Source organism: Sphingomonas sp., from assembly GCF_017304635.1.
Lineage (GTDB): Bacteria > Pseudomonadota > Alphaproteobacteria > Sphingomonadales > Sphingomonadaceae > Sphingomonas.
Window position 1 is genome coordinate 1,292,452 of sequence record NZ_JAFKMA010000001.1, and the last position, 115,343, is coordinate 1,407,794.

General features: G+C 68.1%; 96 protein-coding genes (2 of these 96 only partly in view). 47 read left to right on the top strand and 49 right to left on the bottom strand.

Annotated features, from left to right (window positions below; all coding sequences use genetic code 11):
- The 3 genes in view from J0I47_RS06495 to J0I47_RS06505 are tightly spaced (at most 4 nt apart) and all read right to left on the bottom strand, a layout consistent with a single transcriptional unit that may run on beyond the window.
- A protein-coding gene (locus J0I47_RS06495; protein WP_294045684.1) for an error-prone DNA polymerase crosses the window boundary here: on the bottom strand, positions 1 to 2,231 show its 5' portion. Its footprint begins 1,384 nt before the window's first position; the window shows 2,231 of its 3,615 coding nt (coding positions 1-2,231); it begins with the start codon at positions 2,229 to 2,231; its stop codon lies beyond the left edge, outside the window.
- Positions 2,228 to 3,709, bottom strand: coding sequence for a DNA polymerase Y family protein (locus J0I47_RS06500; protein ID WP_294045912.1), 1,482 nt, complete (start codon positions 3,707 to 3,709; stop codon positions 2,228 to 2,230). Before J0I47_RS06500 ends, J0I47_RS06495 begins: the two co-directional genes overlap by 4 nt.
- A 4-nt stretch (positions 3,710 to 3,713) precedes the next feature.
- Positions 3,714 to 4,475: a hypothetical protein gene (locus J0I47_RS06505; RefSeq protein WP_294045686.1), complete on the bottom strand. Its 762-nt coding sequence runs from the start codon at positions 4,473 to 4,475 to the stop codon at positions 3,714 to 3,716.
- A 155-nt stretch (positions 4,476 to 4,630) separates the two neighbouring features.
- On the opposite strand from J0I47_RS06505, the gene J0I47_RS06510 reads away from it, so the two are divergent.
- From J0I47_RS06510 to J0I47_RS06525, 4 genes are all read left to right on the top strand, one after another.
- The gene (locus tag J0I47_RS06510) at positions 4,631 to 4,924 is read left to right on the top strand and encodes a plasmid stabilization protein (protein ID WP_294045687.1); all 294 of its coding nucleotides are present in this window, start codon (positions 4,631 to 4,633) and stop codon (positions 4,922 to 4,924) included.
- Positions 4,925 to 4,965: 41 nt separating this feature from the next.
- A complete protein-coding gene (locus J0I47_RS06515; RefSeq protein ID WP_294045688.1) occupies positions 4,966 to 7,020 on the top strand; it encodes an NAD(+) synthase in 2,055 nt (684 codons plus the stop codon).
- A 19-nt stretch (positions 7,021 to 7,039) separates the two neighbouring features.
- Positions 7,040 to 7,930 (top strand): alpha/beta hydrolase, encoded by an 891-nt coding sequence (locus tag J0I47_RS06520; RefSeq protein ID WP_294045690.1) that lies wholly within the window; start codon positions 7,040 to 7,042, stop codon positions 7,928 to 7,930.
- Positions 7,931 to 8,032: 102 nt separating this feature from the next.
- Positions 8,033 to 8,320, top strand: a complete 288-nt coding sequence (locus tag J0I47_RS06525; protein WP_294045692.1) for a UvrB/UvrC motif-containing protein — start codon at positions 8,033 to 8,035, stop codon at positions 8,318 to 8,320.
- Positions 8,321 to 8,392: 72 nt separating this feature from the next.
- Here J0I47_RS06525 and J0I47_RS06530 read toward each other — a convergent pair whose 3' ends face one another.
- On the bottom strand, positions 8,393 to 9,553 hold the full coding sequence (locus J0I47_RS06530; protein ID WP_294045693.1) for an alpha-hydroxy-acid oxidizing protein: 1,161 nt from the start codon (positions 9,551 to 9,553) through the stop codon (positions 8,393 to 8,395).
- A 191-nt stretch (positions 9,554 to 9,744) separates the two neighbouring features.
- The gene (putA, locus tag J0I47_RS06535) at positions 9,745 to 13,353 is read right to left on the bottom strand and encodes a trifunctional transcriptional regulator/proline dehydrogenase/L-glutamate gamma-semialdehyde dehydrogenase (protein WP_294045696.1); all 3,609 of its coding nucleotides are present in this window, start codon (positions 13,351 to 13,353) and stop codon (positions 9,745 to 9,747) included.
- A gap of 98 nt (positions 13,354 to 13,451) precedes the next feature.
- Between putA and J0I47_RS06540 the strand changes: the two genes are divergently transcribed.
- Entirely contained in the window at positions 13,452 to 13,916 is a 465-nt protein-coding gene (locus J0I47_RS06540; RefSeq protein ID WP_294045697.1) for an Lrp/AsnC ligand binding domain-containing protein, read from the top strand.
- Positions 13,917 to 14,128: 212 nt separating this feature from the next.
- Here the strand turns inward: J0I47_RS06540 and J0I47_RS06545 are convergent, their stop codons facing one another.
- The 3 genes from J0I47_RS06545 to J0I47_RS06555 all read right to left on the bottom strand — a co-directional run bounded on the left by J0I47_RS06545 (position 14,129) and on the right by J0I47_RS06555 (position 18,292).
- A complete protein-coding gene (locus tag J0I47_RS06545; protein WP_294045699.1) occupies positions 14,129 to 15,247 on the bottom strand; it encodes a PEPxxWA-CTERM sorting domain-containing protein in 1,119 nt (372 codons plus the stop codon).
- A 456-nt stretch (positions 15,248 to 15,703) separates the two neighbouring features.
- The gene (locus J0I47_RS06550) at positions 15,704 to 17,191 is read right to left on the bottom strand and encodes an MFS transporter (RefSeq protein ID WP_294045701.1); all 1,488 of its coding nucleotides are present in this window, start codon (positions 17,189 to 17,191) and stop codon (positions 15,704 to 15,706) included.
- Positions 17,192 to 17,263: 72 nt separating this feature from the next.
- Positions 17,264 to 18,292 carry a LacI family DNA-binding transcriptional regulator gene (locus tag J0I47_RS06555; RefSeq protein ID WP_294045702.1) on the bottom strand — a complete coding sequence of 343 codons (1,029 nt, stop codon included), beginning with the start codon at positions 18,290 to 18,292 and terminating at the stop codon, positions 17,264 to 17,266.
- A gap of 149 nt (positions 18,293 to 18,441) precedes the next feature.
- Here J0I47_RS06555 and J0I47_RS06560 point away from each other — a divergent pair, with 149 nt between their 5' ends.
- From J0I47_RS06560 to J0I47_RS06595, 8 genes are all read left to right on the top strand, one after another.
- Entirely contained in the window at positions 18,442 to 21,135 is a 2,694-nt protein-coding gene (locus J0I47_RS06560; protein WP_294045704.1) for a TonB-dependent receptor, read from the top strand.
- Positions 21,136 to 21,193: 58 nt separating this feature from the next.
- Positions 21,194 to 22,726 carry a tryptophan halogenase family protein gene (locus tag J0I47_RS06565; RefSeq protein ID WP_294045706.1) on the top strand — a complete coding sequence of 511 codons (1,533 nt, stop codon included), beginning with the start codon at positions 21,194 to 21,196 and terminating at the stop codon, positions 22,724 to 22,726.
- Entirely contained in the window at positions 22,723 to 24,552 is a 1,830-nt protein-coding gene (locus J0I47_RS06570) for an alpha-amylase family glycosyl hydrolase (RefSeq protein WP_294045707.1), read from the top strand. The genes J0I47_RS06565 and J0I47_RS06570 overlap by 4 nt, the downstream gene beginning before the upstream one ends.
- A complete protein-coding gene (locus J0I47_RS06575; RefSeq protein WP_294045709.1) occupies positions 24,549 to 26,174 on the top strand; it encodes an alpha-glucosidase in 1,626 nt (541 codons plus the stop codon). Before J0I47_RS06570 ends, J0I47_RS06575 begins: the two co-directional genes overlap by 4 nt.
- Positions 26,171 to 27,082, top strand: a complete 912-nt coding sequence (locus tag J0I47_RS06580; RefSeq protein WP_294045710.1) for an alpha/beta hydrolase-fold protein — start codon at positions 26,171 to 26,173, stop codon at positions 27,080 to 27,082. Before J0I47_RS06575 ends, J0I47_RS06580 begins: the two co-directional genes overlap by 4 nt.
- Positions 27,079 to 28,557 (top strand): tryptophan halogenase family protein, encoded by a 1,479-nt coding sequence (locus tag J0I47_RS06585; RefSeq protein WP_294045712.1) that lies wholly within the window; start codon positions 27,079 to 27,081, stop codon positions 28,555 to 28,557. The genes J0I47_RS06580 and J0I47_RS06585 overlap by 4 nt, the downstream gene beginning before the upstream one ends.
- Positions 28,558 to 28,696: 139 nt before the next feature.
- Complete coding sequence (locus tag J0I47_RS06590) at positions 28,697 to 30,535, top strand: hypothetical protein (protein ID WP_294045714.1); 1,839 nt, start codon at positions 28,697 to 28,699, stop codon at positions 30,533 to 30,535.
- 2 nt (positions 30,536 to 30,537) lie between these two features.
- A complete protein-coding gene (locus tag J0I47_RS06595) occupies positions 30,538 to 31,980 on the top strand; it encodes a DUF1996 domain-containing protein (protein ID WP_294045716.1) in 1,443 nt (480 codons plus the stop codon).
- A 66-nt stretch (positions 31,981 to 32,046) separates the two neighbouring features.
- Here the strand turns inward: J0I47_RS06595 and dxs are convergent, their stop codons facing one another.
- From dxs to J0I47_RS06655, 12 genes are all read right to left on the bottom strand, one after another.
- Entirely contained in the window at positions 32,047 to 33,972 is a 1,926-nt protein-coding gene (gene dxs / locus J0I47_RS06600) for a 1-deoxy-D-xylulose-5-phosphate synthase (protein ID WP_294045717.1), read from the bottom strand.
- A gap of 100 nt (positions 33,973 to 34,072) precedes the next feature.
- Positions 34,073 to 36,070: a PAS domain-containing protein gene (locus J0I47_RS06605; RefSeq protein WP_294045719.1), complete on the bottom strand. Its 1,998-nt coding sequence runs from the start codon at positions 36,068 to 36,070 to the stop codon at positions 34,073 to 34,075.
- Between the two features lie 158 nt (positions 36,071 to 36,228).
- Positions 36,229 to 36,918, bottom strand: coding sequence for a hypothetical protein (locus J0I47_RS06610; protein ID WP_294045720.1), 690 nt, complete (start codon positions 36,916 to 36,918; stop codon positions 36,229 to 36,231).
- Positions 36,919 to 37,292: 374 nt separating this feature from the next.
- A complete protein-coding gene (gene rpsI / locus J0I47_RS06615; protein ID WP_294045722.1) occupies positions 37,293 to 37,871 on the bottom strand; it encodes a 30S ribosomal protein S9 in 579 nt (192 codons plus the stop codon).
- A complete protein-coding gene (gene rplM / locus J0I47_RS06620; RefSeq protein ID WP_294045724.1) occupies positions 37,871 to 38,350 on the bottom strand; it encodes a 50S ribosomal protein L13 in 480 nt (159 codons plus the stop codon). Before rplM ends, rpsI begins: the two co-directional genes overlap by 1 nt.
- A 123-nt stretch (positions 38,351 to 38,473) precedes the next feature.
- Positions 38,474 to 39,517 carry a COX15/CtaA family protein gene (locus J0I47_RS06625; protein WP_294045725.1) on the bottom strand — a complete coding sequence of 348 codons (1,044 nt, stop codon included), beginning with the start codon at positions 39,515 to 39,517 and terminating at the stop codon, positions 38,474 to 38,476.
- A gap of 162 nt (positions 39,518 to 39,679) precedes the next feature.
- Positions 39,680 to 40,090: a DUF3035 domain-containing protein gene (locus tag J0I47_RS06630; protein ID WP_294045727.1), complete on the bottom strand. Its 411-nt coding sequence runs from the start codon at positions 40,088 to 40,090 to the stop codon at positions 39,680 to 39,682.
- Complete coding sequence (gene lspA / locus J0I47_RS06635; protein ID WP_294045913.1) at positions 40,083 to 40,598, bottom strand: signal peptidase II; 516 nt, start codon at positions 40,596 to 40,598, stop codon at positions 40,083 to 40,085. Before lspA ends, J0I47_RS06630 begins: the two co-directional genes overlap by 8 nt.
- Entirely contained in the window at positions 40,598 to 43,456 is a 2,859-nt protein-coding gene (ileS, locus tag J0I47_RS06640) for an isoleucine--tRNA ligase (RefSeq protein WP_294045728.1), read from the bottom strand. The genes lspA and ileS overlap by 1 nt, the downstream gene beginning before the upstream one ends.
- 282 nt (positions 43,457 to 43,738) lie before the next feature.
- Positions 43,739 to 44,665 (bottom strand): bifunctional riboflavin kinase/FAD synthetase, encoded by a 927-nt coding sequence (locus tag J0I47_RS06645; protein WP_294045729.1) that lies wholly within the window; start codon positions 44,663 to 44,665, stop codon positions 43,739 to 43,741.
- A 32-nt stretch (positions 44,666 to 44,697) separates the two neighbouring features.
- The gene (locus J0I47_RS06650; protein ID WP_294045730.1) at positions 44,698 to 45,165 is read right to left on the bottom strand and encodes a dihydrofolate reductase; all 468 of its coding nucleotides are present in this window, start codon (positions 45,163 to 45,165) and stop codon (positions 44,698 to 44,700) included.
- Positions 45,162 to 45,956 carry a thymidylate synthase gene (locus tag J0I47_RS06655; RefSeq protein ID WP_294045731.1) on the bottom strand — a complete coding sequence of 265 codons (795 nt, stop codon included), beginning with the start codon at positions 45,954 to 45,956 and terminating at the stop codon, positions 45,162 to 45,164. The genes J0I47_RS06650 and J0I47_RS06655 overlap by 4 nt, the downstream gene beginning before the upstream one ends.
- A 95-nt stretch (positions 45,957 to 46,051) precedes the next feature.
- On the opposite strand from J0I47_RS06655, the gene J0I47_RS06660 reads away from it, so the two are divergent.
- The gene (locus tag J0I47_RS06660; protein ID WP_294045732.1) at positions 46,052 to 46,438 is read left to right on the top strand and encodes a JAB domain-containing protein; all 387 of its coding nucleotides are present in this window, start codon (positions 46,052 to 46,054) and stop codon (positions 46,436 to 46,438) included.
- On the opposite strand, the gene J0I47_RS06665 is transcribed toward J0I47_RS06660, so the two are convergent.
- The 4 genes from J0I47_RS06665 to J0I47_RS06680 all read right to left on the bottom strand — a co-directional run bounded on the left by J0I47_RS06665 (position 46,392) and on the right by J0I47_RS06680 (position 52,362).
- A complete protein-coding gene (locus tag J0I47_RS06665; protein WP_294045734.1) occupies positions 46,392 to 47,162 on the bottom strand; it encodes a methyltransferase domain-containing protein in 771 nt (256 codons plus the stop codon). The two genes, J0I47_RS06660 and J0I47_RS06665, sit on opposite strands and share 47 nt — an antisense overlap.
- A complete protein-coding gene (prfB, locus tag J0I47_RS06670; protein WP_294045736.1) occupies positions 47,159 to 48,286 on the bottom strand; it encodes a peptide chain release factor 2 in 1,128 nt (375 codons plus the stop codon). Before prfB ends, J0I47_RS06665 begins: the two co-directional genes overlap by 4 nt.
- 118 nt (positions 48,287 to 48,404) lie before the next feature.
- Positions 48,405 to 50,915, bottom strand: coding sequence for a transglycosylase domain-containing protein (locus tag J0I47_RS06675; protein WP_294045737.1), 2,511 nt, complete (start codon positions 50,913 to 50,915; stop codon positions 48,405 to 48,407).
- 241 nt (positions 50,916 to 51,156) lie between these two features.
- Entirely contained in the window at positions 51,157 to 52,362 is a 1,206-nt protein-coding gene (locus tag J0I47_RS06680) for an N-acetylmuramoyl-L-alanine amidase (protein WP_294045738.1), read from the bottom strand.
- 579 nt (positions 52,363 to 52,941) lie between these two features.
- Between J0I47_RS06680 and J0I47_RS06685 the strand changes: the two genes are divergently transcribed.
- The 5 genes from J0I47_RS06685 to J0I47_RS06705 all read left to right on the top strand — a co-directional run bounded on the left by J0I47_RS06685 (position 52,942) and on the right by J0I47_RS06705 (position 59,760).
- Entirely contained in the window at positions 52,942 to 55,668 is a 2,727-nt protein-coding gene (locus J0I47_RS06685; RefSeq protein ID WP_294045915.1) for a ribonuclease E/G, read from the top strand.
- Positions 55,669 to 55,856: 188 nt separating this feature from the next.
- Positions 55,857 to 57,203 (top strand): M48 family metalloprotease, encoded by a 1,347-nt coding sequence (locus J0I47_RS06690; protein WP_294045739.1) that lies wholly within the window; start codon positions 55,857 to 55,859, stop codon positions 57,201 to 57,203.
- The gene (locus J0I47_RS06695) at positions 57,200 to 57,919 is read left to right on the top strand and encodes a DsbA family protein (protein ID WP_294045740.1); all 720 of its coding nucleotides are present in this window, start codon (positions 57,200 to 57,202) and stop codon (positions 57,917 to 57,919) included. Before J0I47_RS06690 ends, J0I47_RS06695 begins: the two co-directional genes overlap by 4 nt.
- 135 nt (positions 57,920 to 58,054) lie before the next feature.
- Positions 58,055 to 59,002, top strand: a complete 948-nt coding sequence (locus J0I47_RS06700) for an ABC transporter ATP-binding protein (protein ID WP_294045741.1) — start codon at positions 58,055 to 58,057, stop codon at positions 59,000 to 59,002.
- Positions 58,999 to 59,760 carry an ABC transporter permease gene (locus J0I47_RS06705; RefSeq protein WP_294045742.1) on the top strand — a complete coding sequence of 254 codons (762 nt, stop codon included), beginning with the start codon at positions 58,999 to 59,001 and terminating at the stop codon, positions 59,758 to 59,760. Before J0I47_RS06700 ends, J0I47_RS06705 begins: the two co-directional genes overlap by 4 nt.
- A gap of 96 nt (positions 59,761 to 59,856) precedes the next feature.
- On the opposite strand, the gene J0I47_RS06710 is transcribed toward J0I47_RS06705, so the two are convergent.
- The 6 genes from J0I47_RS06710 to J0I47_RS06735 form a co-directional block, all read right to left on the bottom strand.
- On the bottom strand, positions 59,857 to 61,299 hold the full coding sequence (locus J0I47_RS06710) for a CocE/NonD family hydrolase (protein ID WP_294045743.1): 1,443 nt from the start codon (positions 61,297 to 61,299) through the stop codon (positions 59,857 to 59,859).
- Complete coding sequence (locus tag J0I47_RS06715; RefSeq protein ID WP_294045744.1) at positions 61,296 to 61,778, bottom strand: CocE/NonD family hydrolase; 483 nt, start codon at positions 61,776 to 61,778, stop codon at positions 61,296 to 61,298. The genes J0I47_RS06710 and J0I47_RS06715 overlap by 4 nt, the downstream gene beginning before the upstream one ends.
- Positions 61,779 to 62,042: 264 nt before the next feature.
- Positions 62,043 to 63,023, bottom strand: coding sequence for a class II fructose-bisphosphatase (gene glpX / locus J0I47_RS06720; protein WP_294045745.1), 981 nt, complete (start codon positions 63,021 to 63,023; stop codon positions 62,043 to 62,045).
- 185 nt (positions 63,024 to 63,208) lie between these two features.
- On the bottom strand, positions 63,209 to 64,009 hold the full coding sequence (locus J0I47_RS06725; protein ID WP_294045746.1) for a glutaminyl-peptide cyclotransferase: 801 nt from the start codon (positions 64,007 to 64,009) through the stop codon (positions 63,209 to 63,211).
- 118 nt (positions 64,010 to 64,127) lie between these two features.
- Positions 64,128 to 64,952, bottom strand: coding sequence for a 2,3,4,5-tetrahydropyridine-2,6-dicarboxylate N-succinyltransferase (gene dapD / locus J0I47_RS06730; protein WP_294045747.1), 825 nt, complete (start codon positions 64,950 to 64,952; stop codon positions 64,128 to 64,130).
- The gene (locus J0I47_RS06735; RefSeq protein WP_294045748.1) at positions 64,949 to 65,614 is read right to left on the bottom strand and encodes a pyrimidine 5'-nucleotidase; all 666 of its coding nucleotides are present in this window, start codon (positions 65,612 to 65,614) and stop codon (positions 64,949 to 64,951) included. Before J0I47_RS06735 ends, dapD begins: the two co-directional genes overlap by 4 nt.
- Before the next feature lie 367 nt (positions 65,615 to 65,981).
- Here J0I47_RS06735 and J0I47_RS06740 point away from each other — a divergent pair, with 367 nt between their 5' ends.
- The 3 genes from J0I47_RS06740 to J0I47_RS06750 all read left to right on the top strand — a co-directional run bounded on the left by J0I47_RS06740 (position 65,982) and on the right by J0I47_RS06750 (position 70,132).
- Positions 65,982 to 68,354 carry a S8 family peptidase gene (locus J0I47_RS06740; protein ID WP_294045749.1) on the top strand — a complete coding sequence of 791 codons (2,373 nt, stop codon included), beginning with the start codon at positions 65,982 to 65,984 and terminating at the stop codon, positions 68,352 to 68,354.
- Between the two features lie 180 nt (positions 68,355 to 68,534).
- Entirely contained in the window at positions 68,535 to 69,545 is a 1,011-nt protein-coding gene (locus J0I47_RS06745; RefSeq protein WP_294045750.1) for an LLM class flavin-dependent oxidoreductase, read from the top strand.
- 92 nt (positions 69,546 to 69,637) lie between these two features.
- Positions 69,638 to 70,132 (top strand): glycine zipper 2TM domain-containing protein, encoded by a 495-nt coding sequence (locus J0I47_RS06750; RefSeq protein WP_294045751.1) that lies wholly within the window; start codon positions 69,638 to 69,640, stop codon positions 70,130 to 70,132.
- Positions 70,133 to 70,187: 55 nt separating this feature from the next.
- Here J0I47_RS06750 and J0I47_RS06755 read toward each other — a convergent pair whose 3' ends face one another.
- The gene (locus J0I47_RS06755; protein WP_294045752.1) at positions 70,188 to 70,409 is read right to left on the bottom strand and encodes a hypothetical protein; all 222 of its coding nucleotides are present in this window, start codon (positions 70,407 to 70,409) and stop codon (positions 70,188 to 70,190) included.
- A gap of 110 nt (positions 70,410 to 70,519) precedes the next feature.
- On the opposite strand from J0I47_RS06755, the gene J0I47_RS06760 reads away from it, so the two are divergent.
- The 6 genes from J0I47_RS06760 to J0I47_RS06785 all read left to right on the top strand — a co-directional run bounded on the left by J0I47_RS06760 (position 70,520) and on the right by J0I47_RS06785 (position 74,857).
- Complete coding sequence (locus tag J0I47_RS06760) at positions 70,520 to 71,293, top strand: hypothetical protein (protein WP_294045753.1); 774 nt, start codon at positions 70,520 to 70,522, stop codon at positions 71,291 to 71,293.
- Between the two features lie 141 nt (positions 71,294 to 71,434).
- Entirely contained in the window at positions 71,435 to 71,806 is a 372-nt protein-coding gene (gene crcB, locus J0I47_RS06765) for a fluoride efflux transporter CrcB (protein WP_294045754.1), read from the top strand.
- Positions 71,803 to 72,966, top strand: coding sequence for an RluA family pseudouridine synthase (locus J0I47_RS06770; RefSeq protein WP_294045755.1), 1,164 nt, complete (start codon positions 71,803 to 71,805; stop codon positions 72,964 to 72,966). Before crcB ends, J0I47_RS06770 begins: the two co-directional genes overlap by 4 nt.
- 115 nt (positions 72,967 to 73,081) lie before the next feature.
- Positions 73,082 to 73,681: an FMN-binding negative transcriptional regulator gene (locus J0I47_RS06775; protein ID WP_294045756.1), complete on the top strand. Its 600-nt coding sequence runs from the start codon at positions 73,082 to 73,084 to the stop codon at positions 73,679 to 73,681.
- A gap of 247 nt (positions 73,682 to 73,928) precedes the next feature.
- Entirely contained in the window at positions 73,929 to 74,180 is a 252-nt protein-coding gene (locus J0I47_RS06780; RefSeq protein ID WP_294045757.1) for a hypothetical protein, read from the top strand.
- On the top strand, positions 74,177 to 74,857 hold the full coding sequence (locus J0I47_RS06785) for an ATP12 family protein (RefSeq protein WP_294045758.1): 681 nt from the start codon (positions 74,177 to 74,179) through the stop codon (positions 74,855 to 74,857). Before J0I47_RS06780 ends, J0I47_RS06785 begins: the two co-directional genes overlap by 4 nt.
- 7 nt (positions 74,858 to 74,864) lie before the next feature.
- On the opposite strand, the gene gmk is transcribed toward J0I47_RS06785, so the two are convergent.
- The 4 genes from gmk to J0I47_RS06805 all read right to left on the bottom strand — a co-directional run bounded on the left by gmk (position 74,865) and on the right by J0I47_RS06805 (position 77,857).
- Positions 74,865 to 75,521 (bottom strand): guanylate kinase, encoded by a 657-nt coding sequence (gene gmk, locus J0I47_RS06790; protein WP_294045759.1) that lies wholly within the window; start codon positions 75,519 to 75,521, stop codon positions 74,865 to 74,867.
- 31 nt (positions 75,522 to 75,552) lie between these two features.
- Positions 75,553 to 75,753 (bottom strand): hypothetical protein, encoded by a 201-nt coding sequence (locus J0I47_RS06795; protein ID WP_294045760.1) that lies wholly within the window; start codon positions 75,751 to 75,753, stop codon positions 75,553 to 75,555.
- A gap of 102 nt (positions 75,754 to 75,855) precedes the next feature.
- On the bottom strand, positions 75,856 to 77,250 hold the full coding sequence (gene fumC / locus J0I47_RS06800; RefSeq protein WP_294045761.1) for a class II fumarate hydratase: 1,395 nt from the start codon (positions 77,248 to 77,250) through the stop codon (positions 75,856 to 75,858).
- 130 nt (positions 77,251 to 77,380) lie between these two features.
- Entirely contained in the window at positions 77,381 to 77,857 is a 477-nt protein-coding gene (locus J0I47_RS06805; protein ID WP_294045762.1) for a ClpXP protease specificity-enhancing factor SspB, read from the bottom strand.
- 69 nt (positions 77,858 to 77,926) lie between these two features.
- Between J0I47_RS06805 and hisB the strand changes: the two genes are divergently transcribed.
- From hisB to J0I47_RS06845, 8 genes are all read left to right on the top strand, one after another.
- Positions 77,927 to 78,514, top strand: a complete 588-nt coding sequence (gene hisB / locus J0I47_RS06810) for an imidazoleglycerol-phosphate dehydratase HisB (RefSeq protein ID WP_294045764.1) — start codon at positions 77,927 to 77,929, stop codon at positions 78,512 to 78,514.
- 106 nt (positions 78,515 to 78,620) lie between these two features.
- Complete coding sequence (gene hisH, locus J0I47_RS06815; RefSeq protein WP_294045766.1) at positions 78,621 to 79,238, top strand: imidazole glycerol phosphate synthase subunit HisH; 618 nt, start codon at positions 78,621 to 78,623, stop codon at positions 79,236 to 79,238.
- A 127-nt stretch (positions 79,239 to 79,365) separates the two neighbouring features.
- The gene (gene hisA / locus J0I47_RS06820; protein WP_294045767.1) at positions 79,366 to 80,115 is read left to right on the top strand and encodes a 1-(5-phosphoribosyl)-5-[(5-phosphoribosylamino)methylideneamino]imidazole-4-carboxamide isomerase; all 750 of its coding nucleotides are present in this window, start codon (positions 79,366 to 79,368) and stop codon (positions 80,113 to 80,115) included.
- 148 nt (positions 80,116 to 80,263) lie between these two features.
- Positions 80,264 to 81,031: an imidazole glycerol phosphate synthase subunit HisF gene (gene hisF / locus J0I47_RS06825; RefSeq protein WP_294045769.1), complete on the top strand. Its 768-nt coding sequence runs from the start codon at positions 80,264 to 80,266 to the stop codon at positions 81,029 to 81,031.
- A 104-nt stretch (positions 81,032 to 81,135) separates the two neighbouring features.
- On the top strand, positions 81,136 to 81,336 hold the full coding sequence (locus J0I47_RS06830; RefSeq protein ID WP_294045771.1) for a hypothetical protein: 201 nt from the start codon (positions 81,136 to 81,138) through the stop codon (positions 81,334 to 81,336).
- A 34-nt stretch (positions 81,337 to 81,370) separates the two neighbouring features.
- Complete coding sequence (locus J0I47_RS06835; RefSeq protein WP_294045772.1) at positions 81,371 to 81,688, top strand: phosphoribosyl-ATP diphosphatase; 318 nt, start codon at positions 81,371 to 81,373, stop codon at positions 81,686 to 81,688.
- Between the two features lie 4 nt (positions 81,689 to 81,692).
- On the top strand, positions 81,693 to 82,070 hold the full coding sequence (locus J0I47_RS06840) for a histidine triad nucleotide-binding protein (RefSeq protein ID WP_294045773.1): 378 nt from the start codon (positions 81,693 to 81,695) through the stop codon (positions 82,068 to 82,070).
- A 176-nt stretch (positions 82,071 to 82,246) separates the two neighbouring features.
- Positions 82,247 to 83,854 (top strand): amino acid permease, encoded by a 1,608-nt coding sequence (locus J0I47_RS06845; RefSeq protein WP_294045775.1) that lies wholly within the window; start codon positions 82,247 to 82,249, stop codon positions 83,852 to 83,854.
- Between the two features lie 168 nt (positions 83,855 to 84,022).
- On the opposite strand, the gene J0I47_RS06850 is transcribed toward J0I47_RS06845, so the two are convergent.
- Complete coding sequence (locus J0I47_RS06850; protein ID WP_294045776.1) at positions 84,023 to 85,021, bottom strand: adenosine kinase; 999 nt, start codon at positions 85,019 to 85,021, stop codon at positions 84,023 to 84,025.
- A gap of 58 nt (positions 85,022 to 85,079) precedes the next feature.
- On the opposite strand from J0I47_RS06850, the gene J0I47_RS06855 reads away from it, so the two are divergent.
- Both J0I47_RS06855 and J0I47_RS06860 read left to right on the top strand, forming a co-directional pair.
- Positions 85,080 to 85,760, top strand: a complete 681-nt coding sequence (locus J0I47_RS06855; RefSeq protein ID WP_294045778.1) for an EI24 domain-containing protein — start codon at positions 85,080 to 85,082, stop codon at positions 85,758 to 85,760.
- Complete coding sequence (locus J0I47_RS06860) at positions 85,757 to 86,125, top strand: hypothetical protein (RefSeq protein WP_294045780.1); 369 nt, start codon at positions 85,757 to 85,759, stop codon at positions 86,123 to 86,125. The genes J0I47_RS06855 and J0I47_RS06860 overlap by 4 nt, the downstream gene beginning before the upstream one ends.
- Here the strand turns inward: J0I47_RS06860 and queG are convergent.
- Positions 86,099 to 87,160 (bottom strand): tRNA epoxyqueuosine(34) reductase QueG, encoded by a 1,062-nt coding sequence (gene queG, locus J0I47_RS06865; RefSeq protein WP_294045781.1) that lies wholly within the window; start codon positions 87,158 to 87,160, stop codon positions 86,099 to 86,101. The genes J0I47_RS06860 and queG overlap by 27 nt on opposite strands.
- Positions 87,161 to 87,201: 41 nt before the next feature.
- Between queG and J0I47_RS06870 the strand changes: the two genes are divergently transcribed.
- The 4 genes from J0I47_RS06870 (at position 87,202) to msrB (ending at position 91,312) form a co-directional block, all read left to right on the top strand.
- Positions 87,202 to 88,143, top strand: a complete 942-nt coding sequence (locus J0I47_RS06870) for an ATP-binding cassette domain-containing protein (RefSeq protein ID WP_294045783.1) — start codon at positions 87,202 to 87,204, stop codon at positions 88,141 to 88,143.
- Positions 88,143 to 89,372 (top strand): ABC transporter permease, encoded by a 1,230-nt coding sequence (locus J0I47_RS06875; RefSeq protein ID WP_294045785.1) that lies wholly within the window; start codon positions 88,143 to 88,145, stop codon positions 89,370 to 89,372. Before J0I47_RS06870 ends, J0I47_RS06875 begins: the two co-directional genes overlap by 1 nt.
- A gap of 108 nt (positions 89,373 to 89,480) precedes the next feature.
- A complete protein-coding gene (locus J0I47_RS06880; protein WP_294045917.1) occupies positions 89,481 to 90,701 on the top strand; it encodes a cytochrome P450 in 1,221 nt (406 codons plus the stop codon).
- A gap of 119 nt (positions 90,702 to 90,820) precedes the next feature.
- Positions 90,821 to 91,312 carry a peptide-methionine (R)-S-oxide reductase MsrB gene (gene msrB / locus J0I47_RS06885; protein ID WP_294045786.1) on the top strand — a complete coding sequence of 164 codons (492 nt, stop codon included), beginning with the start codon at positions 90,821 to 90,823 and terminating at the stop codon, positions 91,310 to 91,312.
- Between the two features lie 96 nt (positions 91,313 to 91,408).
- On the opposite strand, the gene J0I47_RS06890 is transcribed toward msrB, so the two are convergent.
- The 3 genes from J0I47_RS06890 to J0I47_RS06900 all read right to left on the bottom strand — a co-directional run bounded on the left by J0I47_RS06890 (position 91,409) and on the right by J0I47_RS06900 (position 94,452).
- The gene (locus J0I47_RS06890) at positions 91,409 to 91,981 is read right to left on the bottom strand and encodes a CHAP domain-containing protein (RefSeq protein ID WP_294045787.1); all 573 of its coding nucleotides are present in this window, start codon (positions 91,979 to 91,981) and stop codon (positions 91,409 to 91,411) included.
- Positions 91,982 to 92,167: 186 nt separating this feature from the next.
- Positions 92,168 to 93,625 (bottom strand): MFS transporter, encoded by a 1,458-nt coding sequence (locus J0I47_RS06895; protein WP_294045788.1) that lies wholly within the window; start codon positions 93,623 to 93,625, stop codon positions 92,168 to 92,170.
- Positions 93,622 to 94,452 carry an SDR family NAD(P)-dependent oxidoreductase gene (locus J0I47_RS06900; protein ID WP_294045789.1) on the bottom strand — a complete coding sequence of 277 codons (831 nt, stop codon included), beginning with the start codon at positions 94,450 to 94,452 and terminating at the stop codon, positions 93,622 to 93,624. The genes J0I47_RS06895 and J0I47_RS06900 overlap by 4 nt, the downstream gene beginning before the upstream one ends.
- Positions 94,453 to 94,581: 129 nt before the next feature.
- Here J0I47_RS06900 and J0I47_RS06905 point away from each other — a divergent pair, with 129 nt between their 5' ends.
- Positions 94,582 to 95,772 carry an acyl-CoA dehydrogenase family protein gene (locus J0I47_RS06905; RefSeq protein ID WP_294045791.1) on the top strand — a complete coding sequence of 397 codons (1,191 nt, stop codon included), beginning with the start codon at positions 94,582 to 94,584 and terminating at the stop codon, positions 95,770 to 95,772.
- Positions 95,773 to 95,873: 101 nt separating this feature from the next.
- The gene (locus tag J0I47_RS06910; RefSeq protein ID WP_294045792.1) at positions 95,874 to 96,662 is read left to right on the top strand and encodes an SDR family oxidoreductase; all 789 of its coding nucleotides are present in this window, start codon (positions 95,874 to 95,876) and stop codon (positions 96,660 to 96,662) included.
- Positions 96,663 to 96,825: 163 nt separating this feature from the next.
- Here the strand turns inward: J0I47_RS06910 and J0I47_RS06915 are convergent, their stop codons facing one another.
- Both J0I47_RS06915 and J0I47_RS06920 read right to left on the bottom strand, forming a co-directional pair.
- Positions 96,826 to 97,443 carry a TIGR02281 family clan AA aspartic protease gene (locus J0I47_RS06915; protein WP_294045794.1) on the bottom strand — a complete coding sequence of 206 codons (618 nt, stop codon included), beginning with the start codon at positions 97,441 to 97,443 and terminating at the stop codon, positions 96,826 to 96,828.
- 119 nt (positions 97,444 to 97,562) lie between these two features.
- Entirely contained in the window at positions 97,563 to 99,833 is a 2,271-nt protein-coding gene (locus tag J0I47_RS06920) for an NADP-dependent malic enzyme (RefSeq protein ID WP_294045795.1), read from the bottom strand.
- A gap of 194 nt (positions 99,834 to 100,027) precedes the next feature.
- Between J0I47_RS06920 and mutS the strand changes: the two genes are divergently transcribed.
- The 3 genes from mutS (at position 100,028) to J0I47_RS06935 (ending at position 105,957) form a co-directional block, all read left to right on the top strand.
- Entirely contained in the window at positions 100,028 to 102,601 is a 2,574-nt protein-coding gene (gene mutS / locus J0I47_RS06925) for a DNA mismatch repair protein MutS (protein ID WP_294045918.1), read from the top strand.
- Positions 102,602 to 102,789: 188 nt separating this feature from the next.
- The gene (locus J0I47_RS06930) at positions 102,790 to 105,543 is read left to right on the top strand and encodes a [protein-PII] uridylyltransferase (protein ID WP_294045796.1); all 2,754 of its coding nucleotides are present in this window, start codon (positions 102,790 to 102,792) and stop codon (positions 105,541 to 105,543) included.
- Between the two features lie 30 nt (positions 105,544 to 105,573).
- Positions 105,574 to 105,957: a VOC family protein gene (locus tag J0I47_RS06935; protein ID WP_294045797.1), complete on the top strand. Its 384-nt coding sequence runs from the start codon at positions 105,574 to 105,576 to the stop codon at positions 105,955 to 105,957.
- Here the strand turns inward: J0I47_RS06935 and J0I47_RS06940 are convergent, their stop codons facing one another.
- The 7 genes from J0I47_RS06940 to paoA all read right to left on the bottom strand — a co-directional run.
- On the bottom strand, positions 105,958 to 106,941 hold the full coding sequence (locus J0I47_RS06940) for a DUF2891 domain-containing protein (protein ID WP_294045798.1): 984 nt from the start codon (positions 106,939 to 106,941) through the stop codon (positions 105,958 to 105,960). It lies immediately after the preceding gene.
- Entirely contained in the window at positions 106,941 to 107,885 is a 945-nt protein-coding gene (locus tag J0I47_RS06945) for a DUF979 domain-containing protein (RefSeq protein WP_294045800.1), read from the bottom strand. The genes J0I47_RS06940 and J0I47_RS06945 overlap by 1 nt, the downstream gene beginning before the upstream one ends.
- On the bottom strand, positions 107,882 to 108,538 hold the full coding sequence (locus J0I47_RS06950; protein ID WP_294045801.1) for a DUF969 domain-containing protein: 657 nt from the start codon (positions 108,536 to 108,538) through the stop codon (positions 107,882 to 107,884). The genes J0I47_RS06945 and J0I47_RS06950 overlap by 4 nt, the downstream gene beginning before the upstream one ends.
- Positions 108,538 to 112,080 carry a hydantoinase B/oxoprolinase family protein gene (locus J0I47_RS06955; RefSeq protein ID WP_294045802.1) on the bottom strand — a complete coding sequence of 1,181 codons (3,543 nt, stop codon included), beginning with the start codon at positions 112,078 to 112,080 and terminating at the stop codon, positions 108,538 to 108,540. Before J0I47_RS06955 ends, J0I47_RS06950 begins: the two co-directional genes overlap by 1 nt.
- Before the next feature lie 79 nt (positions 112,081 to 112,159).
- A complete protein-coding gene (gene paoC, locus J0I47_RS06960; protein WP_294045803.1) occupies positions 112,160 to 114,367 on the bottom strand; it encodes an aldehyde oxidoreductase molybdenum-binding subunit PaoC in 2,208 nt (735 codons plus the stop codon).
- Positions 114,364 to 115,323, bottom strand: coding sequence for a xanthine dehydrogenase family protein subunit M (locus J0I47_RS06965; RefSeq protein ID WP_294045805.1), 960 nt, complete (start codon positions 115,321 to 115,323; stop codon positions 114,364 to 114,366). The genes paoC and J0I47_RS06965 overlap by 4 nt, the downstream gene beginning before the upstream one ends.
- Positions 115,320 to 115,343, bottom strand: the end of a protein-coding gene (gene paoA, locus J0I47_RS06970; protein ID WP_294045806.1) for an aldehyde dehydrogenase iron-sulfur subunit PaoA. 609 nt of this gene lie beyond the right edge of the window; the window shows 24 of its 633 coding nt (coding positions 610-633); its start codon lies off the right edge, out of view — the gene reads right to left on this strand; the stop codon is at positions 115,320 to 115,322. The genes J0I47_RS06965 and paoA overlap by 4 nt, the downstream gene beginning before the upstream one ends.

Below are 115,343 nucleotides of genomic sequence, written 5' to 3' on the forward strand. Positions count from 1 at the left end.
CTCGGTCCGAACCGCGGATTGGGGGCCGGATATTCGGGTTTTTCCTTGCCCGCTCGTCGTCTCAGATACGGATGGACCATGTTTCCCTGGATCGGTCCGGGCCGAACGATCGCGACCTGCACGACGATGTCGTAGAATTTACGAGGTCTGAGCCGGGGCAGCATGTTCATCTGCGCTCTGCTCTCGATCTGGAACAGGCCCAGGCTGTCGCCCTGGCAGAGCATGTCGTAAACGGTCGAAAGTTCGGCCGGCACATCATCGAGCGTCAGCCTGACGCCATCGGCCCGCTCGATGAGATCGAACGCCTTCTTGATGCAGGTCAGCATGCCCAGCGCCAGCACGTCGACCTTCATCAGTTGCAATGAGTCGATATCGTCCTTGTCCCACTCGATGAACGTACGATCCGCCATCGCCGCATTGTGGATCGGCACGGTTTCGATCAACGGCAGCTGCGTCAGCACGAATCCGCCGACATGCTGCGAGAGATGGCGCGGGAATTCGAGCAACTGGTCGACCAGCGCTTTCAGCCGTGCAACGTCGGGATTGTCGAGCGCGAAGCCGGCTTGCACGAAGCGGCTTTCCTCGACGCTGTTCGAATAACTCCCCCAGATCGTGCTCGACAGGCGCGAGGTGACGTCCTCGCTCATGCCCAGCGCCTTGCCGACTTCGCGCAACGTACTGCGCGAGCGGTAGTGGATGACCGTGGCCGCGATCGCCGCGCGATGGCGACCGTAGCGGCGATACACGTATTGCATCACTTCCTCGCGTCGCTCGTGCTCGAAATCGACGTCGATATCGGGTGGCTCGTCGCGCTCGGCGGAAACGAAGCGGGAGAAGAGCAGGTCGAACTTCATCGGATCGACCGAGGTCACGCCGAGGATGAAGCATACCGCCGAATTCGCCGCCGAACCGCGTCCTTGGCAAAGGATCGGCGGATTCTGGCTGCGCGCGAACCGCACGAGGTCGTGGACGGTCAGGAAATAATAAGCGTAGCCGCGCGCGCGGATCAGCGTGAATTCCTCGTACAGCAAGGCGTAGAGCTTTTCCGGCACGCGATAATCGTACCGCTCCAACGCGGTCTGCCAGACCAGATGTTCGAGCCAGTCCTGCGCCTCCCATCCGTCGGGCACAGGCTCATGCGGATATTCGTAGCTCAGCTGGTCGAGCGTGAAGTCGATGCGGTCGAGCAGGCGCTGGCTCTCCGCGATTGCCTCCGGATAATGGCGGAACAGTCGGTCCATCTCATTCGGGTGTTTGAGGTGCCGCTCGGCATTCGCCTCGAGCAACCGCCCGGCCGATTTCACGTCGACGCCCTTGCGGATGCAGGTGACGATATCGTGGAGCTGGCGCTGGTCCGGCGATGCGAACAGGGCGTCGTTGGTCGCCAATAAAGGGATCTGGGCCAGCGTCGCGATCCTGGCCAGGCGATGCAGATGGCGCTTGTCCTTGCCACGATGCGGCACGGTCGCGCCGAGCCACAGGCGGTCGCCAACGAGACGTTTGAGGCGCTTGAGTATCGGCTCGAGCCCTGCCTGGTATCCATGCGAATTGCCCAGTTCCACGACCCGGGCCGTCGTTCGTTGCCCGAGCGCCGGTGCGCCGCCATCCCTGCGCGCAGGAAATCGGACGATATTATCGCCCATGACTTCCTCCTCATCGCCGAGTTGCAGGAAACCGCGGTCCTGTTCTTCCGCGATCCGTCGCTTTTCGGCGAGTTGCTCGACCTCGTCGGGATCGAAGGTCGAGTGGCCGAGGACGATCAGCAGGAGGTCCTGATGATGCGCGGTCAGATCGCCGAGATCGAGCAGGCACCCGCCTTTCTGGGCGCGCCGGTTGCCCATGGTCAGCAGCCGCGTCAGCCGGCCCCAGCCGTAGCGTGTCGCTGGGTAAGCGACGACGTCCGGCGTGCCGTCGCGGAACACGAGACGCGCGCCGACGACCAGGCGGAAATCGAGGCTCGGCTCGGGCAGATCGGGCGGATCGGGAAACGGCTCCCACGGCGCGTCGGCTTCGTGTTTGACTCGCGCCTTGGCCCATTCGGCGCTGAACCGGGCGCGCGCGTCGCGCAACGCGACATGAGCACGCACGACGCCGGCGACCGTATTGCGATCGGCGATACCGATGCCGGTCATGCCGAGCTCGATCGCGCGGGCGACCATGTCGCTGGGATGCGACGCGCCGCGCAGGAAGGAATAGTTGGTCGCGGCGACCAGCTCGGCGAACGCCGTCACGCGAATACACCGTGGACATACCAGGCGGGTGCCGGCTGGCCGTCCTCGAACAGGCCGTGGCGGAAGATCCAGAGGCGGCGGCCGCGACGGTCCTCGACCCGATAATAGTCGCGCGTCGGCGCCTCGCGCCTGGTCCACCACGGCGCGGCGATCCGCTCCGGTCCTTCGGCGCGCGCGACCTCGTGCAGCGTGCGACGCCAGCGGAACTGGGCGGGCGGCCCATCGGGCACGCCGGCGACGACGTTGTCGATCGGTTGCGGCGGATCGAACAGGTGGATCGGGCGGAGCGGCGGCTCGTCGGTATCGAGCGTCGGCCAGGCGGATGGCGCCGCCGGCTCCATCGCCGGCAGCATGAACTCGGCCTGTTCGGGCAAGTGGCGATCGCGCGCCACGAACCGCCGCACCCGGTTGCGCCCCAGCCGCGTCGACAGGCGATCGATCAGGAGCGCCAGTTGGTCCTCCGCGACCGCGCCGCCCTCCAGTTTCAGCTGCGCCGCGTCGAGCCGTTCGGCGACCGGCACGTCGAGCCGGATCAGGTCGAACCCGAACCCCGGATCGATCGGATCGGCCAGCGCGTCGATCCGTTCGCGGAACAGCCGCAACACCGCCGCCACGTCGCGGCTCGGCCGGCCGGTTTCGACCGCGAGACGCTGCACCAACCCGTCGGTGCGAAAGAAACGCGCCTCGAACCGACGTCCGCCTTCATGGCCCTGCTCCAGCCGCGCCACCGCTTCCGCCATCAGCTCAGCCAGCACGTCCAGCGCATAATCGGTGCGTGCGACCGGCTCGACGAAGCGGCGTTCGGCATGGAGCGGCGGCGTGACGATGCGCGGGGTCAGCGGGCTGTCCGCCTCGCCGACGATGCGGCGAACGCGCGTCGCCGCCTCCCCGCCGAACCGCGCGGCGATCGCCGACAGCGGGCGCACGACGACGTCGCCCACCGTCTTCAAGCCGGCGCGCTTCAACGCCAGCGTCGCCTCGTCGTCGAGCCCCAGCGCCGCCACCGGCAGCCGCCGCACGGCCTCGTCCTCGGTCGCGCCGCTCACCCGCCAGCGCGCCAGCGCGCGCGCCGCGTCGGGGTTGCCGGCAAAGGCATACGCCACGACCACGCCCAGCCGATCGAACCGCGCGATCGCATCGTCGGCCAACGCCGTCTCGCCACCGAACAAGTGAACGCACCCGGTCACGTCGAGCAGCAACCCATCGGGCGCGTCGAGCATCACCCATGGCGTGTAGCGGATGCAGCCGTCGGCCAGCCGCTCGAGCCATTGCTGGTCGTCATACGGGGCATGGTCGAACGCGGCGAGTTCCGGCACCCGCGCCCGCGCATCGGCGAGCGTCGTGCCCGGTTCGAGCCCGAGCCGCGCCGCCGCCGGATCGACGGCATGCAGGCGTTGCGCGCCCTTCACCTTCTCGATCAGCGCATAGGGGGCCGCCTCATCCGCCCCGGCGAACAGATGCGCGCGCGTGTGGCGCAGCCGCTCAGCCGGCAGCCACGGGAAGTACAACGCCAGGTAGCGGCGCGGCTTCAGGCTCCTGGAAGGCTCGTCGTTCACGGTTCCACTCCACGCGCCAGACGCCGCCGGCGGGACCGGCGCGACGGCGCAACAATTCGATCTCGAACGCCGGATGTCCCGGCGCCCCCTCCCCGCCATCAGCGACCGGCCGCGACGACGAGGGCGCCACGCGCCAGCGCGTATCGGCGACGCTGGGGCTCTCCCGCGCGGCGATCCGCAGCAGCAGCACGGTCACCCCCGACGCTTCCGCCGCCAGCATCAGCCGCCGCGTCGCGGTGAGGTCGAGCGCGCGGGGATCGTCCCATGCCTCGACCACCAGCGCGCCGATGCCGGCACAGCGCGCCGCATCGTTCGCCGCGCGGAGCAGCGCATCGTCGTCGGCGACGAGCGCCAGCACCATCGCACCCACCGCCACGCCGACCGCGTGCAAGCCCCCGGCATGGAGCTTGCCGCCGCGCCGCTCCGCCGCATCGGTGCGCAGCCACAAGAGCGGTCGCGCCTCCCCTGCCAGCATCGCCAGCATCGCCCCGAACCCGGCCGCCGCTCCGGCATCCTCGCTCGCCGCCGCGACGATTTCGTGCAGCCGCCCGCGGCTCAGGCCGCCGCCGAGCCAGCGATCGACCGCCGCATGCCCGGTCGCGAAGCGCACGCCATCACGCGGCGGCGCGCGTTCCAGACGCGCCAGCCGCCGACGCAAACGAGCAAGCGAGGCAACCGACTCGGGCATAGATTGTTCATGATATGTTCTTATGCGCCGCTGGCAAGTGTTGGATTCGACGGAAAGATTGATTCAGGTTGGTCGCTTTCCCGTCGCGACCTTGGATCGCGTCTCCGCTTCCACGCGTTGCGCTTTGCGCGATATCGACGGGAGGAGATGGCCCAATGCCCCGCGGCGACAAGAGTGCCTATACCGACAAGCAGAAGCGCCAGGCCGAGCATATCGAGGAAGGGTATGAAAATCGCGGCACGCCCAAGGACGAGGCCGAGCGCCGGGCCTGGGCGACGGTCAACAAGGACTCGGGCGGCGGCAAGAAATCGGGCTCAGGCCGCGGCAAGCATGTCGAGCACAGCGCTTCCGAACGCGGCGGCCGCGCGCACAAGAAGGGCTCGCCCGAGGCGCGATCGGCGGCGGCGCGCAAGGGCTGGGACACCAGGCGACGCAACGGCAACGCCTGAGACGATAGCGTAACGGTCACAACGTCGCTAAATCGCCACGCATGGCGAAGACGCATCGTTTCTACTCGCACCATTCACACGAGTTCCTGCGAGTCGCGGCGTGCACGCCGGTCGCGAGCGTCGGCGATGTCGCCGCCAACGTCGCCGCGACGATCGCGCTGGCGAAGCGCGGGCACGACGAACGCTGCGACCTGCTCGTCTTCCCAGAGCTCAACCTGACCAGCTACGCCATCGACGATCTCCATCACCAGGACGTGATCCAGCGCGCCAGCGAGGCCGCGATCGCCGAGGTCGCGGCGGCCACAGCCAAGCTGCGCCCCGTCCTGCTGGTCGGGGCGGGCGTCGTCCGCAACGGCCGACTCTACAATTGCGCGATCGCGATCCATCGCGGGCGCATCCTGGGCATCGTGCCCAAGACGTTCCTGCCCAACTATCGCGAATATTACGAGAAACGCTGGTTCGCGAGCGGTGCGGAAATCGACGCGCCGACCACGACCCTCCTCGCCGGGCAGGAGGTGCCGTTCGGCATCGACCTGATCTTCGCCGCCGACGACTTGTCGCATTTCATCTTCCATGCGGAAATCTGCGAGGATTACTGGGCCCCCACCCCACCCTCGACCGAAGGCGCGCTGGCCGGAGCGCTGGTGTGCTGCAACCTGTCCGCGTCGAACGTCGTCATCGGCAAGTCGCGCCAGCGGCAGTTGCTCTGCGCGTCGCAGTCGGAGCGCGCGGTCTGCGCCTACGTCTTCTCCGCCGCCGGGCCGGGGGAAAGCAGCACCGACCTCGCCTGGGACGGCCAGGGCCTGATCCACGAGCTCGGCGAACTGATCGCGGAAAGCGCGCGGTTCGAGGGCGATCCCGAACTGCTGGTCGCCGACGTCGATTGCGGGCGCATCCGGCAGGAGCGCATCCGCAACGGCACGTTCAACGATGCCGCCCGCCTGCTCGCGCATCCCGAGCGCCGCTTTCGCCGGGTGGCGTTCGCGGCCAAGCCCGACTTCGCCGATGCCGGCCTGCGCCGCGACATCCGCCGCTTTCCGTTCGTCCCCAATACGCCGGAAAAGCTCGACGTCGACTGTTACGAGGCGTTCAACATCCAGGTCTCGGCGCTGGCCCAGCGGATCGTCGCGGCGCGGGCCGAGCGGCTGGTGATCGGCATATCTGGCGGGCTCGACTCCACCCACGCGCTGATCGTCGCGGCCAAGGCGATGGACCGGCTCGGTCGCTCGCGCGAGGCGATCCTGGGCTACACCATGCCCGGTTTCGCGACGAGCGACGGGACCAAGGCCAATGCCTGGGCGCTGATGCGCGCGCTGGGCGTCGCCGGCGACGAGATCGACATCCGCCCCGCCGCCAAGCAGATGCTCGCCGACATGCGGCATCCGTTCGCCGCTGGCGAGCCGGTCCACGACGTGACGTTCGAAAACGTGCAGGCGGGCCTGCGCACCGATTACCTGTTCCGGCTGGCCAATCAGCATAACGGCCTCGTCATCGGCACCGGCGACCTGTCGGAGCTGGCGCTGGGCTGGTGCACCTATGGCGTCGGCGACCAGATGAGCCATTACGCGGTCAATGCCGGGGTGCCCAAGACGCTGATCCAGTTCCTGATCCGCTGGTGCATCCGGACCGACCAGTACGATGCCGAAACCGACCGCGTGCTGGACGCGATCCTGGCGACGGAAATCTCGCCCGAGCTGGTCCCGGCCGACGCCGATGGCGCGATCCAGTCGACCGAGGAGCGGATCGGGCCATACGCGCTCAACGACTTCTTCGCGCATTACGTGATCCGGCATGGGCTGGCGCCGTCGAAGATCGCGTTCCTGGCGCTGAAGGCGTGGGAGGATGCCGGGCGGGGCCGCTGGCCACGCGACTTCCCGGCCAAGGCGCGGGCCGAATACGACATGCCGACGATCCGTTACTGGCTGGAGCAGTTCCTGTTCCGGTTCTTCGCGATCAGCCAGTTCAAGCGGTCGGCGATCCCCAATGGGCCGAAGATGTCGGCGGGCGGCGCGTTGTCCCCGCGCGGCGACTGGCGGGCGCCGTCGGACGGGACCGCCGGGCCATTCCTCGACGAACTCGCCGCCAACGTACCGTAGGGCCGCCAAGGAGAACGACGTGAAGGCGAAGGCCAACGGTATCGAACTGGAATATGAGATCGACGGCGCCGACGATGCGCCGCCGGTGCTGCTCATCATGGGGCTCGGCGCGCAGCTGACGCTGTGGCCGATGCCGATGGTCGAGCAACTGGTCGCGCGCGGCTATCGCGTGATCCGCTACGACAATCGCGACATCGGTTTATCGACCAAGTTCGATGCCGCGGGCATTCCGCTGATGCCCGGTGTGATCGCCGCGATGATGATGGGGGTGAAGCCCGACGTACCCTATCTGCTCGCCGACATGGCGGCGGACGCGATCGGGCTGCTCGACGCGCTCGGCATCGCCCGGGCGCACATCATCGGCGCGTCGATGGGCGGCATGATCGCGCAGATGGTCGCCGCCGCCTATCCGGAGCGCGTGCTGTCGCTGACGTCGATCATGTCGACCACCGGCAACCCCGCTTTGCCGCCGGCGACGACCGAGGCGATGACGGTGCTGACCACGCGCCCCGACTGCATCGACGAGGACGCGATCGTCGCGCACGGCGTCAGGATCGAGAAAGTGATCGGCAGTCCTGGCTACCCGGCCGACCCGGAGAAGCTGTCCGCCCAGGTCCGGGCCGGTTTCCGGCGCAGCTACCACCCGCCCGGTTTCGCGCGGCAGATGGTGGCGATCGTCGCGAGCGGCGACCGGCGCGATGCCCTGCGCACGATCACCGCGCCGACGATGGTCATCCACGGCGTCGACGACCCGTTGGTTCCGCTGGCGGGCGGCCGCGACACCGCAGCGACGATCCCGGGCGCGCAGATCGTCGAGATACTCGGCATGGGCCACAACCTGCCCGAAGCGCTGATCCCGCAGGTGCTCGACGCGTTCGAACGAGTGGCGAAGGACGGAGCAGCAGGCTGACCCGGCCAAGAAGTTAAGAGTCGCACCCTGTCACGCTACAGCGGCGGCAGGAAAAAGGCGCTCGCTCTGACCCCGCGCTCGGCCCTCGCGCGTTGTCGGCGGATGAGCAGCAGCACCGATATCGATGCACTCCGCCAGCGCATGGAAACCGCCGCCGAGGCACTCAATTTCGAGGAGGCGCGGCGGTTGCGGGATCAGCTCAACCTGATCCGCGGCGGGGCGAGCGTGGCGGAGGCGGCGGCGAGCGACACCAGCGGCCTGACGCGGCAACGGCCCGGCGCGATGGGCCTCGGCACCAGCCAGCAGCGCATGACCCCGCCGCCGGGATGGAAAGCGCCGCCCAAGCCGGATTTGATGACACGACGGAGCGGCAGGAAGGGAAAGACTTAGGCCGATCGCTACACGCCCTACAACCGTTCCTTCTTCGTACCAGAAGGTGCGCGGCGCCAAGTCGGCCCTGCCCTAAACCCGAACCGCTCCCGCTGCGCGCACGTCGACCAGCGTCGGCATCCCGTTCACCGCCATCATCAGGTCCGCCTCCGCCAGGATGCATTTCAGCACGTGCGCCGCGCCCTTCGCGCCGTCGAGCGCCAGGCCATAGGCGAACGGCCGCCCAATCCCGACCGCAGCCGCTCCCAGCGCCAGCGCCTTCACAACGTCGCTGCCCGATCGCACGCCACTGTCGAACCAGACCGGTACGTCGCCCGCGCCGGCGACCACGTCCGGCAGCATGTCGATCGCCGCGATGCCGCCGTTCGCCTGACGCCCGCCATGGTTGGAGCAGTAGATCGCATCCGCCCCCAGATCGACCGCGCGCCGTGCATCGTCGGGATGGCAGATCCCCTTGAGCACGATCGGCATTTTCGTGACCGACCGGAACCAGGCGATGTCGTCCCACACGATCGGCCGCGCGAATTGCGATGCCCACAGCACGATCGCCTCCGCCGGGGCGCTGGCCGGCTCCTTGCCCAGCATCTTGTGAAACACCGGATCGGTGAAATAGTTGGTCAGCACATGGCCGCGCAGTTGCGGGAAATTGCCCGCATTCAGGTCGCGCGGCCGCCAACCCGTCACCCACGTGTCGAGCGTCACGACCAGCGCGCGATAGCCCGCCGCCTCCGCCCGCCGGATCAGGCTTTCCGCCAGATCCCGATCGCGCGGCGTATAGAGCTGGAAAAAACCCGGCACGTCGCCGAGATGCCCGGCCACGTCCTCAAGCGTGTCGTTGCCCAACGTCGAGACGGTCATCGGCACGCCGGTCATCGCCGATGCCTGCGCCGCCGCGATGTCGCCATGCTGGTCGGTGGTGCAGATGCCGGTGACGCCGATCGGGCTGAGAAAGATCGGGCTGTGATAGGTGTGGCCGAAGATGGTGGTCGACAGGTCGCGCCTGGTCGTGCCGACCATCATCCGCGGCACCATGCCCCAGTGACGGAACGCCGCCGCGTTCTGGTCCTGAGTCCACTCGTCGCCGCAGCCGCCCTGCACGTAGTTGAGCACGTGCGGCGGCATGGCGGCGGTCGCGCGTTGGACGAGCGTCGCGTAATCGACCGGCAGGCTGGGCAGCACGCCGCGCAGGCCCGCGCCGTAGATCTCGTTCTGGTAATCGCCGAAATGCGGCATTTCTGGCCCTCTCGTGCCCGGTTGTCGGGAGAGTTATGGGCGATTTTGCGGGGTTAGTCGCGGGCAAGTGATCTGCTCAATCACGCTTCGTTGTTCCTGCGAAAGCAGAACCCCAGAGCCACTAACGCGGCGCCGGCAACCCCGGACTCCTGCTTTCGCAGAAATCCGGGAGGATGAACGAGGCACCTTTTCTACCCGATCATCATCAAACTCGCATTGCCGCCCGCCGCCGTCGTGTTGATCGAGGTCGACACTTCCTCGAGCAGCCAGTCGCATTGATACGCCAGCGGCTGGTCAGGCGCGGCGGCGTGGACAGAGACGATCGGGCCGGGCAGCGCCGCGACCTCGGCGGCGACTTCGGTGACGTGGGTGGCATCGCCCTCAACCAGCGCCGCCGCATAGGGCTCGCGCGTGTCGGCGGCGAACACCGCCGCGACGGTGCGCGGCAGGCCGGTCGGCAACCCCATGCCCGCGACCGTGCCGCGATTGCCCGTCGCCAGCACCGCCGCCATCTGTTCGACCAGCCCCTCGCGCGTCGCCGGGCGCAACAGGATGCGGCCGCGCGGATGCAGCGCGTAGAGGTTGCGCTCGCCGACCGGCCCCGGCAGCGCGAGATCGACGCCGAGCGCCGATGCGTCGCCATAACGCCGCGCGACCGCCGCCCCGGCGCGGTCGCCGCCCGCATCAAGCCAATCGGCGAAGTCGTGGAGCGGCGAATCGAGATGCTCGGCGCGCGCCGCGAACACCGGCGCCTGGGCGACCAGCCGGCCGAGATAGAGCGGCCCGCCCGCCTTCGGCCCGGTTCCCGACAGGCCGCGCCCGCCGAACGGCTGCACGCCGACGATCGCGCCGATGACGTTACGATTGACGTAAAGGTTGCCGGCTTTCACTCGCGACGTGACGTGCGCGATCGTCTCGTCGAGCCGCGTGTGCAACCCGAACGTCAGGCCATAGCCGGTCGCGTTGATCGCATCGATCAGCGCGCCGAGCCGCTCGCGCCGATAGCGCACGACGTGGAGGACCGGGCCGAACACCTCGCGCTTCAATTCGGCTATGTCGGCGATCTCGATGATCGTCGGCGCGACGAAGGTGCCGTTGACCGCTTCGGCCGGCAGCGCCTGCTGCTCGATCCGCGCGCCGGCCTTGCGTATCGCGGCGACGTGCCGCTCGATATTTTCCTTCGCCTCGGCAGTGATGACCGGGCCGATATCGACCTTCAGCGCGTCGGTGCGGCCGATCCGCAACTCCTTCAGCGCGCCCTTCAGCATCGCCAGCGTACGGTCGGCGACGTCCTCCTGCAGGCACAGCACGCGCAACGCCGAGCAGCGCTGACCGGCGCTGTCGAACGCGGAGACCAGCACGTCGGCGACTACCTGTTCGGCGAGCGCGGAGCTGTCGACGATCATCGCGTTCTGGCCGCCGGTCTCGGCGATCAGCGGGATCGGGCGGCCGGCGGGCGACAGCCGCGTCGCGAGCTGGCGCTGGATCAGCCGCGCGACCTCGGTCGAGCCGGTGAACATGACGCCGGCGGTCGCGGGCGCCGCGACCAAAGCCGCGCCGATCGCGCCGTCGCCGGGGACGAGTTGCAGCGCGTCGGCCGGGACGCCGGCGGCGTGGAGCAGGCGCACCGCCTCGGCGGCGATCAGCGGGGTTTCCTCGGCCGGCTTGGCGAGCACCGGATTGCCGGCAACCAGCGCCGCGGCAACCTGGCCGGTGAAGATCGCGAGCGGGAAGTTCCACGGGCTGATGCAGACGACGGGACCGAGCGGTTGCTGGTTCGCACCGAACGTGCCGCGCGCCTGCGCCGCGTAATAGCGCAGGAAGTCGATCGCCTCGCGCACTTCGGCGATCGCGTTGGGCAGCGACTTGCCCGCTTCGCGCATCACCAGTCCGAGCAGGATCGGCATCCGCGCCTGCATCGCATCGGCCGCGCGGTCGAGCATCGCGGCGCGCTCGACGACGGGGACGCCGGCCCAGCTCGCGGTGGCGGCGGTCGCGACGGCAGCGCTCGCTTGATCGGGCGAGACCTCGACGACCGTACCGACCACGTCGCGATGATCGGCGGGGTTGAGCACCGGGCGCTCGGTCCCCGCCCCGTCGCTCGCCGCCGCGCGCCAGTCGATCGCCGCACTCTCGCGCAACGCCGCGCTCAGCGCCGCCAGCGCGGTCTCGTCGCTCAGGTCGATCCCGGCAGAGTTGCGGCGGTCGGGGTAGAGGTCGGCGGGCAGCGCGATCAAATCGTGGCGCGCCCCGGGATGCGGCATCGCGCGGACCAGCTCGACCGGATCGGCGATCATCTCGTCGATCGACACCGTCGGATCGGCGATACGGTTGACGAACGAGCTGTTCGCGCCGTTCTCCAGCAAGCGCCGCACGAGGTATGCGAGCAACGTCTCGTGCGTGCCGACCGGCGCGTAGATGCGGCACGGCCGGTCGAGCTTGTCCTTGCCGACAACCTGTTCGTACAGCGGCTCGCCCATGCCGTGCAGGCACTGGAACTCGTACTGGCCGACCGCGAAATCGGGCCCGGCGAGCTGGTAGATCGTCGCCAGCGTCTGCGCGTTATGTGTCGCGAATTGCGGGAACACCGCGTCGGGCGCCGCCAGCAGCTTGCGCGCGCAGGCGATGTACGCGACGTCGGTATGAACCTTGCGCGTGTAGACTGGGAAGTCGGCGAGGCCGTCGACCTGCGCGCGCTTGATCTCGGCATCCCAATAGGCGCCCTTGACCAACCGCACCATGATCCGCCGGCCGCTCCGCCGTGCGAGCTCGATGATCCAGTCGATCACGAACGGGCACCGCTTGCCATAGCCCTGCACCACGAAGCCGAGCCCGTTCCAGTCGGCCAGCTCGGTATCGAGCGCCAGGCTTTCGAGCAGATCGAGCGACAGTTCGAGCCGGTCGGCCTCCTCCGCGTCGATGTTGAAGCCAATGTCATAGCCCTTCGCGAGCAGCGCCAGCTTGCGCACGCGGGGCAGCAATTCGCCCATCACGCGGTCGGCCTGGGCCCGGACATAACGCGGGTGGAGCGCCGACAACTTGATCGAGATGCCCGGCCCTTCGTACACGCCGCGTCCGCCAGACGCCTTGCCGATCGCATGGATCGCGGTCTCGTAATCGGCGTAATAGCGGTCGGCGTCGGCCATCGTCGTCGCCGCCTCGCCCAGCATGTCGTAGCTGTAGCGGAAGCCCTTCGCCTCCAGCGCCCGAGCACGCTTCAGCGCTTCGGCGATCGTCTCGCCGGTCACGAACTGCTCGCCCATCATCCGCATCGCGAAATCGACGCCGCGGCGGATCACCGGCTCGCCCGCCCGCGCGACCAGCCGCGCCAACGCCGCGCCCAGCCCGCGATCATCGACGCTGCCGACCAGCTTGCCGGTCACCACCAGGCCCCAGGTCGCCGCATTGACGAACAGCGACTTGCCCCCGCCGAGATGCGAGCCCCAGTCGCCGTCGGCGATCTTGTCGCGGATCAGCGCGTCGCGGGTCGCATCGTCGGGGATGCGCAGCAACGCCTCCGCCAGGCACATCAGCGCGACGCCTTCCTCGCTCGACAGCGCATATTCCTGGACGAGGCCCTCGACCCCGCTGCCCTTGTGATTGGCGCGAAGCGTGGTGACGAGCTGGCGCGCGATGTCGCGGACGGCGGCTCTGGTCGCATCGTCCAGTGTGGCGGCGTCGAGCAACGGCGCGAGCGCTTCGGCTTCATCGCGGCGATAGGCGGCGGTGATCGCTTGGCGCAGCGGCGATGGCTGGCGGATCGGCGGGGCGAAGGCGGCGAACGGGGGCTGGTCGGTCATGCCGCGAATATAGTGCGGACGCGGTTGACGATCCGACCTTTATTTTAGCTGTCGGTGGACGATATGACGCGGACAGGCGAATTGTCAGGACATCTATTGTGGAAAATGCACAATCCGAAGTCGCATTGGATTCATTCGACCGCAAGATCCTCGCTGAACTCGCGATCGATGGCCGGATCAGCGTGACCGACCTCGCACGCAAGGTCGGGCTGTCGAAGACGCCGTGTCACGTCCGGCTGCGGCGACTGATCGACGCCGGGGTCATCACCGGCTTTCGCGCGACGATCGATCCGGCGAAACTCGGGCTCGATCACGTCGCCTTCGCCGAGGTCAAGCTGACCGACACGCGCGAACAGGCGCTGGCCGAGTTCAACGCGGCGGTGCGGCGTATTCCCGAGGTCGAGGAATGCCACATGATCGCGAGCAGCTTCGATTATCTGCTCAAGGTGCGCACGCCCGACATTCGCCGCTATCGCACCGTGCTCGGCGAGCGCATCTCTAGCCTACCGCACGTCGCCAGCACCTCGACCTTCGTCGCGATGGAGACGGTCAAGGACGGCTGACGTCTTCGGTCTCCATCCGCCACCCCGACCTCGTGCCGGGGTCCACCGATGGGCTTTCCATAGCGCTGGAGGATCGAATGGTTCGCGCGCGGCCTGCCCTCACGCCACCGGCGTAACGGCGTGACGGTGCGCGCCGTCCCTGCCCCCTACCCCACGAAAAAGGGCGCGGCATCCATGGATGCCGCGCCCCTCTTCATCGATCGATCAGGCGATCAGGCGAACACGACCTTCGCCGCGCGGCGGCGCAGGCTGTAGCCGACGAAGCCGAAGCCCAGGATCAGCATCGCCCAGGTCGCCGATTCCGGCACCGGGGTGGTCACCGCGACCTTGCCGGCCAGATACCCGTTGATGAAGTCCTGGTTGTACGCCGTCAGCGTGTTGCCCATGATCTCGCCGACCGACGAGTTGGTGCACTTGCTGAGGTCGGTCGTCTTGGTCGTCGACCGGCTGCTGTTGTACGGATCGGTCGAGTTGCCGCCGCAATAGCCCTGGAAGATGCCGCCGGTGATGCCGAACGACGTCACCGAGACGATCTGGCCGTTGATGAACTCGGGGCCGCCCGAATCGCCCGGCGACGAGCTCGCTTCGTCATTGCCGAAGCCGGTGTTCGACATGCCCAGGTTGCGCCCGAACACGTCGTGCGCCGCAGTGCCGTCGTCGAAGTCGGCGAGCACGACGCCGTGCGTCACGTCGCTGAACAGGTCGTCGCCGTACAGCTCGTACTGGTTGGTGCCGGTGCGCTTCTGGTAGTCGCTCAGGCTCGAATTGGTGCCGCTCGGGCCGCCGATCGTGCCGGTGCCGACTTCGGTGTACTGCTGCAGCGGGTCGCCGGTGTAGATGCTGTACGTGTCGTGGCCGGTCGCCGCCGTGCCCAGCGTGAACAGCGCCACGTCATGGCCCGACCCGATGTCGCCGGTGTGATCGGCGGTGTCGTAGCCCGAATTATAGGCATAGCCGGTCGCCGAATAGACTTCGGTCGCCGAGCCCAGCGACGGCAGGTAGAAGCGGATACGAGCGACCGGATCCGACGTTCCCGAGCTGGTGAACGGATAGACGCAGTGCGCCGCGGTCAGCACGGTCGTCGCGTTGAGCAGCGACCCGGTGCAGATGTAGCCCGAGTTCGGGCTCTGCGCGAGCGTGCTCACGGTCTGGATGAACACGGTGCCGACGCCGTTATATTGCGACGTCTGGTGCAGGTTGATCTGCGCGTTCGACGTGTACGTCATGTACTTCTGCGCGAGATCGCCGATCGCATAGTCGGCCGCCGACGCGCTCTGCGCGCTCAAGGCAACGCCGATCGCCAGCAGACTGCCGGTCAAAATCTTTTTCATTTTACACATCCCCTTTGTCACGAAACCGAGGCTATTCATGACGTTATTACCCCGGCCCACTGACTTTGCTGCCATCGCCGCGACGAACGCGCAAGCGGATATTAACTATTTGTTAAGGATTTTTTTGGGACAGATTCGGGACACGTTCGCGGGGCTGGACCGGTGTGACCGACACGATGCTATAACATACCGGAAACGCGGCGATTCCGCGGGGTTTGAAAGGGTGACGCATGCTCTATCTCGTTCTCGCTGCAGCGGCCGCCGCCGGGCCGCAGACGCATCCGACGCCGGCTGTCAGGCCGAGCGCCGTCCCATGCCGGGACAAAGACGGCCGATTCTCCCTCCACTGTTTTCCGCGCGGGACGGTGGTGAAGATGGCGGAACCGGCGGCCAAGCCGACACCGACCAAGCGCCGGGTGCGATCGAAGAAGTAACCGACCGACCAAGCGCCGCTGGTCAGCGCGTCTCCACCCGCAGCATCGCGATCGCCGCCAGCGCCATGACGCCGGCCGCGAAGGCCATCGTCCAGATCGGCTCGGTCGGGAACCATGCCTTCATGATCGAGCCCATCACGGTCGCGACCAGCAGTTGCGGTACCACGACAAAGACGTTGAACAATCCCATGTAAACGCCCAGCTTCTTCTGCGGCAGGCTCGATGCCAGGATGGCGTAGGGCATGGCCAGGATCGAGGCCCAGGCGATGCCGATGCCGACCTCGCTCGCCAGCAGCCAGTTCGGATCGCGGATCGCGAAAAAGCTGGCATAGCCGACCGCCCCGCACAGCAGCCCGACGACGTGCGTTCGCACCTGCCCGATCCGCCGCGACAACCACGGCAGCAGCGTCAGCGCCGCGACGGCGGCGACGCCGTTATAGGTCCCGAACATCACGTCGACCCAGTTGGCGCCCTCCTGGTATCGCGCACTCGCCGGGTCGGTCGCGCCTAACGCATATTGCGCGACCACCGGGGTCGTATTGATCCACATGATGAACAGCGCCGACCAGCTGAAGAACTGGACCAGCGCCAGCCGTTTCATCAGCGTCGGCATGCCAGAGAAATCGCCGACGATGTGCCCCAGGATCGACGGCGCCGCGCCGCGCTTGGCGCCCGCGATCGCCACGATACTGGCGATACCGTACGCGATCAGCAGCGCGCCGAGCAGATAGACTTCCTTCTTGAGGCCGAACGCGACGACGGCGGCGATCACCACCGCGCCGCCGGCGATCCACGCGGCGCTCGACCCGTAATCGCGCGCGGCGAGCAGGCGGATCGCGTCATGCGCTTCGGCTTCCGCCTCGCCATCGAATGCGGCCATCTCCGCCGGGCTGTATTCGCGCGTCGTCAGCACGGTCCATGCGACCGAGGCGAACAGGGCGATCCCGCCGAACCAGAAGGCGTAGCGGACCGTATCGGGAATCGCGCCCGGCGCCGCGGTGTTGGCGACACCCAGATGCTCGAGCACCTTCGGGAAGATCGACCCGACCACCGCGCCTGCGCCGATGAACGCGGTCTGCACCGCGTAGCCCGTCGCGTGCTGGTCCTTGCGCAGCATATCGCCGACGAACGCGCGGAACGGCTCCATCGAGATGTTGAGCGAGGCGTCGAGCACCCAAAGCATCGCGGCGGCGAACAACAAGGCGGGCGCGAGCGGCATCACCAGCAGCGCCAGCGTCGCCAGGATCGCCCCGGTCAGGAAATACGGCCGCCGCCGCCCCAGCCGCCCGAGCCACGTGCGGTCGGACATGTGCCCGATGATCGGCTGGACCAGCAGCCCGGTCAGCGGTGCCGCCACCCACAGCGCCGGCAAGTCGTCGAGGCTCGACCCCAATGTCTGGAAGACACGGCTCATGTTCGCGTTCTGCAACGCGAAACCGATCTGGATTCCGAAGAATCCGAACGAGATGTTCCACAGTCCGGCAAAGGACTGGCGCGGCCGTTCGTTCATCGCTCCCCTCGATCGTTCTCGTCTCGCGCGCGAGGGTGAGCGCGCCGCCGCCATGCGGTCAACCGGTCCGATTCAGGGACTTGCGGTCGATCCGCGCACGATCAGCCGCGGCGGCAGGATCACCGCCGCGGTCGGCTCGCCGCGGATGCGCGCGAGCAGGGTATCGACCAGCAACTCTCCGGCGCGGCGATAGTCCTGCGCGATCGTGGTCAGCGGCGGATGCGTCAGGCCGGCGGCGGGCAGATCGTCGAACCCGACCACCGCGACGTCGTGCGGCACGCGCTGCCCCGCCCCCTCCAGCGCGCGCATCGCCCCCATCGCGATCATGTCGCTGGCCGCGAACACCGCGTCGAACGCGACTCCGCGCGCGAGCAATGCGTTGGCCGCGTCATAACCCGCCGCCTCGGTGGTGATGGCATCGACCTGGAGCGCCGGATCGACCGCGACCCCCGCCTCGCCCAGCGCCTCGACCAGCCCCTGATAGCGATCCTCGAATTCTGGATAATGGCTCGACGCCTCGCCCAGGAAAGCGATCCGCCGCCGCCCGCCGCCGAGCAGGTGCCGCCCCGCCTCGTACCCCCCCCGGACGTTGTCGCAGCCGATCGTCGCGCCCGCCGGCCCCTGCCGCACCGATCCCCAGCGCACGAAATGGGTCCCCTGCGCCTTCAACTGGTCGAGCCGCGAGCGGTAATCCTCATAATCGCCATAGCCGAGCAGGATGATCCCGTCGGCCTTGCGGCTATCCTCGTAATCGACGTGCCAGTCGTTGGAGAGTTGCTGGAACGAGGTCAGCAGGTCGTAGCCGCGCAGCGCACAGGTCCGCGTAATCGTCCCCAGCATCGCCAGGAAGAACGGATTGATGAGCGAATCGTCCGGCGTCGGATCCTCGAAGAACAGCAGCGCCAGCGTGTTCGACTGGCCGCGCCGCAGCGCCGACGCGTTCTTGTCGACCGTGTAGTTGAGTTGCCGCGCGATCGCCTCGATCCGCAACCGCGTCGCTTCGCTGACCGTGCGATCGCCGCGCAGCGCTCGGCTGACGGTCGGCTGCGACACGCCGGCCAGCGCGGCGATGTCGAAACTGGTCGGCTTTTCCAACGACATGCCGCCCTCCCCAACGAATGTTGCAATCCGGCAACAGCATAAGTCTGAATACGTATGCCGTGTGCTTCCCTTTGCCCGCCGTCAATTCCAATCACGATCGAGAATTGCCCGATCCGCGTCAGATGCGATCGGCCGCAGGGGAGGTTTTGATGACTGCTTTCATTCGTCCGGCGTCGCGCACCCGTATCGCGCTGGCCATCGGCGTCAGCGCCGGGGCGCTGCTGCTCGGCGGCGGCACCGCCTTCGCGCAGACCGCCGCGACCTCGACGCCCGATGCGACGGCGCAGGACACGGCCGACGCGCCGGCGACCGGCGACATCGTCGTCACCGGCTTCCGTGCCGCTTTGGGCAAGGCGACGGCCAAGAAGAAGAACGCCGAGACGGTGATCGAATCGGTCTCGGCCGAAGACATCGGCAAGCTGCCCGACAACGGCATCGGCGAATCGATCGCGCGACTGCCCGGCATCTCGTCGCAGCGGAATGCGGGTCGCGCCAACATCATCTCGATCCGCGGTTTTGGTCCGGACTTCTCGACCACCACGCTGAACGGTCGCCAGCAGACCACCACCAACGACAGCCGCGCGGTCGAGTTCGACCAGTATCCGTCGGAAATCCTGTCGGGCGTCGACGTGTACAAGACGGCGGAGGCGGATCACACCGCCGGCGGCCTGGTCGGCAGCATCGACCTGCGCACCGTCCGCCCGCTCGAAGTCAGCCACCGCGTCCTCGCGATCGGCGCGCGCGGCACTTATGTCGACCAGAAGATCGACCCGAATTCGAGCGACAAGGGCTATCGCGCCTACGCGACCTTCGTCGACAAGTTCATGGACGACCGGCTGGGCGTCGCGATCTCGGCGGCGTACACCGACGAGCCGTACCAGACCCGCGACTTCAACGCCTGGGGCTATGGCGGCTATCCGGGCGGCGGCACCGGCATGAACGGCATCAAGACCTGGTCGGAAACCGACAAGCTGAAGCGGTTCGGCACCAACGCAACCGTCCAGGCGCAGATGAGCGACAACTTCCTGGTCACGATCGACGGTTTCTATTCGCACTTCGTCGATCGCGTCGACCAGCGCGGTTTCGAAATGCCGTTCAACTGCGGCGGCGGCTGCGGTCACGACGCGATCTCGAACGTGAAGACCAACAGCAACGGCCTGGTCACCGCCGCGACCATCGCCGGGACGCCGCTGATCGAGAATTACGCCAACGACCGCACCGCCGACCAATATTCGATTGGCTGGAACATGGCGTGGGACAACCACGACGGCTGGAAGGCGACGGGCGACCTCAGCTGGTCGCGCACGGTCCGCAAGGACAGCTCGATCCAGACGACCGCCGGCCTCGGCCGCGCGCTCGCCAACCCGACCGCGATCGTGTCGTACGTCGTGACCCCGACGGGTCCGCAGTTCACCAGCAACTATAACGGCGCGAGCTCCGCGCTGGTGCTGACCGACGTTGAGGGCTGGAGCGGATCGCCGGTCCAGGCCGGCTATTCGAACCTGCGCAACACCAAGGACGACCTGGTCGAAGCGAAGCTGGAGGTCGAGCGCGAGATCGGCGGCTTCGTGAAGTCGATCAAGGTCGGGGCGGACTTCACCACCCGGACCAAGACGCTGAACGCCAACGAAGGCTTCCTCAGCCCGCCGAACGGCGCCACTACCGCGGCGATCCCGTCGAACCTGCTGCTGACGCCGGTGTCGCTCGACCGCGGGCTCGGCAACATCATCGCCTACGACCCGCGGACGCTCGTCGCCAACGGCGTGCTCGTCTACATCCCGAACAGCTACGGCACGACCAAGGGCTACGGCATCGACGAAGACGTGCTGACGCCCTATGCGATGGCGACGCTGAACGGCCAGCTGGGCGGTGCCACGCTGACCGGCAATATCGGCGTGCAGGGCGTACACACCAGCGTCCTGTCGAGCGGCCAGACCTATCTGCCGGTCAAGGACGATTACTGGATGGTCCTGCCCAGCATGAACCTGGCGCTGCGCACCAACAGCGACTTCGTGATCCGCTTCGCCGCGTCGAAGGAATATATGCGGCCGCGCATGGACCAGTTGAACAACGTCGTCAGCTTCGGTGTCGACACGACGCGCAGCCCGGCGATCTACAGCGGCGGCGGCGGCAATCCGTTGCTGCGGCCGTACCAGGCATGGGCGTTCGACCTGAACTTCGAGAAGTATTTCGGCTCGAAGGGCTATCTCGCGCTGCAGACGTTCTACAAGGACATCACCACCTATATCGATCCGAGCGCATTCGACCTGAACTTCGACTATTCGGGCTTCCCGAAGCCGGGCGGTCAGGTGCCGTCATCGCCGATCGGTCAGTTCAGCGGCCCGGTGAACACGCATGGCGGCCACCTGTACGGCGCCGAAATCGCCGGGACGCTGCCGTTCGACGTGTTCTCGAGCGCGCTGGCGGGCTTCGGCCTGACCGGCGGTGGCGGCTACACCATCACCAAGGTGTACGACTTCAAGGGTCAGGTGACGACGATCCCGGGCTATTCGAAGTGGGTCGGCAGCATCACCGCCTTCTATGAAGGGCACGGCTTCAGCGTCCGCGGCAGCATGCGCTATCGCTCGTCGTTCCTCGGCGACTTCGCGCTCTACAGCGGCGGGCTCGATCGCCAGAAGGTGCTGGCGGAGACGATCTACGATGCGCAGATCGGCTACGATTTCCCGAAGACGTCGGCGCTCGGCGGGCTGTCGCTCTATATCCAGGGCCAGAACCTGACCAACACGCGCTCGGCGACGCTCGGCTCGACCGATCCGCTGTCGTTCCTGAAGTATCAGAGCTACGGGCGCCGCTTCGTCGGCGGGTTCACCTTCAAGTTCTGATCCGTATCTGGCCCCGCCGGGTTGCGCCGGCGGGGCCGATCGTTTCTGAAGGTCGCGCATGAGCCATTCCGCGCCCCTCGACCCCGCCCCGTTCCGGATCGTCATCGCCGGTGGCGGGACGGCGGGATGGACGGCCGCGGCGACGTGCGCGCGGTTCCTCGGCAACCGCGCGACGATCTCCCTGGTCGAATCGGACGCGATCGGCACGATCGGCGTCGGCGAGGCGACCATCCCGCAGATCCACAATCTGCTGATCGGGCTGGGGCTCGACCAGGCCGAGTTCCTGCGCCGCACCAACGCCAGCTTCAAGCTGGGGATCGAGTTCGTCGACTGGCGGCGGGTGGGACATTCGTACGTCCATAGCTTCGGCACGGTCGGGCGCGGGGTCGGGCTGATCCCGTTCCGCCAACTCTGGCTGCGCGGACGTGCGCTGGGCGTCGCGGGCGATTACGGCGACTATAGCGCCAACGTCGCCGCCGCCCGGCGCGGCAAGTTCGTGATCGGCGACGGGCGCGACCGCAACCTGCCCGACCTCGCCTACGCCTATCATTTCGACGCGACGTTGTTCGCCGCGATGTTGCGCGACTATGCCGAGGCGAACGGGGTGTGCCGGGTCGAGGGGACGATCGCCAGTGTCGAACGCAACGGCGCGAGCGGCGACATCCGCGCGCTGACGCTAGACGGCGGGCGCGCGGTCGTAGGCGATCTGTTCCTCGACTGTACGGGTTTTCGCAGCCTCCTGCTCGGCCAGGCGCTCGACGTGCCGTTCGTCGACTGGCGGCGCTACCTGCCCTGCGACACCGCGCTCGCCGTGCCGTGCGCGAACAGCGGCCCCTTGCGGCCCTATACCCAGTCGATCGCGCGGCCCGCGGGGTGGCAATGGCGTATTCCGCTCCAGCATCGCACCGGCAACGGCCACGTCTTCGCGTCCGAGTTCATGTCGGTCGATGAAGCGAGCGTGCTGCTGCTCGCCAATCTGGAGGGCGAGCCCCTCGCCGATCCGCGGCCGATCCGCTTCACCACCGGGCATCGGCGGGAGTTCTGGGCGGCCAATTGCGTCGGGCTCGGGCTGGCGGCGGGGTTCATGGAGCCGCTGGAATCGACCAGCATCCACCTCGTCCAGTCGGCACTGGGGCGATTGCTCAACGTCCTGCCGCGCGACCTCACCGACCTCGCCACCGCGCGCGACACGTTCAACCGGCTGTCGACGATCGAGTGGCAGCGGGTGCGCGATTTCCTGGTACTGCATTACGTCGCCAACGATCGCGTCGGCGAGCCGTTCTGGGACCATTGCCGTCACATCGATCTGCCCGCGACGTTGGCGGAGAAGATCGCGTTGTTCGAAGAATCGGGCGCGTTCGTGCGCGAGGAGGACGAACTGTTCCTCGACGACAGCTGGGGACAGGTGATGCTGGGCCAGGGCATCGAACCGCGGAGCTGGTCCCCACTCGCCGACAATGTCGCGGGCGCCGAGATCGGGCCGTTCCTCGATACCCTTGCCCGGGCAGCTCGCGTCCGCGCCGACGCCATGCCCGACCACCGTTCCTTCATCGCCGCGATGACCGGCGCAAAAGCCGAGTCAGCCGCATGATCCGTACCGCCTCTCTCACTTTCCTGCTCGCCGCGACCGCGTTGCCGGCTTTCCCCGCCCCGGCCCAGATCGCGCCGGCCGCCGCGTCCTATCGCGACCGCTTGCCGCAGGATGAGGTGATCTATTTCCTGCTGCCCGACCGGTTCGAGAATGGCGATCCCGCGAACGATCGCGGCGGCCTGAGCGGCGACCGGCTGCGCACCGGCTACGATCCGACCGCCAAGGGCTTCTATCACGGCGGCGACCTGAAGGGGCTCGTCAAGCGGCTCGATTATATCCAGGCGCTCGGCGCGACCGCGATCTGGGTCGGGCCGATTTTCAAGAACAAGCCCGTCCAGGGCCCGCCCGGCAACGAAAGCGCGGGCTATCACGGCTATTGGATCATCGACTTCACGACGGTCGATCCGCACCTGGGCACCGACGCGGACTTCAAGGCGCTGGTCGATGCGGCGCACGCGCGCGGGATGAAGGTCTATATGGACATCATCGTCAACCACACCGCCGACGTCATCAAGTATCGCGAATGCGTGCCCGATCAGCATTGCGCCTACCACAGCCGCGCCGATTATCCGTATCAGCGCCGGGGCGGAGTGAACGGCGCGCCGATCAACCCTGGTTTCGCCGGCGACGGCGTCCAGACGCGTGAGAACTTCGCCAAGCTGACCGACCCGAATTATGCCTACACGCCCTACATTCCGAAGGGCGAGGAGCATGCGAAGACGCCGGCCTGGCTGAACGACGTCACGCTCTATCACAATCGCGGCGATTCCGATTTCTATGGCGAGGATTCGCAGCTCGGCGACTTTTCCGGCCTCGACGATTTGATGACCGAGAATCCGAAGGTCGTCAGCGGCATGATCGATATCTTCGGCGGCTGGATCGACCGGTTCGGCGTCGACGGATTCCGCATCGACACGGCACAGCACGTGAACCCCGAATTCTGGCAGGCGTTCGTCCCCGCGATGCGCGCCCGCGCCGCGGCGAAGGGCATCCCCAATTTCCACATCTTCGGCGAAGTCGCGACCGATCAGCTCGACCCGGCCCGCCTCGCCGAGCATACCCGCGTCGACGGCTTGCCCGCCGTGCTCGACTTCGCGTTCGCTCGCGCGGTGGTGGATACGGTCGGAGCCGGCGCCGGCACCAGCGAGCTGTTCCGCCTGTTCTTCGCCGACCCGATCTACGAAGGCGGGGCGGCCGGCGCCATGCAGTTGCCGACGTTCCTCGGCAATCACGATGCCGGACGGTTCGCGATGTTCGTTCGGCAGGGCATGCCCAAGGCGAGCGACGACGAGGTCCTGAAGCGCGTCGAGCTCGGCTATGCCATGCTGCTGACGCTGCGCGGCGTGCCGACCATCTATTATGGCGACGAGCAGGGTTTCGTCGGCACTGGTGGTGACCAGCTGGCGCGCGAGGACATGTTCGGGAGCAAGGTCGCGGTCTATAACACCGACCGCCTGCTCGGCACGACCAAGACGACCGCGACGCCCAGCTTCGGGATGGACCATCCGCTGTTCAAGGAGATTGCCGCTTTGGCGCGCGTGCGGACCAGCCACCCCGCGCTCACCCGCGGCCGCCAGGTCGTGCGCACGTTCGGCGAGAAGCCGGGCCTGTTCGCCATCTCCCGCTTCGACCCGACCAGCGGACGCGAGATCCTGCTCGCGTTCAACACCTCGACCAGCCCGATCACGCAAAACGTGCTGGTCGAGACGCGGTCGGCCGCTTTCACCACGCTCGCCGGCCAGTGCGCCGCCACCGCGAGCGCACCGGGCAGCGTCAGCGTCACCCTGCCCGCCTTGGGCTATGCCGTCTGCGAGGCCCGGCCGTGAACGAGCTTGCCAGCATCGCCAGGGCGGACGCGACCACGCGCGAGTGGTGGCGCGGGGCAGCGATCTACCAGATCTATCCGCGCAGCTTCGCCGATTCGAACGGCGACGGGATCGGCGACCTGGCCGGGATCACCGCACATCTCGATCATGTCGCGTCGCTGGGGGTGGACGGCGTCTGGCTGTCGCCGTTCTTCACCTCGCCGATGGCCGATTTCGGGTATGACGTGGCGGATTATTGCGACGTCGACCCGATCTTCGGGACGCTCGCCGATTTCGACGCATTGATCGCCCGCGCGCATGCGCTGGGGCTGCGCGTCATCATCGACCAGGTCTATTCGCACACGTCCGACGCGCATGCCTGGTTTACGGAGAGCCGCGCCGACCGCACCAACGCTCGCGCCGACTGGTATGTCTGGGCCGACGCCAAGCCCGACGGCAGCCCGCCGACGAACTGGCAATCGGTATTCGGCGGTCCCGCCTGGACGTGGGACGCGCGGCGCGGCCAATATTACATGCACAACTTCCTGAGCGCGCAGCCGCAGCTGAACGGCCACAATCCGGCCGTGCAGGATGCGTTGCTCGCGACGGCGAGGTTCTGGCTCGACCGCGGCGTCGACGGCTTCCGGATCGACGCGATCAACTTCGCGATGCACGATCCCGAGATGCGCGACAATCCACCCGCGCCGCCCAGCAACGGCGTGCGCACGCGGCCGTTCGATTTCCAGCTCCACGTCCACAACCAGAGCCATCCCGACATTCCGGGTTTCCTCGAACGCGTGCGCGACCTGACCGACCGCTACGGCGCGCGGTTCACGGTTGCGGAGGTCGGCGGGCCGGCGCCGGAGGCGGAGATGCACGCCTTCACCGCCGATCAGCGCCGGCTCAATTCGGCCTATGGCTTCAACTTCCTCTATGCCGACACGCTGACGCCCGCGCTGGTGCGCGACGCGGTCGAGCAATGGCCGGACACGCCGGGCACGGGCTGGCCGAGCTGGGCGTTCGAGAATCACGACGCGCCGCGCGCGCTGTCGCGCTGGGTCGGGCCGGAGCATCGGGAAGCCTTTGGGCGATTGAAGGTGCTGTTGCTGACGTGCCTTCGCGGCAACATCTTCCTCTACCAGGGTGAAGAGCTCGGCCTGACTCAGGTCGACATCCCGTTCGACCGGCTGCGCGATCCCGAAGCGATCGCCAACTGGCCGCTGACGCTGTCGCGCGACGGCGCGCGTACGCCGATGCCGTGGACGGCTGACGCGCCGCAACTGGGCTTCTCCACGACCGAGCCGTGGTTGCCGGTCGGCGCCGATCACGCCGCGCTGGCGGTCGATCGGCAGGAGGCGACGGCGGACTCGCTGCTCGCGCTGACGCGGCACCTGCTCCACTGGCGGCGCGCGAGCGACGCGCTGCTGACCGGCACGATGCGGATCGTCGAGGCCGCCGGGCCCCTCCTGGTGTTCGAGCGCGAGGTGCCAGGACAACGCCTGCTCTGCGTATTCAACATCGGCGACGGCGAGATTGCGTGGCGGCCCGACCAGCCCGAGCGCTGGCGCGTGATCGAGCAGGTCAACGATGTGACCGACTGGTGCTTCGGCGCGTTCGCCGCTCTTGTCGCGGAGCGGGCATGATCCGCGCGCTCGCGATGCTGGTGCTCGCGCTGGTCGCGACACCCGCGCTGGCCGAGACCGCGCCCGACACCGGCCGCTTCGTCGAGATTCCGGCAGCGACCTCGACCCAGCCGGAGATCGCCGCACCCCACATCGTGGTCTGGCTCCCGCCCGGCTATGACGCGTCACGCCGCCGCTACGCCGTGGTCTACATGCACGACGGCCAGAACGTGTTCTTCCCCGAGCGATCGGCGTTCCACAAGGTGTGGGGCGCGGACAAGGCAGCGCTGCGCCTGATCGCCGCCAAGCGCGTCGCGCCGTTCATCATCGTCGCGATCGATAACCCGCTCGGCGCGCGCTACCGCCAGTATTTCCCGCAAGGCATTTACGACATCGCCCCCGCCGACGTGCGCGCGGTGTTCGACAAGAGTGCCGGCGGCCCGATCACCGGCGACGCGTACCTCCGTTTCCTGGTCCGCGACCTGAAGCCGATGATCGACCGCACCTACCGCACGCTACCCGACGCCGCGCACACCGCGATGGTCGGGTCGAGCATGGGCGGGCTCATCACCTGCTACGCGTTCGTGCGCTATCCCACGGTGTTCGGTCGCGCCGGCTGCGTCTCGACGCACTGGCTACTGACGATGCCGACCGAGCTGCCGCCGCACGCCGACGTGCTGGGGCTGTGGAAGCGCTTCTTCGCCGCGCACCTGGGCAAGCCCGCCGGGCGCAAGCTGTGGATGGACCACGGGACCAAGACGCTCGACGCCAATTACGCGCCGTGGCAGGCGGCGATCGACGCGGAACTGGTCCGGCTTGGCTGGCGCGAGGGCCGCGATTTCGCGAGCCGTACGTATCAGGGCGCCGCACACGAGGAGAATGCCTGGGCGGCACGGATGGACGACATCTTCGCCTGGCTGCTCGGGTGACGCCGCCCGGCCGCATCGTCATCCTGGGCGGCGGCACGGCGGGGTGGATCGCCGCCAATCTGTTCGCGCACCATATGGGCGGCGCGACACGCGTCACGGTGATCGAAAGCCCGGAGATCGGCATCGTCGGCGTCGGCGAGGGATCCACCCCGCAGTTGAAGGCGCTGTTCGACACGCTTGGCATCGCTGAACCCGAATGGATGCCGGCGTGCGACGCGACCTACAAGAACGGCATCGCGTTCCACGGCTGGTCGGAGGCACCAGGGTTCGCGCACTATTTCCACCCCTTCCCCGGCCCGCTCGACCTGCACACCGCGCCGACGTTCGTCGCGAACGCGCGCGCGCGGCGGCATCGTCGCGATGTGTGGGCGCATCCCGATCGCTTCTTCCTGCCGGCGCTGCTCGCGGCGGAGCGGCTGGCGCCGATCGCGCCGGAGAGCTTCCCGCTCGGGCCGAGCTACGGCTACCATTTCGATGCACACAAGGTCGGCGCGTTCCTGCGCGACCATGCCGTCGCACGCGGGGTCGAGCACCTTCAGCGGCGCATCGTCGACGTCGCGGTGACGGATGACCACGTCACGCATCTCGTCGCCGAGGACGGCGAGGCCATCGCTGGCGACCTGTTCGTCGATTCGAGCGGATTCGGCTCGATGATCCTGCAAGGCGCTCTCGGCGAACCGTTCCGCTCGTTCGCCGGCAATCTGTTCAACGACCGCGCGGTGGTGATGCCGACCCCGGCCGACCCGACCTTCACCGCCAGCGCCACGAAAGCGACGGCACTCCGCCACGGCTGGGCATGGGACATCCCGCTGACCAGCCGCACCGGCAACGGCTACGTCTATGCCTCGCGCTACACCTCGCCCGAGGAAGCGGAGGCCGAATTGCGCGCCCATCTCGGGCTCGGCGAGGACGGGGTGGCGCGGCATCTGGCGATGAAGGTTGGCCGGGTCGAGCGCAGCTGGGTCGGCAATTGCCTCGCGATCGGGCTGGCGCAGGGCTTCATTGAGCCGCTCGAGGCGACCGCGCTGCACATCGTCCAGGCGACGGTCGAGGGGTTCGTGCAGGCGTGGCAACAGGGCGGCTTCGGCCCGGCCGAACGCGATGCGTTCAACGCCGCGGTCGCGGCGCGCTACGACGGCATCCGCGACTATATCGTCTGCCACTATCGGATGAACCGGCGCACCGACACCGCCTACTGGCGCGACAATGCCGCCAACGACGACCTGTCGGATTCGCTGAAGGCGATCATCACCTGCTGGTTCACCGGCGGCGACCTGGAGCGCGAGATCGCCGACCAGGGGATCGGCGGCTATTACCCGGCGAGTTCGTGGCACTGCCTGCTCGCCGGCTACGGCCAGTTCCCTGCCCCCGCCGGCCCGCTGCAGGGCCAGGCGGAAATGACGGCGATCGACGATTTCCTCCGCCGCGCCGCGCTCAACTTCCGCGACCATCGCACGGTGCTCGACGCGCGCTGATGCCGTGATCCTTATCGCCAAACAGAAGCGATTGTTGGAGAATTGTAGGATTACATTTGTCAGCAGCGTGATGCGGCAAAACGACCTTTCATTCCGAAAGACTGCGAGCGCGACCACCTTTTCAAGGAGTCGCTGACAAATGGGTATCAATGCTTCGTTGCGTGCTGCCGTCAAAGCAGCAGGCGGCACACCGACCGACCTATCATTGGTCCACAATCTTCGTATCCTCGTTTCCCTCTACGGCAGCGTGCCGACGCAATGGAGCGTCATCGGGCTGCTGAGAGAAGCGGTATCGGCCTCCGGCGAGACGCCGACGGACTATGATTCCGTACCATTATTACGGCAACTGATCGCCGCGCGCGGCGGAAACAGCACGGCGTACGATGTCGAGACGCTTTACGGCCAATTGGCGGAACTGGGCCAAACGGCGCTCGGTGCGTTATCGCTTTCGAATAACCGCCTATTGGAAAACAGCGTCGAAGGGACTGTCATCGGCAGCATCCTCGGCAAGAAGCCCGGATCGACGCTTTCGCTCATGGACGATGTCGGGCGGCAATTCGCCTTGGCCGGCAGTGGCGACGAGTGGACGCTCACCGCCGGCACCAATCCGACGGATTACGAAACCGCTTCGGTCCATCATCCCGTTATCCGCGAAACGCTTGGCGGCGTGGATCATCCGTTCCGGGATTCGACACTCACCGTCGAGATCACGAACGTATTCGAGCGGCCGGCCCTTCCACAACTGGCCCTGTCGAGCGCGACGTTCATCATCGGCCAGCCAGCGTCCGGAACGATTACGGGTGCCACCGACGACAGTATCATCAGCGTCGGCGGCGTGCCCGATGGTCTCGTCATCGACGCCGTCGCACGAACATGGACTTGGGACGGTACGGGCCCTGTGGCATCGTCGACGATCACGCTCACGGAAACGCTTGAGGACAGCCCGAACAGTCCGCGCGTCAGTGCGATATCGGCAACCGTCATCGACAATTACCAGGCAACCCCGCCCGTGCTGACCCGCACGTCCGTCGCGGGAGCAAACCCGATGTCGTGGTCGGGCTATTATGCGAACGTGATCGTCGGGAGCGACAAGATTCGTTGCCGGTGGCGCGTGAACGATGCTGCGTGGACCTACGAAACCGATCATCTCGTCAGCAGCGACGATTTCTTCGACAGCGAAGACGGCATGGCGTCTTTTGCCTGGCCGCTTTTCGATGCGACCGATTTTGCGGCTGGATCGATGGTCGAGGTCCAGGAAGGCGTTCTGCGCGGAGCAACGACTGCTTGGTCGGCCGTCCTGTCCGATACGATGGCCGGCCGGGTCGCGGCGGTGAAGCTCGCTTCCGAATTCCTCGATTTCGGCTATGCCAGCGGTACGGTCGCCATGCCATCGGCCATCGCGTGCCGTTCGAATGACAAGGTACTCGTATTGTTGGACTTCGCGTCCAACGGCGCCCCGACATTGGCCGGAGTGGACGCCGCGGGCGTCACCTTCGCGCCGGTCGGTGGAGGTACCGGCCACAACAACCATTACTGCTACGCCTATTTCGCCGACGTCGGCAGCGTAGCGTCCCTGGACAACCTTCGCGTGACCACGACCGGCTCGACCCTGGGATGTGTCGTGCACGTCATCGCGGTTCGCAATGCGGCGGCCGGACCACCGGACGCAACGAACATCTATTTCGATACGCGAGCGGTCACAAATGCCGATACGCACGATGTCGATGCCGACATTCCCGTGCCCGATGGCGGCATCGCCATCCTGTGGGTGAGCATCGACGACGATCCAGGCTACCGCAACATGGCGGCGAGCGGGGCCGTCGAACTCGACAGCAAGGGCGACGGCGATGCGCGCCAAATCGGCGGCGTCGTCTACGCAAAAACGGTTTCGAGCGCCAATGTCACGATCCCCGGCTCGCCCCATGATGGCTATGGTTACGGTGATCTGCGCGTCGTCAATCTGATCTGGAGCCTGTGAAAATGAAGACCAAGTTCATCGCGCTTGCCGCCTTGTTCGGCACCTCGCCTGCGATCGCGCAATCGTGGGGGCCGCTGGGCCAGCAAACACCGCTTTGGGTCCAAGTCCCGACGGTCGGCTATCCCGGTAATGACGTGACATCCGAGACGTTCACCGCGACGCAGGGCGGCGATCCGCCCGCGGTTGCCTACGAACCCGCCGATATCGACGAAGCGGGACGATACACTCGCAACCAGTGGATCGTGGGCGACGGCATTTCGCGCATCGACTCCGGTCAAGCGAAGTTCCGCACCAATTGCGCCTTCGCCAAATTCGGCCAGTTCGATCCGATCGTCGGACACGGCCAACCGGTGTTCGGCCACCACCATACCTTCTTCGGGAACATGGGGGTCACGGCAAATTCGGATTATGCGAGCCTGCGCAATTCGCCAAAATCGAGTTGTGCCGGCGGGCCGCTCAACGCCACCGCCTATTGGGAACCGACCCTGTTCTACGAAATCGCGGCCGGCGTGGTGGTGCCGGTCAAACCCAATATCGTGACGTTCTACTACAATCTCGAAGCCTATGTCGGTGCCGACAAGCGCGTCCGGCCGCTGAACGACTTTGCGTTCATCGGCGGCGTCAACCCGCAGGATCCGACCAACAGCGCGCGGCAGAGCGAGATTTCGACGGGTTTCGACAAAGCGCGGAACCGGCCGGGCCGGTATGACGGCTGGTATGGCTGGCAGTGTTACGCGAAGTCCGGGCCAAAAGTCGGCACGACGGTGATGCCGACCGGGCCGGGTGTGTTTCCGGCGCTGTCGGCGTCCTTCACGCGCAATCTCGTGAACCCCGACGGCAGCGATCCGTGGCATGGCCAGTGCGAAGGGTCGGATTATACGCTGATCGCCAATATCGTCGCCCCGCCATGCTGGGACGGCAAGAACCTGCGGTCCCCCGATGGCCGCCAGCACATGCGCTATCCGCTCTATCGCGACGGCTATGGCGGTGAGGACGATCGGGTGTGCCCCGACCATTGGTATTGGGTGATGCATTTCGAGGTGAAGACCGAATTTCCGGCCTACACCTTCGCCATGCGCCGCAAGATGTACCTGTCGTCGGACCGCATGGATCCGAACCCCGCCACGTGGCAAACACCCGGATCGACGATGCATTTCGACTGGATGGGCGGCTGGGACCGGCACGTCATGAACAGGTGGCTGATGATGTGCACCGGCACGCGGATCAACGGCCAGGCCGCCGCCGATCATCCGGACGGCTATACCTGCGGCGACAGTACGATTTCACAGACCGAGCGTCTGTTGGTCGGCAATCGTTCGCCCGATCCCACGCTGTCGAACGACCCCGTCGTCACCATGTCCGATTACGGTGCGCCGGGCACGCCGAGCAGCACACGCTTTGGGCTGGTGACGCCGGGAACCGCCGTCAACGCGACGACGCATTAGGATCGTCACCCCGATTGATCCACATGACAAATCGATGCCGGCAGCTCGTCGCTGTCGGCGCGCCGACTATGCGACGCCGGTATCCGCCATTCGCGCGTCGTTGTGGCGCAGCGCCTTCAGAACCGTCTCGACGATCGCGTCGGCGTCGAGGCCGGCTTGGGCATATTGCAATTCCGGCTTGTCCTGGTCCTGGAACAGGTCGGGCAAGCGCATGGTGCGGAGCTTGAGGCCGGCGTCGATCAGGCCGGCGTCGCTGGCATAGGTCAGGACGTGCGCACCGAGGCCACCGACCGCGGCCTCCTCGATCGTCACCGCGACTTCGTGCGTCGTCAGCAGGCGGCGGATCAGGTCCTCGTCGAGCGGCTTGGCGAAGCGGAGGTCGGCGACCGTTGTCGACAACCCCTTGGCATCGAGCGCATCGGCCGCCTTCAGCGCCTCCGCCAGCCGCGTGCCCAGCGACAGGATCGCGACCTTCTTGCCTTCGCGGACGATGCGACCCTTGCCGATCGCCATCCGTTCGGGCGTCGCCGGCAGCGCGACGCCGGTGCCATTGCCGCGCGGATAGCGTACCGCGATCGGCCCACTGTCGTGGAGCACGGCGGTGTGCGTCATGTGGACCAGCTCAGCCTCGTCCGCCGCCGCCATCACGACGAAGTTCGGCAAGGTCGCCAGATAGGTTACGTCGAAGCTGCCGGCATGAGTCGCGCCGTCCGCCCCCACCAGCCCGGCGCGATCGATCGCGAACCGCACCGGTAAATTCTGAATCGCGACATCGTGCACCACCTGGTCGTAGGCGCGCTGGAGGAAGGTCGAATAGATCGCGCAGAACGGCCGCATCCCCTGCGCCGCCAAGCCCGCCGCGAAGGTCACCGCGTGTTGTTCCGCGATGCCGACGTCGAAGGTGCGGTCGGGAAACGCCCTGGCGAAACGATCGAGCCCGGTGCCCGACGGCATCGCCGCGGTGATCGCGACGATCGTCGGATCGCTCTGCGCATCCTTGACGAGCTGGTCGGCGAAGACGTTCTGATAGGCGGGCGGCCCCGGCGGCGCCTTGGCCTGCGCGCCGGTGATGACGTCGAACTTCTGGACGCCGTGATACTTGTCCGCCGCGGCTTCGGCGGGGCCGTAGCCCTTGCCCTTCTTGGTCACGACATGGACCAGGATCGGGCCCTGCTCGCTGTCGCGGACATTCTCCAGCACCGGGATCAGGTGGTCGAGATTGTGCCCGTCGATCGGCCCGACATAATAGAAGCCGAGCTCCTCGAACAACGTGCCGCCGGTCACCATGCCGCGGGTGAATTCCTCGGCCTTTTCGGCGGCGTTGTGGACTCGCCGCGACAGCTTGCGCGTGATCTTCTTGGCGAGGTTGCGGAAGCCCAGATACTCGCTCGACGATACCATCCGCGCGAGATAGGCGGAAAGCCCGCCGACCGGCGGCGCGATCGACATGTCGTTGTCGTTGAGGATGACGACCAGCCGGTTGCCCGCGGCCTCGGCATTGTTCATCGCCTCGTACGCCATGCCGGCCGACATCGCGCCGTCGCCGATCACCGCGATCGCCTTGCCCGGCCGTCCCGCCAGCTTGTTGGCGATCGCGAAGCCGAGCGCGGCGGAGATCGAGGTCGACGAATGCGCCGCGCCGAACGGGTCGTATTCGCTCTCGCTCCGCTTGGTGAACCCTGACAGCCCGCCGCCCTGGCGCAGCGTGCGGATGCGGTCGCGCCGCCCGGTCAGGATCTTGTGCGGATAGCATTGGTGCCCGACGTCCCAGATCAGCCGGTCGTCGGGCGTATCGAACACGTAATGGATCGCGACGGTCAGCTCGACCACCCCGAGCCCCGAGCCGAGATGACCGCCGGTGCTGCCAACCGCGCTGATCGTCTCCGCGCGCAGTTCGTCAGCGAGCTGACGCAATTGACCGGGATCGAGCCGGCGCAGGTCGGTGGGCGTGTGGACGGTGTCGAGCAGCGGCGTCGCAGGAAGATCGGCCATCGGACCGCTGTACGCTAACCATATCGCGGTGTCGAATGATTGAACGATGCAGAAAGCATGCAGGCTCCGGCACTTGGCGCGGGCCGGGAGGCGGTGTCGACTACTCCCCCAGCAGCCGCGCGACGCGGCTGGTCAGGTCGTCGACCGCGAACGGCTTGGTCAGCAATTCCATGCCGCGCTCGATATGGCCGTGGTTGAGCACGGCATTCTCGGCATAGCCGGTGATGAACATGACCTTCAGGCCCGGGCGCAGCTTGCGCGCGGCCTCCGCCACCTGCCGCCCGTTGAGCCCACCGGGCAGGCCGACATCGGTGATGAGCAGATCCACTCGCGCCGGCGATTCGAGCACGCGCAGGCCCGCCGCGCCGTCCGCCGCCTCGATCGTCGCATAGCCGCGATCGACCAGCGCGTCGTTGACCAGCATCCGCACGGTCGGCTCGTCGTCGATCACCAGCACGACCTGCCCGTCGCTCGCCGCGATCACCTCGATCGGGGCGGCGGCGTCCTCCGCCTCGTCGTCGCCGATATGGCGCGGCAGGTACACGCAGACCATCGTGCCGTGCCCGACTTCCGAATAGATGCGGACATGGCCGTGGCTCTGGCGCGCGAAGCCATAGACCATCGACAGGCCGAGCCCGGTCCCCTCGCCGATCGGCTTCGTCGTGAAGAACGGATCGAACACGCGGTCGAGCATGTCCTTCTCGATCCCGACGCCGGTGTCGCTGACGCACACCGTGGCGTACTGGCCGGGCTCCATGCCGCGTTCACGGGCGGCGCGTTCGTCGAGCCATTTGTTGGCGGTCTCGATCGTGATCCTGCCGCCATTGGGCATCGCATCGCGCGCATTGATGCACAGGTTGAGCAGCGCATTTTCGAGCTGGTTGGCATCGACCAGGGTCGACCACAGACCGGCGGCGGCGATCGTCTCGATCTCGATCCCCGGCCCGACCGTCCGCCGCACCAGTTCGGCCAGATCGCCGAGCAGGCGGTTGACGACCATCGCCTTGGGCGACAGCGTCTGCCGGCGCGAGAAAGCGAGCAGCCGATGGGTCAGCGCCGCCGCGCGCCGCGTCGCCCCCTGCCCGGCCGACAGATAGCGTTCGACGTCGCCGATCCGCCCCTGCGCGATCCGCGTGCGGATCATCTCGAACGCGCCCGAAATCCCGGCGAGCAAATTGTTGAAATCATGCGCGAGGCCGCCGGTCAACTGGCCGACCGCTTCCATCTTCTGCGCCTGGCGCAGCGCATCTTCGGTCTCGCGGTGCCGCTCCTGCTCGCGCAGGCGATCGGTCACGTCATAGACGAACTGATAGGCCCCGATCTGCCGCCCCTCGCCATCGAGCAGCGGGCTGAACCGCATTTCGTAGGAGCGCTGGTCGCGGGTCGGATCGCCGAACGGGCCGACCTCGACGAACGGCTCGCCGCCCAGCGCGCGGGCCCAGATCGCCTGGACCGCCTCGCGATGCTCGGGCTGCTCGGCCAGCACGTCGAGCATCGATTCGCCGACGGCCGGACGAACGCCATAGATGCGCTCGAACTCGTCGGCCGACGCCTTGTTGATCGCCAGCCAGCGGAACTGCGTGTCGGCGACCTGGACGAACGCGTCGGTCCCCTCGACGATGTCGGCGAGCAGCTTGCGTTCGGCGAGCGCGGCGGCGACGCGCGCCTCCAGATGCTCGTTGAGCTGGCGCAGCGCCGTCTCCGCCTGGCGGCGCGCGGTGGCGTCCTTGAACAGTACCGCGACCTGTTTCGCCTCGGGCGGTTCGAGCCGGAAGGCGGAGAGTTCGAGGTGACGGCCGGTCGCGACCAGTTCCTGCTCGAACCGGATCGGCTGGCCGGTGCGCAACACCTCGCCATAGCGCGCGACCCAGGCATCGGCCTCGTCGGGCACCATCTCACGCAGCTTCTGGCCGACGACGTTGGGGATACCGGCGTTCAGTTCGTAGGCCGCATTCGCCTCGACATGCACATAGTCGCTGAGCGGCCCGTGCGGCCCATCGAAGAATTCGATGATGCAGAACCCCTCATCCATCGAATCGAACAGCGCCCGGTAACGGTCGCGCGACAGCGGAGCGGTGGCGGGGGAGTCGTCGCCCATTCGTTTCGCCTAGAGAGGAAGCTGATGAGGATCAACTTGCGTCAGGCCGGGCGGTTCCGCGCGGGCGGGCGTCATGGCTTCCGGCGGTACGGAGCGCGGACACTCCAACCGACGCTGCACGCTCGCGCGACGCCGGCCGGCGGATCAACGGTCGAGGATCATTGCGAGGCGGTCTGCGTGCACGAGAAATCGGACGGATAGGCCGCCGCTCCCAGATCGCGCACGACGCCGCCGGCGAACGCCGAGAAGCGGCGATGCTCCGGCGTAGGATTCGGGCCGACCTGCGACAGCCGATTAAGCATGGCGACCAGCGGCCCCGAACACCCACCGGCCGCGATCGTCAGCGCCAGCGTCTGCGAGGCCAGCGGCGTGCCGCGTGGCGCAACCGGGCCGCCGCGATACTGGAAGTTGCGCATGCGGACGGCATCGGCGGTTCGCTTGAGCGGGTCGATCCTCTCGCCGACACCGGCGACGCCGAGCGCCAGCAACTGACTGCCCAAGTCGGACTTGGCCGGACGCGTGCGGCTCGCACTTTCGTCGAACCAGGTGATGAGCAGTGACGCCAGCCCGACTCGCTCAAGCGGCGATCGTACCGAATCGAGAACGGCGGCGGACAGCGCCACACCGTTGGCGGTCCGCGCCAGCGGGACGGCGTCGCTATCGGCGATCGCGATGCTGGGGCACGGCCGCTTGGACAGCGCGCAGATCCGGTCGACCTGCGCGATCAGATCGTTCGATACCTGACGAAATCCCGCGGAGGTACCGCCGCTATCGCCTACGCCGTCGGACGCTTTGCGATGACCATCTGCGGCGACGCCGGTGCAGGACACGCCCACCGCGAGGGCCACGAGCAACGATCGATATCCACGCATCATCGCCTCACCATCCGTCGAATAGCCAGGATGACACGTTAAGCAATCGGCCGTCCGATACTCAACCGAACGTTGGCGAATCAGGTAGCAATTCTATCGTCGAAGCGCGGCAGACAATGATGCCCCGTCGATTATTCTTTTCGGCGTAATGGTTTAGCCGACGTAGTGGTGGCCGAAGTTTTCGGCAGCTTCTTGTCGTCGGGCGAGCGCCACAAAAAGGGCGGCCCCGGGGGGACCGCCCTTTTGATTCGGTGGCGCTGTCACGGAGTAAATCCGTGACCTCGGACGAGGCTTCGCCTCGCCGGCCGGCGCGTCGAGTCTTGGAATAGCTCGCGCTATTCCAAGCTCTTTTATCGCTTGCTGAACTGGAAGCTGCGACGCGCCTTGGCGCGGCCGTACTTCTTGCGTTCGACGGTGCGGCTGTCGCGGGTCAGGAACCCGGCGCGCTTGACCGGCGTGCGCAGCGCCGGCTCGTACTTGGTCAGCGCCTGACTGATGCCATGCTTGACCGCGCCGGCCTGGCCCGACAGGCCGCCGCCCTTGACGGTGCAGACGACGTCGTACTGGCCCTCGCGCTCGGTGATGCCGAAAACCTGGTTGATGACAAGGCGCAGCGTCGGACGCGCGAAATAGATTTCCTGGTCGCGGCCGTTGATCGTGATCTTGCCGGTGCCGGGCTTCAGCCAGACGCGGGCGACCGCATCCTTGCGGCGACCGGTGGCGTAGGCGCGGCCCTGCGCGTCGATCTCCTGCGCGCGGAGCGGCGCGGTCTCGGTCGGCTCGTCGAGATTGCCGGCCAGGTAATCGTCGGCGCGCGCATCCGAAGCGGCCTGCGCGGTCTCACCCTGCTGCTGCAGCACGGCGCCCAGGTCGGCCAGCGACTGGCGGCCGTCCGAAGTGCCGGCGTCGGTATTGTTCGTGTCGGCCATTATGCGCCCACCTTGTTCTTGCGGCTCATCGCCGCGATATCGAGGACTTCCGGGTTCTGCGCTTCGTGCGGATGCTCGGCGCCGGCGAAGATGCGCAGGTTGCGCATCTGCTGGCGGCCCAGCGGACCGCGCGGGATCATGCGCTCGACGGCCTTTTCCAGCACGCGCTCGGGGAAGCGACCCTCGAGCACCTTGCCCGCGGTGATCCCCTTGATGCCGCCGGCATAACCGGTGTGCTTGTAATAGACCTTGTCGGCCAGCTTCTTGCCGGTGAACTTGATCTTGTCGGCGTTGATGACGATGACGTTGTCACCGCAATCGACGTGCGGGGTGAAGCTGGTCTTGTGCTTGCCGCGCAGTACGTTGGCGATCACCACTGCGGCACGGCCGACGACCAGGTCGGTCGCGTCGACGATATGCCACTTCTTTTCCACCTCGTGCGGCTTGGCCGGCTTGGTGGTCTTCATCAGCGCCTTCATGGGCTGTTTGACCTTCTCTGTCAGAAAAACAAACGCGCGGCCGGTTACCCAGCCGCGTTCGTGGCGGCGCAATGCTGGTTTCGGCGCGGAAAGTCAAGCAAACGGCGCGTTTGCTGACGGGTATTATGATACCGGACGGGTTACGGCGCGCCGGCCGGCGGCTTGGACGCCCCACGTCGTCGCCACCACCAGCAGCGCGCCGACCAACTGGTGCAGCGCGGCGAAGGCGATGTCGACTTCGCTCATCACCGTCGCGATGCCGAGCAGGATCTGGACGCCGACCGCGGCATGGATCGCGATCGAGGCGCGGCGGTCGCTGGTCCGCACACGGCGCGCCAGCACCATCAGCGCGGCGAACGCGACCCACGCCCACCAGCGGTGGATGAAGTGAACGATCGCGGGATCACCGGTCAGCATCGCGCCGATCCCCTCCCCCTGCTGGCTGACCCCGGGGAACAGCGCGCCGTTCATCAGCGGCCAGTCCTTGGCGACCAGCCCGGCGCGCAGGCCCGCCATCAGCGCGCCGTAGAACAATTGCACCAGTAGCGCCGCCGCCGTCACCGCGCCGACGGTCGTGATCCGCGCCGGCCGCGCCGCCGGATCGCGCGCCAGATCGCGCAGGTCGAGCGCGGTCCAGATCGCCCCCGCCAGCGTGAACAGCGCCGTCAGCAGATGCGTCGCCAGCCATCCCGGCGCGACCTCGGTCCGATGCGTCAGCCCGGAGCGCACCATCAGCCAGCCGAACGTCCCTTGCAGGCAGATCAACGCGAACAGCGCGAACAGCCGCCAGAAATATCCCTGCGGAATGCGCCGCCGCACTGCGAACCACACGAACGGGATCAGGAACACCATCCCGATGAACCGCCCCAGGAAGCGGTGGAAATACTCCCAGAAGAAAATGCCCTTGAACTCGGCCAGGGTCATGCCGGCGTGGATCGCCTGATATTGCGGGATGCGGCGGTAATTGGCGAACTCGGCCTGCCACTGCGCGTCGTTCAGCGGCGGGACGACGCCGGTCAGCGGCTTCCACTCGGTGATCGACAGCCCCGATTCGGTCAGCCGCGTGATCCCCCCGACCACCACGATCGCGACGATCAGCGCGGCGACGAGGTAGAGCCAGTTGGCGATGGCGCGGGGGCGGACGGTCGGCATGTAAGGCGAAGACATCGCCGGCCCTTATCCGCTCAACCCACTATCGTCATCCCCGCGAAAGCGGGGACCCATCTCCGGCGCCATCCACCAAAGCACCGGGCGCTCGTGGCGCGACGTCGGGAGATGGATCCCGCTTTCGCGGGGATGACGGTTAGAGGTCGGAGCAGGGCGCCTGGATCACTTCGCGACGGCGCGGGCGAACTGGCCGTCGCCTTGCGGCGCGGCGACGATGTCGCGGGTGGTGCCGCCCTTGTCGACGATCTTGGTGTCGGGATCGCCCGCATCTGACCGCACGCCGGGGCTCGCCGAATCGCCGCCGGCCTGATCGAGCGTCGAGCGTTCCGCGCCACTACGCGGGGCCGAGCCGCCGAACAGCGCGTCGAGCGCCTGCGCCGACGGATTGTTGTCCTGCGGCCGGGCGACGCCGGGCTGCGGCGGCTGCAACGAGAAGTCGGGCGGCACCACCAGCGGCTGCGCGCGCGCGACCGAATATTCGTCGGGGCGCGCACGGTCGTAACCGCGATGGCCGCAGCCGGCGAGCAACAGGGCAACGCCGGCAACGGCGACGATCGGCACAACCTTACGCATCGGAAATCTCCACATCAGCTCGCGTGTCTCGCGGTTTCTCGCGCGTTAGCAGAGCGCGCGCGAGCAGGACGAGCACACCTATCGTAATCGCCGCATCGGCAAGATTGAAGTTCAAAAACGGCTCCCACGTGCCGAAGTGCAGATTGGCATAATCCTGCACGTAGCCGAGCCGCACGCGGTCGAGGATGTTGCCGAGCGCGCCGCCCGCGATCATCCCCAGCGCGACCTGGTCGGCGCGGGCGGTCTCGCGCCACATCCACACCACCACCGCGACCGCGATCGCCCCGGTCAGCGCGATCAGCACCCACGCCTTGTCCGGCCCCATTTGCAGGAAACCGAGCGAGACGCCGTGATTGTGGACGTTGCGCAGCAGGAAGAACGACGTGACCTCGCGCTCCATGCCCTCCTCGGTCAGCCCCCACGGCCCGACCACCAGCCGCTTGACCAGCTGGTCGAGCACGAAAAAGACCGCCGCGCTGGCGAGGCCGATGACGGGAACCCGCGCCATCACGCCACCACCGCCGCGCAGCGATCGCACAGCGCACCGTCCTCGGTCACCTCGGGCAAGTGCCGCCAGCAGCGGCCGCATTTGTGGAACGCCGTGCGCGTGACGCCGAGTTCACCCTTGCTCACCTTGGCGACGATGAACGTCTCGGCCAGCGCGGCGGCGTCGGCGGGCAGATCGGGGACGGTCACTTCCGCCTCCAGACTCGACTTCACGACCTTCTCCCGGCGCAGCGGCTCGATCGCCTCGGTCACGGTGCCGCGCAGGCGCCGGATGTCCTCCCAGTTGGTCGCGTTCGGCATGTCGCCCGGCAACGCAGGCAGTTCGGGCCATTCGAGCAGATGCACCGACCCTTGCGCATCGGGATAGCGCGTCTGCCACACTTCCTCCGCCGTGAAGCACAGGATCGGCGCGGCGTAGCGGACCAGCGCGTGAAACAACGTGTCGAGCACCGTCCGGTACGCGCGCCGCTTCGGGTCGCCGGGCGCATCACAATACAGGCAGTCCTTACGGATATCGAAGAAGAATGCCGACAGATCGTCCTGCGCGAAATCGGTCAGCGCGCGGATGTAGCGGTTGAACTCGAACGCCTGCACCGCCGCCTTCAGCTCGCCGTCGAGCTGCCCGAGCAGATGCAGGACATAGCGTTCGAGCGCCGGCATCTCGGCCACCGCGACGCGCTCACGCTCGTCGAACCCGTCGAGCGCGCCGAGCAGGTAGCGGAACGTGTTGCGCAGCTTGCGATACGCGTCGCTCGCCGTGCCCAGCACTTCCTTGCCGATCCGCACGTCGTCGAAATAATCGGTCGAGGCGACCCACATGCGCAGGATGTCGGCTCCGCTCTCGCCGATCACCTTCAGCGGATCGACCACGTTGCCGAGCGATTTCGACATCTTGCGCCCGTTGCCGTCGAGCGCAAAACCGTGGGTCAGGACGGCGTCATACGGCGCGCGCCCGCGCGTCCCGCAGCTTTCGAGCAAGGACGACTGGAACCAGCCGCGATGCTGGTCCGACCCTTCGAGATAGAGGTCGGCGCGCACGCCCTCGCCATACCGCGCCTCGACGGTGAACACGTGAGTCGAGCCCGAATCGAACCACACGTCGAGGATGTCGTTCTGCGGCTCGTAATCGGCGAGGGCGTAATCGGGGCCGAGCAATGCCTGATGATCCGCGGTGAACCACGCATCCGCCCCGCCCGCGGCGAACGCTGCGACGATGCGCTCGTTCACGGCTGGGTCGTTGAGATACTGGCCCGTCGCCTTGTTGACGTACAGCGCGATCGGCACGCCCCAGGCGCGCTGGCGCGAGATCACCCAGTCGGGACGCCCGTCGACCATCGACCGGATGCGGTTCTGCGACCGCTCCGGCACCCATCGCGTCCGCTCGATCGCATCGAGCGCGAGTTCACGGAGCGTCGGGCCGTTGCCCTGGCCGTGGCCGAGCGGCGACGGATTGAGGCCGGCGGGATCGATCGACGGCAATTCCACCGCGACCGCCGCCTCCACTGGCGTCTGCGTCTGATCCATCGGGATGAACCATTGCGGCGTCGCGCGCTGGATCACCTTCGCCTTGGAGCGCCACGAATGCGGGTAGCTGTGCGCGAAATCGTCCGAGGCCGCGAGCAACGCCCCCGCCGCGCGCAAGTCGCTGCAGATCGGCCCGTCGGACGCGACGAACTTCTTGTTGATGACGCTCCCCTGCCCGCCGAGCCACGGCCAGTCGGGCCGATAGAACCCCGCGCCGTCGACCGCGAACACCGGGTCGATCCCGTGCGCCTTGCACAACAGGAAGTCGTCCTCGCCATGATCGGGCGCCATGTGGACGAGGCCCGTGCCCTGATCGGTCGTGACGAAATCGCCGGGCAGGAACGGACGCGGCTTGGCGAAGAACCCGCCGAGGTGGTGCATCTGGTGGCGGGCGACGGCGCCGGCAAGTTGGGAGCCTTTGTAAGTCTCGCCTTCATAGCAAGCGAGGCCCGTTCGCCGCGAAAACGCTTCAACCAAATCAGCCGCCACTAGAAAAAGTGACTTGTAATCCGGCATATCGACCCGGACGTATTCGATGTCCGGACCGTAGGCCAAAGCCTGATTGACCGGGATCGTCCACGGCGTCGTTGTCCAAATGACTGCGCGCGTTCCAACCAGCTCCGGCGCGTTGGGCGCCTCCATGATCTCGAACGCGACGTCGATCTGCGTCGACACGACGTCCTCATATTCGACCTCGGCCTCGGCCAGCGCGGTCTTCTCGACCGGGCTCCACATCACCGGCTTGGCGCCGCGATAGAGCTGGCCGCTTTCGGCGAACTTGAGCAATTCGCCGACGATCGCCGCCTCGGCATCGAACTTCATCGTCAAATACGGGTCGTCCCAGTCGCCCATCACGCCGAGCCGCTTGAACTGCTCGCGCTGCACGGCGACCCACTTCTCGGCATAGGCGCGGCATTCGGCGCGGAACTGCTGGACCGGTACGTCGTCCTTGTTCAGCTTCTTCGCGCGATAGGCTTCCTCGACCTTCCACTCGATCGGCAGGCCGTGGCAGTCCCAGCCGGGCACGTAGGGCGCATCCTTGCCGAGCAGCGACTGGCTGCGGACGACGATGTCCTTCAGCACCTTGTTCATCGCATGGCCCATATGGATGTCGCCATTGGCGTAGGGGGGGCCGTCGTGGAGGATGAAGCGCTCGCGCCCGGCACGCTGCGACCGCAGCTTGCCGTACAGGTCCATCGCCTCCCACCGCGCCAGGATCGCCGGTTCCTTCGCGGCGAGCCCGGCCTTCATCGGGAAATCGGTCGTCGGCAGGAAGACGGTGTCGCGCCAATCCTGCTTAGGGGTGTCGGCGGGCGGCGTAGTGGCGTCGGTCATAGGTGCGGCGGCGTGTAGCGTGGGAAATTTCCCACGTCATCTCCTCCTTCGTCATGCCGGACTTGATCCGGCATCCCGCTTCTTTCGTTGCGACCAAGCGGGATCCCGGCTCAAGGCCGGGGTGACGGTCAGTCTTCGCGGGCGTTTTCCTACATGTCGATACCTTGCTAGACGGCCGACGCTCTTTCACATCGTCGTCTCTCGCCGGTCGCGACGTCAACCACGAGAAACCGCTACCCCCGTCAAGTTTGTCAATTTTGGACGCCAATGTTGGACAAGAGTCTAGGCCGCCAACCGCCGCCGCACCTCCTCGACATCCCGCGCCATCTGCGCCTTGAGCGACTCCAGCCCGTCGAACTTCGCCTCCGGCCGGATGAAATCGATCAGCTCGACCGCGATTTCCCGGCCGTACAGGTCGCCTGAGAAATCGAGGAAATAGGGCTCGAGCAATTCCTTCGGCGGATCGAAGGTCGGCCGCACGCCCAGATTGGCGGCACCGTCGAGCACCGTCCTGTCCTCCAGCCGTCCGCGCACCGCGTAGATCCCGAATTTCGGTCGCAGGTAATTCGCAAGATCGAGGTTGGCGGTCGGAAAGCCCAGCGTCCGCCCGACCTTGTCGCCATGCTGGACTACACCTGCGATCGTGTAGGGCCGCGTCAGCAGCCGCGCCGCTTCGCGCGGGTCGCCGTCGCGGAGTGCCGCGCGGATGCGGGTCGACGACACCGTGGCGCCATCCAGCATCACCGGCGCGATCGTATCGACCGAAAATCCCTGAGTTTTGCCGAGCGTACGCAGTTGCGCGGTGTCGCCGCTACGCCCTTTGCCGAACGTGAAGTCCTCGCCGGTCACGACGCCCGCCGCCCCCAGCGCGCCGACCAGCCGCTCGGTCACGAACGTCTCCGCCGACAGCGCGGCGAGCTCGGCATCGAACCGGAAGACGTAGGTCGCATCCACCCCGGCGGCGGCGAACAGCGCAGCCCGCTGCTCGATCGTGGTCAGCCGGAACCGGGGGCTGTCGGGCCGGAAATAGCGCATCGGATGCGGGTCGAACGTCGCCACGATCGCTGGTCGTCCAGCCGCCCGCGCCCGCTCCACCGCGCGACCGACGACCGCCTGATGCCCCAGATGAAACCCGTCGAAATTGCCGAGCGCGACATAGCCGCCGCGCAGATGCTCGGGCAGGGATCGGTCGCTCGGGATGCATTCCATCGTCGCGCCTGTAGGGGGGCGGTCGCGCCGACTCAATCGCGTTCGAGGCCGACGAAGCTGTAGGCCGGGCGGTCACCTTCGGCTGGATGGTCCTCGCGCGCCACCTCGCGCCAGCCGGCGAAGGGCGGTACACTGACGTCGCCCTTGGCTTCGACATGGACTTCGGTCAGCTCGATCCGGTCGGCGAGCGGTTCGAACAGCGCGAACACCTCCGCCCCGCCGATCACCATCGCGTCCTCGCCCGCCAGTGCCAGCGCCGCGTCCGGCGTCGCCGCCGTCTCCGCGCCCTCCGCCCGCCACGTCATGTCACGCGTCAGCACGATGTGCCGTCGCCCGGGGAGCGGTGCCGGAAAGCTCTCGAACGTCTTGCGGCCCATGACCATCGGCTTGCCCACGGTCAGCGCCTTGAACCGCTTGAGGTCGGCCGGCAGGTGCCACGGCAACCCCCCGTCGCGCCCGATCACGCCGTTGTCGGCGCGGGCCAGGATCAGCGTTATCACACCGCCACCGGCGCCTTGATATGCGCCTGCGCCTCGTACCCGACGAGACGGAAATCCTCATACTCGTACTGATCGATCGACGGCGGCTTGCGCAGGATTTCGAGCCTGGGCAGCGAGCCCGGCTCGCGCCCCAGTTGCTCGCGCGCCTGCTCCAGATGGTTCGCATACAGGTGGCAATCCCCCCCGGTCCACACGAACTCGCCGACTTCCAGCCCCGCCTGCTGCGCCAGCATGTGGGTCAGCAGCGCGTAGCTCGCGATGTTGAACGGCACGCCCAGGAAGATGTCGGCCGAGCGCTGGTAGAGTTGCAGCGACAGCTTGCCGTTCGCGACATAGCATTGGAACAGGCAATGGCACGGCGCCAGCGCCATCGCGTGGAGCTCGCCGGGGTTCCACGCGCTCACCACCATGCGGCGGCTGGCCGGGTTGACCTTCAGCGTTTCGATCAATTCGGCGATCTGGTCGACATGCCCGCCCTCCGCCGTCGCCCAGTCGCGCCATTGCTTGCCGTAGACCGGGCCGAGATCACCATTCTCGTCGGCCCATTCGTCCCATATGCTGACCTTGCGATCGCGCAGCCACCGCACGTTGGTGTCACCACGCAGGAACCACAGCAATTCGACGATGATCGAGCGCAGGTGCAGCTTCTTGGTCGTCAGCACGGGGAAACCGGCGGCGAGGTCGAACCGCATCTGGTGACCGAAGACGCTGCGCGTGCCGGTGCCGGTCCTGTCCATCTGTTCGGCGCCGTGGTCGAGCGCGCGCTGCATCAGGTCGAGATATTGCCGCATGTGCCGGGCTTAGCGCGGCGTGCCGAGCACGCCAAGCTCGCCAAAACGGAGGCATTGCCGCTGGGCGATCGCACACGCCGCCAGCACAGCGGCACATGCCGCCCGCCGCCTCTTCATCCCGCGATCTGCAATGGGCGCTCGACCTGTTCGCCCCCCTCGCCCGGCGGTCGTCGGAGGCGGCGGCGTTCGTCTATCTTGATCCGAAATGGAGGATGGTCGGCATGCGCCACAGCGCGTCGCGGGACGCCGATTCGATCACCGTCGCGATCCGCACCGTCATGCGCGACGCGTTATCCTACGATGCCCATTTCCTGGTGATGGCGCACAATCACCCGAGCGGCGACGCGACGCCGAGCCGCGACGACATCCTGTTCACCCGCCGCCTCGCCCGCGTGCTCGACGCGATCGGCGTGACCTTAGTCGATCACCTGATCGTCAGCGCGAATGCGACGTCGTCGTTCCGGCAGGCGGGGCTGTTGTAGCCGCCTGTGCCAGGCGGCACGCGCGGATCGTCGCCGGTTCGGGACGTGGACCGACCGTGCGAAACCGCGCCATATAGCCGCCGGCCGAGGGCATCTCGTCGAACCCGACCAATGTATAGCCGACCGCCGCGAACTCGCACCGCAGCAGTTCTGGCGGCGTCCCATGGTTCTGCGTCGGACGATTGGCGTCGACCACGATGACTTCGCCATCGGGCTTGAGCGACGGGCGCATCCGCCAGAGGAATTCGTAGGGCTGCGCGATCTCATGGTACATGTGCACCATCAGCACGCGGTCGAACGACTGATTGTCGGGCAGCATCGGATCGGCCGGAAGACCGAGCTTGACGCTGACATTCTCCAGCTGGTCGCGCTGCACGCGCTCGGCCAGCGCGTCGCGCACCTCCGGCACGATATCCTCGGCCAGCACCCGCCCGTCCTTGCCGACCCGCGCCGCCAGACGGACCGTGTAATAGCCCTCGCCCGCGCCGATGTCCGCCACGGTCATGCCCTTGGCGATATGCGCCTTGCCCATGACTTCGCTGGCTTCGTTGAGGCGGTCGCGCGCTTCCTCGGTCGACCAGCGCGGCGAGACGATCGTCGCCACCGGCCGATCGGGCGCCGGGAACGGCCCCGCCGCTTCGTGCCGCGGCGTCACGGTCGCGGGCCCGCCGTCGCACGCGGCGAGCAGCAGGGCTCCTGCGATCGCGGCGCGGGAGCGGATCAATCGACGTCCTCCACCTCGACCGCTTCACCGGTCACGCGTTGCGAGAGCGCGGCGGCCATGAACGATTCGAGATCGCCGTCGAGTACGTCCGACGGGCTGGTCGACGTGACGCCGGTGCGCAGGTCCTTTACCAGCTGGTACGGCTGCAACACGTAGCTGCGGATCTGGTGGCCCCAGCCGATATCGGTCTTGGTCGCATTCTCCGCATTCGCCGCTGCCTCGCGCTCGGCGAGTTCGCGTTCGTAGAGGCGCGCGCGGAGTTGGTTGTACGCCTCCGCCTTGTTCTTGTGCTGGCTGCGCTGGTTCTGGCACTGCACCACGATGCCGGTCGGAATGTGCGTGATACGCACCGCCGAATCGGTCGTGTTGATGTGCTGCCCGCCCGCCCCGCTCGCGCGATAGGTGTCGATGCGCAGGTCGCTTTCGTTGTAATCGACCTCGATATTCTCATCGACCACCGGATAGACCCAGACGCTGGCGAAGCTGGTATGGCGCCGCGCCGCGCTGTCATAGGGGCTGATGCGGACCAGGCGGTGCACGCCGCTCTCGGTCTTGGCATAGCCATAGGCGTTCTCGCCCTTCAGCAGCAGAGTCGCCGACTTGATCCCTGCCTGTTCACCTGAATGCTGATCGACCAGTTCGACCTTCAGCCCGTGGCGCTCGCCCCAGCGCTGGTACATGCGGCTGAGCATGCCGGCCCAGTCCTGACTCTCGGTGCCGCCCGCCCCCGCGTTGATCTCGACGTAGGTGTCGTTGGCGTCTGCCTCGCCGGCCAGCAGCGCCTTGATCTTGTCCTGCTCGGCGCGCTTGGCGAGGTCAGCCAGCGCCTCGACCGCCTGGCCTTCCATTTCTGCATCGCCCTCGGCCTCGGCCATCTCGACCAGCTCGACGTTATCGCTGAGCTCGCTTTCGATCGCGCGGGTTGCGGTGATCGCCTCGTCCAGCCGGCGACGCTCGCGCATCACGTCCTGCGCGGCCTTCGGGTCGCTCCACAGCGCCTGGTCCTCGACGCGCGCGTTGAGCTCGTCCAGCCGGCGCAAGGCGCGGTCCCAGTCGAGGAAACGGCGCAACAGCGCCAGCGCGTCCTTGATCGTATCGACATGCGATTGCGCTTCGGCGCGCATCGTGAAAACTCCAAAAAACAGTGTCGTCGTCCCGGCGGAGGCCGGGACCGCTATGTAAGGAAGACCCGCCCATGCCGCCAGCGGCCCCGGCCTCCGTCGGGGCGACGGCCGAGATCACCTAGTAGATACCGCCCTGCCGTTGCAAGAAATCGCGGTCGCCGTCCTGATTGTCGTTCTCGGCCTTGGGCGCCTGGGTCGGCACCGGCACCGGCGGCAAGTCGCGGCGGATCGGGCCGCGGCGCGCCTCGCTCTCCGGCTTGAACGCTTCCCAGATCACCGCGGCCTTGGGATCGTCGGTCGGCCACGCGCCGAATACCGGGCGCCCGGACGCGCGGTCGATGCGGATCATGCGGATGCCCGCCGGCGCGCGGAACGGCAGCTTGGGCAGGCCGTCATACGCCTTGACCGCCCATTCCTTGAAGATCGGCGCGGCGAGCGTCCCGCCCTGCGCATAGCCGCCCAGGTTCACCGGGCTGTCATAGCCGATATAGACGCCGCCGATCATCTGCGGCGTGCCGCCGATGAACCACACGTCCTTCGGCCCTGAATTGGTGCCGGTCTTGCCGAACATCGGCCGGTCGAGATCGCGCAGCACGGTCGCGGTGCCGCGCTGGATCACGCCCTCGGCGATATGCACCATCTGGTACGCGCTCATCGGCTCGACGATCTGCTTGAGCCGGACGACCGGGCGCGGCATCGGCTTGCCGTTCCAGTCGGCCGCGTTGCAGCGGTCGCAGGCGCGCCAATTCTCCGGCCAGATCACCTTGCCGTGGCGATCCTGCACGTAATCGACCATCGTCGGCGTACGGCCGCGACCGTTATTCTCCAGGATCGAATAGGCGTTGACCATGCGCTGCACGGTGGTCTCGCCGGCGCCCAGCGCGAACGAGAGGTAGGGCGGATATTTGCCGACGCCGATCTCATCCATCAGCTTGACGACCTTGTTCATGCCGGTCTGCGCGGCGGCGCGCACCGTCATCAGGTTTCGCGACTGTTCGATGCCCCAGCGCATCGTGTGCGGCCCCGACCCGCCGCCGCCGCCGAAGTTGCGGAAGCATTTGTTGCCCAGCCGGGCGCCCTGGAACACGCAGAACGGCCCGTCGACGATGATCGACGCCGGGGTCAGCCCGTTCTCGAGCGCGGCGGCATAGACGATCGGCTTGATGGTCGATCCCGGCTGGCGCATCGCCTGGGTAGCGCGGTTGAACGACTGGACGCGATTGTCGAAGCCGCCCTGCATCGCCAGGATGCGGCTGGTCGCCGGTTCCTCGACGACGAAACCGCCCGAAATCTTGGGGACCGAGCGCAAGGCGTACGCGCCGCCTTCGGGTGCGACCGCGATGATGTCGCCGACCTCGATTGCGTCGGCCGCCGATCCGCCCTTGCCGCGCACCGGCATCGTCGCGCCGCTGCGCGGCATGCGGCCCGTGCTGCCGTCGGAGAAGCCGAGCGTGAAATCGCCGCCGTCGGCCGCCGTCACCAGCGCCGCGCGCCAGTCGTCATAGTCGAGCGATACATTGCTGGCGAGCAGCGCGCCCAGCCAATTGTCGCCGACCTCGACATGCTTGAGCGGCCCGCTCCACCCGCGCCCATGGTCGTAGCGGAGCAGCCCGTCGCGCAACGCCTTCTGCGCCAGCGCCTGTTGCGTCGGGTCGAACGAGGTGCGGATCCACAAGCCCCCGCCATAGACGCTATACGGATTGCGCCCGCCGTCGCCGTCCTCGCCGAACTTCTGGATCAGCTGGCGGCGGACTTCCTCCATGAAGTAGCCGGGCACCGCCTCGAACGACGCGGTATGCTTGTTGACCGTACCGAGCGGCGACGCCGCGGCGGCGTCATGCTCGGCCTGGGTGATGTAGCCGTTCGCCAGCATCTCCTTCAGCACGTAGTTGCGCCGCGCCAGCGCCTTGTCGGTCTGGCGGTCGGGATCGTAGCCCGACGGTGATTTGGGCAGGATCGCGAGATAGGCGAATTGCGGCAGCGTGAGCTGGCTGACGTCTTTGTCGAAATAGGCGTGTGCCGCCGCCTCGACGCCATAGGCGTTGCGGCCGAGGAAGATGGTATTGAGGTAGATTTCCAGAATCTGCTGCTTTGTCAGCACGTTCTCCATGCGATAGGCGAGGATCGCTTCCTTCAGCTTGCGCATGTAGCTGTGCTCGTTGCCGACGAGCAGGACCTTGGCGACCTGTTGCGTGATGGTCGAGGCGCCGCGTGCGCGCTTGCCGCTGAACATGTTGTCCCACACGGCCGACACCACGCCGAGATAATCGACGCCGTGGTGCGAGAAGAACGTCTTGTCCTCGGCCGACAGATAAGCGCCGATCAGCAGCTTCGGATAATCGTCGAAATTGAGTTCGACGCGGCGTTCGCGGGCGTAGGAATAGACCGGCATGCCGTTCACGTCGCGGACCATCGAGGGCAGCGGCGGCTCGTATTGCTTGAGCGCGTCGACCGACGGGAGCCCCGGCAGGACGAAGATCGCCAGCACCAGATAGACAAGCGCGATCAGCGCGGCGACGACCGCCAGCGCCTTGACCCACCAGCGCCGCCACAGCCGCCGGATCGGGCCCGGCCCCTCGCCGGGCTCGCGCTTGATGGTGAACCGTGTTTCCGTGCCTGCCGCCGCCATGGGGTGCAGGCATTAGCAAATCTGCGAGCGGGCGCTAGCGGTGTTCGACGGGGCGAAGTTGGCGAAGGTGCCGCGCAGCAGGCCCGGGGTCGCGACGGCTCGCCGCGTAAGGCCAGCGCATCCGACCATCGATCCGGAACGTGGTGCATTGCCGACCAACAGGCGAAAAAATCAGCGAAACCGCGCCTCGAAAAGGCAAAGTTGGATTGCGGAGGCCCGGAAGTGGACGCCCCCCCCCCGGTCAGTCCCTCGACGCCACCCGCTTGGCGAAGTTGATCGTCACCGCGCGTTCGATGCTCTCGGCGATGCGGCGGCGGCCGTCGGGGGAATCGAGGAAGTCGGCGTCCTTCGGGTTCGAGATATAGCCGGTCTCGAACAGGATCGACGGCATGTCGGGCGCCTTCAGCACCATCAGCGACGCCATCTTGTGGAAGTTCGGGCGCAGCGGCATCAGCGGCGCCGCCTCGCGCCCCAGCAACCGCGCGAAATCGGCGCTGGTGTTCATCGTCTCGCGCTGCGTCAGGTCGATCAGGATCGACGACACGTCGGGATTCTCGCTACCGAGATCGACCCCGGCGATGATGTTCGCCTTGTTCTCGCGCGCCGCCAGCCGCGCCGATTCCTTGTCGGAGGCGACTTCGGACAAGGTATAGATCGACGCCCCCGACGCGTCCCCCGCCCCCACGCTGTCGCAATGGATCGAGATGAACAGGTCGGCGTGGAGCTTGCGCGCGATGCCGTAGCGTTCCTGCAACACCAGGAAGCGGTCGTCGTCGCGCGTCAGCGCGACGCGCACCCGGCCCGAGGCGAGCAGTTGATCGCGGATCGTCTTCGCGATCTTCAGCGTGACGTCCTTTTCCTTCAGGCCGCTGGTCGGCGAGATCGCGCCGGGGTCAAACCCGCCATGGCCCGCGTCGATCACCACCAGCGGGCGTCCGGCATCGCCATAGATACGCGGCAGCGACAGCCGCCGGCTCGGCAGCGGCACGTCCTGCGCCACGGCATAGCGGCGCGACGGCGGGCTGGTGTCGGTCAGATTGAACGGCGGCAGGAAGCGGATCCGCCCCTCCCCCGCGGCACGCGCGAAGGCGGCATCGGGCACGGTCCGCAGTTGCAGCGTCAGCGTGCGGCCGTCCGCGCCGAACGTGCCGCCGGCGATCACCGCCGGGCGCGACAGGTCGAACACGATCCGCGCACCGCCGCTCCGCGCGCCCTCGCGGACGCCGGTGACGAGGCCGCCCGTCGCGACGTCGCCCCCTGGCGCCATGCCGTCGACATCGAGCGCGATACGGTGCGGCGAGCCGAGCAGGAAGCCGGACGCCGCGGCGACGCGACTGTCGAAGGTCAGGACGATCGCATCGTGGCGCACCTGGACGCGCTCGATCGTGCCCGCCCAGGCGGGCGCGCCGCCGAACCACATCGCCAGCATTGCCAGGAAAAACGACACCGCCGCGTCATGGCGCGGGCGCCCCCGGCCGGTCCAGCGAAAAACCATCTTCGAAATGCCCCGACTGCCGATCGCGTCATCCCGGCATCGAGTCCGAGGATCGCGGTTAACTCCTGGGCTCCGCTATGCCGTGGCGCGGTCTTCGGTACGGTGAACTGATAGGGTTAACGCGCCGTTCGGCATATTATTGCCGGCAAGCATCGGCGAATTTCTGCCAGTTGAAGCATGGCATGCGAGGTGCTACCTCCGCCGGCAACCGGGGCTGTGCGAGTATTGGTCGGCTTCGGTATTCACGGCCCGTCGTGATCGTTTCGCGATGCGGCGTATCCAGGTTGACGCGCGCAATGATGCATTTTCCCTGTTCCACGCTCCGCCCGGCCATCGCCGGCGGTCGCGTCGGCATGGGTGTCCCGGGCCACGCGCCCGGGCGTGCTCCGCGCGCGAAAGACGCACACCCACCCATCCGCGAAGCCAGGCACCGGACTGACAATCCAGCGGCCGGCCGCGCGCGACTTATCGGCGCGCCCCTTCCTTCGTTCAGGGATCGGCGCGCCCGGAGACTATTACATGACCATGCGTATGTTGATCGACGCACGCCACCGGGAGGAAACCCGGGTGGCGGTCGTCAAGGGAAACCGCATCGAGGAGTTTGATTTCGAGAGTGCCGAGCGCAAGCAGCTCAAGGGGAATATCTACCTAGCCAAGGTCACGCGGGTCGAACCGTCGCTGCAAGCGGCGTTCATCGATTACGGCGGCAACCGCCACGGCTTCCTCGCTTTCTCGGAAATCCATCCCGATTACTATCAGATCCCCAAGGAGGATCGCGAGGCGCTGCTCCGCGAAGAGGCCGAGCATGCCGCGCAGGAAGCCGCGTTGCGCGCCGAACTCGACGCCGAGGACGACGAGCATGAGGAAGAGCTCGACGCCGATCACGACCACGATCACGGCGACGACGACCATGCCGACGACGTTCAGGAGCCGAGCGAGGACGATATCGAGCGGCTCGACGACGACGGCGCGCCCGACGAGGAGGTCGCCGCCGGCCGCGAGAGCCGGGGTCGCCGCCGCCGCGGCAATGCCGGGTCGGACGACCAGGTCGAGGCGTTGCGCCAGCGCCGCATGAACCTGCGCCGCCGCTACAAGATCGAGGATGTCATCAAGCGCCGCCAGGTGCTGCTGGTCCAGGTCGTCAAGGAAGAGCGCGGCAACAAGGGCGCGGCGCTGACCACGTATCTGTCGCTCGCCGGGCGCTATTGCGTGCTGATGCCCAACACGTCGCACGGCGGCGGGATCAGCCGGAAGATTTCGAACGCCGGCGACCGCAAGCGGCTGAAGTCGATCATGGCGGACCTGAAGCTGCCGCCGTCGATGGGCTGTATCGTCCGCACCGCCGGCCTCCAGCGCACCAAGGTCGAGATCAAGCGCGACTTCGACTATCTGGCCCGGCTGTGGGACGGCATCCGCGAGACGACGCTGGCGTCGTCGGCGCCGGCCCTCGTCTATGGCGACAGCGACCTCATCAAGCGCGCGATCCGCGATATCTACAACAAGGATATCGACGAGGTCGTGGTCGAGGGCGACGAGGGCTATCGCCACGCCAAGGAATTCATGAAGCTGCTGATGCCGAGCCATGCCCGGCGGGTGAAGCATTATTCCGACGCGGTGCCGCTGTTCCAGCGCGCGCATGTCGAGGAACAGCTGGCAGCGATGTACCATCCGGTCGTCCAGCTGAAATCGGGCGGCTATCTGGTCATCAATCCGACCGAAGCGCTGGTGTCGATCGACATCAACTCGGGTCGCTCGACCCGCGAGCGCTCGATCGAGCAGACCGCGACCGCGACCAACCTGGAAGCCGCGGCCGAGATCGCACGCCAGTTGCGGCTGCGCGACATGGCGGGCCTGGTCGTCATCGACTTCATCGACATGGACAACGGCTCGAACGTCCGCAAGGTCGAGAAGGCCATGAAAGAGGCGCTGAAGAACGACCGCGCCCGCATCCAGGTCGGCCGCATCTCGTCGTTCGGCCTAATGGAGATGAGCCGCCAGCGGCTGCGCACCGGCGTGCTCGAGGCGTCGACTCGCGCCTGCCCGCATTGCGAGGGCACCGGGCTGGTGCGGACGGCATCGTCGGCCGGCCTGTCGGCGCTGCGGCTGATCGAGGACGAGGCGGCGCGCGGGCGCGGCTCGATCCTGACGCTGCGCGCGAGCCAGGAAGCGACGATCTACGTCCTCAACAAGAAGCGCGCCGACATCGCCGAGATCGAGGATCGCTACGGCGTCCAGGTCGTGGTGCTGCCCGACGGCGAGACCGAGGGCGCGCGCATGTCGGTCGAGGCGAGCGGTCCGCCCCCCGCCTACCAGCCGAAGTTCGCGGCGGTGGTCGAGGAAGAAGAGGACGACATCGTCGAGGAGGATTTCGACGAGGAAGCCGAGGCTGAGGACGACGAGCGCGAAGCGCGTGGCGGCGAAGGTCGCGAGCGCTCGGGCGACGATGGCAAAGGCCGCGGCAAGCGCCGCCGCCGCCGTCGCGGCCGGCGCGGTCGCGGGCGTCCCGAGGGCGAGGAAGGCGGCGAGACCGCCGAACGCTCGGGCGACGACGAAGCCGAAGGCGAAAGCGAGGGCGAATTCGTCGGCGAGCAGCCGGTCGAGGCGTCGGACGATGGCGGCGAACCGCGTCGCCGTCGCCGTCGCGGCCGGCGCGGTCGTCGCGGCGAGGCTGGCGGCGAGACCGCCGGTGGCGACGCTGCGGCCGACACCGCCGGCGACGCGACGCCCGAAGCGGCCGATGCCGGCGACGCCGGCGCGGTGCTCGCGACGCACGCCAATCCCGACGTCCCCGTCGCGGTTGAGCCCGATGCCGCCGAGGCGGAGGCGCCCAAGCGCACCCGCCGCCGTCCCCGCGCTCGCGTCGCCGACGAGGCGGTCGCCGAGGCACCCGTCGCTGCGCCGGAACCGGCCGCGGAAGCTGCCGCCGCGGTGACTGCCGAAGCGCCGGCCAAGCCCAAGCGTACGCGCAAGAAGGTGGCCCCTGCGACCGAGGTTGCGGCGCCCGAGCCGGCCGTGACGGAAGAAGCACCCGCCGTCGCCGAGGCAGCGCCGGCTGAGGCACCGGCCAAGCCCAGGCGGTCGCGCAAGAAGGCGGAGGCGGCCCCCGCCCCGGCCAACGACGCGGCGCTGACGCCGGCGGTCGATGCCGACGGCGCCGCCCCGGCCGACGATGCCGCCGCCGGCACCGCCGAACCGGCCGAGGCAGCGGACGCCGCCGAGCCGCGCCGCGGCTGGTGGCAGCGCACCTTCGGCGCCTGAGCCGAAGGTCCGTCATTGCGCGCGCGGCGAAGCGATCCAGCGGTGCGATCGGTCACCCTGGCCGACACCCTGGATTGCTTCGTCGCCCCGCTCCTCGTCATGACGGCGCGCCCCGCTTCATGGCGGGTTCACGCACCGGCGCGCAGGGAGCGGCACGAGGGCGACGCGGGGGATTCGGGGGTGAAGCCGTGAAGCGGTATTTCGCGATCTTCGCCGCGTTGATCCTGGCCTGGGCGCAACCCGCGCTCGCGCAGTCGATCCTGCGCGATGCCGAGACCGAGGCGCTATTCCGCGACATGTCGCGGCCCATGATCCTCGCCGCCGGCCTGTCCCCGCGCAACGTCCAGGTCGTGCTCATCAACGACGATTCGATCAACGCCTTCGTCGTCGGCGGGCAGACCGTCTATGTCCATTCCGGCCTGATCCAGGCTGCCGACACCGCCAACCAGGTACAGGGCGTGATCGCGCACGAGCTCGGCCATATCGCCGACGGTCACGTCGTGCTCGCCGATGCCGGCTATCGCCCGGCGATGGGCATCTCGCTGCTGAGCCTGGTGCTCGGCATCGCGGCGATGGCGGCGGGTGCGGGCGATGCCGGCGCCGGGATCCTGGCGGCGGGCCAGCAGGCGGCGATGGGCAAGGCGCTGGCCTTCACCCGCGTGCAGGAAGCGACCGCCGATGCGACCGGCGCCAAGTTCCTGCGCGAGGCCGGGATCAGCGGCAAGGGCATGATCGAATTCTTCAAGAAGCTGGCGAACGAGGAATATCGCTACGGCTTGCAGAACATCGATCCGTACGCCCAGACCCACCCGCTGTCGAACGAGCGCGTCAACACGCTGAACGCCGACCTGCGCGCCTCCCCCGCCTGGAACAAGCCGCTCGACCCCGAGCTGGAGGAGCGGTTCAAGCGGGTGAAGGCGAAGCTGGAGGGCTATGTCGCGCCCTATGCGCGCACGCTCGTCGACTATCCGGAAAGCGACCAGTCGATCTACGGTCATTATGCCCGCGCCTATGCGTGGCACAAGGCGGGCTATCCCGACAAGGCCGACGCGGAGACGCGCGCGCTGATCCGCGCTCGCCCCGACGATCCCTATTTCCTGGAAATCCGTGGCCAGATCCTGCTCGAGGCCGGCCATCCGGCCGAGGCGATCGCGCCGCTGAAGGAAGCGAGCGAACTCACCCGCTACGACCCGCTGATCGTGACGACCTATGGCCACGCCCTGATCGCGACCGAGGACAAGGCCAACTATGCCGAGGCCGAGCGCGTGCTGAAGATCGCGGTCAACAAGGACGACGACAATCCGTTCGCCTGGTATCAGCTCGGCACCGTGTACGAACTGCGCGGCAACAATGCCGGCGCGATGCTGGCGACGGCCGAGCGCGCCAGCCTGACCGGCGACACCCGCACCGCCGTGTCGAGCGCGCGCGCGGCGATGGCGCAGCTGCCGGCCAATTCGCCCGACTGGGTGCGCGCGCAGGATATCGTGATGACCGGGCAGAACGAGCTCGACGACAAGAAGCACGACCGCAAATGAACCGCTGGCTGTCGTCCACTGCCGCGCTTCCCGTCGTGGCGATCGTCGCCGCGTTGCTCGGCGCCGCCGTCACCTGGGTCGCGGCGCGTGGCGACGGGTCGCAGGTGCGCGACTATCTGCTCGAACATCCCGAAGTGCTGCCCGAGGCGATGCAGAAGCTGCGCGACCGCGAGACCGGCAAGCTGATCGCCGCCAACCGCGCCGACATCGTCACCCCGGTCGGCGGCGCGTGGGCGGGCAACCCCAACGGCGACGTCACCGTCGTCGAATATCTCGACTATAATTGCGGATACTGCCGCGCCAGCCTGCCGATCGTCGACAAATTGATCGCCGCCGATCCCAAGGTGAAGGTGATCTATCGCGAACTGCCCGTGCTGAGCCCGGAAAGCGACACCGCCGCCCGCTACGCGATCGTCGCCGGGCGGATGGGCAAGTATCAGGCGCTGCACAACGCGCTCTACGCCGGCGGGCCGCTGAGCGAGGCGAGCATGGACGCGGCGCTGGTCAAGGCCGGACTCGACCCGGCGGCGGTCAAGGCGGCGGCCAAGAGCGACGACGTGACGCGCGCGATCCACACCAACCTCGCGATGATGCGCACGCTCGGCATGACCGGCACGCCGAGCTGGGTGATCGGCGACCGCGTTGTCTCCAGCATGATGCCGCTGGAGGACATGCAGGCCGCGATCGCGACGGCGCGCGCGGGGAACGCCAGCTGATCCTCGCGCTCCTGCGAAAGCAGGAGCCTACGTTTCTATCCGTAACGCCTTCGGCTCTGGGTTCCTGCTTTCGCAGGAGCACTGGGGTTGTTACGCACCGGTTCCACCCCCATCTCCCCACCAACAGGGGAAAGCATGACCGAACCGATCCTCAGCGTCCGTGGCGTGTCGAAGACCTATGCCTCGGGCGTCCACGCGCTCCACGCCGTCGACCTCGATATCCGGAAGGGCGAGATCTTCGCGCTGCTCGGCCCCAACGGCGCGGGCAAGACGACGCTGATCTCGATCATCTGCGGCATCGTCACGCCCTCGACGGGTACGATCACCGTCGGCGGCTGCGACGCGATCCGCAATCCCAAGGGCGCGCGGCGGCAGATCGGGCTGGTGCCGCAGGAACTGGCGACCGACATGTTCGAAACGGTCGAGGCGACGTGCCGCTTCAGCCGCGGCCTGTTCGGCCATCCGCAGAAATCGGGGCATATCGACGAGATTCTTCGCGACCTGTCGCTTTACGACAAGCGCAAGGCGAAGATCATGGAACTGTCGGGCGGGATGAAGCGCCGCGTGCTGATCGCCAAGGCGCTGGCGCACGAGCCCGATATCCTGTTCCTCGACGAGCCGACCGCCGGGGTCGACGTGGCGCTGCGCCGCGACATGTGGAAGCTGGTCCACAAGCTGCGCGAGCGCGGCACGACGATCATCCTGACCACGCATTACATCGAGGAGGCCGAGGAGATGGCCGACCGCGTCGGCGTGATCTCGGGCGGCAAGCTGCTGGTGGTCGACGAGAAGGCCGCGCTGATGAAGAAGCTGGGCAAGCGCGAGCTCGACCTGGCGCTCAACGAACCGATGACCGCGATCCCCGCCGGGCTGGAAGAATGGCACCTGGCGCTGGAGAATGACGGCAAGACGCTGCGCTACGTGTTCGACGCGCAGGCCGAGCGGACCGGCATCCCGTCGCTGCTGCGCAAGCTCGGCGAGATGGAGATCGGGTTCAAGGACCTGGAGACGTCGAAGTCGAGCCTGGAGGATATCTTCGTGGATCTGGTGCGGGACGGTGGCCGGCAGGAGCAACCGGCATGAACGTCCACGGCGTCCTGGCGATCTATCGCTTCGAGATGGCGCGCGCTTTGCGGACCCTGTGGCAGAGCCTCGTCACCCCGGTCATCACGACCAGCCTGTATTTCGTCGTGTTCGGCGGCGCGATCGGCAGCCGGATCAACCAGGTCGGCGGGGTCGGCTATGGCAGCTTCATCGTGCCGGGGCTCATCATGCTGTCGCTGCTGACGCAGTCGATCGGCAATGCCTCGGTCGGGATCTACTTTCCGAAATTCACCGGCACGATCTTCGAACTGCTGTCGGCACCGATCAGCGCGATGGAGATGGTGCTGGGCTATGTCGGCGCCGCCGCCGCCAAGTCGGTGATCCTCGGCCTCATCATCCTCGGCACCGCGGCGTGTTTCGTGCCCGTGCCGATCGCGCATCCGGTGGCGATGGTCGCGTTTCTGCTGCTGACCAGCATCGCGTTCAGCCTGTTCGGCTTCATCATCGGCGTCTGGGCGAAGGGGTTCGAGCAATTGAACTTCGTCCCGGCCCTGCTCATCACGCCGCTCACCTTCCTCGGCGGCGCATTCTATTCGATCGACATGCTGCCTCAGCCGTGGCGGACGGTCAGCCTGTTCAACCCGGTCGTGTACCTGGTCAGCGGGTTCCGCTGGAGCTTCTTCGGCAAGGGCGACGTCGATATCGGGATCAGCCTGGCGGCGACGGCCGCCTTCCTGCTGCTGTGCCTCGGCGTGATCGCGTGGATTTTCCGGACGGGGTATCGGCTTAAAAACTAGCGGTGCGGCGAAGCCGCGCCGTCGGTCGATGCTGCGCTCGCCGGCCGTACTCGCCGCCGGGCCGCGAAATAGCGAACGCTATTTCGCTGCGGCGAGCTACATCACCGGCAACGTCACCCGCGACCCCGCGCACACGCGCTGCGTCGCCTTCACATACGCGCTCGCCGGCGCGCGGGCGATGTTGGGGACGAAGCTCTGCGGGTTGCGGTCGATCATCGGGAACCAGCTCGACTGAACCTGCACCATGATGCGGTGGCCGGCCTTGAACACATGGTCGTGGTCGCGCAACGGCACGTCCCAGGCGACCACCTTGCCCGGCACCAGCGCCTGCGGGACGGTGTCGCTGGCGAGGAAGCGCCCACGGCGGACCTCCATCGCGACCGGCAGCTGATAGCCGTTGAGCGTCCGCGCGTAATCGCCGACCTTGCCCGCCGCCGGCACCGTCCTGGTGTCGTAGTCGTACGGCAGCACGTCGATCAGCTTGACCACGAAGTCGCTGTCGGTCCCGCTGGTCGAGGCGAGCAGCGTCGCCGCCAGACTGCCGGTCACGGTCAGATCATGGTCGAGCGGCGCCGATACGTAGCTCAGCACGTCGGGGCGATGATCGACAAAGCGCTGGTCGTCCGACTCCCATGTCCGCCAGTCAGGCGACTGGTACGTGCCGGTCATCGGGCGCTGGCGGAACGGCACCGGGTTGGCGGGATCGCTGACGTAATCGCGGCACCCCTCGCCCTTGGCCGGCGCGGTGAAGGACAGCGAGCCGTCGGCGTGGAGGTAGAGCGCGGTCGCCTTCGCGCCGGCCGGCGGCCACGCCTTGTACGTCTTCCACGTCCACGATCCCGACTGGAACATCTTCGCCCGGAAATCGGGCCGCTCGCCCTGCTGGTGCAGCCAGTAGCGGAAGAACGGCGCCTGGATCTGGTCCTGGAACTCGATCCCGCTCTCGACCGGCAACGGGATCGGGCCGAGCCGGTCGCCCTTTCCCTGCCAGCCGCCATGGTTCCACGGCCCCGCGACGATCTGCGCGAGGTGATCGGGGTCGTTCTTTGCCTGGCGGAAATAGATCTGCCACGACCCCCACGGATCCTCCTGGTCCCAGAATCCGGCGACGTTGAGCGTCGGCACCGTCGTCCGGCCCAGCGCCATCTGCCAGTTCTGGTCGGTATAGAAGGCGTCGTGGTTGGGATGGTCGAGCAGCGCCGAGTACATCGGCACCCGCCCCTTGAAGTAATCGCGGTCGATCGCCGCCGCGTTGCCCTCCTTCAGGAAGAAATCGTAGGTATCGGGGACGGGATAGACGAAATCCTTGTTCTGGGTCTTGTCGAGCTGGAGCGAGGACACCCAGTCGGTCGCATAGCTCAGCCGCAGCGCACCGTTGCGATGGAGATCGTCCGACTGCCAGTAATCGATCCATGCCGCCTGCGGGCTGACCGCCTTCAGCGCCGGATGCGGGTTCGCCAGCGCGACGGCGGCGGCGAAGCCCGGATAGGACACGCCCCACATGCCGACGCGGCCGTTATTGTTGGGCACATGCTTCACCAGCCAGTCGACCGTGTCGTAGGCGTCGGTCGCTTCGTCATGCCGACGCGGCCGTTATTGTTGGGCACATGCTTCACCAGCCAGTCGACCGTGTCGTAGGCGTCGGTCGCTTCGTTCGGCTCGGTCTTCACCCCGGTCGAGAGGGTGAAATTGCCGTCCGACTTGAACCGCCCGCGCATCGACTGGAAGACGAAGATGTAGCCGTCCTTCATCAGGCTGCCGAACCGCCCGGCGCTGGGCGGCGCCCCGGCGGGCACGCCATAGGGGGTGCGCTGGAGCAGGATCGGCAGCGCGTCGCTACGATCGCGCGGGCGCAGGATCACGGTCTGCAACTTCGCCCCGTCGCGCATCGGGATCATGATCTCTTCGTAAGTGAAGGGCGATTGCTCTGCGGCGTTGACGGTCGTCTGCGCGCGAGCGACGAAGGAGAGCGGGACCAGCGCCGCGACCGTCGCCAACAGGACCATGGATTTACGCATCGTCATCCCCTCTACCGTCACCCCGGCCTCGTGCTGGGGGCCACCGCGCCGCGATTCTCGCAGGCCGAGGGTGTGCGGCACGGTGGATGCGGGGACAAGCCCGGCAGGACGATTTGGGGACCGGCCGGCGCCAAACTTGACAAACTTGACGGGGTAGCGGCGCGCGACGTCGCGCCACCCGGTCGTTGGTTCCGGCGATGAGAAACAGCGTGTCGGCGACCAGCCTGACACGCGTTTTCCTACATTGGAAGCGGGCGGCGCGCGTCAGTCCGCGAGATGACCCACGCGATGCTCGCCCTTGACCCAGCGGACGGTGCCCGAGCTCGCGCGCATCACCACCGAGTTGGTCGTCAGCTTGTCGCCGCGCCGCTTCACCCCGTCGAGCAGCGAGCCGCTGGTCACCCCGGTCGCCGCGAAGATGCAGTCGCCCTTGGCCAGTTCCGCCAGGTCGTATTGCTTGTCGAGGTCCTCGATCCCCCATTTGCGCGCGCGTGCGCGCTCGTCGTCGTTGCGGAACAGCAGCCGCCCCTTGAACTGCCCACCGACGCAGCGCAGCGCCGCGCACGCCAGCACGCCCTCCGGCGCGCCGCCCGACCCCATGTAGATGTCGATCGTCGTGTCGGGATTGGTCGTCGCGATCACCCCGGCCACGTCGCCGTCGCCGATCAGCACCACGCCGCAGCCGAGCCCGCGCAGTTCGGCGATCAGCGCTTCGTGGCGCGGACGGTCGAGCACGCAGGCGATGACCTCGTGCGGTTCGACCCCCTTGGCGGCGGCGACCGCCTTCACGTTCTCGGTCGGCGACTTGTCGAGGTCGATCACGTTCGCCGGGTAGCCCGGGCCGACCGCGATCTTGTCCATATAGACGTCGGGCGCGTTGAGCAGGTTGCCCTCTTCGGAGATCGCCAGCACCGCGAGCGCGTTCGGCCCCGCCTTCGCGGTGATCGTCGTGCCCTCCAGCGGATCGAGCGCGATGTCGATCTTGGGCCCCTTGCCCGGCGCCGCGCCGACCTTTTCGCCGATATAGAGCATCGGCGCCTCGTCGCGCTCGCCCTCGCCGATCACGACGGTGCCGTCCATGTAGAGCTCGTTGAGCGCCGCGCGCATCGCCTCGACCGCGGCGGCGTCGGCCGCCTTCTCGTCGCCGCGCCCGATCAGGTGCGACGCCCCGATCGCCGCCGCTTCGGTCACGCGGACCATTTCGAGCACGAGCACGCGGTCGAGTACCTGGCTGGCGGTGGTCATCGTGTCGGCAATCCTCTGCTAATCGATCTGGTTGGCCGCGCGGATAGGCGGCGGACGTTACGAAGTCGAGACCGTGCCTCGACTCCCCCGTCACCCCGGCCTTGTGCCGGGGTCCACTTCTCCACGATGGAAGAGAGTAGTTGTCGCACGGTGGATGCCGGGACGAACCCGGCATGACGTGTTGCTTATTGGCGGGCTGCCTCCTTCGGCGGCTTGATCTGGAACAGATATGGCCAGTCCTTGCCGGTAACGAACAGCCGGCGGTGCTTCGCGTCCCAGGCGATGCCGTTGGCGACGTCGTTGATGTCGGTCGCGCCCGACTGGCGGTGCAGTTCGCTCACGTCGATCCAGCCGACGACGCGGCCGGAGGTCGGGTCGATCCGCGCGATGCGATCGGTCAGCCAGACGTTGGCGAGGATCTCGCCGTCGACATATTCGATCTCGTTGAGGTTGGGCAGCGGCCGTCCGTCATGCGTCACGGTCAGGCGGCGGCGCACCTTGAAGGTGGCAGGATCGATGAAGCGCAGCACGGGGGTGCCATCGGACAGGATGACGTCGCGCCCGTCATTGGTCAGCGCCCAGCCCTCCCCGGTGTAGCGAAAGCTGCCGAGCTGCTTCAATTTGTCCTTCGACCAGCGGAAGCCGATGCCGTTCTTCCACGTGAGGCTCAGGATTTGGTCACCCCACGGCGCGATGCCCTCGCCATAGAGCGGCGGATCGACCGCGACGCTCATCAGTACCTTGCCGGTCTTCAGGTCGACCTTGCGGATGCCCGAGCGGCCGATCGTCCCAGTCGATTCCCACAGCGCGCCGTCCTGGTAGAACAGCCCCTCGGTATAGGCATGCGGGTCGTGCGGGAAGGTCGCGACGACCTCGGCCGGGCGGACGGGTACGCTGGACGGGTCGAGCGCCGGGATTTCCTGCGCGACGGCGGGGCCGGCGAGGAGAAGCGCGAACAATGCGATACGACCCGACCTGAACCTCATCCTGCCTATCCTTTTCTTCGTCATCCCCGCGCAGGCGGGGATCCATCTCCCGCGCTTGCCACACGCTGAACCGACCGGAGATAGCCCCCCGCCTGCGCGAGGGTGACGGTAAAAACCGTCAGTCCCGCAGCAATTCGTTGATGCTGGTCTTCGCCCGCGTCTGCGCGTCGGCGCGCTTGATGATGACCGCGCAGTACAGCGCCGGCTTCCCGTCGCCGCCGCCGATCGAGCCCGGCACGACGACGGCATAGGGCGGCACTTCGCCCAGCACGATCTCGCCGGTCGCGCGATCGACGATCTTGGTCGACTTGCCGAGATAGACGCCCATCGACAGCACCGCGCCCTCGCCGACGCGGACGCCCTCGGCCACTTCCGACCGCGCGCCGATGAAGCAATTGTCGCCGATGATGACCGGATCGGCCTGCAACGGCTCGAGCACGCCGCCGATCCCGGCGCCCCCGGAGATGTGGACGTTGCGCCCGATCTGCGCGCAGCTGCCGACCGTCGCCCAGGTGTCGACCATCGTGCCTTCGCCGACATAGGCGCCGATATTGACGAAGCTGGGCATCAGCACGGCGTTGCGACCGATGAACGCGCCGCTGCGCACGACGGCGCCGGGGACGACGCGGAAGCCTGCGTCGCGAAAACGGTTCTCGCCCCAGCCGGCGAATTTCGACGGCACCTTGTCGAACGCCGGTGCCCCCGCCGCCCCGCCATCGACCACCGCGTTGTCGTTGAGCCGGAACGACAGCAGCACCGCTTTCTTCAGCCATTGGTTGACGCGCCAGCCGCCCGCGCCGTCGGGCTCCGCCACCCGCGCCTCGCCCGCATCGAGCAGCGCCAGCGCCTGGTTCACCGCGTCGCGCACCGCGCCGGTGGTGCCGGGCGAGACGCTCGCGCGGTCCTCCCACGCGGCGTCGATCGTCGCAGCCAGGTCGGTCATGCTTCCTCCATCATCTCGTTCAACCAGTGGGTGACGTCGCGCGTCGTGAAGTCGACGTGCGACCGTTCGGCGTCGGCCGCCTGTTCGCTGCCGTTATCGACCCACAATGTGGTCATGCCGATCGCCTTGGCCGGCGCCAGGTTGCGCGCCATGTCGTCGGCGAACAGCGACACCGCCGGGTCGAGGCCGTAGGCGTCGCACAGGCTGCGATAGGCTTCGGGCTGCGGCTTGGGGCGATAGTCGAGCGCGTGGACGTCGTGGATCGCCTCGAACGCCTCGCCCAGCCCGAGCCGCGCGAGGATCTTCGTCGCATAGGCGGCGTCGGCGTTGGTGAAGACCAGCTTGCGCCCCGGCAATCGCGCGATCGCGGCGGCGAGCGGGGCGTTCGCCTCCAGCACGTCCATCTCGATATCGTGGACGTCCGCCAGGTAATGGTGCGGATCGACGCCATGTTCGGCCATTAGCCCGGCGAGCGTCGTGCCATGATCGTGGAAATAGCGCTTCTGCACCTGATACGCCGCGTCGCGCGTCACTCCCAGCGTCGTCGCGACATAGGCGGTGATGCGGCGATCGACCTGCTCGAACAGCCGTGCCTCGTGCGGGTACAGCGTGTTGTCGAGGTCGAAGATCCAGTTCCGGATCGAGGCCAGCCGCGCGTCCATGCGGCGTGCCCTAGGGGCCAGACCCCGGACTGGCAATGGTCGGAACGGACCCGATTCCGACGCCCCGCGAGGCACGGGAATCGGTGGCCCCGACGGCGTGTGTGGCCGTCGCGCAACGCCCCCGCGCCGATGCTTTACCAGCACCGTTTACCAGTTAACCACTTCTGCGCGTAAACGACTGTGGTTAAAGCATGTTTTCCGTTTCGGCGCGGGAAATCGACGCGAATCTGCGCCGTTGCGCGGTGCCGCCGCGGCCATCTAATCACTGCACAGCCGCCGGGCGATGCCGGAGTCGGGAAATCGGTAACCACGATCCGACCCGAGGGCGACGACGGCGTTAACGAATTCAGGGGTGTGGCGTATGGGGATGCGCGTTCGTTTGTTGCAGTCGGCGGCACTGACCGCCTGCCTCGCCACCGCCGCGTGCGGCAGCAGCGGCGGCGGCGGCGTCAGTTCGACCCCGACCCCGATCGCTGCGCCCGCGCCGACCCCCACCCCGACTCCGGTCGCGACGCCGACCCCGACGCCGACCGTCGCCGCCGTGCCGAGCAGCAACGACACCAGCGAATATCGCTCGACCGTCGGTGCGGTGTCGATGAACGCGCTGACCGCCTATGACCATGGCGCGACCGGCGCCGGGATCAAGGTCGGCGTGGTCGATACCGGGCTCGACATGGCGAGCGACCAGTTCACCGGCCGCGTCGACCCCGCCTCGCGCAACGTCGCCGGCGGCGCCAGCTATGACGATCAGGACGGCCACGGCACCGCCGTCGCCTTCACCATCGCCGGCGTGCGCAACGGATCGGGCACGCAGGGCGTCGCGTTCGGCGCGACGATCATCGCGGCGCGCGCCGACACGCCGGGCAGCTGTGCCGCGGGGGGTGCCTCGGCCAGCGGCGACAGCTGCACCTTCGACGACGCCAACATCGCCGCCGGGGTCGACCTGGCGGTCAGCAACGGCGCGCGGATCGTCAACATCTCGCTCGGCGGCGACGCGCCGTCCTCGGCCCTGCTCGCCGCGCTCAACCGGGCGACGGCGCGCGGCGTCATCATCGTCGTCTCGGCCGGCAACAACGGCAAGGACGCAGTCAAGGGCGCCTCGCCCGACGCGTTCGGCGCCGGCCTCGCCGACAGCCCCTATGCCCGCAACCTCGTGCTGATCGCCGGATCGGTCAGCGCCAACCCGACGCGACTGCCGAGCGGCGACACGATTTCCGACTTCAGCAACCGCGCCGGCACCGGCCCGGCGGCGGACCATTATATTGCCGCGGTCGGCGAGAATGTTCGCGCCCCGTGCAACGATACTGCCGTATGCCTCTGGTCCGGAACGTCTTTCTCCGCACCGCAGATCGCGGGCGCGGCGGCGCTGCTGGCGCAGGCATTCCCCAACCTGACCGGTGCGCAGATCGTCCAGATCCTGCTGACCACGACGCGCGACGCCGGCGCGCCCGGCACAGACAGCGTCTATGGCCGCGGCGTGCTCGATCTGACCCGCGCGTTCCAGCCGGCGGGCGGCATCACGACGACGACCGGCGCGTCGGTCAGCATGGCCGCCAACGGCACGCTGTCGGCGGCGATGGGTGATGCCAAGGTCGGCACGCTCGGCGCGATCATCCTCGACGGCTATGACCGCGCCTTCGCGATGGACCTGGCGCGCACGCTCGCGCGCACCACGCCGCAGCACGATTTGACCGCCGCGCTGACCGGGCGTCAGCAGAACGTCGCGTTCGACCGCGGCGGCACCAGCGTCGCGATGACGATCGCCCCGATCCGCAACGCCGGCCAGAGCGCCGCCGCGCTGACCGCGTTCGGCCTGAGCCGCGCCGATGCCGAGCAGTCGCGCGCCATCGCCGGCAGCGTGATCCAGCGGCTGGGCGACAAGTCGTCCTTCGCGATCGGGTTCGCCGAAAGCGGCCAGGGCCTGACCGCGCGCCTGTCGGGCCAGTCGGCCCCCGCCTTCCTGGTCGCGCGCGAGCCCGGCGCCGGCCTCGGCTTCGACAGCCGTGCGCGCGGTTCGGTCGCGGTGCGCCGCCAGCTCGGCGGCTGGGGCGTGACCGGCGCGGTCGAAAGCGGCGACGTGCTGGTGCGTGGCGACCGCGAGGTGCAGGCGGCGCTGGCCTATCGCTACGACCGCTCGGGTTATCAGCGCGCGGCGGTGACGATCGACCGCCGCTTCGGCGCGCTCGGCCTGTGGCTGGGCGGTAGCCGGCTGGCGGAGCGCGACACGATGCTGGGCGCGCGGCTGGGTGCCGGGCTCGGCAGCCCGCGCGCGACGAGCTGGTTCGTCGATGCGACCGCGCGGCTCGACGCCGGCAGCGGCTGGTCGATCGGCGGGTCGCTCCGCCGCGGCTGGACGATCGCCGACGTCCGTTCCGGCCTGACCGGGGCCGGTTCGCTGCGCAGCGCCGCCTTCTCGGCCGACGTCGCCAAGTCGGGTGTGTTCACGAAGGGCGACGGCCTGTCGCTCCGCATCGCCCAGCCGCTGCGCGTCACCGGCGGCGGGCTGTCGCTGCTGCTGCCGACCGGTTGGAGCTACACCGATGGCCGGGTCAGCGATTACACCGCGCAGTTCCTCAACCTGACCCCCACCGGCCACGAGCTCGACGTCGAGGCGGCCTATGGCATCGCGGTCGGCCGCGGCGCGCTCCAGACCAACCTGTTCTACCGCCGCGACCCCGGCAATTTCGCCAGCATCCCGGCGGATTACGGCATGGCGCTGCGCTACGGATTCAGCTTCTGAACCACTTCTGTTGACGAAATGACCGTCACCCCGGCCTTGTGCCGGAGTCCACTGCGCGGCTTCCGCAACGCCAGAGGATCGAGCGGTGCGCACGCGGCTCGGTGGACCCCGGCACGAGGCCGGGGTGACGGTTGAGCCGGAACAGGTTGCGCCGCGACGCCGCCTCCCCATCTTCCCGCCATGACCACGCTGTCCCTGCTCGATCTCGTCCCCGTCGTCGAAGGCGGCACCGTCGGCCAGGCGCTCGCCAACGCCGCCGACCTGGCCCGGCATGCCGAGGCGAGCGGCTATCATCGCTACTGGACGGCGGAGCATCACGGCATGGCCGGCATCGCCAGCGCGGCGACCGCCGTCGTGCTCGCGCATGTCGGCGCCGCGACCAGCACGATCCGGATCGGCGCGGGCGGGATCATGCTGCCCAACCATGCGCCGCTGGTGATCGCCGAGCAGTTCGGGACGCTCGACGCGCTGTTCCCCGGCCGCGTCGATCTCGGGCTCGGCCGCGCGCCGGGCAGCGACCAGCGAGTCGCGATGGCGATCCGCCGCAACCTGGACAGCGACGCCAACGCCTTCCCGCGCGACGTGATCGAGCTGCAAAGCTATTTCGCGGGGGCCGATGATTTTGGGGGCCAACCCGCCATCCGCGCGACGCCGGGCGCTGGCGCCAAGCCGGAGATGTGGATCCTGGGGTCGAGCCTGTTCGGCGCGCAGCTCGCGGCGATGCTCGGCCTGCCCTACGCCTTCGCCTCGCACTTCGCGCCCGATGCGCTCGACCAGGCGCTGGCCTTCTATCGCCGCGACTTCCGCCCCTCGGCGCAACTCGACCGGCCCTATGCGATGGCCGGGTTCAACGTGTTCGCGGCCGATAGCGACGACGAGGCGGAATGGCTCGCCAGTTCGCAGCAGCAAGCGTTCGTGGCGCTGCGCACCGGCAATCCGCGCCAGTTGCCGCCGCCGGTCGCGGGCTATCGCGACAGCCTGCCGCCGCAGCACGCCGCGATCCTCGACCATGTCCTGCAATGCTCCGCGATCGGCGATCGCGCGACGGTGGCGCGCGGGCTCGCCGCGTTCGTCGAACGCACCGGCGTCGACGAGATCATGGTGACCAGCTCGATCTACGACCATGCCGCCCGCAAGCGCAGCATCGCGATCGCGGCGGAGGCGATGCGGGAGACGGCGGTCGCCGCCTGACGCTCGCCTGAACGCGGGGTAGTTTGCGGTTCACGCAACCAGCCGCGCGCGGCTTCGTTTTGTTTGCATCAGCAATGAGATGGAGAAGAATTATGCGACGGCTCCTGATGGCCGCTCTGGCCGCTGGCGTGACGATCGCGCCGATCGCGGCAACCGCGCAGGACTATCCGCGCGATCACCGCGACGATCGTGACGGAGGGCGTGACTGGCGTAGCGACCGCGACGGCCGGCGCGACTGGCGCGACGATCGCAATCGCGGCGATTGGCAGCGCTGGCGGAACTACGACTATAACCGGTTCGAGCCGGGCCAGCGTTACTATTATGCCGACCGCTATTATCGCGACGGTCGCTATTACCAGCCGCGCCGGCTGTATCGCACCGACCGCATCTATCGCGGGCAGAACGGGCAATATTATTGCCGCCGCTCGGACGGCACCACCGGCCTGATCGTCGGTGGCGCGATCGGCGGCCTGATCGGCAATTCGCTGAGCTATGGCCGGTCGAACACGCTCGGCACGCTGCTCGGCGTCGCCGGCGGCGCGGCGCTCGGCTCGGCGATCGATCGCGGGCAGGTCGTCTGCCGCTGAGGCCGACCACCTCCACACGACGGAAAGGGTCCGGTTCGCCGGGCCCTTTTTCGTGTCAGATGATGCCGCCGCCCAGCGACAGTCGCCCCGCCGCGATCAGCAGCAGGACGATGTTGAAGATCATCCCCGCCTTGTGCCGCGACAGCGCGCCGATCAGCACGCCGACCGCGCCGATCACCAGCGCGAGCCAGTTGATCCAGCCGAGGAACGGCGGCAATCCGACCAGCACGACGACGGTCAGCAGCAGGCCGATGGCGATCGAGACGATATTGAACATGCCGCGCATGTGGGAACGCGCCGCCCGCGCGCAAGTCCCCGGCCCGGCGTAGCCCGATCTTAACCCCTGCCCCGCTACGCCCACCGGCGAACCATCGGAGTTTCGCCAGCGTGGCCTTTCGCCAGACTATCCTCCTCGCGCTCGTGCCGCTCGCGCTGACGGCGTGCGGCGGCAAGCAGCAGGCCGCCGCCGGCAACCTCGATTCGCTCGACGCCGAGCTGGCCGGGAACACCGGCGCCAACGGCAGCGACGTGGCGATGCGCAGCGCCCTGCAGGACCAGATCATGGTCGATCCCGCGCTCGCCGGCCAGGCCAATGCCGACGCGATCCGCCCGCCGCAGCAGCCCTATTCGGGCGCGACCCCGCCCGATTCGGTCGCGGGCACGCGCAACGACGGCACCGTCACCGGCGGGTCCTCCTCCTCGGGCGGCGGCAAGCCGGCACCGGCGGCATCGGGCGCCTGCCCGCAATGCAAGGTGCGCGACGATTCGGTGACGCTCGGCGCGCTCGTCCAGCGCCAGCGCGACCGCCGCACCGCCGATTGCGCCGGCCGGCTGCAATATTCGACCGGCTGGGTCCAGCGCCTGCCGCGCGACCTGCCGCTCTATCCCGACGCGCGGGTCGACGAGGCCGCCGGCGCGACCGCGGGCGGCTGCGCCTTGCGCGTCGTCAGCTTCTCGACCGCCGCGCCGGTGCAGTCGGTGGTCGACTGGTATTACGGTCGCGTAACCGCCGCCGGCTACTCCGCCGAACATCAGGCCGACGGCGCGCAGCACGTGCTCGGCGGCACCCGCGACAAGGACGGCGGCGCCTACGTCATCTACCTGCGCAAGCGGACCGACGGCCGTACCGACGTCGATATCGTCGCCAATAACGGGGTGTAACGCCCCCTCCCGGTTTCCCGCCTTCAGCGCCCAGGCGCGGCCGCCTGCCCGATCACGGACAGCAGCAGGTCGCCTCGCCTGGGCGTTGGACACCGCCGATAGCGGGTTACGGCCCCGCCCCTTACCCGCTACAGCATCGCGATGTATTTCCTTCTCGTCATGGCCGGCGGCGCGGTGGGCAGCGCGGCGCGCTACGGCACCGGCGTGCTGGCGGGACGCTGGCTCGGCACCGTCTATCCATGGGGCACGCTGGCGGTGAACCTGATCGGCGGGTTCGGCATGGGCCTGCTCGCCGGCAGTCTCGCGCGCATGGGCAGCAGCGAGTCGACCCGCGTGCTGGTCGGGGTCGGGCTGCTCGGCGGGTTCACCACCTTCTCGGCCTTCTCGCTCGATGCCGTGACGATGATCGAGCGCGGGCAATGGGGCGTGGCGGTCGGCTACGCGCTGGTTTCGGTGATCGGGTCGGTGCTGGCGCTGTTCGGCGGGCTCTATCTGGTGCGGGGATTGGCATGAGCGACGTGCGCAGCTTCACCGTCGCGCCCGACGACGACGGCATCCGGCTCGACCGCTGGTTCAAGCGACACCTGCCCGACACCAGCTTCACGATCGTCGCCAAATGGGCGCGAACCGGGCAGTTGCGCGTCGATGGCGCGCGCGCGACCCCGGGTGACCGGCTGGTCGCGGGGCAGACGCTGCGCGTGCCCCCGCCCGAGCCGGTCCAGGCGACCGCCCGGCCCAAACGCGAACGCCCGCCGCTCAGCGACGACGAGATCGCCTTCGCGCGCGAACTAGTGATCCATCAGGACGCACAGGCGCTGGTGCTCAACAAGCCGCCCGGCCTCGCGACGCAGGGCGGGACCAAGACGACCGCCCATGTCGACGGCCTGCTCGACGCGCTGACGTTCGGGGCAGAAGGGCGGCCGAAGCTGGTCCATCGGCTCGACAAGGATACGTCGGGCGCGCTGTTGGTGGCGCGCACGAGCCGCGCCGCTGCCTTCTTCGCCAAGAGCTTTTCGGGGCGGAGCGCGAAGAAGACCTATTGGGCGATCGTCGTCGGCGTGCCGTCGATCGAGGACGGCATGATCGAGCTGCCGCTGGCGAAGCAGCCCGGCACCGGCGGCGAGAAGATGCATGTCGACGAGGCCGAGGGCCTGCCGTCGCGCAGCCGCTATCGCGTGATCGAGCGCGCCGGCAACCGCGCCGCCTGGGTCGAGCTGACCCCCTTTACCGGGCGCACGCACCAGCTGCGCGTGCACATGGCGGCGATCGGCCACCCGATCGTCGGCGATGGCAAATATGGCGGGCCGGCCGCGTTCCTGACCGGCGGGATCAGCCGCAAGATGCACCTCCATTCGCGGCGGATCGCGGTCGATCATCCCGATGGCGGGCATCTCGACGTGACCGCCGAACTGCCGACGCATTTCGCCGAGAGCCTGGCGAGCCTGGGGTTCGAGCCGATGCTCGGCGACCGCATGCCGCTCGACGCTCCCCCGCCCCCGACCAAGGCGGACCAGAAGGCGAAGGCCAGGGCGCATGCCAAGACCGTGCGCAAGGAGCGCAAGGGCGAGCGACGGAACCGGGGCGGTGCGGAGACGCCGCGGCGGGGTGCGAGCGGCACGCGCAAGCCTGCGGCCAGGAAGTCCGAACCGAAACCGTCGCCCAAGAAGCGGTGATGCCCGTCTCACTCTCCACTGTGCTCCTGCGAAAGCAGGAGCCTAGGACCAAGGACGGCATCGCTTGCGGCCCTGGGCTCCTGCCTGCGCAGGAGCACATGCTAGAAATGGCCTGATGCACCCCAACGCCACCTTCCGCTGGCAGGATCGCGAGGCGATGCGGGCGCTGGTCCGCGAGCTCGGGTTCGGCACCGTGTTCGCCGCGACGCCGGACGGTCCGCGTGTCGCGCACGTGCCCGTGGTGTGGCTGGACGACGACACGCTCGGGCTGCATCTTGCGCGCGGCAACGGGATCGTGCGGCATCTCGACGGCACGCCCGCCGTGTTCAGCGCGCTGGGACCGGACGGCTATATCAGCCCCGACTGGTACGGGCTCGGCCAGGATCAGGTGCCGACCTGGAACTATGTCGCCGTCGAGCTGGAGGGCATCATGCGGCGGATGGCGCAGGACGAGCTGGTTGCGCAGGTCGACCAACTCTCCGCCGAACAGGAAGCGCGGCTCGCACCGAAACTGGCCTGGACGCGCGACAAGATGGATGCCGGACTGTTCGCGAAGATGACGCAGGCGATCGTCGGCTTCCGGCTGGAGGTCACCGCCTGGCGCGGCACGCTCAAGCTCGGCCAGAACAAGCCGGAGGCCGCCCGCCTGTCCGCCGCCGATGGAGCGGAGGCGGCCGGCCGGCGCGGCATCGCGCATTGGATGCGGCGCGCTTAGGGACGGTCGGCGTTCGACGGCGCAACCCAAAAGGGCCGTCACCCCGGCCTTGTGCCGGGGTCCACCGGGAGGCTTTCTCCAGCGCCAGAGGCTCGAACGATACGCAAGCGTCCAAGTGGACCCCGGCACAAGGCCGGGGTGACGAAGCGTGGACGGATAGGTCGTCTCTGACTGGCTACATGTTGATCTGCCCGGATCTCCCCCCACCGGGCTGGCAATTCACCAACCGATCGCCGAAAGAGCGGACATGACCGATCCCACCCCCACGCAATCGCGCAACCGCTATTTCGCGATGGTCTTCTTCCGCCTGCTCGGCGCGGCGGGGGCGGTGTTTGGGATCATCCTGATCGGGCGCTACGATTACTGGCCGACCAAGATCCTGGGCACCGCGATCGTGCTGTCGGCGATATACATGGCCTATACCGTGCCGGCCGCGCTCGCGCATCGCTGGGCGACGCCGGGCAATCTGCGCACGCATCGCCGGCAGCCGAAGAAGTGAAACGCTTCTGGCAGGACGTGACGGTCGATGCGACCCGCGGCGTGCGGCTCGACGGCAAGCCGGTGCGCACGCCCGGTCGCCTGCCGCTGGTGCTGCCGACCGACGCGCTGGCCGAGGCGGTCGCCGACGAGTGGCGCGGCGTCGCGGACACGATCGATCCGCGCGCGATGCCGCTGACCGGCCTCGCCAACGCCGCGATCGAACGCGTCGCCGTCGACCCCGCTTTGTTCGCCGCCAACCTCGCCGCCTATGCCGAGAGCGACCTGCTCTGTTACCGCGCCGATTCGCCGCCCGATCTGGTCGCGCGGCAGAATGCGCAGTGGAACCCGCCGCTCGATTGGGCCGAGCGGCGCTACGACGTGCAGTTCGAGCTCGCGAGCGGGGTGATCCACCGGCCGCAGGCCGATGCGACGATCGAGCGGCTGGCGGTCGCGGTGGCGACGCGCGACGCGTTCACCCTCGCCGGACTGTCGCCAGTGGTGACGATCACCGGCTCGCTGGTGCTGGCGCTGGCGCTGGTCGAAGGTGTGATGGAAGCGGATGCCGTCTGGGCCGCCGCCAATCTCGACGAATTGTGGCAGGCCGAGCAATGGGGCGAGGACGATCTCGCCGCCGACGCCCGCGCCGCCAAACGCGCCGAGTTCGATGCGGCGGTGCGGTTCCTGGGGCTACTCTAACGTTCCGTTACATCTCCGGCAGGCGGCGGATGAAGCCGATCATGCCGCGCTGGCGCGAGCGCTTGAGCCGCTCGGCGGTCAGGATCGTCTGGACGCACTCGTAGCAATCGTCGAGGTCGTCGTTGACCAGGACATAGTCGTAGCCATCCCAGTGGCTGACTTCCGACAGGGCGCGATCCATCCGGCGGTCGATCACGTCCTGCGTGTCGGTCGCGCGCTTCTCCAGCCGCGCGCGCAGCGTCTTGAGCCCGGGCGGCAGGATGAACACGCGCACGACGTCGCCGCCGGCCAGCTGAAACAGCTGCTGCGCGCCCTGCCAGTCAATGTCGAACAGGATGTCGCGCCCATGCTCCAGATCCTTGAACACCGTCTCGCGCGGCGTGCCATAGCGCTGATCGAACACCCGCGCCCATTCGAGGAACTGGTCGTCCTCGACCATCTGGCGGAAGGTCTGGGTATCGACGAAGTGATAGTCGCGCCCGTCGACCTCGCCCTCGCGGATCGGCCGCGTGGTGTAGGACACCGACATCTTCAGCCGGTTGCGCTCTTCCTTGAGCAAGCGGTTCGCGATGGTCGATTTGCCGGCGCCCGACGGCGACGACAGCACGAACATCAGCCCGCGACGCTTGAAACTCTTGGGTTGCGACGATCGATGGTCGGCCATGCGCGCCTTTGGCGTGGCCGGTCACCCCCCGTCAAGCCGTGGGCGCCACGCTCCGCCCGCCGGTCAGCCGGTTATAGACGTAATAGCTGGTGCCGACGATGACCGCGGCGGGGATGATCGTCTTCGCGGCCTTCCACGTCAGCACCCCGACGATCGCGCCGAGCGTCCCGCCCTCACCGTCCGATTCGTCGATATGCTTGCCGATGGCGGCGGCGATGAGGTCTCCGATCATGCTGACATTCCCTTTGTCGGTTCGCGCGAGACAGCGCGGGGGACGGGGAAAGGTTCCCCTCGGCGGTCGTCATCCCCGCGAAAGCGGGGATGACGTTCCTCGTCAGCGACCGATCATCGCTTCCGGCCGGACGACACGATCGAACGTCGCTTCGTCGACCAGGCCGAGCGCCAGACCCGCTTCCTTCAGCGTCAGGCCGTGCTTGTGCGCATGCTTGGCGATCTTCGCAGCATTGTCGTAGCCGATCTCGGGCGCGAGCGCGGTCACCAGCATCAGCGAGCGGTCGACCAGCTCGGCGATTCGCCGCCGGTCCGGCTCGAGCCCCTCGACGCAACGCTCGGCAAACGATTCCATCGCGACGCTCAGCAGGTCGATCGAGCGCAGCACGTTCGCGCCGATCAGCGGCTTGAACACGTTGAGCTCGAGATGCCCCTGCATCCCGCCGACCGTCACCGCCTGGTGGTTGCCGATCACCTGGCCCGCGACCATCGTCAGCATCTCGCACTGCGTCGGATTGACCTTGCCCGGCATGATCGAGCTGCCCGGTTCGTTGGCGGGGAGCGCCAGCTCGCCGATCCCCGAGCGCGGACCCGAACCGAGCAGGCGGATGTCGTTGGCGATCTTGGTCAGCGCGACCGCTAGGCTGTTGAGCCGGCCCGAGAAGTCCACCAGCGTGTCGTTGGACGCCAGCGCCTCGAACTTGTTGGGCGCGGTTTCGAACGCGAAGCCGGTCAGCGTGCTGATCTCGGCGGCGAAGTCCTCGGCGAACCCGGCCGGCGCGTTCAGGCCGGTGCCCACCGCGGTGCCGCCCTGCGCCAGCTTCGACAGCGCGTGGATCACGAACGGCTCGGTCCGCGTGCGCGCCAGCTTCAACTGCGCGTAGTAGCCGGAGAATTCCTGCCCCAGCGTTAGCGGCGTCGCATCCTGCAAATGCGTGCGGCCGATCTTGACGATGTCGTCCCACGCCTTCGCCTTGGCGAGCAACGCGTCCGCCAGCCGGTCGAGCGCCGGCAGCAACCGCCGCGTCGCCGCCAGCGCGGTCGCGACATGCAGCGCGGTTGGGAAACTGTCGTTGGACGACTGGCTCATGTTGACGTCGTCGTTCGGGTGGACCGGCGTCTTGCCGCCGCGCGTGCCGGTCAGCATCTCGTTGGCGCGGCCGGCGATGACCTCGTTGACGTTCATGTTCGACTGCGTGCCGGAGCCGGTCTGCCAGATCACGAGCGGGAATTGATCGTCGAGCTTGCCCGCCACCACCTCGGCGGCGGCGGCTTCGATCGTGTCGGCCTTGTCGGCGGCCAGGCCATGGCGGCGGTTCACCCGCGCCGCCGCCTGCTTCACCAGTGCCAGCGCATGGACGATCGCGATCGGCATCCGCTCGGTCGGCCCGAACGGGAAATTCTCGATCGATCGCTGGGTCTGCGCGCCCCAATAAGCGGCGGCGGGCACCGCGATCGCGCCGATCGAATCGGTTTCGGTGCGGGTTTGCTGAGTCATGCCGGTTAGATGGGGGCGGCCGTCACGGGAGTAAATCCCGTGACGTCGAACGCGGCTCCGCCGCGTCGGCCGGCCGTTCGCGTTACTGACGCAACCGCCGCCTAGCTGACGCTACGCGGCTCGCTCCGGCCTACTTCTTCCGCTTAAAGTCCACACTGACGACGTTCGACCCGTCATCGACTCGCTCGACCGCGTCGTTCTCCGCCTCGTCATGCGGCTCTGGCCCCTCGGGCTCTTCCTGCGCCTGGAAGCGCAGTTCGAAATTCACCGCGGGATCGTGGAACCCGGTGATCGCCGAATAGGGGATGTCGAGCTTCGACGGCACCTGGTTGAAGCTCAGCCCGACCGAGAACCGCTCGTCGTCGACGGTCAGGTCCCAGAACCGGTTCTGGAGCACGATCGTCATCTCGTCGGGAAACCGCTCGATCAGCCGCTGCGGGATGTCGACGCCGGGCGCCTGGGTCTTGAAGGTGATGTAGAAATGATGCTCGCCGGGCAGACCGCCGCCGGTCGCCACCGACCCCAGCACGCGCCCGACGACGGCGCGCAGCGCCTCCTGGACGATCTCGTCATACGGAATCAGGCTGTCGGGCAGCTGGTCGCTCATCGCGCTTGGGTAGCCGATGCGCCGGGCGGGTCAAGTTGCATGGTGAGCAACACACACTAAAGGGGCGCGATGCGCACCGCGACGATCAGCCGCTCGACCAGCGAGACCTCGGTCGAAGTCACCGTCAACCTGGACGGGACCGGCGCCTATGCCGTCACCACCGGCATCGGCTTCTTCGACCATATGCTCGAGCAGCTGTCGCGGCATTCGCTGATCGATCTCGACATTAAGACGGTCGGCGACCTGCACATCGACCAGCACCACACGGTCGAGGATACCGGGCTCGCGATCGGCGAGGCGATCGCGAAGGCGCTGGGCGAGAAGCGCGGCATCCGCCGCTATGCCGACGCGCTGTCGCCGATGGACGAGACGCTGACGCGAGTCGCGCTCGACATTTCGGGGCGGCCGTATCTGGTGTGGAAGACCGAGTTCAGCCAGAAACGCCTCGGCGAGATGGACACCGAGATGTTCGAGCATTTCTTCCACTCGTTCGCGCAGACCGCCGGCATCACGCTGCACATCGAGACGCTGTACGGCAGCAACAATCATCACATCGCCGAGGCTGCGTTCAAGGGGCTGGCGCGGGCGTTGCGCGAGGCGGTCGAGATCGACCCGCGCAAGGCGGGAGTGATCCCGAGCACGAAGGGGACGTTGTGAGTCTCTCCCCTCCCGCTTGCGGGAGGGGCCGGGGGTGGGCCTATATATGGCTCCACCCCCTGTGGCCCTGCCCACCCCTAACCCCTCCCGCAAGCGGGAGGGGAATTTGACCCTCGCCCTCATCGATTACGGCGCCGGCAACCTCCATTCGGTCGCGAATGCGCTGAAGGCGGCGGGCGGGCGGGACATCGCCGTCACCGCCGACCCGGTCGTCGTCGCGAAGGCCGACCGCATCGTCCTGCCCGGCGTCGGCGCGTTCGGGGCGTGCGCCGCCGCCTTGCGCGCGGTCGACGGCATGGTCGATGCGATCGAGCAACGCGTGCGGCGCGAGGGCGCACCGTTCCTCGGCATCTGCGTCGGGATGCAGTTGATGGCGGACGCTGGCGAGGAGCTGGGCGAGCATCCCGGCCTCGGCTGGATTCCCGGCCGGGTCCGCCTGCTGACGCCGGACGACCCGAGCGCCAAGGTGCCGCACATGGGCTGGAACGACGTCCGCCCGACCGTGCCGCATCCGCTGATCGTGGCCGGCGAGGCGTACTTCCTCCATTCCTACGCGTTTGAATCGAATGGCTCGGGTGCCGACGTCGTCGCCACCACCGACCATGCCGGCCCGGTCGTCGCCGCGATCGCGCGCGACAATCTGGCCGGCGTCCAGTTCCACCCCGAAAAGAGCCAGGGCTACGGCCTCGCGCTGCTCGAAAGGTTCCTGACATGGCGACCCTGACAATCCTCCCCGGCACGGGGAGGTGGCGCGGAGCGCCGGAGGGGGTTCGCCTCTTCGGACATCGCCCGGAGCCAGCCCCCTCCACCGGCCTGCGGCCGGTCCCCCTCCCCGTGCCGGGGAGAATTTGATGACCCTGATCGTCTTCCCCGCGATCGACCTGAAGGGCGGGAACGTCGTTCGGCTGGCCGAGGGCGATATGGATCGCGCGACGGTCTATGGCGACGATCCGGTCGCGCAGGCGATGGCGTTCGCCGACGCCGGCGCGCAGCACCTCCACATGGTCGATCTCGACGGCGCGTTCGCCGGGCAGTCGGTCAATGGCGAGGTCGTGCGCGCCGTCGTCACGGCCTTTCCCGGCCACGTCCAGCTGGGCGGCGGTATCCGCGACCGCGCCGCGATCGAGGGCTGGTTCGACGCCGGCGTCGCGCGGCTGGTGATCGGCACCGCCGCGCTCGAGAACCCGGACCTGGTGCGCGACGCGGCGCGCGACTTTCCCGGCGGCATCGTCGTCGCGGTCGATGCGAAGGACGGCATGGTCGCGACGCGCGGCTGGGCCGAAATGTCCGACGTCGCGGTCACCGACATGGCGCGGCGGTTCGAGGATGCCGGAGTCGCGGCGTTGCTGTTTACCGATGTCGGGCGCGACGGGTTGCTGAAAGGGTGCAACGTCCAGGCGACGGTCGACCTCGCGCGCAGCGTCGATATCCCGGTGATCGCGAGCGGTGGGGTCAGCGGGATCGGCGATATCCACGTCCTGGCGCTGCATGCGCGCGCCAATGAATCCAAAGGGGGCGTGGAAGGCGTCATCACCGGTCGCGCGCTGTACGACGGCCGCCTCGACCTCGCGACCGCGCTCGCCGTGGCGGCGGGGGCGTGAGCATCCCCTCTCCCCGTGGGAGAGGGAGGGGCCCGCTCGGCGCAGCCGAGCGGGAGGGTGAGGGTGACGGCGGCCTTCTTTATCCGAACAGACCCTCACCCTTCCGTCGCTTCGCTCCTCCCTCCCTCTCCCGTCGGGAGAGGGACATATGACCGTCCGCGCGCGAGTCATTCCCTGCCTCGACGTGGCGAACGGCCGCGTGGTGAAGGGCGTCAACTTCGTGAACTTGCGCGATGCCGGCGATCCGGTCGAACAGGCGCAGGCCTATGACGCCGCCGGCGCGGACGAGCTCTGTTTCCTCGACATCACCGCCAGCCACGAGGCGCGCGGCACGATCCTCGACGTGGTGCGACGGACGGCGGAAGTGTGCTTCATGCCGCTGACGGTTGGCGGCGGGGTGCGCTCGGTCGCGGATGCGCGGGCGCTGCTGCTGGCCGGCGCCGACAAGGTCGCGGTCAATTCGGCGGCGGTGGCGCGTCCGGAGCTCGTCGGCGAACTGGCCGAGCGGTTCGGCAGCCAGTGCGTCGTCGCCTCGGTCGATGCGCGGCGGGTCGAGAGCGGCTGGGAAGTGTTCACGCATGGCGGGCGCAAGCCGACGGGCATCGACGCAGTCGCGCATGCCGTCCGGCTCGCCGAACTCGGGGCGGGCGAACTGCTCGTCACTAGCATGGACCGCGACGGCACGCGCGGCGGCTACGACCTCGACCTCATCCGGACGATCGCCGACCAGGTGAGCGTGCCGGTGGTGGCGTCGGGCGGGGTCGGCGGGCTCGACGATCTGGTCGCCGGCATCCGCGACGGCCATGCCAGCGCCGTGCTCGCCGCAAGCATCTTCCACTTCGGCGAGGCGAGCATCGCCGACGCGCATCGTGCGCTGACGGCGGCGGGGATACCGGTTCGCACGCCCCTTCAGTAATCGTCGCCCCGGACTTGATCCGGGTCCCTTTGCTTGCGGCCCGGCAAATGCCGGATCACGGCCAGCATGACGAAGTTTTAAGTGCCGGCTGATAGACGTCGGGCATGCGGCTCGCCCTGCCCTTCCTGCTGCTCACCGCGCCTGCCTTCGCGCAGGCGCCACCGCACAGCGGCGTGATCCACACGCGCAGCATGCCCGAACTGTCCGATATCGCGCTGTTCGCGATGGCCGTCGCGGGCGTGTGGCTGGCGCGCCGCGCCCTGCGCAAGCGGTTCGATCGCACCGTCGACACGCCGAAGGATTGACGCGAGCGGCGCCGGCGGGCAGCGCTGCCCGACCATGGCCGACGATCCGCTCACCGCGCTCGATGCGCTGATCCGCTCCCGCCGCGGCGCCGATGCCGCGAGTTCCTACACCGCCAGCCTGTTCGCCAAGGGCCGCGCCAAGATCGCGCAGAAGGTCGGCGAGGAAGCGACCGAGACGGTCATCGCCGCGATGGGCGACGACAGGCGCGCGCTGACCGGCGAGGCGGCCGACCTGGTCTATCACCTGCTCGTCCTGCTCGCCGATGCCGGACTCGGGCTCGACGACGTCCGCGCCGAACTGGCGCGGCGGACCGGGCAATCGGGCCTCGCCGAAAAAGCCGGCCGGAGCTGACCCGATGCCGATCGACGCCACTCGTCCGTACGACGACCAGAACATCTTCGCGAAGATCCTGCGCGGCGAGATCCCGTCGCGGCGGGTGTACGAGGACGAGTGGGCGATCGCGTTCCACGACATCGCGCCGTGCGCGCCGACGCACATCCTGGTGATCCCGACCGGGGCGTACGTGTCGTGGGACGATTTCAGCGCGCGCGGGTCGGCCGAGGAGATCGCCGGCTTCGTCCGCGCGATCGGCACGGTGGCTCGCGACCTCGGCCTCGTCGCGCCCGGCTATCGCCTGCTCGCCAATATCGGCCCGGACAGCGGGCAGGAAGTGCCGCACCTCCACGTCCACCTGTTCGGCGGCAAGCCGCTGGGGCCGATGCTCGCGCGCTAGTCTGTCGCGGTGTCGGCCCGCTCCCCCACCCGACCGCCCATAAAGTACGATGTCTGGGCGGTCGGGTGGGGGAGCGGGCCGGCACCGCGCACTTAAACGCAATAGGGATTGCGCGCCCTCGTTTTGCGTTTAGGCTCCGCCGCCAACATCAGAACAAAAGCTTGGGGTGGAGTTTCATGATTTTCGACCGCGTTAAACCGCTCGACGCGATCCTCGCGACGGCGGAGAAAAAGGGTCTTCACCGATCGCTCGGCGCGTTCCAGCTGACCATGCTGGGGATCGGCGCGGTGATCGGCACCGGTATCTTCGTGCTGACCTCCGAAGCCGCGCAGAAGGCCGGGCCGGGCATGCTGCTCAGCTTCGTCGTCGCCGGCTTCGTCTGCGGCGTCGCGGCGCTGTGCTATTCCGAACTGGCGTCGATGGTGCCGGTATCGGGCTCCGCCTACACCTACACCTATGCGGTCAACGGCGAGTTGCTCGCCTGGATGGTCGGCTGGGCGCTGATCCTGGAATATGCAGTCGGCGCCAGCGCGGTCGCGGTCGGCTGGTCGAACTTCGTCGTCGGGCGATTGACCGCCGCCGGAATCCACATCCCGCATGCGCTCAGCAACGCCGACGCGCTGATGGCGCACATGTACGTCGCGTTCGGCACGCCGATGAGCGCGGACCTGCAAAAGGCGATGGACGTCGGCGGGTGGATCAACGTGCCCGCGATCATCATCGCCGGCTTCGTCACCTGGCTGCTGGTGATCGGCACGACCGAGAGCGCGCGCGTCAACGCGATCCTGGTCGCGGTGAAGATCGCCGCGCTGACCGCGTTCATCGCGCTGACGCTGCCGGCGCTGAACGCCACCCACTTCGGGTCGCCGACCGAGCCGTTCATGCCGACCGGGACGACCGGCGTGCTGGGCGCCGCCGCCTCGATCTTCTTCGCCTATGTCGGGTTCGACGCGGTGTCGACCGCGGCGGAGGAAACCAAGAATCCGCAGCGCAACGTGCCGATCGGGCTGATCGGATCGCTCGGCATCTGCACCATCTTCTACCTGCTGGTCGCGACCGGCGCGATCGGCGCGATCGGCGCGCAGCCGGTGATGGACGCCGCCGGCCACGTGCTGTCGCCGGGATCGCCCGAGCTGGCGGGCCGCTGCGCCTCGATCGTCGCGTCGGGCGCGACCGAACCGCTGGTCTGCTCGAAGGAAGCGTTGGTCCATGTGCTACAGGTCGTGAACCATCCGCTGGTCGGCTGGCTGGTCGGGCTGGCGGCGGTGATCGCGCTGCCGTCGGTCGTGCTGATGATGATGTTCGGCCAGACTCGCGTGTTCTTCACGATGGCGCGCGACGGCCTGTTGCCGGAGAAGCTGGCGTCGGTGCACCCGAAGTACCGCACGCCGCATGTCGTCACGATCGTGACGGGCATCGCGGCGGCGTTCGCCGCGGCCGTGCTGCCGGTCGGCAAGCTGGCCGACTATTCGAACTCGGGCACGCTGTTCGCGTTCTTCATGGTCGCGGTGTCGGTGATGGTGCTGCGCGTGCGCGACCCCAACCGGACGCGCCCGTTCAAGACGCCGGCGGTGTGGGTCATCGCGCCGCTGTCGATGATCGGCTGCATCGGGCTGTACGTCTCGCTGCCGCTGACCGCGATCCTGGTCCTGCCGGGCTGGGGCGCGATCGGGCTGCTGATCTACTTCTTCTACAGCCGCAGCCGCAGCCATGTCGGCCGCGGGATCGTCGATGTGGTGGACGATCCGTCGATGCAGCCGGAGATTGCCAAGCCGCTGAAGTAAGCGGGGACGGCGAGACATAAGAAAAGGCCGGGGAGCGATCCCCGGCTTTTTTGCTTTCTAGCCCCTCCCCTTCAGGGGAGGGGTAGGGGGTGGGGGATGCCTCGCAGAGCGTATCGCCCGGAACTGCCCCACCCCAACCCCTCCCCTTCAGGGGGGGGCTACTGAACGTCACCCCAGCTTTGCTGCGACCAGCGCCTTGATGTCCGCCACCGGACGCGGGCCGATGTGGCTGATGCACTCGGCCGCGCAGATCGCGCCCATCCGCAGGCTCGTCGCAAGGTCGCGGCCCTGCGCCTGGCCGGCCAGAAAGCCCGCCGCGAACAGGTCGCCCGCGCCCGTCGTGTCGACCACCGCATCGACCGGCTCGGCCGGCACGCGCGCATGCTCGTCGCCCTTGTGCGCCTCCGCCCCCGCCGCGCCGTGCGTGCAGACGAGCGTCGGCACCCGCGCCGCCAGCGCCGTCACCGCGTGGCCGATATCGTCGCTCTGCATCATCGAGCGGACCTCGACGTCATTGGCGAACAGAATGTCGATCTGCCCGGCGTCGAGCAGTTCGAGGAAAGCGTCGCGATGCCCTTCGACCACGAACGCGTCGGACAGGGTCAGCGCGACCTTGCGGCCGGCGTCGCGCGCGATGCCGATCGCGCGCTTCATCGCGTCGCGCGACTGGTCGGCGTTCCACAGATAGCCTTCGAGATAGAGGATACCGCCCGCCGCGATCGTCGCTTCGTCGACCGCATCCTCGGGCAGAAACTGCGCCGCGCCCAGGAACGTGTTCATCGTCCGCTGGCCATCGGGCGTGATGAGGATTAGGCAGCGACCGGTCGGTTCACCGCCGGTCGCGGGCGTCGTCGGGAAGTGGACGCCGAGCGCCTTCACGTCGTGCGCGAACACCGCGCCGAGCTGGTCGTCGGCGACCTGGCCGATGAAGCCGCACGGCTGGCCGAGCGCCGCCAGCCCCGCGATCGTGTTCGCAGCCGAACCGCCCGACACTTCGCGCCCCGGCCCCATCTTGGCATAGAGCGCGTCGGCCGCGGACGCGTCGAAGATCAGCTGCATGCCGCCCTTGGTCATGCCCTCGGCGGCGATGAAGTCGTCGGTCGATTGGGAGAGGATGTCGACGATCGCATTGCCGATCGCGACGACGTCGTAGGTGGGGCTGGTCAAGTCTTTGTCTCCGAATAGGTTGGCCGCGCCGTAATCGTGCCGCTACAGCGACGCAACGATGATCCGCGCCTTCTTCCTGTCGCTGGGCGATCTCGCCGATCCCGCGATCCTCAAGGTGTTCGCGCAGTCGCTGGCGCTGACCCTCGTCCTGTTCCTGGGGCTGGGCGCGGGCGGCTGGTTCGCGACGCGCTGGCTGGTGCTCGACCTGCTGAACTGGGGCGAGACCGCCGCGAACCTGGCGGCGATCAGCGGCTTCGTCGCGATGATCCTGTTCGGCTGGGTGCTGTTCCGCGCGATCGCTGTGGCGGTCGTCTGGCTGTTCGGCGACGCGATCGTGATCGCGGTCGAGCGGCGGCATTATCCAGCGGCGCTGGCGAGCGCGCGGCCGGTCGGGATGGCGCGCGGGCTGGCGATCGGCGTGCGGTCGGCGGCGCGTGCATTGCTGGTCAATATCGTGCTCGCGCCGCTCTATGTCGTGCTGCTGGTGACCGGGATCGGCACGCCGCTGTTGTTCTTCGCCGCCAATGGCTGGCTGCTCGGCGCCGATCTGGGCGAGATGGTCGCGGCGCGGCATCTCGATGGTCCCGATCTGCGCACGTGGCGTCGCGCGACGCGCTGGACGCGGTGGGATCTGGGCACGATGATCGCGGCATTGTTGAGCGTGCCGTTCGTCAATCTGGTCGCGCCGGTGCTCGGCGCGGCGATGGCGACGCATATGTTTCACGGGAGGCGGACATGAGGGCGGTGATGACGCTGGCGACGGCGGCGATGCTGGCGGGGTGCGGCGGCGAGACGGCGCGGCCGGTGAGCGCCGAATCGATGGCGGTGACGCGCGCGCCGGTCCCGAGCGGCGGAGTCGACCGGATGATGGGGCTCGACGCCGCGCAACTGACGCGCACGTTCGGCGTCCCCGCCGCCGACCTGCGCGAAGGGACTGCGCGCAAGCTGCAATTCCAGGGGCCGATCTGCGTGCTCGACGCGTATCTCTACCCCAAGGACGGGCGCGAGGCGGTGACGCATATCGACGCGCGCCAGCGCGACGGCAGCCCGATCGACCGCGCGAGCTGCGTCGCCGCGCTATCGCACCACGGCGCCGCCAAGTAGCCGGTCGAGCGCCCAGTCGGCGGCATCGCGCACCACCTCCGAGGCATCGCCAGTCAGTCGTTGCAGCGCCGGGATCAGGCCCATGTCGCCGCTGTTGCCCGCGGCATAAGCAGCGTTGCGCACCATGCGGTCGCGCCCGATCCGCTTGATCGGCGAGCCGGCGAACACCTGGCGGAACCCGGCATCGTCGAGCGCGAGCAGTTCGGCCAGCCGTGGCGCGACAAGCTCCGCACGCGGCAGGAACGCGCGGTTGGCGGCGGCGGCGCGGGCGAACTTGTTCCACGGGCACACCGCCAGGCAATCGTCGCAGCCGTAGAGGCGATTGCCGAGTGCCGCGCGGAACTCCAGCGGCACCGGCCCCTTATGCTCGATCGTCAGGTACGAGATGCAGCGGCGCGCATCGAGGCGATAGGGTGCGGGGAATGCATCGGTCGGGCACGCGCGCTGGCAGGCATCGCACGACCCGCAGCGGTCGCGGCCCGCTTGGTCCGGCGCCAGGTCGAGCGTCGTGTAGATCGCCCCCAGGAACAGCCAGCTGCCATGGTCGCGGCTGACCAGGTTGGTATGCTTGCCCTGCCACCCCAGCCCCGCCGCCTCGGCCAGCGGCTTCTCCATCACCGGCGCGGTGTCGACGAACACCTTGAGGTCCGACCCCGGCGCCTCGGCCACCAGCCAGCGCGCCAACGCCTTCAGCGCGCGCTTGACGACGTCGTGATAGTCGCCGCCCTGCGCATAGACGGAGATGCGCCCGCGCATCCCCTGCCCCGCCAGCGCCAGCGGGTCGCGGCCGGGCGCATAGCTCATGCCGAGCGCGATCACGCTCTTCACCTCGGGCCACAATCCGGCGGGCGCGGCGCGGTGGTGCGCGCGCTCCTCCATCCAGATCATCTCGCCATGCGCGTCATCGTCCAGCCATTGCCGCAGGCGTTCGCCGGTCAGCGGCGCGGCATCGGCGCGCGCGATGCCGACCGCCGCGAAACCGAGCCTTGACGCCTCGGCCTGCAACCGTGCTTCGAATGGCCTTTCGTGATCCACCCCGCCCCGCTACCACGGCTGCTCGGTTCGAGGGAGGTCACGTGTCGCAATCTCTGGCGGTCACCGCCGATGGGCTGGTCAAGCTGTTCGGTGGGCGGCGCGTGGTGGACGGGATCGACCTCGCCGTGCCCGGCGGCACGATCTACGGCGTGCTCGGCCCCAACGGCGCGGGCAAGACGACGACGCTGCGCATGCTGCTCGGCATCATAGAGTCGGACGAGGGCCGGCGCACCCTGCTCGGCCAGGCGCATCCGCGCGACGCGAGCGACCGCGTCGGCTACCTGCCCGAGGAGCGCGGGCTCTATCCGGCGATGAAGGCGCGCGAGGCGATCGCGTTCATGGGCGCGCTCCGCGGCCTGCCCTGGGGCACGGGGCGCAAGCGCGCGGTCGACCTGCTCGAGACCGCCGGGCTCGGCCACGCGGTCGACACCAAGATCCGCAAATTGTCGAAGGGGATGGCGCAGCTCGTCCAGTTGCTCGGCTCGGTGGTGCACCAGCCCGATCTGCTGGTACTCGACGAGCCGTTTTCGGGGCTCGATCCGGTCAACCAGGAGAATCTCGAACGGCTGATCCGTGCCGAACAGGCGCGCGGGGCGACCGTTCTGTTCTCGACGCACGTGATGGCGCATGCCGAACGGCTGTGCGACCGGCTGGCGATCATCGCCGGGGGCAAGCGGCGGTTCGAGGGCACCGTCGCCGACGCGCGCGGGCAATTGCCGATGCAGGCGCATTACACGCCGGAGCGCGACGATCCCGCGATCGCCGCCTTGCTCCCCGCCGACGCGCGCCACACCGGCCGTGAATGGATCTTCCCGGTCCCCGACGACGGGATCGAGGCCATGCTGCGCCGGATCACGCAATCGGGCTATGGCGTGACCGGCCTGTCGATCGAGCGGCCGGGCCTGCACGACGCCTTCGTCAAGATCGTCGGCGAAAAGGCCCTCGCCGAACACGAAGCGCGCCAGCTGGCGGAGACTGCGTGATGGCCGCCGGCAACTTCCGCCGTCACACGCGCCAGGCGCTGACGGTCGCCCGCCGCGACTTCATCGCGACGGTGTTCACCCCGACCTTCCTCATCTTCCTGCTGTCGCCGCTGCTAACGATCGCGTTCGGTGCGGCAGGCGGCCTCGGCGCATCGACCATGGCGCAGACCGCGATCGCGCGGAGCCGGCTGGTCGTCATCACCGCGCCCGAGCATCGCGCCGCGATCATGGCGATCGACGCGCAGTTCCGCCCGATCTTCGATCACGGCGACGCGCCGCCGCCGATCGAGTTCCGGACGCCCTCCGCCGACCCGGCCGCCGACGCCCACGCGCTGATCCGCAGCCGCTCGGGCGATATCGACGCCGTGCTGTACGGTCCGCTCGACCGGCCGCACATCCTCTACGGCAACCGCGCCGAGAGCGAGGCGAATTACCTCGCGGCACTCGCCGACCAGATGCTGCGTGCGGCCAGGCTCGGCTCCGACGCGCCGCTCAGCGCACCGGTCAAGGAACGCGTCCGGCAGACCCAAGTGACCGAAACCGGGCATAACCAGGCAGCGTTGTTCGCGGTCGTCGCGATCTTCATGCTGACTCTGTTCCTCGCCGGCCTGACGATCGGAACGATGGCGGAGGAGCGCAACAACAAGGTGATCGAAGTGCTCGCCGCCGCCGTCCCGCTCGAATCGGTGTTCGTCGGCAAGCTGCTCGGGATGTTCGGCGTGGCATTGGTGTTCGTCGGCTTCTGGGCGACCGTCGTGTCGCAAGTGACCAGCATCCTGCCCGCCAACCTCGCCGCCGGCCTGGCGACCGTCGCGCCGGCGGTCGGCAAGCCGACGTTCGCGCTGCTGTTCCTGATCTATTTCGTCATGTCCTATCTGCTGATCGGCGCGGCCTATCTGATCCTCGGCGCGCAAGCCTCGACCCAGCGCGAGTTGCAGATGATGTCGCTGCCGATGACGATCCTGCAGATGGCGATGGTCGGCATGGCGACCGCCGCCGCCGCCAACCCCGACGGCACGCTGGCATGGGTCGCCGAGATCTTCCCGTTCAGCTCCCCGATGGCGATGGCCGCGCGCGCCGCGAACGAGCCGACACTGTGGCCGCACGCGCTGGCGATCATGTGGCAATTGCTCTGGGTGTCGGTCGTCATCACGCTGGGCGCGCGCTGGTTCCGGCGGGGCGTGCTCAAATCGGGTGCTGGCCCCCGGCGCCGCAAGCGCACGGCGTAGCGCGGCTCTATTGACATAGCTGTCAATAACGGTTTCCCTTCCCCGAAAGGAGAGGTGGGCATGGCGACTCAGCAAGCGACGATCGAGGACATCGCGAACGGTCCGGTGATGCGCTACGACGGCCCGGTCGATCCACTCGACGTCAGCCGCGCCGAACTCTATCGCGACGATACGTGGCAGGCGCCGTTCAAGCAGCTCCGCGAAACCGCGCCTGTCCACAAGGTCGAGCATTCGGACTACGGCCCCTATTGGTCGGTCTCGACCTACAAGCCGATCCTCGAGGCGGAGTCGCTGCCCGACATCTTCTCGTCGGAAGCGGGCGGCATCACCCTCGCCGACTTCCTGCCCGACAGCGACGTACGCATGCCGATGTTCATCGCGATGGATCGGCCCAAGCATACCGGCCAGCGCCGCACCGTCGCCCCCGCCTTCACCCCCAGCGAGATGGTGCGGATGAAGGAGAATATCGTCCGCCGTACCGCCGAGATCCTCGACAGCTTGGAATATGGCAAGACGTTCGACTGGGTCGATATGGTGTCGATCGAGCTGACCACGCAGATGCTGGCGATCCTGTTCGATTTCCCGTGGGAGGACCGGCGCAAACTGACCTTCTGGTCCGACTGGGCCGGCGACATCGAGCTGGTCAAGACGCCCGAACTGCGCGCGCAACGGTTGCAGCACATGTACGAGTGCGGCGCCTATTTCCAGCAATTGTGGAACGCAAAGGTCGGCAAGGAACCGACCCCCGACCTCATCAGCATGATGATCCATTCGGACGCGATGTCGGAAATGGACCAGTTCGAATTCATCGGGAACCTGATCCTGCTGATCGTCGGCGGCAACGACACGACGCGCAATTCGATGTCGGCGGCGGCCTATGGCCTCGACCTGTTCCCCGACGAGCGCGCCAAGCTGGAGGCGGATCCGGGCCTGATCCAGAACGCTACGCAAGAGATCATCCGCTGGCAGACGCCGCTCGCGCACATGCGCCGGACCGCGACGCAGGACACCGAGCTCGGCGGCCAGTCGATTAAGGCGGGCGACAAGCTGGCGCTGTGGTATCTCTCGGCCAATCGCGACGAGACCGTGTTCGGCGACGATGCCGACAGGATCGTGGTCGATCGCGCCAACGCCCGGCGGCACCTGGCGTTCGGGCACGGCATCCACCGCTGCGTCGGCGCGCGGCTCGCCGAGTTGCAGATCAGCGTGCTGTTGGAGGAAATGGCGAAGCGGCGGATGCGCGTGAATGTCGTCGGCGAGCCCGAGCGCGTCGCCGCCTGCTTCGTCCACGGCTATCGCAAGCTGCCGGTCGAGATCAGCACATACTGATCGTCGCCCCGGCGCAGGCCGGGGCCGCCGCGTGATACGGCCAACGACCCCGGCCTCCGCCGGGGCGACGTAGAAAAATGCATCCGTCGTTCGTATCTAGGTGACGACGGAGACGGATCATGACCAATCGACGCGAATTCCTGACGCTGACCGGTGCGAGTGCCGCCAGCATCATATTGTTCGGCTGCAACGCAGCCCCGGCTTATCCGCCGGAAAAGTTCGAAGTGACGATGAGCGATGCCGCCTGGCGTCAGAAGCTCGGCCCGGCGGCGTACGAGGTGCTGCGGCACGAGGATACCGAGCGGCCCTTTTCCAGCCCGCTCAACAACGAGCATCGCTCGGGCATCTTTTCGTGCAAGGGCTGCGCGCTGCCGCTCTATTCGTCGAAGACCAAGTTCGACAGCGGCACCGGCTGGCCGAGTTTCTGGCAACCGCTGCCCAATGCCGTGCGCATGCGCACTGACAGCTCACTGGGGATGTCGCGCACCGAGGTGCATTGCCGCCGCTGCGGCGGGCATCTGGGGCACGTGTTCGACGATGGACCGAAGCCGACCGGCAAGCGCTATTGCATGAACGGGGTCGCGATGACCTTCACGCCGGGCAAATCCTAAGCGCACGTCATTGCGAGCGTAGCGAAGCAATCCAGCGCCGCGCATGGGGCGCTGGATTGCTTCGCTACGCTCGCAATGACGATGGGGCTATGGGGCTTAGTTGGCGACGCCGATCGCGTGCGCGACGTGGCCGGCGTCGAGGCTGGCGATCTGCACCGTCGCGCGGGACGTGTCGTCCTCGTCGGTGTCGGGAGTCGCGTGGCGGAACGCGTCGTGCGACTTGCCGCCCGCATAGATGAAGCCGTTGGTCGGGTAGGCGGTGGTGCCTAGGCCCTGGCCGTACGTCACCTTGACCATGCTCCAGTCGCCCGCCGCCGACACGTCGATCGCGTGCGCCGCCATCTCGATGCCGCCACGACGCGACCAGTTGGCATGGTTCAGCACGACCTCGCGGTCGCTGACGACGGCGGTGACGGTCGCGACATGACCGAGGCGCATGTGGCCGGTCGAGCGGAACGACAGCACCGCGCCGACTTCCGGGGTCTGGCCGCGATCATACTTGCCGGCCGCCTGGCTCCACCACGTGTTGGCGTTGCCGAAGATCTGGATGCCCGAAATCTCGCGGGCATAGGGCGCGCACTGCCAGAACCGGGCCTGGGCCGGAACCACCGTCGAAAAGGCACACGCCACCACCAGCGCAAATCGCGCTGCAACAACACCGAATTTCATGGACCCCCCGAAGGTCGTCTTGAACTAGTGATGGTGGGTTAGGCGACGAAATTCGCAGTGAAAACCCTATCGCTGGGACGAATGGAACCTTTCACGACGAACGGTGTTTCGTCGCCGGTGAACGCCCCGATGGGTTCGATTCGCTGACCTATTTCGCGGGCGCAGCACGATTGCTGCATCAGCGAATCAGGGGGCGGCGATGTGCGGCGCGCCTTCTCGTTCCGCTGCGGCCAGCCCGGCCAACCGCGCCTCATGCTCGGCCCGACCGAAAGGAAACCGCGTGAACAGGAACGCCGCGATCATCGCCAGCGTGCCGTAGATGAGGACGAAATACAGGACGAGGTGATCGACCTTGGCCGGCGATGCGGTGGTCGGGTCGATCTTGTCCTGCAACCCGGCGAGTGCCAGGATGCCGCCGGCGACCGCGATCCCCAGCCCCGACGTGCATTTCTGCACGAAGAACGACCCGGCGAAGAACACGCCTTCGTTGCGGCGCCCGGTACGCGACTGCGACTCCTCGACGACGTCGGCCATCATCGACGCGCCAAGGATGAACGACGACACGTTGAAAGCGGTCGTGATCGCGAACAGCGGATAAAGCAGCGCCACGCGTGCCCAGCCGGGCGGCGGCAGGACGCCCACAAGCAGCAGCACGTACGTGAAGACGTAAAAGCTGGCGCCCAGGATGACGAAGACACAGGCCGCGCGCGGCTTGCTGGTGGTCCGCCCGATCCGCGGCGCGATCACGAACGCCGCCGCCGCGCCCACGAACAGCGTGAGCGGCAGAAGCTGCAACGCGCCGGGCCCCAGCTGCCATGCATAGGCATAGAAATAGTTGGCGAGGGCGTAGCCGATGCCCTGATTGGTATAAGCACAGACCCCGGCAAGGATCAGGATCAGGAACGCCCGATTGTGAATCGTCTGCCAGAGCTCGCGCAGCACCGCGCCGAACGATTGCCGCTCCGTCTCGACCTTGGGCAAGCGCTGGATCTCGCCATGGGTGCCCAGCGCCGACACCAGGATCGCCACCACCATCAGGATCGCCGACCACACCGCCAGGGCGTGATAGCCGTCCAGATTGAACAGCCCGATCGGATATTTCGCGGACGGCAACAGCAGCACGCCGTACGCCAGCAGCACGATGCTCAGGCCCCCGGCCCAGCCGAACAGATAGCGATAGGCGGTGACGCGGGTGCGCTCGTCATAATCGGTGGTGAGTTCGGGAGTCAGCGCCTGGCTCGGCACTTCGAAACAACTGACGGCGCTGCGCACGATCACCGCGGCCCCGAACAGCCAGCCGAGCCGCATCGCCTCGCTGCCCGACGGCGGGTTCCACAATGCCAACCAGCCGATCGCGATCGGCAATGCCGACGCGTACATCCACGGATGCCGCCGCCCCCAGCGGCTGCGCGTCCGGTCGGACAGGATGCCGACCATCGGATCGACGAACGCGTCGAACACCAGCGCCGCCATGATGACCAGCCCGACCTTGAACGAATTCAGCCCGAGCACCTGGTTGTAATAGATCAGCAGGAACGTGCCGAACGCCGCATCCTTCGCGCCATAGGCGACCGACCCGAAGCCGTAGGATAAAGTAACGCCAGCCCGCAGCCGCCGCCGCGTCGGAACCGCGCCGTCGCTCACGCCGCCGCTCCCTGCAACGCGTCGAACAGGCCGGGCTGGCTGTCGTCCCAGCTCGCGCGGGTGCCGATCAGCATGCCGCCGTCGACCAGGATGTGCGTGCCGGTCACGAACGCGGCATCGTCGCTGGCGAGGTAGGCGACGGCGGCGGCGATGTCCTCGGGCCGGCCGGCGCGCTGGACCGGCTGCGCCTTGGCGGCGACGCCGGCGATCATGCCGTTGGCCTGGTCGCGCGCCTGTCCCTCCAGCCCCAGCGCCGAGGTGAAGATGTTGGTGGTGATGAACCCCGGCACCACCGCGTTCACCCGGATGTTGTGCCGCGCGAGGTCGGCGGCGGCGAGCTTGGTCAGGTGGAGCACGCCGGCCTTCGCGGTCGAATAGGCGGTCGGGGCATAGCCGCTGCCCAGCGCCGACACGCTCGACGTGTTGACGATCGCCCCGCCGCCGCGCTTCGCCAGCAACGGCGCCGCATAGCGCATCCCCATCGCAACCGACCGCAGCAACAGCGCCATCGTGCGGTCCCAATCCTCCGGCGAGATGACTTCGATCGCATCGCGCGATCCCGCCGCGCCGGCATTGTTGAACACGACATCGAGGCCGCCGGCCGCGTCGGCCGCATGCATCAGCGCCTCGATCTCGGCGGTCTGCGTGACGTCGGTGCGCTGGAAGCGGATGCGGCCGTTTGACGTGTCGGCGAGATCCTGCCCGCCGGCCACGTCGAGGTCGCCGATCCACACCTCCGCGCCTTCCTCGGCCAGCCGTAGCGCGGTCGCGCGGCCGATACCCGACGCGCCGCCCGTCACGACCGCGCGCTTGCCCTGAAACCGCATAACCTCTCCCGTCTTATCACGAGCAGCATAAGCGCGGCCCGAAACCGGTCAATCGGACTTTTCGAATTTCGGGTTTGCGAGCGCGGTCGGTTTGGGGCATCGCGGGATCGAGACGATGGAGGGGCTTGGATGGCGCTCGACACGGAAACCTTCGATGCGCTGATCGACACGGTGCGGCGATTCGTGGCGGAACGGCTGCGCCCGCTGGAAGGCGAGGTCGAGGCGGCGGACGCGATTCCCGACGATGTGGTACGCGAAATGCGCGAGCTCGGCCTGTTCGGCCTGTCGATCGCGGAGGAGTATGGCGGGCTTGGCCTGACGATGCTCGAGGAAGCGAAGGTCGCGATCGAACTCGGCCGCACGACGCCGGCGTTCCGCTCGACCTTCGGCACCAATGTCGGGATCGGCAGCCAGGGCCTGGTGATGGCCGGCAACGACGCGCAGAAGGCCGCGTGGCTCCCCCGCATCGCGAGCGGCGACGTCGTCACCAGCTTCGCGCTGACCGAGCCCGATGTCGGGTCGGATTCCGGGTCGGTGAAGACCAAGGCGATATGGGACGGGCAGGCATATCGCCTGTCGGGGACCAAGCGCTACATCACCAATGCCGACAAGGCCGACCTGTTCACCGTGATGGCGCGCACCGACGACAACGAGAAAGGCGCGCGCGGCGTGTCGGCGTTCCTCGTCCCCCGCGATCTGGCCGGCGTGTCGATCGGCGAGCCCGAGAAGAAGATGGGTCAGAAGGGCGCGAAGGTCGCCGACGTGATCTTCGACGACGTGGTGGTGCCGGTCGAGAACCGGCTGGGCGCCGAGGGCGAAGGCTTCAAGATCGCGATGCGCGTGCTCGATCGCGGGCGGCTGCACATCTCGGCGGTATGCGTCGGCGTGGCGGAGCGGCTGATCGCCGATTGCGTCGCGTACGCGACCGAGCGCAAGCAGTTCGGCAAGCCGATCGCCGAGCATCAGTTGATCCAGGGCATGATCGCCGATTCGAAGACCGAGGCGCTGGTCGCGCGCGCGATGGTGCTGGAGACCGCGGCGGCGAAGGATGCGCTGGATCAGGCGGCCGTCCGGGGGACGGACGTTCCAGCGCATGGCAAGGATGTCGTGATGGAATCCGCCGCCGCGAAATACTTCGCCAGCGAGATGGTCGGCCGCGTCGCCGACCGCGCGGTGCAGATCTTCGGCGGGGCCGGCTACATCGCCGATTACGGGATCGAGCGGCTGTACCGCGACGTCCGGCTGTTCCGCATCTACGAAGGCACCAGCCAGATCCAGCAGATCATCATCGCCCGCGAGACGCTGAAGCGCGGGGGGTAGTTTTTTTGCGTCGTCCCGGCGGAGGCCGGGACCGCTGGAGGCCAGCGCGACGCCCGACAACGTAACGGCCCCGGCCTCCGCCGGGGCGACGGAGAATGGATATGGACGCCAGCAAACTGTTCCGCCTCGACGGCAAGGTCGCGCTCATCACCGGCGGGTCGCGCGGGATCGGCAAGATGATCGCGGAAGGCTATATCGCGCAGGGCGCCAAGGTGTACATCTCGTCGCGCAAAGCGGCGGCGTGCGAGGAGACGGCGGCGGAGCTCGGCCCGAACTGCATCCCCCTGCCCCAGGACGTGTCGACCGTCGACGGCTGCAAGGCGCTGGCCGCGCAACTGGCCAGCCACGAGGATCACCTCGACATCCTGGTCAACAATGCCGGCGCCGCGTGGGGCGTGCCGTTCGAGGAGTTTCCCGAACAGGGCTGGGACAAGGTGATGAACCTGAACGTCAAGTCGCCCTTCTTCCTGACCCAGGCGCTGCACGGGCTGTTGAAAGCGCGCGCCAGCCACGATGCGCCGTCCAAGGTCATCAACATCACCTCGATCGACGGCCTCAGGCTCAATCCGTGGGAGACGTACAGCTATCATGCGTCGAAATCGGCGCTGATCTACCTGACGAAGCGGATGGCGGCGCGGCTGGTTCAGGACGGCATCATCGTCACCAGCCTCGCCCCCGGCGCCTTCGCCAGCGAGATGAACCGCGCCGCGCGCGACCATGGCGACGAAGTGGCGAAGGGCATCCCGATGCGCCGCGTCGGCACCACGGAGGACATGGCCGGCGCCGCGATCTTCCTCGCCAGCCGCGCGAGCGACTATGTCGTGGGCGACACGCTGGTGGTCGACGGCGGGCTGGTGAATGCGGCGCTGGGCACATCGATCGACGCCTAAAAAATCCCTCTCCCGCCGGGAGAGGGAAGGAGCCGCGAAGCGGCGACAGGGTGAGGGCTAGGTCGAAACGGCCGGTTAGTCGCGACTTGATCCTCGCCGACGCTTTCGACTTATCCCTCACCCGGCTTCGCTACGCTCGCCACCCTCTCCCGGAGGGAGAGGGTTATTTGCCCTGCGGATGGTTCGGAGTGAGGATCAGCGTCCGGCCTTCGACGCGCCAGCTCTTGAGGCGCGACAGGAAGTTCATGCCGAGCACGTCCATGTCGCCGAACGCCGGCGAGGTGACGATCGGCAGGTCGCGCGCGACGATGTTGCCGATACGTAGTTCGGGCACCGTCGCGGTCTCGGCGCGAACGGAGCCGTTGGCGGTCTGGATAATCATCGGCACCGGGCTGCTCGACGGCTCGACCGATGCGGCGGCGGCGGTGGTGCTCGACAGCGCGGTGACGGTCGCGCCGCTGTCGACCAGCATCCGCCGCTCGACCCCGTCGAGGTTCACCGTCACCCAGAAATGACCGTCGTCCGCCATCGGCACGCGCATCTCGCGACCGACCACTTCCTGGCCCTGGTCGAAGTGGAGGAACTTGGTGAAGCGCGCGAACATCGGGTCGAACCGCCCGCGCTCGCCCGCCAGCATCACGACCAGCGCGAATCCGCACACCAACGTCGCCAGCGACAGCAACCGCCCGATGATCCGAAACCGCCGCGCGAGCAGCAGCACGACCACGACGATCGCGATCAGCGAATAGAGCGGCACCGATCCGCCGAAACCGTCAGCCATGTCCGCCGCCTATCATGCGCCAGATGTATGGCGGCTGACGGGTTTCGCCAGAGGTCGGACAGCAACCGTCATTGCGAGCGTAGCGAAGCAATGACGGAAAGGAGCGTCCCCGCCCTCGCCTATCGCGCGATGCCGCCGGCCGCGAGCACCGCCAGCGTCACGAGTTCGCTCGCGGTGCTGGTCATCGGCGCGATCTGGACCGGCTTCTCCATCCCCACCAGCATCGGGCCGATCACCGCGTCGCCGCCGAGCTCGCGGAGCAGCTTGGCCGAGATGTTGGCCGATTGCAGCCCCGGCATGATGAGCACGTTGGCTGGCCCCGACAGCCGCGCGAAGGGATAGTTCGCCAGCTGCTTCGGGTTGAGCGCGACGTCGGGCGCCATCTCCCCCTCATATTCGAACCCGACCCCGCGCCGGTCGAGCACGCCGACCGCGGCGCGCAGATTCTCCAGCCAGCGCCCCTCGGGATTGCCGAACGTCGAATAGCTGAGGAACGCGACGCGCGGCTCATGCCCCATCCGCCGCGCGACCGTCGCGGTCTGCTCGGCGATGTCGGCGAGCTCCTCGGCGGTGGGACGCTCGTTGACGGTGGTGTCGGCGATGAAGACGGTATGGCTCTGCCCGACCATGACGTGGATGCCGAACGGCGTGCGGCCGGGCTCGGGATCGATCACGCGCTTCACCTCGCGCATCGAATGCGCCCAGGTCCGGGTGATGCCGGTAATCATCGCATCGGCCTCGCCGAGCTGGAGCAGCACGCCGCCGAAGGTGTTGCGGTCCTGGTTTATCATCCGCTCGCAATCGCGGCGCAGGAAGCCGCGGCGTTGCAGCCGCTGGTAGAGGAAATCGACCATTCGCGGCACCAGCGGCGAGTTGCGGCTGTTGTGCACCTCGTAGCTTTCGACGTCCTTGACGCCGAGCGCGCGGAGGCGATCGTGGACGTCGTCGCGCCCGACCAGCACCGGCGTGCCGTACCCGCCCTCGCGGAACGCGACCGCGGCGCGCAGCACGACCTCCTCCTCGCCTTCCGCGAACAGGACGCGCTTGGGCTGCGCGCGCGCGCCTTCATAGGCGAGCGTCAGGACCGAGGTGGTCGGGTTGAGCCGCGCCCGCAGCGCCTGACGATAGGCGGTCATGTCGAGGATCGGCTTGGTCGCGACCCCCGAATCCATCGCCGCCTTGGCGACGGCGGCGGGCACGCGCTCCATCAGGCGGGGATCGAACGGCGCCGGGATGATGTAGTCGGACCCGAACGTGTGCCGCACGCCGTACGCGACGGCGACCTCCTCCGGCACCTGCTCGCGCGCCAGTTCGGCGATCGCGTTGGCGGCGGCGATCTTCATTTCCTCGTTGATGCCGGTCGCGCGCACGTCGAGCGCACCGCGGAAGATGAACGGGAAGCCGAGCACGTTGTTGACCTGGTTCGGATAGTCCGACCGGCCGGTCGCGATGATCGCGTCGGGGCGCGCCGCCTTGGCCAGTTCGGGGCGGATCTCCGGCTCCGGATTGGCCATCGCGAAGATGATCGGCGCCTTCGCCATGTCCTTGACCATCTCCGGCGTGACGGCCCCGGCGGCGGACAGGCCGAGGAACACGTCGGCGCCGTGCAGCGCCTCCTTGAGCGTACGCCTCTCGGTCGCGACGGCGTGCGCCGACTGCCACTGGTTCACCTTCTCGCGGCCCTGGTAGATGACGCCGGAGCGGTCGCACATCAGCACGTTCTCGTGCCGCACGCCCATCGCCTTGATGAGTTCGGTGCAGGCGATCGCCGCCGCGCCCGCGCCGTTGACCGCGACCTTGACCTCGTCGAGCCGGCGCCCGGTCAGCAGGCACGCGTTGATGAGCCCCGCCGCAGTGATGATCGCGGTGCCGTGCTGGTCGTCATGGAAGACCGGGATGTTCATCCGCTCGCGCAGCGTCTGCTCGATGATGAAGCATTCGGGCGCCTTGATGTCCTCGAGGTTGATGCCGCCGAAGCTCGGCTCCATCAGTTCGACCGCGTCGATGAAGCGGTCGACATCCTCGGTCTTCAGCTCGATGTCGATCGAATCGACGTCGGCGAAGCGCTTGAACAGCACCGCCTTGCCTTCCATCACCGGCTTCGACGCGAGGGCGCCGAGATTGCCGAGGCCGAGGATCGCGGTCCCATTCGAGATCACCGCGACCAGATTGCCCTTGGTCGTATAGTCGTACGCCGTCGCCGGATCGGCCGCGATCGCCTCCACCGGCACCGCGACGCCGGGCGAATAAGCGAGCGCCAGGTCGCGCTGAGTCGCCATCGGCTTCGACGCGACGATCTCGATCTTTCCCGGGCGCCCCTCCGAATGGAACAGCAACGCCTCGCGGTCGGAGAATTGCGCGGAGGTTTCGATTTCGGCTTCGTCGGACATGCGGTCGGTTTCTCCCTCATGCCCCCTTAGACCGTTCGAGCCGACCTTGTCGAAGCCCTGTCCTCATTTTTGGGTCCTCATTTTTGGCCGTCCACAGAAAAAGACCGCGCGACGACCGGCCCGGGGCGAACGGGGTTGGACGGCGGTACGGGGTTCGCTAACCGACCGTCATGGCCGACGCCGCCCCCACCCCGATGATGGCGCAATACCTGGCGCTCAAGGCCGAGGCCGGCGACTGCCTGCTGTTCTACCGGATGGGCGACTTCTTCGAACTGTTCTTCGAGGATGCGAAGGTGGCGAGCGCCGTGCTCGACATCGCCTTGACCGCGCGCGGCGAGCATAAGGGCGAGCGCATCCCGATGTGCGGGGTGCCGGCGCATGCCGCGGTCGGCTACCTCCAGCGGCTCATCAAGGCGGGGCATCGCGTCGCGATCGCCGACCAGACCGAGAGCCCGGCCGAGGCGAAGAAGCGCGGCGGGTCGAAGGCGCTGGTCGCCCGCGCGATCGTCCGCGTGGTGACGGCGGGAACGCTGACCGAGGAAGCACTGCTCGACGCGCGCGTCGCCAATTGGTGCGTGGCGATCGGCGAGGCGGCCGGCGGCGTCGCGATCGCCGCCGCCGACGTCTCGACCGGTCGGTTCGAAGTTGTCGAAGTTGCCGCGGAACAGGTGCCGGCGGAGCTCGCCCGGCTGAGCGCGGCCGAGGTGGTGGCAGCGGAAGGCAGCGACTGGCCGGCGACATCGTTCCGCCCCCGTAACGAGTTCGACAGCGCGAGCGGCGAGGCGCGATTGAAGCGGCTGTACGGCGTCGCGACGCTGGACGGTTTCGGGCAGATGTCGCGCGCCGGGCTGGCGGCGGCGGGCGGGCTGGTCGCCTATCTGGAGCATATCGCGAAAGGCGCGCTCCCCTTCCTGCGCCCGCCGCGCATCGCGAGTGCCGCGCAGGCGATGGCGATCGATGCGGCGACACGCGAGAGCCTGGAACTGACCCAGACCCAGAACGGCCAGCGCAAGGGCAGCCTGCTCGACGCGGTCGACCGCACGGTGACCGGGGCCGGCGCGCGGCTGCTCGCGGCGGACATCGGCGCGCCGCTGATGGACAAGGCGGCGATCGAGGCGCGGCTCGACCTCGTCCAGCGCTTCCACGACGACGGGGCGTTGCGCGAGAGCCTGCGCGCCACGCTGCGCAGCCTGCCCGATATCGGCCGCGCGCTCGGGCGGCTCGCGGCGGGACGCGGGAGCCCGCGCGACCTCGGCCAGTTGCGCGACGGGCTCGACGGGGCGTGGCAGCTCGGCGAACGGATCGACACGCTGGGCGACGTACCCGCGCTCCTCGCCGATATCGCGCCGCGCCTGCAAGGGCACGGCACGCTCATCGACCTGCTCAAGCGCGCGCTGGTGCCGATGCCGCCGATCGACGCGTCGGACGGCGGATACATCGCGGAAGGCTATGACGCCGCGCTCGACGAGTTGCGCGACACCGGCGCCGGCGGGCGGCGCGCGATCGCCGCGCTGGAAGCCGAGTATCGCGCCCGCACCGGTGCGGCGGCACTGAAGATCCGCCACAACGGCGTGCTCGGCTATCATGTCGAGGTGCCGGCGCGCGCCGCCGACGCGCTGATGGCGGCCCACAGCGGCTTCACCCATCGCCAGACGCTGGCCGGCGTGGTCCGCTTCAACGCGCCCGAGCTGCACGAGCTGGCGATGAAAGTTACCCAGGCGGGCAGTCACGCGCTCGCCGCCGAGGCCGCGCATCTGGAAGAACTGACCGCGACCGCTCTGGCGGGGCGGGAGGCGATCGCCGCGACGGCCGACGCGCTCGCGCGGCTGGATGTTGGCGCCGCCCTGGCCGAACGCGCGGCGGAAGACGGCTGGACTCGCCCCGCGCTGGTCGATCACGCCTGTTTCGAAGTCGAAAGTGGACGCCACCCCGTCGTCGAGGCGGCGGTCGGCAAGAGCGGCGAGCGCTTCGTCGCCAACGATTGCGGGTTGAGCGAGACCAACCGGCTGTGGCTCGTGACCGGCCCCAATATGGGCGGCAAGTCGACCTTCCTGCGCCAGAACGCGCTGATCGCGGTGCTGGCGCAGGCCGGCAGCTACGTGCCCGCGGCTCGCGCCCGGCTCGGCCTCGTCGATCGCCTGTTCAGCCGGGTCGGCGCGTCGGACAATCTCGCGCGCGGCCGTTCGACCTTCATGGTCGAGATGGTCGAGACCGCCGCCATCCTGGCCCAGGCGACGCCGCGCTCGTTCGTCATCCTGGACGAGGTCGGGCGCGGCACCTCGACCTATGACGGCCTCGCCATCGCCTGGGCGGTGGTCGAGGCGATCCACGAGGACAATCGCTGCCGCTGCCTGTTCGCGACGCATTATCACGAGTTGACCCGGCTGGCGGAGCGTTGCGATGCGCTGAGCCTGCACCATGTCCGCGCACGCGAGTGGAAGGGCGAGCTGGTGCTGCTCCACGAAGTGGCGGAGGGGCCGGCGGATCGGTCGTACGGGCTGGCGGTGGCGCGGCTCGCCGGCTTGCCTCCCGCGACGATCGCGCGGGCGAAGGCGGTGCTCGCGAAGCTGGAAGCGGGCCGCGCGAAGACCGGTGGCCTCGCCGCGGGACTGGACGACCTCCCTCTGTTTGCGGCTGCGGCCGAGGCGCAGGAAGAGCAATGCGACGCGATCCGCGCCGAAGTGGAAGCGCTCGACGTCGACGCTTTGACCCCGCGCAGCGCGCTGGAAGTACTGTACCGGCTCAAGGGGCTGGCGCGGGAGGGGTGACGCCCCTCGCCTCCCGTCATCCCCGCGAAAGTGGGGACCCATCTCCTGCTTTATCCCCGACCATTACGGGTGCGTTTGTCGATATGACGAGAGCTGGATCCCCGCTTTCGCGGGCATGACGATTGTGGTGTGAGTGTGGGCCTACGCAAGACGTGACGCCGCCCTCCCGCTCCCCTATCACTCCAACCATGCCGTCGCGCTTTTCCACCCTGCCCAATCGCCGGGCGATCATCGACCGGCGGGCGGTCGCCGAGACGCTGGCCGCGCTGGCAGACAGCGACCGGGCGCGGCTGCGCAAGCTGGCGACGGCGGAGCTGAAGGCGGCGCTCGACGCCGGGCGTGCGGAGATCGAGCGGCGCCTGATCGCCTATCCCTCGCGCGGGCTGGAGATCGCCAACAGCCAGGCGTTCCTGATCGACCAGATCCTGCGCCTGCTCTACGATTTCACCACGCACCGGCTCTACCCGCTGAGCAACCCGACCGCCGCCGAGCGGCTGACGCTAATCGCGGTCGGCGGCTATGGGCGCGGCGAGATGGCGCCCTATTCCGACGTCGACATCGCCTTCCTGACGCCTTGGAAGGAAACGCCGTGGCACGAGCAGGTCGTCGAGACGATGCTGTACGCGCTGTGGGACCTGGGGCTGAAGGTCGGGCAATCGACGCGCAGCCTGGACGAGATGATCCGCCAGGCCAAGGGCGACGTGACGGTGCGCACCGCGCTGCTCGAATCGCGCTACGTCTGGGGCGACGAGGCGCTGTACGAAGAATCGGCGCGGCGCTTCAAGGCGGAGGTCCAGTCCGATTCCGCGCGCGTGTTCATCGACCAGAAGCTCGCCGAGCGCGATCAGCGCCACAAGCGGATGGGCGACACGCGCTACGTCGTCGAACCTAATATCAAGGAGGGCAAGGGCGGCCTGCGCGACCTCCACGCGCTGTTCTGGATCGGCAAGTATGTCTATCATGTCGAGCGCGCGACCCAGCTCGTCGACGCCGGGCTGCTGACCGAGGCCGAATATGCGCAGTTCCACCGCGCCGACAATTTCCTGTGGGCGGTCCGCTGTCACCTCCACGCGATCGCGCGGCGGGCGGAGGACCGGCTGACCTTCGACATGCAGCGCGAGATCGCCGAGCGGATGCGCTTCGCCGACCGGCCCGGCAAGTCGCGGGTCGAGCGGTTCATGCAATATTACTTCCTGCAGGCGAAGGCGGTCGGCGACCTGACCGGGGTGTTCCTCGCGCACCTCGACGACAAGTTCGCCGCGCGCGGGTGGCGGTTCGGCCTGCCGCGGCGGCGGCGTCCGTCAAAGCTGCATGGCTTCGTGCTCGATCGCGGGCGGCTGGCGCTGCCGCGCGACGATTTCCTGGCGGAGCAGCCGACGCGACTGATCGAGATGTTCGTGCTCGCCGACCGCCACGGGCTGGAGATCCATCCGCTGGCGATGCGGGCGGCGGCGCGCGATGCGAAGCTGGTCGACGACATCCGCCGCGATCCGACTGCCAACGCGCTATTCCTCGAGGTGCTGACCAGCCGGCACCAGCCCGAAATCACGTTGCGCTGGATGAACGAGGCCGGGGTGTTCGGCCGCTTCGTGCCCGATTTCGGCCGCGTCGTCGCGCAGATGCAGTTCGACATGTACCACCATTTCACGGTGGACGAGCACACGATCCACGCGATCGGCCTGCTCAGCCGGATCGAGAATGGCGAGCTGAAGGACGACCACCCGCTCACCCACGTCATCATGAAGCAGATCGCGTCGCGCCGCGTGCTGTACGTCGCGGTGCTGCTCCACGACATCGCCAAGGGGCGCGGCGGCGACCATTCGGTGCTGGGCGCGGAAGTGGCGGAGCGGCTGTGCCCGCGCTTTGGGCTGACCCCGGCCGAGACCGAGACGGTGGCGTGGCTGGTGCGCTGGCACCTCCTGATGTCGGCGACCGCGTTCAAGCGCGATTTGTCGGATTTCAAGACGATCCTCGATTTCTGCGAGCGGGTGCAGAGCGTCGAGCGGCTTCGCCTGCTGCTCGCGCTTACCGTGGTCGACATCCGCGCGGTCGGGCCGGGGGTGTGGAACGGGTGGAAGCGCCAGCTCCTCACCGACCTGTTCGAGGGCGCGGAGGAAGTGCTGCGCCTCGGGCACAAGCAGAAGGGGCGCAGCGAGCGCGTCGCCGCCAAGCAGAAGGTCGTCGCCGCGACGCTCGGCTGGGACGACAAGGCGTTCGCGAAGATCACGCGGCGCCTGCCCGAATCCTATTGGGTGGCGGAGCCCGACGACGCGCTGGTCGCCAACCTGAAGCTGGTCGCCGCCGCCGGCGACGCGCCGCTGTCGATCGCGACCGCGGTGGACCGGGATCGCGGCGCGACGTTGGTCACGATCTACGCCGCCGACCATGCCGGTTTGTTCTACCGCATCGCCGGCGCGATCAGCATGGCCGGCGGCAACATCATCGACGCGCGCATCCACACCACGCGCGACGGCATGGCGCTCGACAATTTCCTGGTGCAGGACCCGCTCGGTCGCCCGTTCGACGATGCCGGCCAGCTCGCCCGGCTCAAGCGCGCGATCGAGGACGCGCTGGCCAACCGCACCAAGCTGACCGACCGGCTCCAGGCGAAACCGCTCCCCCGGCTGCGCGCCGATGCCTTCGCGATCAGCCCGGCGGCATTCATCGACAACCACGCCTCGAACCGCTTCACCGTGATCGAGGTCAACGCGCGCGACCGCCCCGCCCTGCTCCACCAGCTGGCGCACGCGCTGTTCCAGTCGAAGGTGACGATCCATTCGGCGCATGTCGCGACCTATGGCGAGCGCGCGGTCGATACCTTCTACGTGACCGACCTGACCGGCGACAAGATCGACTCGAGCGCGCGGGTCAAGTCATTGGAGAAACGGCTGGTCGAGGCGGCCGCCGGCGAGTCCTCGCGGCCAGCGACGCAGGCGGCCTGATCGACGACATTCTTGACGGGGAGACTGACGATGCCGGTACTGGGAATGGGCGGTTTCTTCTTCCGGGCGACGGACCCCGACGCGCTGACCGCGTGGTATCGCGATCACCTGGGCGTCGGCGCGGGTTGCGCGGCGGAGGGCGCGGGCGAGGCCGATGCCTATAGCTGGCAGGTGCAGGGCGGGCCGCTGGTGTTCGCGCCGTTCAAGGCCGACACCGATTATTTCGCCGCCGACAAACAGTTCATGCTCAACCTGCGCGTCCGCGATCTCGAAGGCATGATCGCCAAGCTGCGCGCGGCGGACGTCGAGGTCGTCACCAAGCCCGAATGGAACGACCCCCATGTCGGGAGCTTCGCGCGGGTGCACGATCCGGAGGGAAATGCGGTCGAACTGTGGGAACCGCCCGCGGGCTGACTAAACGTCCGGGCCTATCGCCAGCAGCGCGAAGGTCGCCAGCCAATGCTCGCCCATGTAATCGTCGCCGATATGCGGTAGCGCGGCGGCGAGATGCACGTCGGCGATCGCCCGCGCCGCCGCCGGGTCGGGCAACGCGTCCGCCAGTTGCCGCCAGCACCAGGCCCGGCTGAGGTTGACGCCGTCGATATGCGCGAGCCGTCCGTCGCTGCGATCGGTCACGACGGCGGGCGTGCGCAGGCACGCGGTCGCGTCACCGAACGGATCGGGCAGGTATGCCGCGAACCAGTCCGCGAACGCGGCGGAGTCGAGGGCATTCCGCATCAGCACCGCCTCGCACAACGTCGCCGACAGAAAGTCTTCGCCGCTCGGCTCCCACGGTCGCGCGTCGCGGTCGTCGCCATACCATTGCCCGGCCCGAGCGCCGATCGCCTGCGCGAGCGGTCGGTCATGGTCGCGCGCCCACGACAAAGCGAGCGTCAGCGCGAAGGCCGTATTGGCGTGCGTTCCCGCGCGCACCGGATAACCCAGCCGCGGCAGATACTTGGCGAACCGGTCGGCAAACGCCCGCGCGAGCGGCGCCAGCGCCTCGCCCCATGCGCGCTCGGGCCGGCGCGCCAGTTCGCCGTGCAACGCCAGTAACCACGCCCAGCCATAGGGCCGCTCGAAACCGCCGGTATAGGGTCGGTCGAGATAGGCCAGTTCGGCCGCCGCGCGCGCCGGGGTCAGCATCGTGTCCGCCAACGCCTCGATCGCCGGTCGTTCGGGCAGGTCGGGAAACAGCCGCGCCAGTCGCATCACCTGCCACCAGCCATGGACGCAGCTATGCCAGTCGAAACTGCCGTGAAAGATCGGATGAAGCTCGCGCGGCGGCACCAGGTCGTCCGGCCCGGTCAGCACCTGGTCGAGCTTGTACGGCCATTCGCGTGTCAGATGGCCGAGCGTCAGCGTGGCGAAACGCGAGGCGGTGGCGGCGTCGAGCATCACGGGAAACCCATCCAGTAGAGGAAAGCGGCGTTCGCCGCGAGCAACGGCAGCGCGGTCGGCACCTGCGCGCGGATGACGGCGCTCTTGTCCTTCAGGTCGAGCAACGCCGCCGGCACCAGGTTGAAATTGGCCGCCATCGGCGTCAGCAGCGTGCCGCAGAACCCGGCCAGCATCCCGACCGCCGCGATCACTGCCGCGTCGCCATGATATTGCCCGATCAGCAGCGGCATCCCGATCGCTGCGAACATCACCGGGAACGCGGCGAAGGCGTTGCCCATCACGATCGTGAAACCCGCCATGCCGATCGCATAGGCGACGACCGCCGCGATCAGGCTGCCGTGCGGGATCGCGCCGCCGATCAGGTTGCCGACGACGCCACCCACCCCGGCCAGCGCGAAGACCGCGCCCAGGCTCGCCAGCATCTGCGGCAGCACGGCGGCCCATCCGACCGCATCCATCAACCGCACGCCCTCGACGAACGGCGTCGTCGCGCGCGGCCGCAGCCAGACATAATTGACCGTCAGCGCCAGCAACACGCCGATCGTGAGCGAGACGAGCGTGACTTGCTTGGGATCGACCAGCCCGGGCAAATGCGGGAACAGCAATGTCCCGACCAGGGCGGTCGCCGGCACGATCAGCGCCGGCGCGAACAGCCAGTTGCCGCGCACCGCCGCTTCGCCGGTGCGGCGCTCGTCGTCCACCACGCCATCGGGCGCGCCGCGCCCCATCGCTCCCGTCCCCGCGATCGCCACCAGCCCGAGCACGAGCAGGCCGTTGCCGACGTCGCCCAGTAGTTCGCCGAGCAGGAAGCTGACCGCCAGCAATCCGTAGAACGCGGCGTTGCCCCACCGCTTCGGGTTGGCGCGGTTCGCCAGGCTGAGCAGCGCATAGGCGGCGAAGACCGCGCCGGTGACCGTGTAGATGAAGCCGTAGCCGATCATGCGCGCCGCCGTGCCAGCCGGCGATCGAGCAGCCAGAGCCGCGCGGCGTGAATGACGAATGCCGCGACCGCTGTCGGGATCGCCCAGACCGACAGGCTGAACGGCGCGACCGCGATCCCGTACCCCTCCAGCACGCCCTTCATCAGCAGGATCGAGCCGACCGCGACGAAGATGTCTTCGCCGAAGAACAGCCCGATATTGTCGGTCGCCGCCGCCAGCGCGGGGATCTCGTCGCCGCCCGGCGCCTCGCCCTGCGTCTCGGCCGCGGCGACCGCCATCGGCGCGACCAGCGGCCGCACGGTCTGCGCCGGCCCGGCGATCGAGGTCAGCCCGAGTGCGGCGGTCAGCTGGCGGAACAGCAGGTAGCCGATCAGCAGCCGCCCCACCGTCGCGCCGCGCACCTTCCCGATCACCTGCCGCGCGCGTGCCTGCAACCCGTGCCGTTCGAGCAGACCGATCACGGGCAGGACGATGTAGATCACGGTGACGAATCGGTTCGCGTTGAACGCCTTGCCGAACGCCGCCAGGATGGCGAGCGGGGCGATGCCGGCGGCCCAGCCGGTCACCAGGGCCGACGCGGCCACCACCAGCAGCGGGTTGAAACGGAGCAGGAACCCCGCGACGATCACCGCGATGCCGGCGAGCACGAGCATCAGCGCTTGCCGAACCCGCCGCCGCCCGGCGTGTCGATGACGAAGACGTCGCCCGGCCGCATCGCGACCTTCGCCGTGGCGCCGAGCGTCTCGACCTGCCCATCGGCGCGCTCGACGCGCGACACGCCCGCCGCGCCGTCCTGCCCGCCGTCGAGCCCGAACGGCGGCACGCGGCGGCGGTTGGCGAGGATGCAGGCGGTCATCGGCCGCAGGAACCGCATGCGCCGCGTCGCACCGTCGCCGCCATCGCTCGCCCCTGCCCCACCCGACCCGCGCCGGATCGAGAATTGCTCGAGCAGGACGGGAAAGCGCGTCTCCAGGATTTCGGGGTCGGTCAGCCGGCTGTTGGTCATGTGAGTCTGGATCGCCGGGGTGCCGGCAAAGCCCGGCCCCGCGCCCGATCCGCCCGCGATCGTCTCGTAATATTGGAATTCGTCGTCGCCGAACGTGAAGTTGTTCATCGTCCCCTGGCTCGCCGCCATCGCGCCGAGCGCGCCGAACAATGCGTCGGTCACGACCTGGCTGGTCTCAACGTTACCGGCGACGACCGCCGCCGGATAATGCGGGTTGAGCATCGACCCGTCGGGCACCACGATCGTCACGCTGCGCAGGCAGCCGTCGTTGAGCGGGACGGGCTCGTCGATCAGGGTGCGCAGGACGTAGAGCACCGCCGCGCGCACGATCGAGGCGGGCGCGTTGAAGTTGGTCGGGCGTTGCTGGCTGGTACCGGTGAAGTCGACCGTCATGGTGCCGGCGGTGCGATCGATCCGCACCGCCACGCGCACCACGCCACCATCATCCATTTCATAGGCGAACGCGCCATCGTGCAGAGTCGCGATCAGCCGCTTCACGGCGGCATCGGCATTGGCCTGGACGTGCGCCATATAGGCGCTGACCACGTCCGCGCCGTAATCGGCGGCGGCGCGCGCCAGTCCGGCGGCACCGCGCGTGCAGGCCGCGAGCTGCGCCGTCAGGTCGGCGATGTTCTGGTCGATATTGCGCGCCGGATGCTCGCCCCCGCCGAGCAGCGCACGCAGCTCGGCGTCGCGGAAGCGCCCCTCGTCGACCACCAGCACGTCGTCGAACACGATGCCTTCCTCGGCGATCGAGCGGCTGTCGGGCGGCATCGATCCCGGTGTGATGCCGCCGACATCGGCATGGTGCCCGCGCGCGGCGACGAACCAGGCGGGCGCGGCCTCGTCCGGGCCGGCGAATACCGGCATGATGACGGTGATGTCGGGCAAGTGGGTGCCGCCACGATACGGCGCGTTGAGCGCGTAGGCATCGCCGCGCCGGATGCTGCGCCCGTCGGCGCCGGCACCGCGATCGGCGATGATCGTGCGGATGCTTTCGGCCATCGACCCCAGATGCACCGGGATGTGCGGGGCGTTCGCGATCAGATTGCCGGCGCCGTCGAACAAAGCGCAGCTGAAATCGAGCCGCTCGCGGATGTTGACCGAGGCGGCCGACCGCTGGAGCGCCGCCCCCATCTCCTCGGCGATGCTCATGAACAGGCCGGCGAAGATCGCGAGGCGGACGGGATCGAGCTCCGTTCCCACACGAACCGCGCTGCGCGGGACGGCGCGCGTCAGGATCAGGTTGCCGACGGTATCGACCGCCGCTCGCCAGCCGGGCTCGACCATCGTCGTCGCGACGGCATCGACGATCAGCACCGGCCCGTTCAGCGCCTGCCCCGCCCCCAGTACCTCGCGCCGATAGACCTGCGTGTCGCGCCAGGCGCCGGCGCAATAGACCGGCACCACCGTCTCCGCCGCGCCGGCGTGCGCCGGCAGCGCGGCGACCGTGCCGTCGAGCGCCGATCCCCCCGCCACCGCCTCGACCGTGATGCGATCGACGATCAGCGGCGCGGCGGCGGAGAACCCGAACTGCGCGCGATGCGCCGCGTCGAACGCGTCGGTCATCGCCGCTTCGGACACGAGATCGACCTCGATCGTGTGATCGGTCTGGCCGCGCCGCAAGTGGAGCCGGCGCTCGACGACGATCTCGGCCGGGTCGACGCCCTGCGCGATCAGCGCGGCGCTCGCTTCATCCGCCAGTGCCGCGACGGCAGCGGCGATCGCCGCCGCGTCGGCCAGCGCGAACCCCGCCGTCGCCTCGCGCAGTTCGCGTCGGCTCGCCAGGCCCATGCCATAGGCCGACAGCACCCCGGCCAGCGGATGGATCATCACGCGATCCATCGCCAGCGCGTCGGCGACCAGGCAGGCGTGCTGACCGCCGGCCCCGCCGAAACAGGCGAGCGTGTAGCGCGTCAGGTCGTGCCCGCGCTCGACCGATATCTTGCGGATCGCGTTCGCCATGTCGGCGACGGCGACCGTCACGAACCCTTCCGCGGCCGCATATGGATCGAGCGACAGCGCCGCGAACCGCACCGCCACCGCGTCGGGATCGATCGGCTGCCGCCCGTCCTCCCCGAACAGTGCCGGGAAAAAGGCGGGTTGCAGCTTGCCGAGCATCACGTTGCAGTCGGTCACGGTCAGCGGCCCGCCGCGGCGATAGCAGGCCGGCCCCGGCACGGCCCCGGCCGACTCCGGTCCGACCAGCAGCCGCTGCCCGTCGAAGCGGCAGATCGACCCGCCGCCCGACGCGACCGTGTGGATGCGCAGCATCGGCGCGCGGACGCGAGCGCCGGCGATCAACGTCTCCGTATCGCGCTCGTAGCTGCCGGCGAAATGCGACACATCGGTCGACGTGCCGCCCATGTCGAACCCGATGACTCGGTCGAACCCGGCCTGGCACGCGGTTTCCGCCATGCCGACGATGCCGCCCGCCGGCCCAGACAGGATGGCGTCCTTGCCGAGGAACAGCCGGGCATCGACCAAGCCGCCCGACGACTGCATGAACAGCGCCCCCGGCCCCAGCGCTTGTTCGAGCGACGCGACATACGCGTCGAGCACCGGGGACAGATAGGCATCGACGAGGGTCGTGTCGCCGCGGCCGATCAGCTTGATAAGTGGGGCGACGCGATGGCTGACCGAGATCTGGGTGAAGCCGATCGCCTCGGCGATGCGGGCTAGCGCGACCTCGTGCGCGTGATGGCGATAGCCGTGGACCAGCACGATCGCGAGCGCGCGCAGGCCGGCGTCGTAGGCGTCCCGTAGCGCGACCCGCGCGGCGGTTTCGTCCAGCGCCCGCACCACGCTGCCGTCCGCCGCGATCCGCTCGTCGATGCCGATCACCCGGTCGAACAACGGCGGCGGACGGCGGAGGTCGCGCGCGAAGATGTCGGCGCGCTCCTGATAGCCGATCACCAGCGCGTCCTCGAACCCGCGCGTGATCGCGAGGCAGGTCGGCGCGCCCTTGCGTTCGAGCAGGGCGTTGGTCGCGATGGTCGTGCCGATGCGCAGGTCGAACGCGGCGTCGCGGCCGTCCGTCAGCCGCCGGATCGCCTCGACCGCCGCATCGGCATACCGGCCCGGCGCTTCCGAGAGCAGCTTGACCACACCGATCGATCCGTCGGGACGGCGAGCCACTACGTCGGTGAACGTCCCCCCGCGATCGACCCAGAAGTTCCAACGCTCCATGCGATGTGCGGGTTATGCCGAACCCGCCGTCCTGTCGATGCGCAAAGCGGCGTCCGGGAGCGCCCGCTCGCCGTAATCCTCATACCGGCGGCAGGCGATCGAGATATTTGTCGAGCGTCAGCGGATAGTCGCGCACGCGGACGCCGGTCGCGTTGTAGACGGCGTTGGCGATCGCCGCGCCAACGCCGCACAGGCCGAGCTCGCCGACGCCCTTCGCCTTCATCGGCGACGACTTGTCGTCGGGATAGTCGAGGAACACGACCTCCTGGTGCGGAATGTCGGCGTGGACCGGGACTTCGTAGCTCGCGAGGTCGTGGTTGACGAAGAAGCCGAAGCGCGTGTCGACCGCCAGTTCCTCCATCAGCGCGGCGCCCGCGCCCATCGTCATCGCGCCGATCACCTGGCTGCGCGCCGAGACCGGATTGAGGATGCGCCCGGCGTCGCACACCGCCAGCATGCGGCGGATACGGATCTCGCCGGTGTAGCGATCGACGCCGACCTCGCAGAAATGCGCGGCGAAGGTCGATTGCTGGTACTTCTTGTCGAGGTCGCCATATTCGATCGCATCCTCGGCGCTGAGTTCGCCGTCCTTCGCGGCGTCGGCGAGCTTTGCCGAGCGGTTGCCGGCATGGACGCTGCCGTCGCTGAACGTCGCGTCGGCGGAGTTGAACCCGAGCTTTTGCGCCACCTGCTCGCGCAACTTGACGCACGCGGCGTACACGCCGGAGGTGGAGTTGTTCGCACCGAACTGCCCGCCCGATCCGCACGAGGTGGGATGCGCGGAATCGCCCAGCCGGACGACCACCGCGTCGAGGTCTACGCCCATCATCTCCGCCGCGGTCTGCGCGATGATCGTGTAGCTGCCGGTGCCGATATCGGTCATGTCGGTCTCGACCGTCACCACGCCGCGCTTGTCGAGCCGCACCCGCGCCGCCGATTTCATCAGCAGATTGTTGCGGATGCCCGCCGCCATGCCGATCCCGACCAGCCAGCGGCCGTCGCTGACCTGCGCCGGTTTGGCGTGGCGTTTCTCCCAGCCGAACTTCGCCGCCCCGGTCTTCAGGCATTCGACCAGATGGCGCTGCGAGAAGGCGCGGTCGGGCTTCTCCGGATCGACCATCGTGTCGTTTTTGATGCGGAAGGTGATCGGGTCCATCCCGAGCTTTTCCGCCATCTCGTCCATCGCCACTTCGAGCACCATCAGCCCCGGCGCCTCGCCCGGCGCGCGCATCGCATTGCCCTCGGACAGATCGAGCTCGGCCAGCCGCAATTCGGTCAGGCGGTTCGCGCCGGCGTAGAAAATCTTGGACTGGCTGACCGACGTCTCCGGGCCGCCGCCGGGCAGATTGCCCGACCAGCCGACATGCGCGATCGCGGTGATCGTGCCGTCCTTCTCGCAGCCGATCCGCACGCGCTGGATCGTCGCCGGGCGGTGCGTCGCGTTGTTCATCATCAGCGGACGCTGCATCGCGACCTTGACCGCGCGGCCGCACGCCTTCGCACCCAGCGCCGCCAGCACCGCATCGGCCCGCACGAACAGCTTGCCGCCGAATCCGCCGCCGATGAACGGCGAGACCAGTTGCACCTTGTCCTTGGACAGGTTCAGCGTCTTCGCGACGTCGCCGACGCCCCAGCCGATCATCTGGTTCGACGTGTACACCGTCAGTCTGTCGCCCTGCCACGCGGCGGTGGAGGCGAACGGCTCCATCATCGCATGGCTCTCGTCGGGGGTCGAATAGGTCTCGTCGAGCGTGACCGGCGCCTGCGCGAAAGCGGCGGCGAAGTCGCCCGCCGTCGTCCGCGCCGGCCCGCCGAGCCCGTCGTCCTTGGCCACCGGCGCATCGTCGCGCGCGGCGGCCAGGTCGTACGCGCCCTTCGCTCGCGCATAATCGAGCTTGACCAGCCCGGCGGCGGCGCGCGCCTGTTCGAACGTCTCCGCGACGACGATCGCGACCGCCTGGTGATAATGCTCGACCTCGGGACCGGCGAGCAGCTTGGCGGTATTCATGTCGCCTTTGCCCAGCTTGCCGGCATTCTTGTAGGTCACGACCGCCAGCACGCCCGGCGCCGCCTCGGCCGCCACCGTGTCGATCGAATTGATCCGCCCCTTCGCGACGCCGGCGCCGACGATATAGCCATAGCCTGGTTCGGCGACGCGATCGTGGCGTTCATAGGCATAGGGCGCGGTGCCGGTCGTCTTGAACTTGCCGTCGATCCGCGGGGTCGGGCGGCCGACATGCTTCTGGCGGTCGATTGGGTTGGTGCCGGCGGGCTCGGTGAACTTCATGCCGCCATCTCCCGCGCTTCGGCGATCACGCTGGCGAGCGTGCGTTCGGCGAGCGTCAGCTTGAACGCATTGTCCCTGGTCGGGCGGGCATCAGCGAAGACTTGCGCCGCCACCGCCTTGGCGCCACGCGGCATTGCACCCTCCGCCGCCTCGACGCGCCATGGCCTGGGCGCCATGCCACCGAACGCCACGCGACCCGTTCCGTCCTTGGCAATGACCGCCGCGACCGACACCAAAGCGAACGCATAGGACGAGCGATCGCGGACCTTGCGATAGAGGTGCGTGCCGCCGACCGGCTTGGGCAAGGTGACCGCGGTGATGAGTTCGCCCTTCTCCAGCACCGTGTCGCGATCGGGCCGGTCGCCCCACAGCCGGTGGAAGTCGGCGATCGGGATCGTCCGCCGCTGGCCATCGCCCTTCACGGTCTCGACCCCGGCGTCGAGCACGCGCAGCGCCACCGCCATGTCGCCGGGATAGGTCGCGATACAGGCGTCCGACGTGCCGATCACGCCGAGCTGCCGCGAATAGCCGCCGATCGCGGCGCAGCCCGACCCCGGCTTGCGCTTGTTGCACGCCATGTTGGGATCGTAGAAATACGGACACCGCGTCCGTTGCAGCAGATTGCCGGCCGTCGTCGCCTTGTTGCGAAGCTGGCCCGACGCGCCCGCGACGATCGCGCGCGTCAGCACCGCATAATCGCGCCGCACGCGCTTGTCGGCCGCCAGCCGCGTGTTGCTGACCAGCGCGCCGATCCGCAGGCCCCCGCCGTCCGTCGCGTCGATCGCGTCGAGCTTCAGGTCCTGCACGTCGACCAGATGCGTCGGCGTCTCGATCTCCAGCTTCATCAGGTCGAGCAGGTTGGTGCCGCCGGCGATGAACTTGGCGCCGGGCTCGCTCGCGACGATCCGCGCCGCCTCGACCGGGTCTTTCGCGCGGGTATAGGTGAACGCCTTCATGCCTTCGCTCCCGCCACCTC

What these genes read in the sequence shown, in the direction of transcription:
- J0I47_RS06505 (WP_294045686.1), bottom strand. Translation starts at nt 4,475, where the DNA reads ATGCCCGAGTCGGTTGCCTCGCTTGCTCGTTTGCGTCGGCGGCTGGCG.
- J0I47_RS06510 (WP_294045687.1), top strand. Translation starts at nt 4,631, where the DNA reads ATGCCCCGCGGCGACAAGAGTGCCTATACCGACAAGCAGAAGCGCCAG.
- J0I47_RS06515 (WP_294045688.1), top strand. Translation starts at nt 4,966, where the DNA reads ATGGCGAAGACGCATCGTTTCTACTCGCACCATTCACACGAGTTCCTG.
- J0I47_RS06525 (WP_294045692.1), top strand. Translation starts at nt 8,033, where the DNA reads ATGAGCAGCAGCACCGATATCGATGCACTCCGCCAGCGCATGGAAACC.
- J0I47_RS06530 (WP_294045693.1), bottom strand. Translation starts at nt 9,553, where the DNA reads ATGCCGCATTTCGGCGATTACCAGAACGAGATCTACGGCGCGGGCCTG.
- putA (WP_294045696.1), bottom strand. Translation starts at nt 13,353, where the DNA reads ATGACCGACCAGCCCCCGTTCGCCGCCTTCGCCCCGCCGATCCGCCAG.
- J0I47_RS06545 (WP_294045699.1), bottom strand. Translation starts at nt 15,247, where the DNA reads ATGAAAAAGATTTTGACCGGCAGTCTGCTGGCGATCGGCGTTGCCTTG.
- J0I47_RS06550 (WP_294045701.1), bottom strand. Translation starts at nt 17,191, where the DNA reads ATGAACGAACGGCCGCGCCAGTCCTTTGCCGGACTGTGGAACATCTCG.
- J0I47_RS06555 (WP_294045702.1), bottom strand. Translation starts at nt 18,292, where the DNA reads ATGTCGTTGGAAAAGCCGACCAGTTTCGACATCGCCGCGCTGGCCGGC.
- J0I47_RS06560 (WP_294045704.1), top strand. Translation starts at nt 18,442, where the DNA reads ATGACTGCTTTCATTCGTCCGGCGTCGCGCACCCGTATCGCGCTGGCC.
- J0I47_RS06565 (WP_294045706.1), top strand. Translation starts at nt 21,194, where the DNA reads ATGAGCCATTCCGCGCCCCTCGACCCCGCCCCGTTCCGGATCGTCATC.
- J0I47_RS06570 (WP_294045707.1), top strand. Translation starts at nt 22,723, where the DNA reads ATGATCCGTACCGCCTCTCTCACTTTCCTGCTCGCCGCGACCGCGTTG.
- J0I47_RS06580 (WP_294045710.1), top strand. Translation starts at nt 26,171, where the DNA reads ATGATCCGCGCGCTCGCGATGCTGGTGCTCGCGCTGGTCGCGACACCC.
- J0I47_RS06590 (WP_294045714.1), top strand. Translation starts at nt 28,697, where the DNA reads ATGGGTATCAATGCTTCGTTGCGTGCTGCCGTCAAAGCAGCAGGCGGC.
- J0I47_RS06595 (WP_294045716.1), top strand. Translation starts at nt 30,538, where the DNA reads ATGAAGACCAAGTTCATCGCGCTTGCCGCCTTGTTCGGCACCTCGCCT.
- dxs (WP_294045717.1), bottom strand. Translation starts at nt 33,972, where the DNA reads ATGGCCGATCTTCCTGCGACGCCGCTGCTCGACACCGTCCACACGCCC.
- J0I47_RS06605 (WP_294045719.1), bottom strand. Translation starts at nt 36,070, where the DNA reads ATGGGCGACGACTCCCCCGCCACCGCTCCGCTGTCGCGCGACCGTTAC.
- rpsI (WP_294045722.1), bottom strand. Translation starts at nt 37,871, where the DNA reads ATGGCCGACACGAACAATACCGACGCCGGCACTTCGGACGGCCGCCAG.
- rplM (WP_294045724.1), bottom strand. Translation starts at nt 38,350, where the DNA reads ATGAAGGCGCTGATGAAGACCACCAAGCCGGCCAAGCCGCACGAGGTG.
- J0I47_RS06625 (WP_294045725.1), bottom strand. Translation starts at nt 39,517, where the DNA reads ATGTCTTCGCCTTACATGCCGACCGTCCGCCCCCGCGCCATCGCCAAC.
- J0I47_RS06630 (WP_294045727.1), bottom strand. Translation starts at nt 40,090, where the DNA reads ATGCGTAAGGTTGTGCCGATCGTCGCCGTTGCCGGCGTTGCCCTGTTG.
- lspA (WP_294045913.1), bottom strand. Translation starts at nt 40,598, where the DNA reads ATGGCGCGGGTTCCCGTCATCGGCCTCGCCAGCGCGGCGGTCTTTTTC.
- ileS (WP_294045728.1), bottom strand. Translation starts at nt 43,456, where the DNA reads ATGACCGACGCCACTACGCCGCCCGCCGACACCCCTAAGCAGGATTGG.
- J0I47_RS06645 (WP_294045729.1), bottom strand. Translation starts at nt 44,665, where the DNA reads ATGGAATGCATCCCGAGCGACCGATCCCTGCCCGAGCATCTGCGCGGC.
- J0I47_RS06655 (WP_294045731.1), bottom strand. Translation starts at nt 45,956, where the DNA reads ATGCGGCAATATCTCGACCTGATGCAGCGCGCGCTCGACCACGGCGCC.
- J0I47_RS06660 (WP_294045732.1), top strand. Translation starts at nt 46,052, where the DNA reads ATGCCGCCCGCCGCCTCTTCATCCCGCGATCTGCAATGGGCGCTCGAC.
- prfB (WP_294045736.1), bottom strand. Translation starts at nt 48,286, where the DNA reads ATGCGCGCCGAAGCGCAATCGCATGTCGATACGATCAAGGACGCGCTG.
- J0I47_RS06675 (WP_294045737.1), bottom strand. Translation starts at nt 50,915, where the DNA reads ATGGCGGCGGCAGGCACGGAAACACGGTTCACCATCAAGCGCGAGCCC.
- J0I47_RS06685 (WP_294045915.1), top strand. Translation starts at nt 52,942, where the DNA reads ATGTTGATCGACGCACGCCACCGGGAGGAAACCCGGGTGGCGGTCGTC.
- J0I47_RS06695 (WP_294045740.1), top strand. Translation starts at nt 57,200, where the DNA reads ATGAACCGCTGGCTGTCGTCCACTGCCGCGCTTCCCGTCGTGGCGATC.
- J0I47_RS06700 (WP_294045741.1), top strand. Translation starts at nt 58,055, where the DNA reads ATGACCGAACCGATCCTCAGCGTCCGTGGCGTGTCGAAGACCTATGCC.
- J0I47_RS06705 (WP_294045742.1), top strand. Translation starts at nt 58,999, where the DNA reads ATGAACGTCCACGGCGTCCTGGCGATCTATCGCTTCGAGATGGCGCGC.
- J0I47_RS06715 (WP_294045744.1), bottom strand. Translation starts at nt 61,778, where the DNA reads ATGCGTAAATCCATGGTCCTGTTGGCGACGGTCGCGGCGCTGGTCCCG.
- glpX (WP_294045745.1), bottom strand. Translation starts at nt 63,023, where the DNA reads ATGACCACCGCCAGCCAGGTACTCGACCGCGTGCTCGTGCTCGAAATG.
- J0I47_RS06725 (WP_294045746.1), bottom strand. Translation starts at nt 64,009, where the DNA reads ATGAGGTTCAGGTCGGGTCGTATCGCATTGTTCGCGCTTCTCCTCGCC.
- dapD (WP_294045747.1), bottom strand. Translation starts at nt 64,952, where the DNA reads ATGACCGACCTGGCTGCGACGATCGACGCCGCGTGGGAGGACCGCGCG.
- J0I47_RS06735 (WP_294045748.1), bottom strand. Translation starts at nt 65,614, where the DNA reads ATGGACGCGCGGCTGGCCTCGATCCGGAACTGGATCTTCGACCTCGAC.
- J0I47_RS06740 (WP_294045749.1), top strand. Translation starts at nt 65,982, where the DNA reads ATGCGCGTTCGTTTGTTGCAGTCGGCGGCACTGACCGCCTGCCTCGCC.
- J0I47_RS06745 (WP_294045750.1), top strand. Translation starts at nt 68,535, where the DNA reads ATGACCACGCTGTCCCTGCTCGATCTCGTCCCCGTCGTCGAAGGCGGC.
- J0I47_RS06750 (WP_294045751.1), top strand. Translation starts at nt 69,638, where the DNA reads ATGCGACGGCTCCTGATGGCCGCTCTGGCCGCTGGCGTGACGATCGCG.
- J0I47_RS06755 (WP_294045752.1), bottom strand. Translation starts at nt 70,409, where the DNA reads ATGTTCAATATCGTCTCGATCGCCATCGGCCTGCTGCTGACCGTCGTC.
- crcB (WP_294045754.1), top strand. Translation starts at nt 71,435, where the DNA reads ATGTATTTCCTTCTCGTCATGGCCGGCGGCGCGGTGGGCAGCGCGGCG.
- J0I47_RS06770 (WP_294045755.1), top strand. Translation starts at nt 71,803, where the DNA reads ATGAGCGACGTGCGCAGCTTCACCGTCGCGCCCGACGACGACGGCATC.
- J0I47_RS06775 (WP_294045756.1), top strand. Translation starts at nt 73,082, where the DNA reads ATGCACCCCAACGCCACCTTCCGCTGGCAGGATCGCGAGGCGATGCGG.
- J0I47_RS06780 (WP_294045757.1), top strand. Translation starts at nt 73,929, where the DNA reads ATGACCGATCCCACCCCCACGCAATCGCGCAACCGCTATTTCGCGATG.
- gmk (WP_294045759.1), bottom strand. Translation starts at nt 75,521, where the DNA reads ATGGCCGACCATCGATCGTCGCAACCCAAGAGTTTCAAGCGTCGCGGG.
- J0I47_RS06795 (WP_294045760.1), bottom strand. Translation starts at nt 75,753, where the DNA reads ATGATCGGAGACCTCATCGCCGCCGCCATCGGCAAGCATATCGACGAA.
- fumC (WP_294045761.1), bottom strand. Translation starts at nt 77,250, where the DNA reads ATGACTCAGCAAACCCGCACCGAAACCGATTCGATCGGCGCGATCGCG.
- J0I47_RS06805 (WP_294045762.1), bottom strand. Translation starts at nt 77,857, where the DNA reads ATGAGCGACCAGCTGCCCGACAGCCTGATTCCGTATGACGAGATCGTC.
- hisB (WP_294045764.1), top strand. Translation starts at nt 77,927, where the DNA reads ATGCGCACCGCGACGATCAGCCGCTCGACCAGCGAGACCTCGGTCGAA.
- hisA (WP_294045767.1), top strand. Translation starts at nt 79,366, where the DNA reads ATGACCCTGATCGTCTTCCCCGCGATCGACCTGAAGGGCGGGAACGTC.
- hisF (WP_294045769.1), top strand. Translation starts at nt 80,264, where the DNA reads ATGACCGTCCGCGCGCGAGTCATTCCCTGCCTCGACGTGGCGAACGGC.
- J0I47_RS06830 (WP_294045771.1), top strand. Translation starts at nt 81,136, where the DNA reads ATGCGGCTCGCCCTGCCCTTCCTGCTGCTCACCGCGCCTGCCTTCGCG.
- J0I47_RS06835 (WP_294045772.1), top strand. Translation starts at nt 81,371, where the DNA reads ATGGCCGACGATCCGCTCACCGCGCTCGATGCGCTGATCCGCTCCCGC.
- J0I47_RS06840 (WP_294045773.1), top strand. Translation starts at nt 81,693, where the DNA reads ATGCCGATCGACGCCACTCGTCCGTACGACGACCAGAACATCTTCGCG.
- J0I47_RS06845 (WP_294045775.1), top strand. Translation starts at nt 82,247, where the DNA reads ATGATTTTCGACCGCGTTAAACCGCTCGACGCGATCCTCGCGACGGCG.
- J0I47_RS06855 (WP_294045778.1), top strand. Translation starts at nt 85,080, where the DNA reads ATGATCCGCGCCTTCTTCCTGTCGCTGGGCGATCTCGCCGATCCCGCG.
- J0I47_RS06860 (WP_294045780.1), top strand. Translation starts at nt 85,757, where the DNA reads ATGAGGGCGGTGATGACGCTGGCGACGGCGGCGATGCTGGCGGGGTGC.
- J0I47_RS06875 (WP_294045785.1), top strand. Translation starts at nt 88,143, where the DNA reads ATGGCCGCCGGCAACTTCCGCCGTCACACGCGCCAGGCGCTGACGGTC.
- J0I47_RS06880 (WP_294045917.1), top strand. Translation starts at nt 89,481, where the DNA reads ATGCGCTACGACGGCCCGGTCGATCCACTCGACGTCAGCCGCGCCGAA.
- msrB (WP_294045786.1), top strand. Translation starts at nt 90,821, where the DNA reads ATGACCAATCGACGCGAATTCCTGACGCTGACCGGTGCGAGTGCCGCC.
- J0I47_RS06890 (WP_294045787.1), bottom strand. Translation starts at nt 91,981, where the DNA reads ATGAAATTCGGTGTTGTTGCAGCGCGATTTGCGCTGGTGGTGGCGTGT.
- J0I47_RS06900 (WP_294045789.1), bottom strand. Translation starts at nt 94,452, where the DNA reads ATGCGGTTTCAGGGCAAGCGCGCGGTCGTGACGGGCGGCGCGTCGGGT.
- J0I47_RS06905 (WP_294045791.1), top strand. Translation starts at nt 94,582, where the DNA reads ATGGCGCTCGACACGGAAACCTTCGATGCGCTGATCGACACGGTGCGG.
- J0I47_RS06910 (WP_294045792.1), top strand. Translation starts at nt 95,874, where the DNA reads ATGGACGCCAGCAAACTGTTCCGCCTCGACGGCAAGGTCGCGCTCATC.
- J0I47_RS06915 (WP_294045794.1), bottom strand. Translation starts at nt 97,443, where the DNA reads ATGGCTGACGGTTTCGGCGGATCGGTGCCGCTCTATTCGCTGATCGCG.
- J0I47_RS06920 (WP_294045795.1), bottom strand. Translation starts at nt 99,833, where the DNA reads ATGTCCGACGAAGCCGAAATCGAAACCTCCGCGCAATTCTCCGACCGC.
- mutS (WP_294045918.1), top strand. Translation starts at nt 100,028, where the DNA reads ATGATGGCGCAATACCTGGCGCTCAAGGCCGAGGCCGGCGACTGCCTG.
- J0I47_RS06930 (WP_294045796.1), top strand. Translation starts at nt 102,790, where the DNA reads ATGCCGTCGCGCTTTTCCACCCTGCCCAATCGCCGGGCGATCATCGAC.
- J0I47_RS06935 (WP_294045797.1), top strand. Translation starts at nt 105,574, where the DNA reads ATGCCGGTACTGGGAATGGGCGGTTTCTTCTTCCGGGCGACGGACCCC.
- J0I47_RS06940 (WP_294045798.1), bottom strand. Translation starts at nt 106,941, where the DNA reads ATGCTCGACGCCGCCACCGCCTCGCGTTTCGCCACGCTGACGCTCGGC.
- J0I47_RS06945 (WP_294045800.1), bottom strand. Translation starts at nt 107,885, where the DNA reads ATGATCGGCTACGGCTTCATCTACACGGTCACCGGCGCGGTCTTCGCC.
- J0I47_RS06950 (WP_294045801.1), bottom strand. Translation starts at nt 108,538, where the DNA reads ATGCTCGTGCTCGCCGGCATCGCGGTGATCGTCGCGGGGTTCCTGCTC.
- J0I47_RS06955 (WP_294045802.1), bottom strand. Translation starts at nt 112,080, where the DNA reads ATGGAGCGTTGGAACTTCTGGGTCGATCGCGGGGGGACGTTCACCGAC.
- paoC (WP_294045803.1), bottom strand. Translation starts at nt 114,367, where the DNA reads ATGAAGTTCACCGAGCCCGCCGGCACCAACCCAATCGACCGCCAGAAG.
- J0I47_RS06965 (WP_294045805.1), bottom strand. Translation starts at nt 115,323, where the DNA reads ATGAAGGCGTTCACCTATACCCGCGCGAAAGACCCGGTCGAGGCGGCG.